The sequence below is a fragment of the Hymenobacter negativus genome, from assembly GCF_016056375.1.
In the GTDB taxonomy this organism is placed as follows: Bacteria; Bacteroidota; Bacteroidia; order Cytophagales; family Hymenobacteraceae; genus Hymenobacter; species Hymenobacter negativus_A.
The window spans coordinates 1-109,928 of record NZ_JAEDAE010000001.1 but is presented as its reverse complement, the minus strand read 5'-3'; the positions used below and the strand labels follow the sequence as shown (position 1 = coordinate 109,928).

Below are 109,928 nucleotides of genomic sequence, written 5' to 3'. Positions count from 1 at the left end.
ATCAAGCGGTTTTTCACTCGTCAAAATCCCATGCAGCCAAGCTTGTACTTCAGCTTGAAAGGCAGTTGTGTCTCCCATCCTTGTTTTTGGCGTAAAGCTCAAATCTAAACCGGCTCAATCACGGCCATCGTGGCGCTGGCTTTGGCAATCATCAGGTCGTCGCACCACACCTCGGCTTCGCAGAAGTGCAGGCGCCGGCCGGGTTTCAGCACCCAACCAATGGCGCGGAGCTGGCGGCCCACGCCGGGGTGCAAGTAGGAGATTTTCAGGTCCGATGTGACCACGCCGAAATTGTCCGGCACCAGTGTCACGGCCGCGAAGCCGGCCACTAAATCGGCCAGCGTGGCAATGAGGCCGCCGTGCGCGAAGCCGCGCTGCTGCAAGTGCTGGTTTTCCAGGGTAAGCTCGACCTCAATGCGGCCGGGGGTAATAATCGTCATTTCGGCCCCAATGAGGTGCATGAAGCCCTGCCCCAGCAGCTTGCGGCGGATGCGGGTTTCGAGGTCGACGGTGGTAGCGGAAGCGGGAGCGTGGTTTTCTGAAGACATTCATCAAAGGTACTGGCCTACGGCCCGCGCCCGTATCTTTCGGGGGCACAATTCAGCTTTCGCAATGGTCATGGAACAGGTCCCGGCAATGCAGTTTCTGGTGGCGGGCGCGCTGGGCCTGGGGCTGGCGGCGTGCAGCGGGTTTCGGGTATTCGTGCCGCTGCTGGCAGCCAGCATCGCCTACCACACCGGCTACCTGGCCCCGGCGGCCGGCTTTGCCTGGCTGGGCACTTGGGCGGCGCTGCTCATGCTGGCTACGGCCACGGTGGTAGAAGTGGCGGGCTACTATATTCCGCTGGTCGACCACGCGCTGGATACAATGACCACGCCGGCCTCCTTCATAGCCGGCACCATTCTGATGACCTCGGCCCTCCCCCACCTCGACCCCACGCTGCGCTGGACGCTGGGCATATTGGTAGGCGGTGGCACGGCCGGCCTAGTGCAAACCGGCACCGCGCTGCTGCGGGGCGCTTCCACCGCAACCACTGGTGGCTTGGCAAACCCTGTGCTGGCCACCGCCGAAAACACGCTGGCCGTGAGCGGCGTGGCCATTACGCTACTGCTGCCGCTGGTGGCGGCGGGGCTGGTGGTGTTGCTGCTGGTGTTCATCCTTAGCCGGCTGTGGCGCTGGCGAATGCGTCGCCGCACGGCAGCAACGAGCCGGCTGGAGCAAAAACAACGTCGGTCAGACAACTAACCAGCTTACTATTAAACCATTGAATCAGGACAGTTGCTATCGGTAAAACAATGTCGTATTGAAGGCGTTTGCCGTACAAGGCTGCCGCCTGATACTCCGGCGGCCTTTCATCCTTCCAACTTAGCTATGCCTGTTTCGCCGAATACCTCCCCCGACACCCTCCTGCAGGCATATTCCGGTAAAGTTAGGGTGCGGGTTGGGGGGCTGCTGCTGCGCGATGGTGGCATGCTGCTGGCGGGCCACCGGGGACTGCTGCCCACGGAAGCGCCGTTCTGGTCGCCGCCGGGCGGGGGCTGGCAGTTTGGCGAGAGCATTAAAGAAGCTTTGGTGCGGGAATTTCGGGAAGAAACCGGCCTGACGGTTCGTGTGGGGCGCTTTCTGCATCTGCACGAATTCAGCACCGATAAGCTCCAGGCCCTGGAGCTTTTCTTCGAAGTAATAGCTGACGCCGACGCCCAACCCATTCTGGGCCACGACCCCGAACACGCCGCCGACCACCAGCTACTTACAGATTTACAGTGGCTTACACCCCGGCAGCTGATGCAACTGCCCCCAGCGCAGGTGCATCCGTTGCTGCGCATGATGCTCAGCCCCGACGACCTGTTCGTGCCCCAGTTCCGCTTCGTCTAAATTAATCCTGCGCTGCTTAAGCGGGGGATGGCGGCAGTCGGCTGATTCCACCCGTCCCGGTTTTCGCGGCTTCCCCAAGCGCGGCCTTATCTTTAGCCCCGGCCGTTGGCCTGCTTAGCTTCGATTCGTGCCTGCTCCTACTACCTCAGCCTCTTTTGCGTCGGCGGCGTTGCCGCCCCTGTTGCGCCTGCGCGATGAAACGTTCGACCCCGCCAATCTGGGGGCCTACAACTTGTATCTGCTGGCCAGCCCGGCCCGCCTGCACGTAGCCGTGGCCGACGTGGAACGGCGCAAGTTTGTAGTGCTTGAGGACTACCAGCTGCCCACTGGCGGCGTGCCGGCCCTGGCTGCCCAACACGATTTCCTGGGCCTGCGGGGCTGGAATGCGGTGCGGCTGGCCGTCACGGGGCGCGCCTTCACGCTACTGCCGGCCCCGCTGTTCCGGGCCGGCGACGAGGCCGCGGCCCTGCGCCTGCACCATACCCCTACACCCAGCGAGGTGGTGCGCCACACCACCCACCCCGGCCTGGAGCTGGTGAACGTATTTGCTGCTGATGCGGCCCTGGCTGAGTGGCTAACCGCCACCTACGGCGCCACCGGCCGCCTGCTGCACCACACCAGCGCGCTGCTGGCCGGGCTGGTGCACCAGCGCGGGGCAGCCTCCCCGCGCCGGCTGTACCTTAACCCCGGCCCACAGGAGCTGACGCTGGTGGTACTGGGCCAGCACCTCGAATACTGCAACGTGTTCCCCTGCACTACCGCCGAAGACGTGGTGTACTACACCATCCTCGTGATGCAGGAGCTGGCCCTCGACCCCGACCAAGACGACGTGACCGTGTGGGGCGAGCTCACGCCCGATTCGGCCGTGTTCAGCCTGCTGCGCACCTACGTGCGCAACGTGCATTTTGGCACCCGGCCCGGCAATGTGCAGTACAGTTACCGGCTCAACGACGTGTACGAGTACCGCTATTTCGACCTGCTCAGCCTGCACTTCGCGTAGCGGAGTTATGAATTATGAGTTAAAAGTTATGCGTTGTCATCGTGCCAGTTGAAACACCTAACTCATAATTCATAACTTTTAACTCAAAACTTTTCCCCAATGCCTCGCATTGCCCTTTTCCCCGGTTCCTTCGACCCGTTTACCAATGGCCACCTCGATATTGTGCAGCGCGGGCTGGCGCTGTTCGACCACGTCATCATTGCCATCGGCACCAACAGCAGCAAGCAGCGCTACCTGCCGGTTGAGCAGATGCAAGGGCTGATTGCCGGGCTATTCGAACGGGACCCCCGGGTTTCGGTGCGCACCTTCAAAGGCCTCACGGCCGAGTTTGCCCGCGAAACCGGCGCCGGCTTTTTGTTGCGCGGCCTGCGCAACAGCCCCGATTTCGAATACGAAAAGCCCATTGCCTACGGCAACCAACACCTCAATGCCGGCCTGGAAACAGTATTTCTGCTGACCTCGCCCACGCTGGGCGCCATCAGCAGCACCATCATCCGCGACATTCACCGTTTTGGGGGCAATGTCGATGCTTTTCTGCCATTTCCGCTGCCGCCTCTGGCGCAGTAGCGCGGTGGTTACTGGCTGAGCGCCAGTGCCAGCACCCGCAGGCCCATGAGCTGGGTGGGGCGGTTCCGCTGAAAAAATGGCAGCACCAGATAGTCCGGCGAGTTGAGCCGCAGGCCACTGCGGGTCATCAGCTCGTTTTCGTTGCTGCCCATCAACAGCAACTCATTCACCCGGCGTGTGCGGGCATCATAGCCCACCACCATGGTCAGGCCCCGGTGCTGAAATAGCACCGTCGAATCCAGTCGCTCGTCGGAGTGGATGGAGGGCACCCGCGTGGGGTCGGTGAAGGAATCCGGCACGGGCAGGCGCGGGCCTAGCTGCTGGCTTATCTCATCAATGGTGAGCGGCAGCAGCGCCGACACATTCAGCTGCGGCAGTTTCAGGGCCGGGGCGGCAGCGGAGGGCGCGGCGCGGTCATGGTTGGGCTCGTGGGCGCCCGAACAGGCCCCCACGCCCACCATGAGCATACCAATCACCGTTTTCTGAAACCACTGCATTGCCCGGTAATGTACGGTTACTTCCCGCTCGCCGGTTCTTTGGTGGCCTTGGGCTTGCCGGCCATTTCGCTCAGGTAGTGGCGCACCACCAGCGCGATGGAGGCATAGGAATCTTCCAGTTTGGCCAGGGCTTCCTGCGGCGACATCCAACGCACTTCCTCAATATACTCCTCGGTTTGGGGCTTCATCAGGCTGTCGTCGAGGCACTTCATGAGGAACCAGCTGGTTTTCTTCAGCATCTTGTTGCCTTTGTAGGCGTAGCTGTGCCAGGTACTCGGCAGTTCTTCGCCGAGTTCGAGCTTGATGTTCGTTTCTTCCTCCACTTCGCGCAGGGCACCAGCGGCCTGGTCCTCATCGCTCTTGAGCTTGCCCTTGGGCAGGTCCCACTTGCCGAGGCGGTAAATCATCAGCACCTGGTCGCCTTTCACCACCAGCCCGCCGCCGGCCTTGGCAATTTTGAACTGGTCTTTGAAGTGCAGGGTGATGAATTTTTTCTTTTTGACCAACATGGTCAGCGACTTCAGCTTTTTCAGCTTCTTCACTTCCATCAGGCGCAGCAGACGGTCGATGAACAGCGGGCCGGCGTCGCGCACCAGCACATCACCTACCAGGTCTTTCGATGTGAAGTCATCGTCGGGACTCAGGATGAGGTCGAACTTGTGCTTGTACACTTTTTCGCTGAGCTTCTTGATAACCAGCGGAATGTCGTTGATGAAAATGTTCATCGGGAAAAGCGAATTGAGGGAAGACATCGGCCTAGAGAAGGCCGCCGACGTCAGGAAATAAAATTAAGAGGCTGGTCGGTGGTAGCGGCTGCAAGATACGGGAATGGGCCGATTTGCCGGCCGCCCCCATCTTTACGGCATGACACGTATTGGCCTGCTTTCCGACACCCACGGCTACCTCGACGAGCGAATTGCGCATCATCTGCGCGACTGCGACGAAATTTGGCACGCCGGCGATTTCGGCGATGCCCGTGTGGTGGACGAATTGCAGGCCTTAGCGCCGCGCTTTCGGGGCGTGTACGGCAATATCGACGGCACGGACGTACGCCGCACCCAGCCCTTGGTTCAAGACTTTGAAATTGAGGGACTGCGGGTTTTGATTACCCACATTGGCGGCTACCCTGGGCACTATGCGCCCGCCGCCCGGCCCCTGCTCGACCAGGTGCGGCCGGGGCTGTTCGTCACCGGGCACTCGCACATTTTGCGGGTAATGCCCGACCCGCGCCGCCACCTGCTGCACCTCAACCCGGGCGCGGCCGGGCGCCACGGCTTCCATCAGGTGCGCACGCTGCTGCGCTTTGGTATCGACGGCGGCAAGGTGGTGGATTTGCAGGCCGTGGAATTGGGTAAGCGCAGCAGTTAAGGCCGTCTGTCATTGCAAGCAGAATGCAACGGAGCACAGCAATCCGCGCTGCCCATGAGAAAGCCAACAAGCCCCGCAACCTGCAAAACAGGAAACGGGGCTTGTCGAATTTTGGGCCTAGCCAACGAAACCGGCCAAATTGCTTTAGCCCGGCACGCTGGCCAACGGAAAATTACTTACAGAGCAATTTCAGGCTTGGGGTGCTCGCCTTCCTGACCGTCGGCGTTCACCGGCTTGGTCACGGCATCAGCAGCATCGAAAGCGGCGGCGTTGTCGGCCGTTTCGGTGGTTTTAGCAGCCTTTTTGGCAGGAGCTTTGGCGGCGGGAGCAGCAGTTGCGGTGGTGGTGAAGCGCGATTTCAGCTCTTCCAGGTCCACGTTTTTCAGGACGGGCGTGCGGAGCAACTCCTTAATGATGTGCTGCTTGTTGTTGGCGCGGGCAATGTTCTTGCGGTGCTTGCGCTTGAGGCGGGTAACGGTCATGGTGCCGGAATGATTAGAGTCTAGGGCTTACGAAACGGAGGGCAAAAGTAGGGCTTTCATTTTGAAAGTGCAAGCCTGCGAGGCATTTTGCTGAATTACTGCGCATTCGGGCAAGGGGCAGTCGCCGGGTTTCGGGCGCTACTTTTGCCCCGGCCACCCGGCCTGGTTCCGAATTTCCGTAGCGCCAATCTGCGGCACTCCCGAAATTTCGGACTGCTTGTGCTGCGCTCTTTTTCGATTAGCCGCTTCCCTCTATTACCGCTTATGCCTACTGAAAAACCCGAACTGCCCCTAGCTGATTTGCGCTCCGATACCGTGACGCGCCCCACCCCTGCCATGCTGGCCGCCATGTGGGCCGCCCCCGTGGGCGACGATGTGTACGAGGAAGACCCCACCGTGCGCCGCCTCGAAGAAGCCGCCGCCGCCCGTTTCGGGTTGGAGGCCGGCCTGTTTTGCCCCTCGGGCACCATGACCAATCAGATTGCCATCAAGGCCCATACCGAGCCGCTGAGCGAGGTGATTTGCGAGCAGACGGCCCACGTGTATTTGTGGGAAGTGGGCGGCATTGCGTTTCACTCGGGGGCGTCGGTGGCGCTGCTGCCGGGCGAGCGGGGCCGCCTCACGGCCGCGCAGGTGGAGGCCGCCATTCGGCCCGAAAACGTGCATTACCCCACCACCCGCCTGGTGTGCCTGGAAAACACGCACAACCGCGGCGGCGGCAGCTGCTATTCGCTGGAAGATTTGCAGGCCATCAGCGAAGTGGCGAAAAAGCACGGCCTGGCGCGGCACCTCGACGGCGCACGCATTTTCAACGCATTGGTGGCTACCGGCCAGCGCAGCGAAGATTACGGGCAGTTGTTCGACTCTATTTCGGTGTGTTTGAGCAAGGGCCTGGGGGCGCCGGTGGGCTCGGTGCTGCTGGGCTCGGCCGATTTTATTAAGAAGTGCAAGCGCATTCGCAAGGTGATGGGCGGCGGGTGGCGGCAGGCCGGCTACCTGGCCGCCGCCGGACTTTTCGCGCTGGAAAACCACGTCGACCGCCTGGCCGACGACCACCGCCGCGCCGCCCAGCTGGCCGCCACGCTGCGCCGGCAGCCCTACGTGGCCGAGGTGCTGAACCCGGAAACCAACCTCGTCATCTTCCGCTTGCATGATACACTACCCGCCGCCGATTTCCTGGCCGCATTGGAGGCGCAGGGCATCCGGGCCAGCAGCTTCGGGCCGCAGTGGATTCGCTTTGTAACGCATCTGGACGTGGATGATGCGATGGTGGCGCGCATTGAAGCGGCACTGGGTTCAATGAGTGAATGAGTGACTCGGTTTGTCATCCTGAGCGCAGCGAAGGACTTTATAACAACTGAATAGCTTGCAGTAATCCAACCGTTGCAAACGTGATAAGGTCCTTCGCTACGCTCAGGATGACAAACGTATTCTTCGTACTCATTTGCCTCAACCACCGTGGACCTCTACACTGCCCTTGCGCTCCTGCTCGTCATTGCGGCGGCTTTTGCCTACGTCAATCTGCGTTTTCTGAAAATGCCCACCGCCATTGGGCTGATGGTGCTGGGGCTGGTGGCGTCGCTGGCGCTGGTGGGGCTGGCGCAGTTTGAGGTGACGCCGGTGCTGGAGTTTGCAAGGCTGGTGAACCGGCTCGACTTCAGCACCATCGTGATGCAGGTGATGCTGGGGTTTCTGCTGTTTGCGGGCGCTATTCACGTTGATACCCGCAGCCTGGGACGGCTGCGTTGGCCGGTGAGCGTGCTGGCACTGGTGGGCACGCCCCTGAGTACGGCGCTGGTGGCGGGGGCCATGTACCTGCTGCTGCCGTGGTTTGGGCTGCCCACGCCATTCATCTACTGCCTGCTGTTTGGGGCGCTGATTTCACCCACCGACCCAGTGGCGGTGCTGAGCATACTGACCAAAGCCAACATTCCGAAATCACTGGAAACGAAGATTGTGGGCGAGTCGCTGTTCAACGACGGCGTGGGCGTGGTGCTGTTTGTGGTGACGCTGGAAGTGGCCCTGCTGGGGCCGGGCGACGTGACGCTCAGCCACGCCCTCGCCATATTTCTGCGCGAAACGGTGGGCGGGCTGGCCCTGGGCACGGCCCTGGGGCTGGGCGCGGGCTGGTTGCTGCGCACCATCGACAACTACCAGGTAGAGGTGCTTATTACGCTGGCGCTGGTGGCCGGCGGCACGGCCCTGGCCACGTACCTGCACACGTCCGGACCGTTGGCTATGGTGATGGCCGGGCTGCTGGTGGGCCACTTCAGCCGCAGCGGCGGCATGCTTTCGGATGCGTCGCAGGACTACGTAGACAAGTTCTGGGAGCTGATTGATGAGGTGTTGAACGCGCTGCTCTTTGTGCTGATGGGCTTGGAAGTGCTGGTGCTGCACATTCCCGGGCGCACAGTGCTGGCGGGGCTGGCGGCCATTGCGGTGGTGCTGGCGGCGCGGCTGGCGGCAGTGGCCCTGCCGCTGGGGCTGCTGCGGGTACGCAACACCTTCCGGGCTTCCGACCACAGCCTGGCCGTGCTCACCTGGGGCGGGCTGCGTGGGGGGCTGTCGGTGGCGCTGGCCCTGAGCCTGCCGGCCACCATGCCGCGCGAGCTGCTAGTGGGCATTACCTACGTGGTGGTGGTGTTTTCGATTATCGGCCAGGGCCTTACTATCGGGCCACTGGTGCGCTGGCTGGGCGTGGCGCAGCCAAATACGGATGCGGCAAAAAAACACGGCTAAAACCTTTCCGGCAGGACCTTTCCGCCCTCTTTTCACTGTTTTCAAAGCCATGAATCTATTCATCATTGGCGATGTGCACGGGTGCTTTTATACTTTCAGCGAAATGCTGAAGCGCTGGAACCCGGCCACCGACTACCTCATTCAGGTGGGCGATTTGGTGGACCGGGGAGCCCATATTCCCGAAACCGTGGAGCTGGCCCGGCAGCTGAACGAGCAGTACCCCGAGTCGACCACCTTCCTGATGGGCAACCACGAGGATGCTCTGCTGCACCACTTCAGCCCTCAGGGTCCCTACCCCGGCTGGCTGAACTGGGGCGGACGCAGCACCACCGACCAATATAAGCGGCAGCCCAAACTACTTGCCCGGCACCTGCCTTGGCTCGAACAACGCCCGCTGCTGTGGCAAAATGACCATGTGCTGGTAAGCCACGCCGGTCTGGCCGACATCCCGCTGGAGCTGGCCCTGGACCGCGACAGTTCCGACGGCATCTTGTGGCGGCGAGGGCCGCTGCGGCGCCTTCCGCAGCTGCAAGTGGTGGGCCACACCCCCATGGATGACGGCGAACCCATCCACGACCCCGATTCCCACACCATGTACATCGACACGGGCGCGGTATTCGGGCGCAACCTCACGGCCCTGCGCCTCTCCCCGACCGGCGACGTGCTCGATATCATTATGCTGCCCGTTAACCCCGACGACTTACCGGACAAGTCGCGCTACTCCCACCTTACGCCCCGCTAAATGCTCAACCAAGCCGCCATCGAACACCTTTCGGCCGTCGACCCGATTCTCGGGGCCGTCATTGCCAACGGCCGCGACATTCATCCGCGCCCCCACGAAGACCTGTACTTAGCCCTGCTGCGCGCCATCGTAAGCCAGCAGATTTCGACCAAAGCGGCGGCGGCCATCTGGAAGCGCTTCCAGGCATTGTTTCCGCCCGAGGGCTACCCCGAGCCGCGCGAAGTGCTGGCGCTGAGTGAGGACGAGCTGCGCGCCGTGGGCCTCTCGCGCCAGAAGGCCGGCTACCTCAAAGCCATTGCCGAGTACAACGAGCGGGGCCTGCTCGACTACGAACACCTCACCAGCCTTTCGGAGGAGGCCTTTACCCAGCACCTTACCGCCATCAAAGGCGTGGGCCGCTGGACGGCCCAGATGCTCCAGATATTCGCCCTCGACCAGCCCGATGTGTTTGCCGAAGGCGACCTGGGCGTGCAAAACGCCATGCGCAAGCACTACGGCCTGGAAGAAACCGGCCGCGCTCTGCAAAAACGCATGATTGTGATTGCCGAGTCCTGGCGGCCCTACCGCTCGCTGGCCTGCAAGTACCTATGGCAGAGCCTTGACAACGGCACCCAGATTCCGCCGTCGGTATAGTGGGGTTTGATGCTTAAATGGACCGGCTACACTGTCCTGCTAGCCTATTTTTCTTTTAGCACTGCCTGTTCCACCCCCAGCTGGAAGGTTTCTTCCTGCAGGAACAAGTCGCCTTGCTGACGCAGGATGGCGAGGTTATTTATCTCAATTTTCAGGTTGTAGGTTTCTTCGTTGAGGTAGCTCAACACCGGACCGAGCAGGTCGGGGGTGGTGTCGTGCAGGGCCAGGGAAATGTGCGGCAGCCAGCAATCAGGGCCGCTGAACTTGTCGGTGCGCAGGCACAGTGGCGCGGTGGCCTCGATGATGCGGTGGTGCAGGGCATTGAGGGCGTCGGAGCGCAGCACGGGGATGTAGATAACCGGCCGCTCGCCCGGAAACACGCCCAGGCCGGTGGTGAAGGCCGAAAAAGGCTCGGTGGTGGCGGCCACATCGGCTAATACTTCCTTCAGGGCCGAGAGCTTGTGCACGCCGGCCAGCTGGTAGGTCAGGTGCGGGTCGGGGGTGGCCTGCACGTCGTCGAGCCCGAACTTTTTCTCTAAGCGCTTGATGATGCGGTTGATGTGCGCGGCGTGAGGAGGCGTGAGCAGGGTGGTGATGGCAAGCATATGGGGCGGGGGCCAATCGGTGTTCTCGGCGGGGCAGCCGGGCAGAAAATCAGGCTGAATCATTGGCATGTTGCTTACGGGAGGACGGCCAAGTAGATGCACGAGCGTCCCTATTTTCGGTCCTGCATGGCTTGGTTGAACTGCTGGCTTTGGCCGCGCGGGATGCTTAAGGATTGAAAATCATCGCCCCGAATGATTTTAGCCAGCTGCACCAGTTGGCCTACGTGTGAAGCATAATGCGCCACCTGCCGCTGCACGGCCTCCAGCACCGAGTGCGCCTCGCCCCGAATGGTAACGGTGCGCAGCAAATCGGCCGGTTGCAGCTCGTTCAGCAAATCGAACAAGACTTGCCAGGCGGCTTCCCACTCCTGCCGCAGCGCCGGAATGCCGGCCGCGCTCTGGGGCTCCTCAAATTCCTGGTCGCGCTGACGGGTGGGCTTCTCGCCGTCGGTGGTCAGGAAATCGGTGAAGCGCGAGCGCAGGTTGCCGGCCATGTGCTGCACGATGACGGCAGCGCTGTTGCTGCCCGGCGCGGGCCGGTGCAGCCATTCGGCATCGCTGAGCTGGCCCAGGGCGCGGTCGGCCAGGGTTTTATATTGCTGAAAGCTGTGGCGGAAAGAAGCCAGCAGGGCCGCGCCCAGGGCGTCGGCGGCGGATGGGGTAGGCATGGCCTAAAAGTAATGAATCCGGCCGAAGCTACGGTAAGCCGGCCGGCATTTTTAACCAGCTGACTGGTCGGGGAATTGCGCCTTTTCATCGACTCAGCGGGCTGGAGCACAACCCTACCAAGGGCCGTTTGCGTTATCCACTTTCCGCCAAATACCGTGTCCGAACTAGCTGCACCCACCGCCCTTCCGTCTCCTGCCGCACCCCGTGCGCCCGAAGCTCCTTCGCCCCGGCCCCGTCGCTGGGTTTGGTGGCTGCTGGGCGTGGCGGCGGTGCTGCTCGTGCTCACCCTGGTGGCCCAACGCATGCTCGACCCGTGGCTGCGCCGAAAGCTGGTGCAGCAAGTAAGCACCCAAACCCACGGCCAGTACCGTCTGCAAGTGGGCGCCCTGCACACCAGCCTGTGGCAGCGCGTCATTCGGCTCAGCGACCTGCGCCTGCGCCCCGCCGCCACCGTGGCCGATACCCTGCCCCGCATCCGGCTCGACGTGGCCCAAATCGATATCACGGGTATCGGCCTGCTGGCGCTGTTGCGGAAGGGCGTGGTGCCAGTTGATAGCGTGGTGCTGGATTCGGCCCGGGTTGAAGTACTGGCATTGGCTCATAAACCCACCAAAAACGCTGGTAAGCCACTGCACGAAAAACTACCGCTCAAGCTCAAAGGCCTGGATATCGGCTATTTTGGCTTGCAACATATTCAGGCCAACTACCAGCCCGGCGGCACGCAAAATCAGCCCACGGCTCAATTTCGCCGCGCCGACCTGAGCGCCCAGAACCTGCTCATCAGCGCGGCCGGCGCGGCCGATTCGCAGCGTCTGGGCTATGCTATTGGCTGGAATTTGCGGCTGCAACACGCGCAGGGGCACGCGGGCGGCCACCAGCTAGCCGTGGCCGGGCTCACTGTTTCGACCGCTGACCAGCGCATCCAACTCGACTCTGGGCGGGTGCAACCGCTGGGAAATGCCACCGCCGGTAAGCCCCGCATTGATTTGACGCTGCCGCGCCTGCTCCTCACCGGGTTGCGGGCGGCGGAGTTGCAGCACCAGCACCGGTTTCGGGCCGATTCACTGCTGATTCGGCAGCCGCAGCTCACCGCCAGTTTGCCCGCTACAGGCTCAGCGGGAAAGGCAACATCACCTCTGGAATATCTAAAAAGCCTGGATTTGGCGCATCTGGCTGTGCAGGAAGGCTACGTGCGGGTGCAGGGCGCAGCGGCAAATCCCGTCATCCACGGCCTGCAAGTGGCGGGCACGGCCATTCATTTTGATTCATTGAATGCGCCCGATGCGCAGCGCATTTTCTTTGCCAATGCCTGGGAAGTGGCGCTGGGCCGCAGCCAAGCCACGGTGGAGGCGCATGCGCTGGCGCTGGGCAGTGTGCATTTATCAACCGCGAAAGGAACGTTTGACCTGCGCTCGGTGCGGATTCGGCCGCCCGCGCCGGGCCAGGGCAAGCCCGGCGGCGTGCGTGTCGACCTCAAGCTGCCCGGCCTGGCATTGGCTGGCCTCGATTCCAAGGCATTGCAACAACGCCATTTCAAGGCCCAGAGCCTGGTGCTGGACCGGCCGGACCTCGATTTCACGCCGCCCGTGCAGCCCCCTCCGCCCTTCTGGAAGCTACTCTCGAAACAGCTGCGCCGCTCCGACCTGGCCGTGGTGCGCGTGAACCACGCCGACGTGCGCTTCGGCCGCTGGCGGCATGCTCCTCACGTGCGCGACCTGAACGCGACCGGCAAATCCATCCGCATCGATTCGGTGGCGAACATCGACCCGGCCCGCATTGCCTACGCCCGCGCTTGGGTGCTGAATACCGGCCGGTTTTCTGCCCCCTTCGACCGCCCTTTTTATCGGGCCAGCAGCCAGCACGTGCACCTCGACACCGATGCCCATCAGCTGACATTCAGCGACATGCTACTGCGCCCCCGTTTCTCGCCTATCGGGATGAACCTGCACAAGGGCTACCAGGCCCCGGCCGTCACCATTAAAGTGAAGCGGCTGGCGCTGGCCGGGCTCGATTTTGTGGGGCTGGTGAACCACGGCGATTTTCGGATGAAGCGCGCCACCGTGCAAAGCCCGGTCGTCACCATTGCCTCCGACGGCCGCGGGCCCATCAACCCGAACAAGTCCAAAATCTCGCCCGAGGAGATGCTCAACCTGCCCGTAATCGTCGACGTGCCCCGCCTCGACCTCGTGAACGGCAACCTCTACACCACCTACCGCAGCCCGCTCACGCCCATCACCGGCACCATGAACATCAACCGATTCAACGGTACGTTCCTGAACCTGAGCAACGACCGGCGGCACCAGACGCCCGCCACGCCCCTCACCGGCCGGGCCACCACCTACCTCCAAAACCAGTGCCGGCTCGATGCGCAGTTATCCGTGTATTTGCTCAACCCTAAAGGCCGCCACCATATCTGGGGCGTGTTTGGACCCGGTCCGTTTGCTATGCTCAATTCTATGACTGTGCCCACCAAGCTGGTGGAGTTCAAGCGCGGCCAGGCTCAGCGCATCCGGTTCGATATGCGGGTGGACCGCCAGGGCACCACCGGCACCATGTGGGCCGAATACACTGGTTTGCAGATGGAACTGCTGGGCTACAAGCACGAGGAAGTCAAGAAAACCCTCATTAAGCGAGTTATTTCGAAGGCCGTCAACGTCATCGTGATTCGCGACCAGAACCCGCGCAAGCGCGGCGAGCTGGTGACCGGCGAAATGAAAAGCACCCGCGAACCGCGCTTTTCGGTGTTTGCGCTCTGGCGGCAGGGCGTGGTAAGCGGCCTGTTCAACAACGCGGGCGTGCCGCAGAAAATAGCCCAGAAGCTAAGCGAAGCGCAGGACCAGGCCCCACTGCCGAAGGGTCCATCTAAATAGGGCTCCAACTAATTGGTTATGCCGAACCAACCCGAGCGGACGGTGCCGTTTCGCACTTTCCGGTCCGGTTTGGCGGTTGCGTATTCCAGCAGCACGGTTTTTTAGCCGGCGGCCCCCTCCTCGGCCGTACCTTTGCGCCTGAATACCCCGCGACCCCATGATTTCAATCTCCGACCTCGACTTCCACTTCGGCTCCCGCACGCTGTACGACAACGCCAGCCTGCACATCAAGCCCAAGGATAAAATCGGCCTCATCGGCCTCAACGGCACCGGCAAATCGACGCTGCTGCGCCTACTCGTAGGCGAATACAAGGCCGACGGTGGCTCGATTTCGATGAGCAAGGAAGTGACGTTGGGCTTCCTCAACCAGGATTTGCTGAGCTACGACACGCACGAAAGCATTCTGCACGTGGCCATGCAGGCCTTTGAGGAAGCGCTGGAATTGCAGAAGAAAATCGACGAAATTCTGGTACTCTTCGAAACCGATTATTCCGATGATTTGGTGGACAAGCTGGCCACCATGCAGGAGCGGTTTGAGGCACTGGGCGGCTACACCATGCAAGCCCGCGCCGAGGAAATTCTGGAAGGCTTGGGCTTCTCGACCGAAGACCTGCAAAAACCGCTGAAAAGCTTCTCGGGCGGCTGGCGCATGCGCGTGATGCTGGCCAAAATCCTGCTCCAGCAGCCTTCCCTCCTGCTGCTTGACGAACCTACCAACCACCTGGACTTGCCCAGTATCAAGTGGATTGAGAACTACCTGGCCGACTACGAGGGCGCCGTCATCATCGTGAGCCACGACCGCGCCTTCCTCGACCGTACTACCAATACCACGGTGGAAGTACTGGGCGGCAAGCTGGTGCCCTACGCCGGCAACTACAGCTACTACCTCGAAGAAAAAGAGGAGCGCAACCTCATCCAGAAAGGCGCTTTTGAGAACCAACAGGCCCAGATTCGGCAGGCCGAGCGATTTATCGAGCGTTTCAAGGCCAAGGCCAGCAAGGCCAAGCAGGCCCAGAGCCGCGTGAAGGCCCTGGACAAGCTGGAGCGCATTGAGGACGTGGCGCAGGACGCGGCCAAAATCAACATGAAGTTCACCTTCAAAGTCGAGCCCGGCCGCCACATCCTGCGCATGGAGCACGTGACGAAGAAGTACGACCAGAAGCTGATTTTCCGCGACACCAACGTGCACATCGAGCGCGGCGATAAAATTGCGCTAATCGGGGCCAACGGCAAGGGCAAATCGACCCTGATGCGCCTGGTGGCCGGCACCGAGGCCCCCACGGCAGGCAAGCACCAGCTGGGCCACAACGTGATTATGTCGTTCTACGCCCAGCACCAGCTCGAGAGCCTCACGCTCGACAACGAGATTTTGCAGGAGATGAGCGAGGCCGGCTCGAAGCGTAACGACATGGAATTGCGCTCGGTGCTGGGTTCGTTTCTGTTCACGGGCGACGAGGTGTTCAAGAAAATCAAGGTGCTGAGCGGCGGCGAGAAAAGCCGCGTGGCCCTGGCCAAAACGCTGATTTCGGAAGCCAACTTCCTGCTGCTCGACGAACCGACCAACCACTTGGACATGGTGTCGGTGAACATCCTCATCCAGGCGCTGGAGCAGTACGAGGGCACGTTCATCGTCATCAGCCACGACCGGTACTTCGTGGAAAACGTGGCCACCAAAATCTGGTTTATCGAAGACTACCAGCTGAAGGAGTACCCCGGCACCTACGAGGAGTACGAGCGGTGGCAGGACGACCGCGAGAAAGCCGCCAAAAAAGCCGGCCTGCCCTCACCGTCGGCCAACAAGCCGCAGCCCAAGGAGGAGAAAAAAGCTGACCCCATGCCGGCCAAAACTTCGTCGCCCGACCAGAAAAAAGCCCTCAAGGAACTAGCCGAAGTGGAAGCCAAAATCGACGTGCTGGAAAAGGAACTGGCCGGCTACGAAAAGCAGCTCGCCGACCCCAAAATCTACGAAAACGCCGCGCAGCTGAAAGATGCGACGGTGAAATTTGAGCAGGTGAAAAAGGAATTGGCGCAGTTGAATGACCGTTGGGAAATGCTGGCGGAGGTGTAATCCAAAACCGCTCAAAACAGAAAGCCCCTTGCGCAGCAGTAGCTGCGCAAGGGGCTTTTTTCATAGGCAATCCGCCTGAATTCTTCTTGAAATCAGCTGACTATATCTCAAACCCGCAGCGAGCCCCGAAAGCCCCGGCCGCCGTAGTACGACTGCGCGCCGTTGTGGTACACGAAGACGGTACCGAAGCGAAAATCGGCAAAAATGGCCCCGCCGAGCTTGCGGATTTCCGGCGGGGTTTTCAACCAACTGGACGTTTTTGCATCGAATTTTCCCAGCTTTTGCAGGTTGCGGTACTGCTCTTCCGTTAGAAGCTCAATGCCCAAATCGGCGGCCATATCCACGGCATTATTTTCCGGCCGGTGCTCTTTTCGGGATTCCAGCCCGGCGCGGTCGTAGCAGACGCTGCGGCGGCCGGCGGGGCTTTCGGCGGCGCAGTCATAGAAAATATATTCGCCCGTCTTCGCATCCATGCCTACTACATCAGGCTCGCCACCAGTCGCTTCCATGCTATCAAGAACCCATAGCTTTTCGGGATGAGCATCCAGCCTTGCCTGCACCCTGGCCCATTCGAGGCCTGTGTGGCGGCTCATGTTTTTTTCAAACCGGGCGCTTAGAGTCCGGAGCAGCTCCTCGCGTTGGTCGGATGACAACGCGGCATTTCCCTTTGTCATAGTCTATTTGATTTGATTGACCTGCTTACAATGCCAGGAATTCAGCCACGAGCCAAGGCCCTGGTTTAAGCGGCAAACTTATGGCCTCCGAACCAATAGGAAGCACCGTGAGTACTGCCAAAGCCGGCCCGGGGGAATGAGCCCACCACTTACGCGTGGCCATTGGCGCACCAGCTCCGCTGTTCCGGATACGGACCAGCCCGCGCCGCTGCTGTAACTTTCGGCCCATGCGTATCCTTCCCCTTGCCTCCCTCCTGCTCGCCACCGCCTGCGTGCCGCTGGGCACCCCCATCACCAGCACCACGCCCGGCACCCAGAAGCCCCCGGAATACTACGCCGACCGCACCCTGCGCTACCAGGACTACACCTACGCGCCCGACGTGCGCAGCGTGCAGTGCTACGTGAACACCGGCCAGCCCAACGAGGTGCTACAGCCGCCGGTGGTGCCGCTGGGCCAGAGCCCGAGCATCGTGCTGGAGTTTGACGTGCTGGGCGAGCAAAGCCAGCGCTACACCGCCAAGCTCATTCACTGCGATGCCGACTGGCAACCTTCGGTGCTGACGGACATGCAGTTTCTGAGCGAAATCAACGAATTTCTCATCACCGATTACCGGGTGGGCACGGGCACCAAAGTGCCGTATTACCACTACCGGCTGCGCGCGCCGCAGGTGAAGCTGAGCGGCAACTACCTGCTGGTGGTGCAGAGCCAGGGCGGTGTGCCGGTGCTGTCGCGCCGGCTGCTGGTGTACGAGAACCAGGTGAATGTGGGCCTGGCGCCAGGCATCGTCATTGGTGGGCAGGAGCGGTTCACCATGCAGCAGCTCGATTTCAGCATCGGCTACGGCACCGTGGATTTGGTGAATCCCGCCGTGGAAGTGAAGGTGGTGCTGCGCCAGAATTTCCGATGGGACAACGCCAAATACAACCTGCATCCCACCTTCGTGCGCGACGCCGAGCGCCGGCTTGAGTACCAGTATTTCAACTTCGAAAACGCATTCCCCGGCCTCAGCGAGTACCGCTATTTCGACACCCGCTCCATCCAGACGGTGGGCATCGGAGTGCTGCACGTGGACCCGCGCGCCACGCCCGTTACCACGGTGCAGCTCCAGCCCGAGGTGCCGCGCAGCCAAACTGCTTATAACCAATACGTGGACTCCAACGGCCAGCGCGTGTTCGAGAGCCGCGAATACGGCAGCGGCGCCACCAATGCCGACTACGCCGACGTGGAGTTTCAGCTAAAGGCGCCGCAGCCCGCGCCCGGTCCGGTTTATGTATTCGGCGCGCTCACCGACTGGCAGCTGAAGGATGAGTTCAAGCTGAAATACGACGAGGCGCAGCAGCTCTACACCGGCCACGCGCTGCTCAAGCAAGGCTACTACAACTACGATTTTGCCGTGGCCGGCGCCACTGGCAAGGCTCCGAACGAAGTTTACTTCGAAGGCACGCACTACGAAACCGAAAACCAGTACGACCTGCTGGTGTACTACCGCCCGCCTGGCACCCGCGCCGACCTGCTCATCGGCTACAAAACCGTGGACATGAACAGCCGGCAGTAGCACTGGCAGCTACTTCGCGCTAAGCTGCACGCTGGTTTTCAGCGCAAGCGGGGTCATTTGTGCCCCGCCGTATCCGCCGCCACCTCGCATACCCCCACCGCCATAGCCGCCACCACGCATGCCGCCACCGCCGCGCATTCCACCCCCACCGCGCATGCCGCCACCCATGCCGCCCTGCATACCGCCGCCTCCGCCCCCACCCTGGCTGGGCATGGAGAGCTTGCCACCAGCCAATGTGATGCCGACCACGGCTTTTTGGCCGGTGGCCAGCGCGGGCAGCTTATGGTAGAGCAGGCGCATCGGCACGGCCAGCTCGTAAATCAGGTCCTCCTGGGTATCCAGGGCCAGGGCGGCTTTCACGCCGAGCTGTGACTGAGCATCGGTGAGGGTGGGCTCTTTGCTGCCTTTGTAGTTGAAGAGTTCCATCTCGCGCATGTTGGCAATGACGCGCGTCATGCGCTCGCGCCGGGAAGCCTGGCGGTCGGCCGGTGAGTTGGTGGCGTTATCCGGCTGCTGGTCGTGGTTTTCGGCCGGACCACGCCCGCCCAGCTGGCCCAGCGGGAAATGCACGCCAAATTGGTGTTGGTTGCGCCCCGTGGTGTCGAGCCAGACCGTGAGGCCCAGCCGCACGATTCTGGCCTGGGTGGCCGGGTCGGCGGCTTTAAGGCGCAGGTACACCGCGCGGCCGTCGTTCAGAACCTGGTATTGCAGCTTGCTGTTGGGGTCGTAGTGCAGCGAGTCGGTCCACTCCGTGGCCAGCCCATCCACCACCGGCGGCGCGGGCACAAACCGGCTGGCGCTGCTGGCGGTGGGCTGGCGGCTGCACGCCAGAAACAAAAAAGCTGCGGGCAGCCACACGGGCCACAAACGGGACGTAGTCATTGCAAAAACTGAGAACAAGCGGGCAAAACCAGCCGCAATGTTGCCGGGCATTGCGTGTGTTTTGGGTGAATGTGACTGGTTTGGCCGCAAACTGGCAGGGAAATGGCATAACCCTGACGGGGCTTGCCCCCAATGTCCCCAACGCCCGGCCGATTGCCGGCTCCGTCCGGCCCAACCGTAGCGCGGCGTAACCGCATTTGCCCTGCCGCCGTTGCAAGCCCATCCGTAGCCCTTCACCGGTAATTCCGCTTTATTTATTCCCATGAATCTTTCGCTTCTTCCTTCGCTGCGCACCGGCGCGCTGCTGTCGCTGCTGCTACCGTTGGCCAGCTCGTCCAGCATCACCGATTGGGCCGCCCGCCGCCCGGCTGCGTCCGCCACCAAGGCCGCTCCCACTGCCCGCCCGCTGCAGGGCGCCAAGCCCGACCCGGCCGTTATCGCCCAGTTTGGCCTGTACGATAATGCCAAGCTGCAAAGCCTCATCACGGCGCGGGGCAAGGCCATGACGGCCATCTCCGACCGCCCCGGCGACTATGGTTTCACCATCGTCGACTCGCCCATCATCAACGCCTTCGCCACGCCCGACGGCCACGTGTACTTCACGCGCGGCATCATGGCATACTTTAATGACGAAGCCCAATTCTCCGGCGTGCTCGGGCACGAGCTGGGCCACATCACCGCCCAGCACGGCAAAAAGCAGCAGACGCGCAGCACCATTGCCGGCATCGGCATGATACTGGGCTCGGTGCTGGCCCCACGCATCATGCAGTCGGTGGGAGGCGTGGCGCAACAGGTAGTGGGCCTGGGCATGCTCAAATACGGCCGCGACGACGAGAACGAGGCCGACGGCCTGGGCGTGAAATACTCCACCAAAATCGGCTATGACGCCAGCCACATGGCCGATTTCTTCCAGACCCTGGAGCGCACCGAGGCCCAGAGCGGCAGCAGTATCCCCACCTTCCTGAGCACCCACCCCAACTCGGCCGACCGATACACCCGTGTGAAGCAGCTGGCCGCCCAGGCCAAGCAAAGCGTGGGCAACCGCACGCTGGCCGTGAACCGCGACGCCTACCTGCGCTCCATCGAGGGCCTGACCTTTGGTGAAGACCCGCGCCAGGGTTTCGTGGAAAGCGGCGTGTTTTACCACCCCGATTTGAAGTTCCGCTTCCCCATTCCCTCGGGCTGGAAGTCGCAGAACGCCCCCGACAAATTCCAGATGGCCGAACCCAACGGCAAAGCCCTCCTGGTGTTCCTGGGAGCCAGCGGTTCTTCACTGGATGAGGCCGGACAGAGCCTTGCCAAATCCATCGGCCTGGCCTCGGCCAATGCCAGCAAAACCACCATCAATGGCTTCCCGGCCCTCGTGTTTGAAGGTGACCAGCAGGCCACCGACCAAAGCAGCACGCCCGCCCACGTACTGGCCCAGCTCATTCAGGACGGCAAGAGCATCTATGCTTTCGTGGGCCTGGCCGCGCCGGCTTCGTTCAGCACCTACGCGCCGCAGTTTCAGCGGGCCGCCCAAGGTTACGCCCGCCTCACCGATGCCAACAAGCTGAACCGCCAGCCCGAGCACATTCACATCCGCACTGCCACCGGCACCCAGACGCTAGCTTCAGCCCTAGCATCGGCCGGCATTCCGTCGAGCCGCTATGAGGAGCTAGCTATTGTAAACGGGATGAAAACCACGGACAAGCTGCCCAAGGGCATGCTATATAAAGTAGTTGGGAAGTAGCCACGGATTAGCTCGAATTTTCGAGACAAATCAACATTAAAAAAGGCTTGCCGAACGGCAAGCCTTTTTGTTTTTCCACAGAAAAAACGGGTAAATTCCCAGATTAAACGTTAAACCGGAAGTGCATGATGTCGCCGTCCTGCACCACGTAGTCTTTGCCTTCCACGGCCATTTTGCCGGCTTCTTTAATTTTTACTTCCGTCTTGTACTCCTGATAATCCGGCAGCTTGATAACCTCGGCACGGATAAAGCCTTTCTCGAAATCGGAGTGAATAACACCGGCCGCGGCGGGCGCTTTGTCGCCCTTGTGGATGGTCCAGGCGCGCACTTCCTGCACGCCGGCGGTGAAGTAGGTAATCAGGTTCAGTAGCTCGTAGCTGGCCCGGATGAGCTTGTTCAGGCCCGACTCGGTGAGGCCGTACTCGCCCAGGAACATGGCTTTTTCCTCGGGGTCTTCCATCTCGGCAATCTGCGATTCGATGGCGGCCGACACCAGCACCACTTGGGCACCTTCGGCTTTCACATGTTCGCGCAGGGCGTCCACGTGCTTGTTGCCGTTGGTGGCAATGCTGGCCTCGTCCACGTTGGCCACGTAAATCACGGGCTTAATGGTGAGCAGCTGCAGGTCGGCAATGGCTTCGAGGTCGTCGGTCGATGCTTCCACGGCGCGGGCGTTGAGGCCAGCTTCGAGAGCAGCTTTGAACTTCTGCAGCGATACCACTTCCTTCTTGGCCACAGCGTCGCCGGCCTTGGCGCTGCGCTCCGATTTCTGCAGCTTCTTCTCAACGCTTTCCAGGTCCTTGAGCTGCAGCTCGGTGTCGATAACGTCTTTATCGAACACGGGGTCGACGCCGCCGGCTACGTGCACGATGTTGGGGTCGTCGAAGCAGCGCACCACGTGGATGATGGCGTCGACTTCGCGGATGTTGGCTAGGAATTTATTGCCGAGGCCCTCGCCTTTGCTGGCGCCTTTCACAAGGCCGGCGATGTCGACAAACTCGATGATGGTCGGCAGCACGCGCTTGGGGTTCACGAGGGCTTCCAGAATCTGGAGGCGCTCATCGGGCACGGTAATAACGCCCACGTTGGGCTCGATGGTACAGAACGGGTAGTTGGCCGATTCGGCCTTGGCGTTTGAAAGCGCGTTGAAAAGGGTGGATTTACCGACGTTCGGCAAGCCGACGATACCGCAGCGGAGGCCCATGGTGGGAGTGAATGAGTGACTGAGTGATTGAGTGAATTGCAGGCAATTCGGCCGCAAAGGTACGGCTTGCCGCCACGCAAAACGGCGCGCCCGGACCAAAGTCCAGCCGCGCCGTTGAAATCGGGCTAAAAAAGTTAACCACTAATCACGACTCTCTCACTCCTGTTTAGAAGCTGTCGTCGCTGCGGTTGGGGTCGAAGGCAGGGCGCTCGAACTCGCGGCGGGGTTGGTCGCGGTCGTCGTAGTCGCGGGGACGGTCGAGCTCGGCCACTTCTTCGGGGCTCAACAGTTCTTCGCGCACGTAGTCCACGGCGTCCTGCAGGGCATCCACAAACTTGAGGAAATCTTCCTTATAGAGGAAAATCTTGTGTTTTTCGTACGAAACGGAGTCGTCGCCGTTTTGCCGGCGCTTGCTCTCGGTAATGGTCAGGTAGTAATCCTGGCCGCGGGTGGCTTTCACGTCGAAAAAGTACGTGCGCTTGCCGGCTTTAATGCGTTGGGAATAAATCTCTTCCTGGTCGTGACGGTCGTCCACTGGAATTGGGTGGGGTATGAGTGGGAAATAGAATCGGTCGGTTGGTTGAAGGGACTAACTTACGAAAGTTGCGGCAAAGATAAACGGCGGGGGTAGCGTTAGTATTGAAGGTATCTTTGAGCGCCTGTCGTCCTGCGCTGCGCGCAGGACGACAGATGTTATCAATTCCTCCCTCCCACCGCCCATGCCCCTCGACCTCGCCGCTATCCGCTCCTTTGAGAACATTGAGTTTCTGGCCCGTCAGCTGGTCGACGGGTTCATTACCGGGCTGCACCAGTCGCCCTATCACGGCTTTTCGGTCGAGTTTTCGGAGCACCGCCTGTATAATCCCGGCGAGAGCACGCGCCACATCGACTGGAAGGTATTCGCCCGCACCGATAAGCTCTTCGTGAAGCGCTACGAGGAAGAAACCAACCTGCGCGCCCACCTGCTGCTCGACGTGAGCCCCAGCATGTACTACCCCGCGCCGGGCTTCGACAAGCTCAAGTTCAGTATCTTGGCAGCGGCTGCGCTCACCACGCTACTCACCCGGCAGCGCGATGCCGTGGGCCTCGTCACCTTTGCCGATACCATTGAGCTGCAAACGCCGGTGCGCTCCACCAGCACCCACCGCCACACGCTGCTGCTGGCCCTGCAACAGCTACTAGAGCGTCCGCCCGCGCCCAAAACTGGCCGGGGAACTGATGTGGCCGGCACCATCCACGCCATTGCCCAGCAGATACCGAAACGCTCCCTCGTCATCCTGTTTTCGGACATGCTGGGGCGCGGGGCCGACGAGCAGGAAGCCGCCCTGGCCGCCCTCCAGCACCTCAAGCACCAGCACCACGAAGTGCTGTTATTCCACGTGCTCGACCGCGCGACGGAAGCCAATTTCGAGTTTTCTGAACGGCCTTATATTTTTGAAGACGTAGAAACCGGCCTCGAAATCAAGCTCCAGCCTTCGCAGGTGAAAGAGCAATACCAGGCAACTATGACCGCCTACGAGCAGGAGCTGGCTCAGCGCTGCGGCCAGCTGCGCATCGATTTCGTACCTGTGGACGTGCGCGAGCCATTTGAGAAAGTACTGTATGCCTACTTGGTGAAGCGCGGCAAGGTGCGGTAGCACGCTTTTGCTCGGTCGCATAGAACGGTCAGCACGACGTCCTGAATAAGCAATTACCAATTCCATATCCTCTCCCTTCAACTCCCGTGTTCTTTCTTCGCCTGCTGCTCATTTTCGGGGTTTCGCTGCTCGTCTTCGCGCCCATCACCGGCTACATTGCTTACAACTACGGCCGGTCGTTCTGGCGGTGGTTTGGGCTGGGGCTACTGCTGCCGTTTGTGTCGGTATTTATCGCACTCTTTATGGCCATGCGCGACAAATACCGGGAAGAAAAAGCCGCCCGGCAACAGCTGCCGCCGCACCGCTGGCCCGAGCAGCTCTAGCCGCGCCACCCACACCCGGGTTGACCGCACGGCTGGCGGCCCTACCTTTGCGGCATTATTCAGCTCCGTTTATTCAATGATTGAGGCTCTTATTGCTATTCTGACGCCGCTGCTTTTCATGCCAATTATGACGGCGTTTATGGCGTACAGTCACGGCCGCTCGTTCTGGCGGTGGTTTGGCATTGGGTGCGCCCTGCCCTATGTGTCGCTGTTCGTGGTTATGTTCGTGGTGCACCGCTACAAGAAAAAGCTGGCCCTGGCCACAGCGTAAGCCGCTTTTGCAAGCAAAATTCTCTGCTCACCTCTTCCCCTTTTTATGTACCAAACGCTTCTCGTTCTGCACTCCTGGTCCCGCTGGTTTGTGCTCATCTTTGGCCTCATTGCCGTGTTCCGCGCCTACGCGGGCTACTCCGGCCGCCGCCCCTTTGTGAGTGCCGACAACGGCATGAGCGCCGCCTTCTCCGGCTTTATGTGGTTGCAGGTAATCATTGGCCTAGGCCTGTATTTCGGCCTCAGCCCCGTGGGCCTGAACGCCATGAAGCAAGCCGGCGCCATGAAGGATGCCACCGTCCGCTTCTTCGGCATGGAGCACGTGATAGTGATGATTCTGGCCGCCATTGTGGCCCAGGTGGGCCGCATCGCCGTGAAGAAAACCAGCGACAGCACGCAAAAGCACCGCAAAGCCCTGCTCTATTTCGGCGTGGCGCTGGTGCTGGTGCTACTCATGATTCCGTGGGGCATCTGGAACCCGGCCCGTCCTTTGTTCCGGTTTTAAGTCTTAAGTTTGAGGGGCTACGTATATGCCGTAGCCCCTCCGCTATACTGCCCGGTTCCTTTTTGTTTTCAGTCCGTGTCCACCGCGCCGAAACGTTCGTACTCCGTCGAAGACTTCTCGGAGTTGATTAATTCCCGCCTGCAACGACTGGAAGACATTGAGGAAGCCCGCCAGCGTTACGGCTCCCTGCTGGCCGTGCTGCGTCAGCAGGTCGACTCTTATCGGATGCGGAAAGGAGCCGAAAAATAGCGCGACTCAAGACCATCAAAACACAAAAAAGCCTTTCCGCAGCGTACCGGAAAGGCTTTTTTGTGTTGCTCAACAGCGTTCTACCCCTAGATGGCTTGCCCGCCCGATACTTCGAGGCGTTGGCCGTTCACCCAGCCAGCTTCGTCGGTGCAGAGGAAGGCCACCACAGGGCCCACGTCGGTGGGCAGGCCCACGCGGCCCAGGGCGGTGAGGCTGGCGATGTGGGCGTTGATTTCCTTGTTGTCGCGGGTGCGGCCGCCGCCAAAGTCGGTTTCGATGGCGCCGGGGGCCACCACGTTCACACGGATGCGGCGCGCACCCAGCTCCTTGGCCTGGTAGCGCGTAAGGCTTTCGATGGCCGTTTTGGCGCTGCCGTAGGTGGACGAGCCGGGCATGACAATGCGCGTGAGGCCCGACGAGATATTGACGATGCCGCCGCCGTCGTTCATCAGCGAAAGGGCCTGCTGAGTAAGGAAGAACGGCCCTTTGAAGTGGATGTTCAGGATATCGTCGAACTGCTGCTCGGTGGTTTCGGCAAACGCCTGGTAGAGGCCCGTACCGGCGTTATTGATGAGAAAATCGAACTTCTCGGCCCCAAATGTTTCCTTCAGCGTCGTTTTTACTTGCTCGAAGAAGGCGGCGAAGCTGCTCACATTAGAAGCATCGAGCTGCAAGGCGGCGGCCTTGCGGCCCTGGGCCTGAATTTCGGCCACCACGCTTTCGGCTTCGGCCCGCTGGCTGTGATAGGTCAGGATGACGTCGAGGCCTTTTTGAGCCAGGTTCAGGGCCATGTTTTTGCCTAGGCCGCGGCTGCCGCCGGTGACGAGGGCGATTTTGGAGATGCTCATCTTACGAATTGGTTGGGGTGAATGATGAGGCAAATGTCCGGCCCAAGGCGGCGGGGTTTATGGTGAGTAGTTCCGTTTAAATGGTGACAGCTTCCGGAATTTCGGCGCGCTGGGCGGCCCACACCTGCTCGCGGTACTGCTTGGGGGTGCAGCCCTGGAAGCGCTTGAAAAACTTGGTGAAGTTGGAGGGGTCGTAGGTGAGCTGGGCCGCGATGGCGGCCACGGGGCGGCCGGGGTCGTGCAGCAGCTCGCGGGCCACGTCCATGATGCGGGCCTCGAAGAAGTAGCACGGGGCATGCCCGGTGGCTATTTTGATGGTGTTGCTCAGGTGCGTGGGGTGGATGCAGAGTACGCCGGCCAGGTCGCGGATTTCGAACATCTCGGTGGCCCGGCCGGCCACGATGTCGGCCAGGTGCCGGTCGACTTCGCGCAGGAAATCGGCGGTGATTTCGTGCTGGCGGGCCAGGAGTTTTTTGGGGATGGGGGTGGGCATAGGTTGTATTAATGTAAACTGTCCGCTATGTGAATTACTAGATTTGAAGCACCTTAAATGTTTATTAGCCTTTTCAATGTGAGTGCGCGATGCCCAGAGGATATACGCTAATAGTGCCCGATAATCCGTATCTGTTTCCCAGCATGGACCTGAACATCCGTTGGCTGGAAGCAGTACGGCTCGCGCTGCCAAAAATTTTTGGAGAGCTTCCTTCAACGGTCGAGTATGACTTATTTCTTATTCAGGGCCCTTATGTGCCCGAAGATTCAGAACCAGCTTACCCGGTTTTTGGCGTGTACTGTCCAGATGAAGAATCATTGGAAGCATTGGCTTCTCTTGATTATTGGGAAATGAATAAAAGGGTGAATAATTGGATAGTTCAACTTGGGCAGGCCGAATTATTGCAGCGGGCTTATTTCGTTGATTATGTCGACCTGAATCTATTGAAAAGCCAAAAGATTTACCCCATTCAATAAAAGGCATATCCAACAAAATTCAACACACCAGCCCAAACTATGTGTGACAGATTATTGATTTAAAACTCAAGCAAACTGCCCCAAATTATGGGCGTTTTTTGGGACAGACCATGAACCGAAGATTTTGACGCAGCCCGCGAATCAAGCCACTGTAAAACATGAATATATGTGCGTGGCTTGTCCCCGTCCGACCGGGCAATTACTCTACTTCGCTAAACGTGCCCCGACGGACGGGGACAAGCTCCGCCCCACCCCGCCGCTCCCCCGCGGCGGTTTTTTTGTGGCCCGCCCTCAAAACAAAATCCTACCTTCGCCTCACATTTCCCCCCTCCCACCCAACCCCCAGTTCATGCCCACCCTGCACGACCACGCCCACATCGGCGGCCAACAACTGCGCCCCGAAAGTTTGATGATGAGCTACGGCTACACCCCCGCCTGGAGCGAGGGCGCCATCAAGCCCCCTATTTTCCAGACCTCCACCTTTGTATTCAACAGTGCCGAAGAGGGTAAGGCTTTCTTCGAGCTGGCTTACGGCCTGCGCCAGGCCAATCCCGACGAGGAAATGGGCCTCATCTACTCCCGCCTTAACAACCCCAGCCTGGAAATCCTGGAGCACCGCCTCACCCTCTGGGACGGGGCTGAGGAAGCAGCCAGCTTCGCCAGCGGCATGGCCGCCATCAGCACCACGCTGCTGGCCTTGCTGAAGCCCGGCGACGTGGTGCTGCACTCCGAGCCCGTGTACGGCGGCTCCGATTTCTTCCTCAAAAACGTGCTGCCCAAGTTTGGCATCACCGCCGTGGGCTTCCGCCCCACCTCCACCCCAGAGGAACTCACGGCCCAGGTGGCCGGCATCGAGCAGGGCCGCCTGGCCATGATTTTCGTGGAAACGCCCGCCAACCCCACCAACCACCTCGTCGACCTGGAGGCCTGCGCCGCCCTGGCCCGCCAGCACAGCACCCCCGAAAACCCCATCCGGCTGGTGGTCGATAACACCTTCCTCGGGCCAGTATTTCAGCACCCGCTCAAGCACGGGGCCGACGTGGTGCTGTACTCGGCCACCAAGTTCCTGGGTGGGCATTCCGACCTCATTGCGGGCGCGGCTCTGGCCAGCAAGCCACTCATGAAGGAAATCAAGGCCATGCGCACCTTCATGGGCACCATGTGCGACCCCAACACCGGCTGGATGCTCATGCGCTCCCTCGAAACCCTGAAGCTGCGCATGGAGCGTGCCGCCCAGTCCGCCCAAATCATTGCCGACTGGCTCCGTGCCCACCCGCTGGTGGCGCGCACCTACTACCTCACTCACTTGGAGCACTGCCTCGCCCAGCAGGACATCTACCGCCGCCACTGCCTCTCGCCCGGCTCCATGATTTCCTTCGACATCAAGGGCGGCCAGGCCGAAGCCTTCCGCTTCCTCAATGCCCTGCGCCTCATCAAGCTGGCCGTGAGCCTGGGCGGCACCGAAAGCCTCGCCGAGCACCCTGCCACCATGACCCACTCCGACATTTCGGTGCCCGAGCAAGCCGAAATGGGCATCACCCCCCAAATGATTCGCCTGAGCATCGGCGTCGAAGACCCGCAGGATTTGATGTTGGATTTGAGCCAGGCCTTTGAGGCCGTGGGCATGGTGAAGGCGCGAGAGATGGAAATGGCGTAGGTTTTAACAAGTGGTTACTTTCTGCCTTCTCTAAATTTTCGCGGCACCATTCTTTATGCACAGAATCTTTCTGCTAATCCTGCTCTGCTTTTTCGCGCAGTATTCCTACGGCCAGGACAACCCCGAGCTATTGGTTGATAAATTTTTCAAGGAATACACCAGAGGTCCGGCCAAGGCGGTTGAAACGCTTTACACCACCAATCCCTGGGCTCTGCGAAACAGAGACGCGATTGACCAGATAAAGAATGAAATCAACAAGCTGACCCCGGACTACGTTGGCCAATACCGCGGCTACGAACTCATCGTCAAGCGACAGGTTGCGACCAGTTTCGTTTTGCATTCCTATTTGGTTCGCTATGACCGCCAGCCCCTGCGGTTCACCTTTGAGTTTTACAAAGCCGAGGACAAATGGTTTCTTTATTCTTTTCAATTCGATTCCAACCTTGATAACGAACTGGAAGAGTCTGCTAAACTCAATTATTTTCCATCGGCCGTGCGATAGAGGCTGTTGGTAAATATTGCTGCGTACGCTGATAGATAGGAAGAGCCGGCCGCTGATGAAGCGGCCGGCTCTTTTGCTTTTGACGCTCGCGTGGCCAAGCCTTGACGGCCGCAAACCGCTTCTTCCAGCAAGTCATTAAACGTGCATATAGCCCATTGCCTATATTTATACAAAAACAACTATATTTAATTCAAGAAAGCGAGGTGTCACAACTGGCCCCGGACCCATTTTTTCACTTTTCGCCCCCATCCACATGAGCCAGAACCTGCTTGAACTAGTTCAGAATTACTTCGGCGGCGCTACCGTGCGCCAGGCGAGTACGGCGTTGGGAGAGAGCGAAAGCAGCATTGGCACTGCCCTGCGCAGCATCGTGCCGCTGGCGCTGGGTGGGCTGTTTGCCCGTTCGCAGCAGCCCGGCGGCACCGCCGAACTGTTTGGCTTGGCAAACCAAGCGCATAGCAACGGCATTCTGAACAACCTGGGTAGCCTGCTGGGCGGCACCAGCAGCGTGCACACCACCGCGCCAGCCACCGATGGCGGCCTGCTGAACAGAGGAGCCGAGCTGTTGCGCGCCATACTCGGCACTCACTACACCGCCGCCGTGGAAGGCGTGAGCCAGCAAGCCGGCGTGCGCGAATCGACCACCAATAGCCTGCTGGGCATGGCCGTGCCCGTGGCCCTGGGCCTGCTGGGCAAGCAGGCCGCCGAAAATAATCTGGACGCCAACAGCTTCGGCAGCTACCTCAGCAGCCAGCGCAGCAGCATCATGGGGGCACTGGGGGGCCTGCCGGGCAGCTTGGGCACCATGCTTTCCGGCCTGGGCCTCGGCTCAGTTGCCGCTGGCATCGGCAACACGGCCAGCGCAGCGGCCAATACGTTCGGCAACGCGGGCCGTAGCGCCGTGCGCGACGTGGAATCGGTGGCTAGTTCGCCCAGCCGTTGGCCGTTGCTGCTGCTCGCGCTGGCCGTACTGGCGGGGCTGTTCTACTTCATGCGCAGCTGCAACAAAACTCCGGAAACCGCCGAGCCCGCCACCACGACCACCACGGATACGACGATGACGGCCACCACTCCCACCCCTGCCCCCGCCCCTACCGCGCCCACCGGCCGCTACGACGAAGCCAGTGGCAATTATATCTACGATACCGGTGCCAACACCGACGTAAAACTGCCCGACGGCACGGTGCTGAACGTGGGCAGCAACTCGTTTGAGTCGCGCCTGTTCAACTTCCTCAACGACAACAGCCAGACCGTGAGCGACGACAAAACCCAGGGCTGGATGAGCCTTGACCGCGTGTACTTCAACACCGGCAAATCGACGCTCACTTCCGAGTCGCAGGCCCAGCTGAAGAACGTGGCCGCCATCCTCAAAGCCTTCCCCAACGCCACCCTGAAATTCGGCGGCTACACCGACAACAAAGGGAAGGCCGCCGTGAATATGTCGCTCAGCGCCGACCGAGCCAATGCTGCCCGCAACGCCGTAGTCGGCAATGGCATTGATGGCGGCCGCATCACCGCCGAAGGCTACGGCGACGCCCACCCCATCGCCAGCAATGACACCCCCGAAGGCCGCGCCCAAAACCGCCGCGTGGATGTGCGCGTGACGAAAAAGTAGCGTTGGATTAAAGCAAAAAAAGCCCGCCGCTGAAATTCAGCGGCGGGCTTTTTTTGCTTTAATCCAACGCTGAATCTATTGCCCCAGCACAATGGCGAACACCAGCGGTGCCACGATGGTGGCGTCCGACTCGATGATGAATTTCGGGGTTTTCTCGCCCAGCTTGCCCCAGGTGATTTTCTCGTTGGGCACGGCGCCGGAGTAGCTGCCGTAGCTGGTGGTGGAGTCCGAAATCTGGCAGAAATAGCCCCACAGCGGCACGTCGTGGCGCTGCAGGTCCTGGTGCAGCATGGGCACCACGCAAATGGGGAAGTCGCCGGCAATGCCACCGCCAATCTGGAAAAAGCCCACTTTGCTTTCCTCGGTGGCGGTGTTGGTGTACCAGTCGGCTAGGTACATCATGTACTGGATGCCCGTCTTCATGGTGTGCACGTTCTTGATGTCGCCCGAAATCACGTGGCCGGCGTAAATGTTGCCAAGCGTGGAGTCTTCCCAGCCGGGGCAGATGATGGGCAGGTTTTTCTCAGCCGCCGCCAGCATCCAGGAGTTTTTGGGGTCAATCTGGTAGTACTGCTCCAGGTCGCCCGACTTCAGAATCTGGTAGAAGAATTCGTGGGGGAAGTAGCTCTCGCCGGCCTGGTCGGCCTTTTCCCAGTGCTTGAGCACGGTGTGCTCGATGCGACGCATGGCCTCCTCCTCGGGGATGCAGGTATCGGTCACGCGGTTCATGTGGCGCTTCAGCAGCTCGTGCTCATCGGCGGCGGTAAGGTCGCGGTAGTGCGGCACCCGCTCGTAGAAATCGTGGGCCACGAGGTTGAAGATGTCCTCTTCCAGGTTAGCGCCGGTGCAGCTGATAATCTGCACCTTGTCTTGCCGAATGAGCTCGGCCAGCTGAATGCCCATTTCGGCGGTGCTCATTGCGCCGGCCAGGGTTATCATCATTTTGCCGCCATCGGCCAGGTGCTTGTTGTAGCCATCGGCCGCATCGATGAGGGCCGCGGCGTTGAAGTGGCGAAAGTGGTGGCGGAGGAAGTTGGTTACTTGCATGGAAAAATGGGGTTGTTTTCTGTTTGAATTCAGTTGAACGTCATGCCGAGCGCAGCTGAGGCATGACGTTCTGGTTGTTCATACGGCTCGCTTAGCTCGGCGACTCAATCATCAAATTATGATTGGTGTAGATGCAGATGTCGGCCGCAATGTGGAGGCCCTCCTCCACCATCTGCCGGGCCGAGAGGTGCGGCGCGTGCTTCTTGAGGGCCAGCGCGGCGGCCTGGGCATACATGGCACCGGAGCCGATGGCGGCCACGTCAGAGTCGGGCTCCAGCACGTCGCCGGTGCCACTCACGATAAGCAGCTCATCCTTGTCGGCCACCACCATCATGGCTTCCAGCTTGCGCAGGTACTGGTCTTTGCGCCAGTCCTTGGCCAGCTCGATGGCCGCGCGCTTGAGGTTGCCGCCGTAGCTGGTCAGCTTCTCCTCGAAGCGGTCGAGCAGCATAAAGGCATCGGCCGTAGAGCCGGCAAAGCCAGTCACGACCTTGCCCTCGCCCAGCTTGCGGATTTTGCGCACGTTGTTTTTGGCTACGTGCTTGTCCATGGTGGCCTGGCCGTCGGCACCCACGGCAATTTCGCCGTTGTGCCGGATGCCAAGGACGGTAGTAGAGCGGATTCTGGTCATAAATTGGGGCTTGGGGTCTAAGGGACTTGGGGTCTCGGTAAAAGGTTTGGGGACTTCGGGTCCGGTTATCATCATCTGACGAATAACCATGACCCCAAGTCCCCAAGTCCCCAAGACCCCAAAAATCAAATCATCAAACGCATGGGGTCTTCCAGCAGGCTTTTCAGCGTTTGCAGGAAGGCTGCGCCGGTGGCGCCGTCCACCACGCGGTGGTCGCAGCTCAGCGTCACCTTCATGATGTTGCCGATGGCGAGCGCGCCGTCTTTCACAATGGCAGTCTGCTTGATGCCGCCCACGGCCAGGATGCAAGCATCCGGCGGGTTGATAATGGCGGTGAACTCGTCGATGCCGAACATGCCCAGGTTCGAGATGGTGAAAGTGCTGCCCTCCCACTCGGACGGCTGCAGTTTCTTCGATTTGGCTTTGCCAGCCAGCTCTTTCACCTCTGTAGCGATGGTGGCGAGGCCTTTGCCGTCGGCATTGCGAATCACGGGCACCAGCAGCCCTTCGTCTACGGCCACGGCCACGCCGATGTTGATAACCTTGTTCTGACGAATGCGGTCGCCGAGCCACGAGGAATTCACAGCCGGGTGCGAGCGCAGCGCAATGGCCGCCGATTTCAGCACCAGGTCGTTGAAGCTCAGTTTAACTGGCGACAGCTCGTTGAGCTTCACGCGAGCCTCCATGGCCTTGTCCATGTTGATTTCCATCGTGAGATAGAAATGCGGAGCAGTGAACAGGCTCTCGGAGAGGCGCTTGGCAATCACCTTGCGCATCTGCGACACGGGCGTATCGGTGTAGGTATCGGTCGAAGCCGGGGCGGCGGGGGCAGCCTGCGGAGCCGGAGCCGAGGCCGCCTGCGGTGCAGCGGGGGCCGCAGCCGGAGCAGCTTGCGGTGCGGGCGCGGCAGCAGCACCGGAGGGCTGGAAGTTCTCCACGTCGCGCTGCACAATGCGGCCGTTGTCGCCGCTGCCTACCACTTGCGAGAGGTTGATGCCTTTTTCCTTGGCAATGCTCTTGGCCAAGGGCGAGGCCAGGATGCGGCCGTTGTTGGCGGGCGCGGCAGCAGGCTGAGCCGGGGCAGCAGCGGCCGCAGCCGGAACTGCCTCTGCAGCGGGAGCAGCCGGGGCGGCGGCAGGAGCAGCGGCCGGAGCCGAACCACCGCCGAGCAGGGCCTGGATGTCGGCGCCTTCTTCACCGATAATGGCCAGGATGCCATCAACGGCAACGGCTTCGCCGGCTTTGGGGCCGGTGTAGAGCAGCGTGCCGTCTTCGTAGTTTTCCAGCTCCATGGTGGCTTTGTCGGTTTCGACTTCGGCCAGCACGTCACCCGATTTCACTTTGTCGCCTACGTTTTTCAGCCAGGCGGCAATGGTGCCTTCGGTCATCGTGTCGCTCATTTTGGGCATGCGCACCACGGTGGCCTTTTTGCCATTGGCGGGCGCGGCCGGAGCGGCGGCAGCTGGCGCAGGGGCCGGAGCGGGCGCAGGTGCAGCTTCTGGTGCTTTGGGAGCTTCGGCAGCGGGGGCCGGTGCGGGCGCAGCCGCCGGGGCGGCACCGCCGCTCTGGCCATTCAGCAGACCCGAAATGTCTTCGCCTTCCTTGCCCACAATGGCGAGAATGCCATCTACCGGCACAGAATCTTTCTCTTTCGGCCCAATGTAGAGCAGCGTGCCGTCTTCGTAATTCTCCAGCTCCATGGTGGCTTTGTCGGTTTCGACTTCGGCCAGGATGTCCCCGGATTTAACTTTATCACCCACTTTTTTGAGCCAGGCCGCGATGACGCCTTCAGTCATCGTGTCGCTCATTTTGGGCATTTTTATGATTTCGGCCATCGGATTTGTAGCGCTTGGATTGAGAAGGCCAAAATTAGCCCGAAAAGTTGGCGGGGGCAATGTTATTATGGGGAGAATATGAGGGCATGTGCAGCTAGTTGAAAAAGAACGTTATGCAGAGCGCAGCGAAGCATGGCGGTCAGTTATGTACGTTTCAACTCACCCCGCCGCTTGCAAATGCGAGACGTCCAGAAAATTCTTGATGGTGAACACCGAGCCGGTGTACTCCAGCTTGTATAAGCATAAGTTGCTGTGCTCGAAGCCCTCCATGCAGCTGAGCGGGTAGTTGAGCAATTGGCAGAGCATAATGCGCATGGCCCGGCCGTGCATGCAGACGAGGACAATTGCTTCGTCCTCCCGCGCCTTCAGCAGCTCGATGAACGGGCGCTGGCGGGCAGCTACTTCCTCGGGGCTTTCGCCGCCGGTGAGGCTGGCGTGGGTATCGCCGGCCACCCAGCCGGCCAGCACCCGGCGGTATTCAGCGTCCTCTTCCATGGTGATGCGCGTGCCCTCGCGCACACCCCAGCTGATTTCGTTGAGGCCGGGATGGGCTTCGTGGGGCAGGCCGAGGTCGAGGAACTGCTGCACCGACTCGTGGGTGCGGCGCAGGGTGGAAGTATATACCTTGTCGAAGGGCACGTGACCGTAAGTCGCGAAAAACTGCGCCGCCTGGCGGCGGCCGGTGTCGTTCAGGCTCGAATCGACGCCGCTGCCCTGCACGATGCCACGCACGTTGAAATCGGTCTGGCCGTGGCGCAGAAGGAAGATGGTCCGGGGCTTCACTTTCGCGGTAGTTTTGCGTAACAATCGGTCAACAATTCCTCAAAGTACGGGGTTTGACTTTTAGTGGTTAACGGCTAGCGATGAATGATTAGTTATTTACGAAAAGTACGCTCGAGTCAAATCCTCTCATTCACTGCTAACCGCTAACCGTTCATCACTACTGCATGAATCTGGAAGAAGTAAAAAGCTGGACGGCCTCCCGCCCCACCCTGGCCGATGCCCTCGGCATGGAAATTACCGCCGTGACCGACGAGTACCTCGAAGGCCGGATGCCCGTGGATGGCCGCACCCACCAGCCCATGGGCCTGCTGCACGGCGGCGCTTCGGTGGCCCTGGCCGAAACTCTGGGCAGCATTGCCGCCGCCCTGCGCGTGGACCGCACCAAGCAAGCCTGCGTAGGCCTCGAAATCAACGCCAACCACCTCAAAGGCGTGCGCGATGGCTGGGTGCGGGGCCGTGCCACGCCGGTGCACATCGGCCGGAGCACGCAAGTGTGGGAAATCCGCATTTCACACGAAGAAACCGGGGCGCTGGTCTGCATCAGCCGCATCACCATGGCGGTAATTGATTTGCCGGCCGCAGGCTCTAAGACGGTTTAAATGCCAGCGGGTCAACTTCGATACCTGCCCTGGCCGGCGGCAGCAGCGGGGCTAGATGCCCCGGCCCGGCTGCGACACCTTGTGGCCGGCGCGCTGCGTACCAACCGCCCGCTGGCGCTGTGGCGCGAGCCTGGTGCTGTGCACCCGCGCCTGCTGGTAGCCCGTTCCCTCGAGGCCGCCTACACTGGCCTGCCGCCGGCCTTGGATGCCCAAGCACCGGCCGGCTTCGCCTTTTTTCCCTTCCGCGATTCAGACCATAACCCCGCCCTGTTCCTGCCTGCCGATGTGGGCTACGACCTGGCCCACCCCGACACCGTGACCGTGGCCCCCGCCGCCCGCGAGCTGGTGCCGGGTCTCACCGCCTGGCTGGGCCTGCCCACACCGCCCGTGCTGGCCTGGCATTACGGCCCGCAGCCCGCCCCACCCGCTGCCACCGAGGCCGAATACACGACCCTAGTGCGGCGCGGCGTGGCCGCCATCGAGGCCCGGGAAGTGGTGAAGGTGGTGAGCTCCCGCGCCGCCCGCCGCCCGCTGCCGTCGGGCTTCGACCCACTGACGGCGTTTGCGGAGTTGAGGGAGAAATACCCGCGTGCCTTTGTCTCGCTGGTGAGCGTGCCGGGCGTGGGCACCTGGCTGGGGGCCTCGCCCGAAGTACTGGCCGAGGTTACGGCCGACGGCCACTTTCATACCATGGCACTGGCCGGCACGCAGCCGCTGCTGCCGGATACGCGCCCGCAGGATGCCATCTGGCGGCAGAAGGAGATTGAGGAGCAGGCGCTGGTGGCCCGCTACATCGTGAGCTGCTTCAAGCAGCTGCGCCTGCGCGAGTACCACGAAAGCGGCCCGCGCACCGTGGCCGCCGGGCAGCTCCTGCACCTGCGCACCGACTTTGAAGTGGACCTGGAGAATGTGCCCAACGCCGCCTCGCTGGGCACCGATATGCTACGCTTGCTGCACCCCACCTCGGCCGTGGGCGGCATGCCCAAAATGGCGGCGCTCGACTTCCTGCGCCGCCACGAGGGCTACGACCGCGCCTACTACAGCGGCTTCCTGGGGCCGGTGAACGTGGCCGCGCCCGGCATCGCGCGCCTCTTCGTGAACCTGCGCTGCCTGCAACTGCGCCCCACCGAGGCCATTCTCTACGCCGGCACCGGCCTCACCGTCGACTCGGACCCCGCTCGCGAGTGGCAGGAAACCGAAATGAAATTGCAAACCGTGGGCGCGGTACTTCAATAATCCTTGTTCATTAAAAAAGATGCAAGCTGTTTATAACATCGCCGAAATCTGCGCCCGTCATGGCATTACCGATGTCGTTTTGTCGCCGGGCTCGCGCTCGGCGCCGCTCACGCTGGCGTTTGCGCGCCACCCCGATTTGAATGTGCGCGTGGTGCCCGATGAGCGGGCGGCAGCCTTCATCGGCCTCGGCATTGCGCAGGCACAACGGCGGGCGGTGGCGCTGGTATGCACCTCCGGCACGGCCGGGTTGAACTACGCTCCCGCTGTAGCAGAGGCTTTTTTCCAGCAGATTCCGCTGGTGATTTTCACCGCCGACCGTCCGCCCGAATGGATTGACCAGTTGGATGGGCAGACCATCCGCCAGCGCAATTTGTACGGCGCGCACGCCAAGTGCGAGTTTGAGTTTCCCGTCGATACCTCACACGCTGATGCCAAGTGGCATTCGGCGCGTATTGTGAACGAGGCCATTAATCTGGCGCAGGCCGCGCCCGCTGGGCCGGTGCAGGTGAATGTGCCGCTGCGGGAGCCGTTCTACCCGAAGGCGGGGGAGGGAATTGGGTATGAGAAGGATGTGAAGATTGTTCATGAATATGCTTCTAACGCAACGCTTTCGCCTGCCGAGATTCTGGAGCTGCACCAGCAGTTGCGGGCCGCCGGCCATGTGCTGGTAGTAGCCGGCCAGCAACCCAACAACCCCGGGCTGCTGGCGGCGCTTTACGAGTTTGCGAAAGCCCGGAAGGTGGCGGTGGTGGGTGACATTATTGCCAACGTGGGCGAAGTTGCGGCTGTGCAGCGGCAGGATATTTTTCTGGCGGGGCTGGGCAAGGACGACAAGGCCGCTTTAAAGCCGGATTTGCTTATCACATTCGGCCAGTCGCTGATTTCGAAAAGCCTGAAACTGTTTTTGCGTGACGCGGCCCCGGCTCAACACTGGCACCTGCAAGCGGCTGGCGAAGCGGCCGATACCTTCCGCTCGCTTACCCGGGTGGTGCGGGTAGCACCGGCGGTATTCTTTCAGCAGCTTTCGGTCTTGAAAACCAGTGAGGGCGAAAGGTCCGAAGGTTCGAATCCCTCCTTCTTTGCTAATAATCAACTTGCTTCCGGCTCGGGTTCAGTTGGTTCCACTGAATATGCAACCTGGCAACGAGCTGACGCTGCAGCTGCTGAGTTTCTGAAGTTTTTTTTTGTTGACGACACGCAGCCATTCAACGAATTCTCGGCCTTCCGCCACACCCTGGCGACACTACCCGAGCAAGTGGCCCTGCACCTCGCCAACAGCATGGCCGTGCGCTACGCCAACATCCTCGGCATTCCGCAGGGCCGGCAAATCGAAGTCTTCGCCAACCGCGGCACCAGCGGTATCGACGGCTGCAACTCAACGGCCGTAGGCGCGGCTTTGGCGCAACCTGGGCGGCCGGTAGTTCTGCTCACCGGCGATGTGGCGTTTTTCTACGACCGCAACGCCTTCTGGCACAATTACCCGCTGCCCAACCTGCGGGTGGTACTGTTCAATAACCACGGCGGCGGCATCTTCCGCATCATCGACGGGCCGCGGCAGCAGCCGGAGCTGGACGAGTTTTTTGAGACGCGCCAGCTGCTCACAGCCGAGAACACGGCCAAGGATTTTAACCTGCGCTACTTCCCGGTTTCATCCTTCGCCGAACTTGAAGCCGCGCTACCGGTTTTCTTTGCAGCCGAAACCGGCGCGGCCATTCTGGAAGTCTTCACCGACTCGAAGACCAACGCGGCGTTTTTCGAGGAATACCGTAGTGCGGTGAAACAAGCCTTTTCGTAATTGTCATGCTGACGAAGGAAGCATCTTATCACGGCTGCTTTCGTCGGATTTAGTAACCCCAGCGGCGCGGACGTGATAAGATTCTTCGCTGCGCTCAGAATGACAACGTTCTATGACCGAACCCATCAACTGGACCCCGATTAAGGAGTTCAAAGAAATTCTCTTCTCGCAGTTTGGCGGCATCGCCAAAATCAGCATTAACCGGCCGCAGGTGCACAACGCCTTCACGCCGCTCACGGTGCAGGAAATGATTGATGCCATGCGCATCTGCCAGGACCGCACCGACATCGGCGTCATCATCCTCACCGGCGAGGGCGGCCGGGCCTTCTGCTCGGGCGGCGACCAGAGCGTGCGCGGCCACGGCGGCTACGTGGGCGAGGACACCGTGCCCCGCCTCAACGTGCTGGAGCTGCAGAAAATCATCCGCTCGATTCCTAAGCCTGTGGTGGCCATGGTGGCCGGCTGGGCCATTGGCGGCGGCCACGTGCTGCACGTGGTGTGCGACCTGACCGTGGCGGCCGAAAACGCCCGTTTCGGCCAAACCGGCCCGAACGTGGGCTCGTTCGACGGCGGCTTTGGCGCCTCTTATCTGGCGCGCATCGTGGGCCAGAAAAAAGCCCGCGAAATATGGTACCTCTGCGACCAGTACGACGCGCAGGAAGCCCGCGAAATGGGCCTCGTGAATAAAGTGGTGCCGCTCGATAAGCTGGAAGAAACTACCGTAGCTTGGTGCCACAAAATTCTGCAAAAGAGCCCGCTGGCCCTGCGCATGCTCAAATCGAGCTTCAACGCGGAGCTGGACGGACAGGCTGGTATTCAGGAGCTGGCCGGCAATGCTACGCTGCTGTACTACCTCTCCGATGAGGCGAAAGAAGGCCGCAACGCCTACATGGAAAAGCGTCAGCCGGACTTCTCGAAATTCCCCAAATTCCCGTAAGCTCACCCCCGGAGCTTCGCTAAAAAGCGCGTCTGTTTTCTACCTTCCGGCAGAAAGCAGACGCGCTTTTCTATAAGGAATTAGCAGAGGAAACGCTAGTAGCTGAACCCGATGGCGTGCAGGCAGGCGCACCAGCTGAAAAAATACCGCCGGTCTTCCTGTTTGCGAGCCTTTTTCATGGCTTTGGCGCGGGCCTTGATTTCGGACAGCTCGAAGCTGCGGACTTTGGTGGGCGGGCTGCCAACGGCGGGAGCCACGACAGCAGCAGCGGCGGATTGCGGGTGGGATTGCATGGCGCTGAGGGAATAGTGTATAGTAATAATACGGAATTTTTCTCGCAAAGGCAACCCGGCCGGCCGCCGTACTTTCGCGCCATGCCTGCTACCCTGCCCACCTCCCTCCTGCTCAACGGCCGCGAATACGCCTACGCCGCCATTCGTGAGTACCCCGCCCAGCTTGATGCGCCCGTGAACGGCTACGAGGCCAAGGTGTTGGATTTTATCCGGCAGTGGCTGAACGGGACGCAGGAGTTCACCCTCACCACGTCGGGCAGTACGGGGCCGCCCTCGCCCATTGTGCTGCGCCGGCGGCAACTGGAAGCATCGGCCCGGCGCACGGCCGATTTCTTCGACCTTGGCCCCGGCGACCGGGCGCTGGTGTGCCTCAACTGCGAGTATATCGGCGGCATGATGATGCTGGTGCGCGGGCTGGAACGCAATATGCACCTCACCATTGTGGAGCCGCACGCCGACCCGTTTGCCTACGTGGCGGCGGACGCAGAATTTGACTTTTCGGCCTTCGTGCCGTTGCAGCTAAAAGCCGTGTTAGCGGACGGCCACGCCGCGCGCCTCGATAACATGAAGGCCTTTCTGATAGGCGGCGCGCCGGCCGATGCGTCGCTGACGCAGGAACTGCAGCCGCTGAAAGCGGCGGCGTGGCTGACGTATGGCATGACCGAAACCTGCTCGCACGTAGCCTTGCGGCGGCTCAACGGCCCGCAGGCCGCGCCCACGTTCCGGGTGCTGCCGGGCATTGCGGCGGGGCAGGACGAGCGCGGCTGCCTCACGCTGCGCGGCGACGTAACCGACGACCAGCTCATCGTTACCAACGACGTGGCGCAGCTGCTCGACGCCCATACGTTTGAGTGGCTGGGCCGGGCCGATTTCGTGATAAACTCCGGCGGCGTGAAGGTGCCGGCCGAGAAAGTGGAGCTAGTGCTGGACGTGGCACTGGCCGAAATCGGGCAGTCGCGGCGCTGCTTTGTGGCCGGGCAGCCCGATGAGCGGCTGGGCCAGGCCGTGACGGCTTTTATCGAAGGGCCGGCATTATCGGCCGAGCAGGAAACCCTGCTCAAAGCTCTGCTGGCCGAGCGCCTGGGCCGCTACGAGCAGCCCCGGCAGTTCGCCTACGTGCCCGAATTTCAGATGACGGCCACGGGCAAGCTCAACAGGGCGGCCACGTTGCGCACGCTATAGCGGAATGAAAATCTGGAAGATTTTCGGATTGCTGATTGGTTGGCTGGGGCTACTGGCCAGCCTGGCGGCCCATGCCCAGGAACCGGACTCGACCGGCACGGCCGTGCCCGATTCGGCGGTGGTGAACAGCGCGGGCAGCATTGCGCCGCCGCCGGCCGGGCTGCCCTCGGCCGAGTTTGAAACCTATAACGTGGACGGCACCGGGGTGCGCTACACGGCGGCCCTCACCGGCATTTACACCACGGGCACGGTGGAGCGGGTGTATTTCAGCACCAGCCACACGGGCGGCTTCACGGCGGGGCACTGGCAGTTTCCGGCGGCCCTGAGCTACAGCTACGGCCGGCAGGACGGGGCCCTGCGCGAGCGGGAGCTGCTGCTGCTCAGCACGCCCGACTACCGCATTCGCCGGTGGAAATTCTACGCGCTGGGCGAGTTCGAAACCAGCAACCTGCGCGCCATCGACCGGCGGGTGGTGACCGGCGGCGGCGTGGGCTACCAGCTGTATGCCGACACCCTCAACAACGAGCTGGCCCTAAGCACCTTTCTATTGGATGAGCGTACTGATTACAACACCGAGCCCGATTTTTCGCGGCACGTGGTACGCAACTCCACCCGCCTCAAGCTGCGCCTGAACCGGGGCGTGGTCAGCGCGTCGGAGCTATTTTTCTACCAGCCCAGCCTGCGCAACCCCGGCGGCGACTACCGCATGAACAGCGCCACCGTGCTGGCCTTCAAGCTCTACCAGCACCTGGCGCTGAACCTGGCCTACTCGTTTTCCTACGAAAGCGTGGTGGTGCAGAACCGCGCCCGGGCCAACGGTACGCTCTCGGTGGGCTTCGCTTACAGCACCGGCAAGTGAAAGTAGGAATAGGAATCTTTTAGTAGTAGTATTGGACCGAATTTGCACAAATGCGCACTTTCCACAAATCATTTTCTGGTCCTTTTTAACTAATTCTCCACACGCTTACCCGGTACTTAATGAAAAAACCTTCTACTATCATCTTGAATGGCAGCATCATGGGGGCGATGCTACTGCAAAGCTGCGCTACCATCATCGCCACCCCTTACCAGAGCGTGCGCGTGACGGGTGCACCCGCGGGCAGCACGGTTTACATCAACGACAAGGAAGTTAAAACCAAGCCCATTGCGGGCAGCAACGACTTTAAGGTGCGGGTGCGGCGCAAGAAAAACGCCGAAATCAAAATCAAGCACGACGGCTACAAGGACCATTCCGAAGTGCTGTATCCCGAAAAAAGCAATGGCCTGACCTACCTGAACTGGGTGCCGGTGCTGGGCACTTTCAAGGGCGTGAGCACCGACGAAAACGGCAACGTCAATAGCAATCCGCTGATTTACGGCTGGGCTGTGGGCCTGGGCGGCTACTGCGTTGATGCGATTCTGGGTTCGGGCAAAAAATTCACGAAGAGCGAAATCAAGCCCGTGATGCCGGCCCTGCCCAAGGCCATGGCCAGCAGCCAGACCATTCAGTGCGGCATGGTGAACGTGCGCCTGAAGGGCGGCGACAAGATGGGTAACTTCATCGTGGGTAAGGACAACACTGATATTCTCTACTTCGGCAAGACGCTGGATGTGGACGCCGACCACCTGAAAGGCAACGTCAATTCCTTGCTAAAGGACTTGGGATACGCCGTGCCCTCGTCGGAAGGCAAGAGCGTATTCTCGACGGGCAGCAACTCGCGCTACACCCTGCAGGGCGAGATGCGCGACGTGAAGTACGACATTTACGCCTCCCACATCTACGAATACCGGGCCCACTACGAAACGCGCTGCGCCGTGGAAGTGACCTGGAAGCTGCAGAACCAGAACCGCCAGACCATTTTCGAGCACAAGGACGGCGGCTCGAGCGTGAAGTTTGAGAAAGGCGGCAGCGCAGCCTTCGAAGATGCTTTCGAAAACTCGCTCTACGCCTTCCTTTCCAATAAAGAAGTGACCACCGCGCTGGCCAAACCCGCCGGCACCAGCCCCGCTGCTGCGGCCGAAGCCGACAAGCCCGCCGCCATTGCGGTGCACCGCGCGGTGCTGCCCAAGGCCACAACTACTACCAGCGTGAGCCTGGCCGCCAAGAGCGTGGTCATTGTGGAAACCACGGACGGTCACGGCAGCGGCTGCATTATTTCCAACGATGGCTACATCGTGACCAATGCCCACGTGGTGGGCGAAGAAGCCGATGTGAAAGTGCTGATGGCCGACGGCCTAGAAGCCAAAGGCCGCGTGGTACGCGTGAACGCCGAGATGGACCTCGCCCTCATCAAAATCAACACCGACGGCCTCACCGCCTTCCAACTGCCCACCACGAGTAGCGCCGAAATCGGGGCCGACGTGTTTGCCATCGGCACGCCTGCCGATAAGGAGCTGGGGCAGAGCATCACGAAGGGCATCATCAGCGGCCGGCGCAAGATTGAAGGCCACACGCTGCTGCAAACCGACGTGAGCATCAACGGCGGCAACAGCGGCGGGGCGCTGGTGAGCCACGGCGGCCAGCTGCTGGGCATTGTGAATGCCAAGCTCGTGGGCCGCGGCATCGAGGGCATCGGCTTCGCCATTCCGGCCGAGCAGGTGGCCGATGCGCTGCAGCTGAAGTTTATTGACTAATTCCCGGGGCGGCCCCACGGGCCGAACCTTCACACGCCCAACGGCCGGTTGCTCAGTAGAAGCAGCCCGTCGTTGGGCGTTGTGGCGTTAGGGGCGCATGTTGGTCTGGGTGAAGAGCGGCTCCTTGTCCTTCATCACCTTGAATAGCTCGCCCAGAAACAGGTTGGCGCGCAGGTAGAACACCGGGCCATTCAGTTCTTTCTGAATGGCAACGGGCACGAACACCGGCTGCCGCCAGCCCAGGCCCGTGCCCACCCCGCCCCAGCGAAACACGCGGTACTGAGCGGCCAGCGTGGGCTCCACAATGCCCATAAACTCGCGCGGGGTTTTGTCGAGGTCGCCGTCGTCGGCCTCATAGAGCACGTAGGCCGAGCCCAGGCCCGCCTGCAGGTTGGCGCTGAGCTCCCAGCGGCGGTTTTCGAGCAGCACGTAGCCCGCGTAGGCGGCCAGGTAACGGAAACGGATTTCGGCGTCGGCGTCTTCGGCGGCGTTGTCGGGTTTGGCCTGGCGGGAGGGCACGCCGGTGCTGAGAAAGTAGATGGCCGCCCCGGTCCGGAAGCGGCTCTTGAACTCGATGCCCAGCTTGAGGCCGTTGATGGTGGTGAGGTGGTGGTTGAGGATGGAGTAGCGCGAGTCGTACTGCACCACGAAGCGGTTGTGCGGCAGGCGCAGGATGTTGGGCCGGCGCACCGTCGAATCGGGCCGGGCCGGGCCAACGCCCTGTGCCCACGCCCCCGCCGGCAGCAGGCCCATACTCAACCACACAAGACGCAACAACCGGAACATAGCAAACCAAAAACCGACCAACGGCAAAGGTCGGGAATTTCACCCGGCCACAACCGCTGCTTCGCCCGGTTGTTTGGCCGCTTCGCCCCGAAACGGCTGGCGCGCCCCTGTGGTTGGCCGCTAGCTTTGACCAACTTCTTCGTCCTGCTCCCATGCTCACGCCCGATTTCCTGTTTTCCCTCGCCAACCCCGCGGCCCTGCTGGGCTGGGCCTTGCTGGTGCTGGCCCCGCGCTGGCGCGGCACCCGCGCCGTGGTGCTCAGCGGCGCGCTGCCCTTGCTGCTGGCCGCAACCTACGCCGTGCTCATTGCCACGCACTACCTGGGGCCGCACGGCGGCGAGGGTGGTTTTGGCTCCCTGGATGACGTGGCGGCGCTATTCCGCGACCGGTGGGCGCTGCTGGCCGGCTGGGTTCACTACCTCTGCTTCGATATGTGGACCGGCGCCTGGGAGCTGCGCGATGCCCACCGGCGCGGCGTGCCGCACTTGCTGCTGGTGCCGTGCCTGCTGCTCACGTTCATGTTCGGGCCGGTGGGGCTGCTGCTGTATTTCGGGGTGCGCAGCCGGTACCCGGAGTCTGCCCGGGATGCCTGATAACTGCTCGTTTAAATCAACCCGCTTACTACGCTACGCCATATGAAAACCACCTTGCTTTCGGCGGCTGATTTTTCGCCGCTCAGTGCCGTTGCCCCTTCCGCCAGCACCGTGGGCGATGCCCTGCGCCTGCTGCATCGCGTGAACCCCGTCCTCTCCTACACCGGCTGGCTGAACGTGGCCCTGGCCGTGCTGGCCCTGGCGCTGCTGCCCTTCGACCAGCGCCACGTAACCGGGGCGCTGGTGTGGATGAAACCGCTGAAGTTTGCGCTGTCCATCGCGGCCTTTGCCTGGACGCTGGGCTGGCTGCTGGCCGACCTCCCGGCTGCCGCCCAGCGCAGCGTGCAGCTGCTGAGCTGGGGCGTGGGCGTGAGCATGATGGTGGAGCAGGCCGTGATTTTCACGCAGGCGGCGCGGGGTACTACCTCGCACTACAACACGGCCTCGGCGCTCAACGCCATTCTGTTCGGGCTGATGGGCGTGTTCATTCTGGTGAATACGCTGATGACGGTGTGGGCCCTGTACCTGGCCTGGCGCTATCAGCCGTTCGGGCCGGCCAGCTACGTGTGGGGCATGCGCCTGGGGCTGCTGGTGTTTCTGGTGGGCAGCGTGCTGGGCGGCTTCATGATTCATAATATGCAGCATACCGTGGGCGCGCCCGATGGCGGCCCCGGCCTGCCCGGCCTGGGCTGGAGCACCCGCGCCGGCGACCTGCGCATTGCGCACTTCCTGGGCATGCACGCTCTGCAAGCCCTGCCCCTGCTGGGCTGGGCCCTGAGCCGCTGGGCTCCGCAGCAAGCCACCGGCCTCACCTGGGCCGGGGCGGCGCTGTATGCCGGCGCGGTGGCCGGGCTGTTTGCGCTGGCCATGGCGGGCCGGCCGCTGTGGGCCATGCCGTAATTCGCCCGCTATTTTTGACGGATTGTCACCTCACGCCCCGCCGCCTCGCCCATGCCTGCCCTCAATGACCGTCGGTTTCTGCTGGGAGGCATTCCGCTGCTGAGTTTGGCCATTACTGTCGTTGGCCTGCCAAACGAGCCGGATGGGCGCTGGCCACTGGTGCTGATGCATTGGGTGGTTTCGCTGTATTTCACCACGGGCTACTGGCTGGCCAACCGGCAGCTGTGGATGGCGCTGTTGGCCCGCCTCCCCCGCCCCGAGCAGACGCCGCGCCGCCTCTGGCTGTTGGCCGGCCTGGCGGTGCTGATTACCGCCGCCACGTCGGTGTTGCTGATTTTGCCGTTGCACGCGCTGCTTCCCAAGGAATTTCCCCTCACGCTCCCGGCGCTGCTGGTGCAGGTCCGGTTCAGCCTGGTGCCCACCGTGGCGGTGCTCACGCTCTACGAAACCATGTATTTCTTCGAGCAGTGGAAGACCAGCCTGGACCGCGCCGAGGCGCTGGGCCGCGCCCAGAACCAGGCCCAGCTGGAGGCTCTGCAAAACCAGCTCGACCCGCATTTTCTGTTCAACAACCTCAACACACTCTCGGCCCTCATCGAGCCCGACAACGCCCCGGCCCAGGACTTCGTGGAGCAACTGGCCGACGTGTACCGCTACGTACTGCTGGCTCAGGGCCGCGCCACCGTGCCCCTGGCCGAGGAGCTGGCCTTCGTCGAAACCTACCTGGCACTGCACAAAGCCCGCTTTCGGGATAATCTACGGGTCGAAATGAACATTGCGCCCGCCGTCCAATCCCGGCACGTGGCCCCGCTCAGCGTGCAGCTATTGGTGGAGAATGCACTGAAGCACAACGTGGCCTCGCGCGAGCACCCGCTGCACCTGCGGCTAGTCGTGGCTGTCGATGCGCCAGATGTTTTGGTGGTTGAAAACACTTTGCGACTGCGCACAGCCGGTTTTGCGCCCGGCACGGGCACCGGCCTGGCCAACGTGCGCCGTCGCTACACGCTGCTGGGCGCAGCGCAAACCGTGGAGGCCGGCGCCACCGACGGCAAATTCGTAGTAAAACTGCCCCTGCTACCGGCCCAGAGCTAACCCGCCACCATGACCGTTCTCCTCCTCGAAGACGAGTACCCCGCCGCCGAGCGCCTGCAACGCCTGCTGCTGCAAGCCGCCCCCAACGCGCAGGTGCTGGCCGTGCTTGACACCGTGGCCGGCGCTCTGACCTGGCTGGCCGCCCACCCCGCGCCTGACCTTGTTCTGAGCGATATCCAACTGGCCGATGGGCTCAGCCTCGAAATCTGGGAGCAGGCCGTAGTGCCCAGTCCGGTCATCTTCACCACCGCCTTCGATGCGTATGCCATCCGCGCCTTCCAGGCCCACAGCGTGGCCTATCTGCTGAAGCCGGTGAAGCTGGCCGAGCTGCAAGCTGCCCTGGCCAAGCTGCAGCAGTGGTCAACATTAAGGGTTAGAAGTGAAGAGTTGAAAGTTGATGCGACAGATTCTGCAGTTTCAACTCCTAATTCTTCACTCTTAGCCCTTAATTCCATCGAGCGCATGCTCGATACCCTGCGGCCCTACAAAACGCGGTTTCTGGTGCGGCAGGGCGAGCAGATGCTGCCCCTGCCGGTGGCCGAAGCGGCTTGGTTTCTGAGCCGGAACGAAACTGTGACGCTGGTGGCCACCGACGGCCGTCGCTTCGTGCTCGACTACACTTTAGAGCAGCTCGAAGGCCTGCTCGACCCGGCCCGGTTCTTCCGACTCAACCGCCAAATCATCGCCCAATTGCCGTCCGTGCGCCGCCTGCACCCACATTTCGGCGGCAAGCTAATGGTCGAATTGCACCCTGCCCCGGCCGAAGAAATCCTAGTGAGCCGCGAGAAAGCCCCCGCCCTGAAAGCCTGGCTGGAGGGGTGAGCAGGACGTTTTTTTACCCTGACGCTACCTATCCAGCCAGCTCTTGAACACGTTCACCTTCTCGCGGCTCACCAGCACCTGGGCATCGGGGGCGGTGGGCTTGAGCACGGTTTGCAGGCGCGAGTTGGCGTAGTGGATGATGTCTTGAATGGCCGACTGCTGGGCCAGGTAGGCGCGATTGAGGCGGAAGAAGCGACGCGGGTCGAGCAGCGTTTCGAGCTGGTCCATCGTGTAGTCTACCACGAACTTGCGGCCCTCGGTGGTTTGCAGGAAGGTAGCTTTTTCGAGGCTGAAGAAGTAGGCAATCTGGTCGAGCGGCACCACTTTCAGGTGCTCGCCCACGCGCACCACAAACTGGGTTTTGTAGCTGGCGGCGGGCGGCGCGCTCTGCTGCATCTGCTGCACGAGCTGGGCCAGCAGCGCGGGGTCGAAGGCCGGTGGGGCGGCGGCTGGGGCGGGCGCGGCGGGCAGGCGCTGGCGTAGCTTGGCAAGGGCGGCGGCCAGCTCGTCGGCATCGATGGGCTTGAGCAGGTAATCCACGCTGTTCACCTTGAAGGCTTGCAGGGCATACTGGTCGTAGGCGGTAGTGAAGATGACCGGGCAGCGCACCGCCACCTGCTCAAAAATCTCGAAGCTCAGCCCATCGGCCAGGTTGATGTCGAGAAACAGCACGTCGGGCGATATTTCCCGCAACAAGCTCACCGCCTGCGCCACCGATTCGGCCGTGCCGAGGATTTCGAGCGGCTCGGGCTGGCGGGCCAGCATGTCGGCCAGGCGCCGGGCGGCGAGGGGTTCGTCTTCAACGATGAGGGCAGTTAGCTTCATTATCACGGTTATCATTTAACATTTAACAGCCCGGCGTAAGTCGGATTCGGTGGGTGCCAACAGCCCCGCTGCAAACCTACCGGGTGTTAAATGATAAATGGTAATTGTTAAATGACTAAAAGCGGCAGCGTTACCACAAACTCGCCGTTCTCCTCCCCGCTCACCACCGGCTTGTCGGTGAGGAATGCGTAGCGGGCGGCCAGGTTGGCCAAGCCCCGGCCCGACGATTCGCCCGGGGCCAAGCGGCGCGGGCGGCGGGTGTTGCGCACGGTGAGGGTGTGGGCGGCCGGGTCCAGCGTCACGCGCAGGTGCAGCGGGTCGGTTTGGTAGGCGGCGTTGTGCTTGAGCACGTTTTCGAGCAGCAGCTGCAGGGCCAGCGGCGGCACGTAGTACGGGGTCACGGCGGCGGGTGGCAGGTCCATTTCCACGGCCAACGCCTCGCCGAGGCGGGTTTTCTGCAGGTACAGGTAGCTTTCGGCGAAGGCAACTTCATCGGCCAGCGGCACCAGCTCCTGGTTTTCGCTGTCGAGCACGTAGCGGTACACCTGCGAGAGCTGCCGGATGAAGCGCACGGCACGGGCGGGATCGTTTTCCTCCACCAGGCTGGTCAGCGCGTTCAGCGAATTGAACAGAAAATGCGGGTCCACCTGCCGGCGCAGGGAGTCGAGGCGGGCCACGGCGGTTTCCTTTTCGAGGCGCTCGACGCGCACCGTGGCTTCGCGCCAGCCCAGCAGAAAGGAGCGCGAGTGCATAAACAGCGAGATAATCACCGTCATCACCAGCGGGGCCACCACCTGCCCGGCCACGTTGTGCCGAAACGGAAAGAAGGGGTCCTTGTGCCATAGCACCACGGTAATGAACTCGCCCATCACCAGAATCACCGAAAACGAGGCCAGCACCGAGGCCCCCACCGTGAGCAGCAGGCGGCGCATGGGGCGCTCCGTCCAGCCCTGGTGCCGATTGAGCCAGTCGCCGGTGTAGCCATTGGCCAGCCACAGCCCCACAAAATACGCCAGCGAAATGGCAAAGCTGATGGCGTAGTTCACCGGATGCAGCCAGGGCTGGTGTTCGTTGGAAAACGCGAAGCCTGCCGTGCCCAGCAGTATCCACCAGCGCCGCTTCCAGATGCTGCGCAGCTGCGAGTGCTCGGAGGTCGTTATCCAGGGCTGGGCAAGGGGCGGGTGGGGCGGCAGCACGGCAGTGGGCGGGCAAGTTTCCATCAAAGTAAGGGACTGGGGGTAGATATGGAATTTAAAAGGCCCGGCAGGCTCATCTTACTGCCTAATTTCAAGCATCTACCACCCTACTTCGCGGCGGCCGTGGCGGGCGTTTCGTACTGCTTCAGGCGGACTTGCAACTGGCGCTCGCCCCAGCTAGGCATGAGCAGGCCGGCGGGCACAAAGGCGGCAAATTTGGCTTGGGCCTGCTCGTAAAGCGGCTTAGCAGCCTCGGCCCCGCCGCCGAACATCTTGGGCGTGAAGTACACGTTGTTGGCCTCTACCAGGTAGGGACGCGGGTTGGCGGGGTTCATGGCCTGGGCCTGGGCCACGGCTTCGCCCACCATTTCGGAATATTGCTGCGAGCGGGCCATGGGCGCAATGCTCAGGCGGGCCTGGTAGAGGTAGGCTTGCAGGGTGAGCAGCTCCGAGGCATCGCCGTGCAGCTGGCGGGCCTGGCCGAGGGCCGCTTCGGCCTGGTCGAGGGTTTTGTCTTTGGTGTCGCCGTCCTCCTTGCTCGTGAAGCTATTCACCACCAGTGCATACGCCTGGTAGTAGCGGGGCAGCCAGTCGGTGGGGGCCACGGTGGCAGCGCGCTCCAGCTTGGCCGCCACGGCCTTGAGGGCGGCCGGGTCTCCGGTGCTCATCAGCTCGGCGATGGTGGCGCTCATCATCGTGGTGTAGGCATCGGCAGGCGCAGCGGCTGTGGCAGCCGGAGCAATAGCAGCCGGTTGGGCCTGGGCGCTGGCGGCGAGCGAGGCGGCGGCGAAAGCGAGGGTGAGAACGAGGGTTTTCATAAAATGAGGGCTGATGGTGTGAGTGAAGGAATGGTTGCCGTGATTGATGATTCAAAGGTGGCAGCGGGCCGGGCCGGTCGGAAATGGGTGTTCCCGAAGCGTCGGATGAAGGGGATGAACCGTCGGCCGGGACCGACCAGCGGGCGGCGCTTTTGTGCGGATTTAGGTTTCGGCCGTGCAACGCTGGGGCCACCAGTGTGCTCTTGGCAATATTCTGGTCTCTTTCCGTTCTACATCCATGCGTTTCCTTACCTTCGCGCTCGGCGGCCTGCTCTGCACGGCCGCCCTGCCCGCCCTCGCCCAAACCACTACCGTTGCCGATGCGCCCACCGCCCGGCGCTTCTATATCGGCCTGGGGGCTTACCACAGCAACTACCAAAACCTGGGCGACCTGCGCTATGGCGACACCGGCTTCCGGGTGCCGGTGCAGCTCACGGCCGGCTACCAGCTGCGGCCCCGCCTAGCCCTGGAGCTGGGCGCGGCCTACTGCGGGCGCACCAGCAGATACGCCTATGACGGCTATTTTTACGATGGCTCCGGCGCGGCCGTTTACTATCAATACAGCAATACCTACACCGTGCGCACCACGTCGGTTTCGGCCCTGGCCCGCTATACCCTCACGCGCCAGCCTGCCCACCGGCTGCAGTTCGATGTGCTGGGCGGCGTTGGACTGGTGCACGCCGCGCGCTACTCCCGCGGCACCCAAATCGACAGGTTTTCCGGCAGCACCCAATCGGCGCCATTTGCTGTCCGCAACGCCACCAACAACTGGCTCCTCACGGCGGGCCTGGCCGCGCGCTACCGCCTCAGTTCCCGCTTCGAATTGAATTTCGACATCACCACCAACCGTGACCTTACCCGCCCCGACTTTATCGGCAGTGCCGCGCTGGGCCTGCGCTACCGGTTTGGGCAGTAGCGTTGATAGCCTTACTGCAGCGCTCCTACATACCGGTACGTGCTGACGAGCACGCCCGAAGGCGTGGCCTGCGAGCCGACGAAGGCTAGCTCGCGCGCGGTGATGCTGTCCGAAAACAGGCGCTTGCCCTGGCCCAGCAGCACCGGGTACGTTAGCAGCACCACCTCATCCACTAGCCCCGCGTCGAGCAGCGCTGAGGTCAGCGTGGTGCTGCCCCACACCACGAGGTCGGGGCCGGCGGTGGCCTTGAGGGCACGAATGGCTTCCGCAATGTCGGGGCCTACGCCCTGGGCCGGGCCCCAGACGAGGCTGTCGGGCCGGTGGGTGGCCACGTATTTGGTGGCCGTGTTTATTCCATTCGCAATCGGGGTATCGCCGGCGTTGGGCCAATAGCCGGCCCACAGGTCGTAGGTGCGACGGCCCAGCAGCAAATCGAAACGGCGGCCTTGGGCTTCGAGCACGGCGGCCAGCCCGGCCGGGGTGCGGTAGGGCGTCGTCCAGTCGCCGTGCGTGAATTGGGCGTCGTTTTCATGTTGGATGACGCCGTCTAGGGAGATGTGGGCCAGGATGCGGAGGTTTCTCATGAGAGTGCTGTTTGGGTGATTCAATGGCACAAAGGTGAATGGAACAAAGGTGAGGCAAAAGGCGTCCCCACAGCGGGGCCAATCGTGCCAAAAAAATGGGCCGTTTGCGCCGGCTGGTGGTTGTTTCCGGCCGAGGCCACCGGCTTCCCGGCGGCTGGCGCGACGGCAACGGTTGGTAATAGGGCCGGGCAGCCCGGCAGTAGCCATTTTCTGGTTCACCTTTGCGGCATGTCCCCATTTCTTATGTCCGGTCGGGCATTCCTACTACGCGGCTTTCTTCTCCTGGGGCTGCTTGGCGGCTACGGCGTCGCACATGTTGCCTCGGCCCAAAAATTTGGCCCCACCGAAGTCAATCCGCCCAATGTGCAGCAACTGCCCAAGCTGCCCGGCTGGGGCGGCCCCGAGGCCACCAAGCTGGCCATCGAGGAAGCCATTGAGTGGCCGCAGGCGGAGCCCCGGCCGGCGGGCCGCGTCGTCGTCCGGTTCACCATCGAGCCTACGGGCGCTATTGACAGCCTGCGCATCGTGCGCGGCCTGAGCGCCGCCGCCGATGCCGCCGTGCTGGCCGCCGTGCGCCGCCTTCCCGTCTTCGTGCCGGGCCGGCAGGGCGGACGGCCGGTGCGGGTGGCCTACACGCTGGGCGTGGCCCTGCCAACCCCGCCCGCTGGCCCAACCCTGGTCTGGGAACCAGAAGCGCCGCACCAGCAACAGCCCGCTGTCATCGAAGAACGCACGCGCCAGCAGGGCGAAGCCCAGCGCCTGCCGTGCGAGGCCGACAGCGCCTTCGTGCGGCGGGTGCTACCGGTGTCCTTCGCCCAGTCGAACGACCTGCTGGCCTACTCCTGGCGGCCCAGCGCCTTCGGCAAGCAGCTATTTTTCTCGGTACCGGGCGGCGACCGCGACGCGTACGGCAGCGCACTCTTTGTGCTCGACCCCTACCAGCCGGACACCTACCGCGTACTTGTGCTGCCCATCGACTCGCAAGGCGATTTGACGTACCTGAGTGCGCTTTTCTTTACCGATGCCAACCACGACGGGCGCAAGGACCTGCTCGCACTCTCCTCATGCAGCCTGCGCGACCCGGTAAAAATAAACGGCCACTGGACGTACGGCCGCCGCACGCACTATCGCACCGACATCTGGCAATACCGGGACGTGGACCCCGCCGGACGGCCGCAGTACCAGCAAGCCCCCGAGCGCCCCGACCTCAACGAACTGGCCACGGCCGCCGAGGTACGCCAGGCCTTGGCCCGGCCTGCCCGGCCCAAAGCCGCACCGAAAGTGCGCCGCTAGCACCGTAGTGTGGACTCGCAGAGTCCACACTACAACTCAGTCCGGCCGCGCATTCAAATCCATTTTTGTCTTATTTATCGAGATGAACACCCACACGAACAGCATGCGCGGGGCAGGCGGCAGCACGGTCGCGCTGCGGAATCGCCCGCTGGCATCGGGCGTGGCTGGAGGGGCCATTATCCCGTAACTGCTTACCGAGGGCTTGCTCCTACTTCAGGCACCCACCCGCGGCTACTTGGCGGCGTACGTAACCGTTTGGGTCCACATCGTTCCGTCAGGGTAGGTCTCGTTATAAGTCAGCGCCAGGGTAGTTGCGGTAAGGGTTGTAATCTTATTGCTCTTGGTGGCGTTGCTAAACAGGATTTCCGTTTCGTTAGCGGCGAAACTCCAGGTGTTAGTGCTGGACGTTGCGGGCTGCGGGCATTTTATCGGCCCATCGTCTACCGTAAAGGTCCGGTCGGCATTGAAACGGGTCAGGTCGTCTAGATGGCAGGGGTCAAAGAAGGACGCGGGTGTGCTGGTGGAGGTGGTCACAACACCCGCCGGGGTTGTCAACTCGTCCTTGATGGTCTGCATGCTCCACCCCGGAGTGGTCAGCCATATTTCCCGTTGCGAACGGGTATCGGGGGCCGGCTCTTGATGCTTCTTGCAGGCGGTGAGCCCCAGCGCGCCGCCGGCACAAAGGGCCAGCGTCAATCTTCGTAACGAAATAGGCATATGTGGAATTGACAGTGGATGGTGGGCCTGCAACGTGCCCCGCCACACGATTATTTCACGGACCAACCACATTTTCTCTCCGGCTGGCACGGGCCAACTGCCAGCTGTCCTTAATCCGGCCGCGCGTTCAAATCCACTTTGGTCTTATTTATCGAGATAAACACGCCCACGAACAGCATGCGCGGGGCGGGCGGCAGCACGGCGGCGCTGCGGTACTGCCCGGCGGCATCGGGCGTGCCGGCGAAGGTGTAGCCATATATATTCTGGCGATTCAGCACGTTTGAGGCCGAGACGTAGACGATGGTGAACTGCTTGAACCAATGGGTGAGGTAGCTCACGTTGAGGCTCAGGTCCTGGTAGGCGGGCAGGGTGGCCTGGTTGTAGCCGGGCAGGTTGGGGTCGAAGTAGCGGCGGCCGCTGCCGTAGCTGTAGGTGAAGCCGAACTGGGTGTGCATCCGGGCCACGTAGTACTTGCCCACCACGCTCAGGTTGTGCCGGGCGGCAAAGGTGGGGATGGCCGCCACGGGGTCGGCGCGGTACTGGCGGCGGGTGTCGAGGAAGCCATAGCTAAGCCAGTAATCGGCCATTTTAAAGGTACTGCGGTCGCGGAACAGCACGTCGAGGCCGCGGGCGTAGCCGCTGCCGGCGTTCTGGTAGCCGACGGGGTTGTAGATGTTAGCGCGGTCGTAGGTGACGAGCTGGCGGTAGTTTTTCTGATAGAGCTCGGCGCGCAGGGTGCGGTCGTGCACGGTGCGCTCAAACAGGAGGCTGTAGTGCTCGGCTCGCTCGAAGTTGAGGGCGTGGCTGATGCGCAGCAGGTCGGTAGTAGGTGTCTGGTAGAAGTAGCCCCAGGCGGCCGAAAGCTGGCTGTGCTCGCCGGTTTTGTAGGCCAGGCCCAGACGCGGCGCGGCATTGAACTGGTGCAGCAACGCCGAATACTCGGCCCGCGCCCCCACCCGGGCGGCCAGGCGGTGGCTCAGCACCATCTCGCTTTCGGCAAAGCCGCTGCCGCGCTGCTCATCCACGGCCAGGGCCAGCGTACTTGCTTCGGCCGACGACTGGTACTGCTGGCGGTAGCGCTGGGCGTATCCTTCGAGGCCCATTTTAAGGTTGAACCAGGTGCTGGCCGAGTCGTTGGTGAGCACCACCCGCGCCACAGCCGACTGGTCGAGGTCGCGCACGCGCTGCGCGTCGGTCCGAATCAGGTTGTCGTCCACAGTCAGGGCCAGGCCGGTGTTCAGGCTCCAGCCGCGCACGAGCGGAGTGCGGTAGGTGGCGTTGAGGTAAGCATTGTCGTTGGCCAGCGTGATGGGGTGGCCGTCGGCAGCGTAGGCGGGGCTGGGGTCGGGCTGGCGCAGGGCCAGGCGCTGGCGGCTGTAGGTGCTGTAGATTTTCAGCATGCCAGCCTCGCCTGCTTTGTGGGCCACTTTGAGGGAGCCACCCAGGACCAGCGGGGCCTTGTCCCAGCCCAGGTTCTGGGGCACGAGGTTGTAGTAAGGCGCGAGGTTGGTGTAGTCTGCGCTCACGGCCACCGAGGTGCGTTCCCAGCGCCGGGTGCGCCCGAGGCTGCCGCCCACCGACATCAGCGAAATGCTCGACTGCGTTTCGGGGGCCAAATCCGTCGAGTTCTGCACCACCACCGCACTCAGCGCCTGCCCGTACTCGGCCGAGTAGCCGCCCGTGCTAAATACCAGCCCTTTGAAGAGGAAAGGCGAAAACCGGCCGCGCGAGGCTACATTGGGCACCGCACCGCCGTAGGGCGTCTGCACGGGTAGCCCGTCGATGTAATACTTGGTTTCCGAGGCCGCCCCACCGCGCACGAACAGCTTGCCGTCCTCGCCCACCCGCGTGGTGCCGGGCAGGGCATTCAGCGCGCCGGCCACGTCGCCGAGCGCCCCGGCCGTGGTCACGATGTCGAGGGGCTTGAGCAGGGTGCCGCGCTTGGCATCGCTGGCTTCGAAGGCCCCGGCCGTCACCACCACGTCGCCTAGGGCGGCAGGGTTGAGCTTCAGCCGAATGTTGGGCAGGCTGATGGCGCCTTCGCCCAGCGTCACCAGCAGTTCCTGCGGCACGTAGCCGATGAAGCTCACCACCAGCACGGCCGGGCCGGCGGCGCGGTCGGTGCGAAAATCGAAGCGGCCGAGCGAGTCGGTGCTGGCCCCGTCGAAGGTGCTTTTCAGGAACACGTTCACGCCGGGCAGGGGCTGGCCGGTGGCATCGCGCACCACGCCGTGCAGGCGGGTTGGTGCCGTGGTGGATTGGTGGGCTGGTGGAGTAGCGGTTTGAGCTAGGACGACGTGGGCGGCGCTCAGCAGCAGGAGCAGCGGCAGTAGCGAAGTTTTCATGGCGGCGGGTGTTTTGATGGCTCAAAAGTGCCCGCAGGCTGACCCGGTGTTCAACTTCCTGTTACCGAACCGTCGGATGGTCCGGATGAACCGTCGAGCCGAACGATGGGTTGAGCAAGAGCTTCTGACTCTATAGCCTCAGAAATTGGATAATTCCAACCGAATTGCCGCTTAACTCGTATTCTTGTAGAACGAAGCTCCTCTGTTGGCAACAATGGGCCCGGGCTTCCAGTGCCCTCCGCCCCTGCTTGGCGGCCTAAACCATCCTTCCCCGCCTTCACGCGCCCCTCACCACTGTCCGCTGATACTTGTGGCGCCACTATCCATTTAGCCCGCCTCATGGCTGATACCTCCCTGCCCATCGATTACCAGGCCCTGTTTCACGCCCTCCCCGGCTCCTACCTTTTGCTGGCCCCCGATGGCACCGTGCTCGACAATTCTGACCAGCACGTAGCCGTGTCGCTGCTGCCCCGGGCGCAGGCCGTGGGCCGCAACATTTTCGATGCCTACCCCTCGGCCCCTGAAAGCCAGCGCGACCTGGCCGCCTCGCACGAGCAGGTGCGCCGCACCCTGCGACCCGACACCATGCCCCTGCTGCGCTACGACCTGGAGCGCCCCGCCGAGTTGGGCGGCGGCACCGAGGAGCGGTACTGGCAGCTCACCCACTTCCCCATCCTCGACGCCCAGGGACGGCTGCAATACATCCTGCAGATTCCGCAGGACGTGACCGAAGCCCACCGGGCCAGCCGGGCTGCCACCCACGCCAAGCAGGCCCTCGACGAGTCGGAGCAGCGCACCCGGTTCATCCTCGAAAGCCTGCCCGTGCTGGTGTGGACCAACCGCCCCGATGGTACCCCCGACTACTTCAACAACCGCTGGCTGGAGTTCACGGGCAAAACCCAGCAGGAGATGCAGGCCATCGACTGGGCCGAAATAACGCACCCCGACGACCGGACCGGCCTGCAACAGGCCTGGGCAACGGCCCTGGCCAACGGCACCCCTTTCCAGCACGAATACCGCCTACGCCGCCACGACGGCCAGTACCGCTGGCTGCTTATCCGTAACTCGCCCCGACGCGATGCCGCTGGCCACATCACCATGTGGGTGGGTGCAGCCAACGACATCCACGAGCAGCGCCAGATGGTGCAGGAGCTCCTGACGGCCAACGAGCACCAGGCCGCCCTTTCCGAGCAGGCCTACCAGCAGTACCAAAAGGCCGAAAGCCAGCGCGAAACCTATGAAAACCTGTTTGCTCAGGCCCCGGCCCTCATCTGCATCCTGCGCGGGCCCGGGCACCGCTACGAGTTTGTGAACCCGCGCTACCAGCAGGTGTTTCCGCACCGCCAGCTGGTGGGCCACACCGTGGCCGAAGCCCTGCCCGAAGTCAAAGACCAGGGCATTATGGAGCTGCTGGACAAGGTGTATCAGACCGGCGAGAGCTTCGAAGCCCATGAGCTGCCGCTGCAGTTGGAGCGTGACGCCGGCGGCCAGCTGCGCACGGGTTACTTCAATTTTACTTATCAGCAATTCCGCGAGAACGACCAGCCGGCCGGCATCATGGTGTTTGCCTACGAAGTCACCGACCTCGTGAAGGCCCGCCAAGCCCTGGAAAAACTCCGCAATACTGACCCCGATTTGCCATTGGCCTGATTTGTGGTAGGCCGCCCGCAACCATTGTTGAGGTTTGCGGCTCCTCTGTCGCCGCTTCTTTGCCTTTTGGCCACCCTTCTATTCTTTCTACACCCTTCTCTATGCCTCTTACTTCGTTCGACTTTCAGCAGGCCCGCGTGAAGCAGGTGCTCTTTAAGTCGCGGCTGCGCTCCGTGCTCTACGGCGTGCGAGAGGCCGAAGCCAGCCTCTTTTCGCCCCAGGAAAACCCGCTGGGCCAGTGGCTGCACACCGTGCTCCAGCCCCAGCACGGCGCCCACCCCGAGGTGCGCGAGCTCGACCGCACCGTGCAGCAGATGCTGCGCACCGGCCAAGACTTGGCCACCCGCTACCAGCGCGGTCACATCGAGGAAGCCCGCACCGGCCTCGACCAAATCAACACCTTTGCCGACCACATCGAAACCCTGCTCCTCTCCCTGGAGCGTGGCCTGGCCGCGGCTTAAGCGCCGCTGGCCGGCTTTGCGCAGTGCGCAGCCGGCCGTACTTTTAAGGCTCCGAGGGCTCCCGTTTTAGTTTCGGACCGCCGGCCTTTTCTGCTTGTATTGTATTGTATTGCGTTTCCTCTCCCCGTTTGACCCAATGACTGCTTTCGTTGCTTCCCCCGACTATCAGCGCCTGTTTCGCTCCCTGCCCGAAAACCTGCTGCTGATGTTGCCCGATGCCACCATCGTCGACAATACCGACGGCCACGTGGAAGCATCCCTCAAGCCCCGGGCCGAGGTAGTGGGCAAAACGCTGTTTGAAGCCTTTCCGTCGGTTGACCAGAACGAGGGTGATGTCATTTTTCAATCGCATGAGCATGTGCGCCAGCACCATGCGCCGCACACCATGCCCCTCATTCGCTACGACCTGGCCCTGCCCGCCGAGCAGGGCGGCGGCTTCGAGGAAATGTATTGGCAGGCTACCCACTACCCCATTCTGAACGAGCAGGGCGAGCTGGAATACATCCTGCAACGCACCCAAAACGTGACCGAGGCCCACCGCGCTGCCCAGCGCGCCGCTCAAGTGCAGCGCGACCTCGACGAAGCCCAGGACCGCACCCGTTTCATCCTCGAAAACCTGCCCGTCCTCATCTGGACCGCCGATGCCGCCGGCCAACGCGACTACTTTAATTCCCGCTGGCTCACTTTCACCGGCAAGCCCCTGGCCGAGCAAACCGGCCTGCAATGGGGCGAGAGCCTGCACCCAGAAGACCGCGACCGTGTGCTCGCCGCCTGGCTCACCTCCGTGAAAACCGGCGACCCCTATCAAGTCGAATACCGTCTGCGCCGCCACGACGGCCAGTACCGCTGGATTTTGGTGCGGGCCGTGCCCCGCCGCGATGCCGAGGGCCGCATCAACCTCTGGGTGGGCGGTGCTACCGACATCCACGAGCAGCGCCAGATGGTGCAGGAGCTCCTCACCGCTAACGAGCAGCAGAACACGCTGTCCGAGCAGGCCTACCAGATGTACCAGAAGGCCGAAAACCAGCGCGAAACCTATGAGAATCTGTTTCAGCAGGCGCCGTCCATGATTTGCATTCTGCGCGGGCCCAAGCACCGCTACGAGTTCGTGAACCCGAACTACCAGCAGATTTTCCCGCACCGCCAATTGGTGGGGCACACCGTGGCGGAAGTGCTACCCGAGGTGAAAGACCAGGGCATTATCACCATCCTCGACGACGTATTCCGAACCGGCGAAACCTTCCATGGCAACGAGATGAAGCTGCAGCTGGAGCGCGACACCAGCAACGTACTCAAGGACAGCTATTTTAATTTCATCTATCAGCAGTTCCGCGAAAACGGCCAGCCGGCCGGTATCATGGTCTTCGCTTTTGAGGTAACCGACCTGGTGAAAGCCCGCCAAGCCCTAGAGCATGTGCGCGACGCGGCCACCGATGCCCTTGGCACTGCCACGGCCGGCTAAAACCGGTGTATCTTTGCGGTCCTTTCTGCTCGACTTTTTTTCAGCCCCAGCATGCCACTTTCTTCTTTCGACTTTCAGCAAGCCCGCGTAAAGCAGGTGCTGTTTAAGTCGCGGTTGCGCTCGGTGCTCTACGGCGTACGCGAAGCCGAGCCGGCCCTGTTTTCCCTCACCGAGAACCCGCTGGGCCAGTGGATTCAAACCGTGCTCAAGCCCCAGGCCGCCGGCCAGCCCGCCGTGCGCGAGCTCGAACACGTGCTCCAGCGAATGCTCAGCACCGGCCAGGACCTGGCCACCCGCTACCAGCGCGGCCACCTCGAAGAAGCCCGCGCCGGCCTCGACCAGGTCAACGCCTATTCGGACCAGATTGAAGGCCTGCTCACCGACTTGGAACGCGCCGCGTAGTAGCAGTTTTAGAAATAAAAACGTCTGTCATCCTAAGCACTGCGCTCAGGATGACAGACGTTTTTATTTCCAATAACCCGATTACTACAGATTAAACAGCGCCATTGCGTTGCGCGTGGTGGCTTCGGCCACCTCCGCTTCGGGCAGGCCCAGCAATGCGGCCACCCGGCGCAGCACCAACGGCAGGTAGGCTGGCTCGTTGCGCTTGCCCCGGTGCGGCACGGGGGCCAGATACGGGCAGTCGGTTTCGAGCAGGAGATGCTCCAGGCCGATGCCGGGCAGTACCTTATCGGCCCCGCCGTTCTTGAAAGTGGCCACGCCGCCGATGCCCAGCTTGAAACCCAGCTTGATAACCTGCTCGGCCTCCTGGGGCGTGCCCGAAAAGCAGTGGAACACGCCCCGCAGCGTACCGTCCTGCGCGGCTTCGACCAGCGCCACGGTTTCGGCGAAAGCTTCGCGGGTGTGCAGCACGATGGGCAGGTTGTGCTTTTTAGCCAGGTCGAGCTGAATTTTCAGGGCCTGCTGCTGCTCGGCCAGTAGGGTTTTATCCCAGTGCAGGTCGAGCCCGGCCTCGCCCACGGCGGCGAAAGGCCGACGGCCCAGCCACGTTTCCACTTCGTACAGCTGCTGTTCAAAATTGCGCGTGACCGAGCACGGGTGCAGCCCCATCATGGCGAAGCAGGTTTCCGGGGCCTCAGCCTCCAGTTCGAGCATGGCGTCGATGGTGCTGTGGTCGACGTTGGGCATGACGATGGTGCGCACGCCCGCTTCCTTGGCGCGGCGCAGGGCCTCAAGGCGGTCGGGCCGGAACTGTTCGGAGTAGAGGTGAGCGTGCGAATCGGTGATGTGCATAGTGGCGCAAAGGTCGGGCGAAGGCACGGGCCGACAACTATTTTGCTTGCTAAAAAGCAGCCGACGCGCTCAAAAACGGATATCAACGTATAAATCAGTTTTAAAACTTAATAACAAGTTTTTAAACTGATTTATACGTTATACATTTGACACATGGAAGAACTAACCAAAACGGAAGAGCGCATCATGCAGGCGCTCTGGAAGCTGAAAAAGGCTTTTGTAAAGGACGTTATCGACCACTTGCCCGACGACCCGAAGCCGCCCTACAACACCATTTCATCGGTGGTGCGCATTCTGGAGCGCAAGGGCTACGTGGGTTTCAAGGCCTATGGCAAAACCTACGAGTACTTCCCGCTCATCAGCAAGATGGAGTACCGGGCCGCAAGCCTGAAGCGGATGCTGGCGCAGTATTTCGATAATTCGCCCACGGCGCTGGTGTCGTTCATGGTAGAAGAAACCCTGAGCCAGCGCGAGAAACAGCAGTTGCTCGACCTGCTCCACGATTCCGAAAACGGCCCCAAACCCGATGGCGATGCTCACTAGCTTTTTGCTTTATCTGGCCGAGGCCAGCTTCTGCCTGATAATATTTGCTCTGGCCTACCGCCTGCTGCTAGCCGGCCTCACCTACTTCGCCTGGAACCGGGCCTACCTACTGGGTGCCCTGCTGGCAAGCGTGGTAATTCCGCTGGTGGGCTTTCCGGGCCTGGCGGCCTGGCTGGCCAACCCAGCCGCCGCGCCGGCCGTGGCCCAACTGCCGCTCCGCCTCAACTGGCAGTTGAATGCGCCCTTGGCCCAGGCGGTGGCTACGCCCACGCCCAACGGGCCAGATTGGCTGGCGATGTTGCTAATCGGGGCGGTGATTCTTTACGCGTTGGGGGCGCTTTATAAGCTGGTGCGGGCCGTGCGCAATGTGCGGACGTTGCGCCGGCTGGCCCGGCAGAATCCGCAGACCGATTTGGGCACCTTCGCCATCGTGCATCTGCCTGAGGCCAGTATGCCAGCCTTTTCCTTTGGGCGGCACGTGTTTTTGTCGCCGCTACACGAGGCGCTCAGCCCGGCCGAGCGTGAGCAGCTGTTGCTGCACGAGCAGGTGCACGTGCAGCAGCGCCACACCCTGGATTTGCTCTTGGTGGAGGCACTGGGCGTGATGTTCTGGTTCAACAGCGCGGTGGGCTACATCGGCCGGCAGCTGAAAGTGGTGCACGAGTACCTGGCCGACGCGGCCGTGGCCCGCACCCAGGCCAGCCCTGCCCCTTACGGCGAACTGCTGATAAAGCTGGCCGCTCAGCAATTGCCCTTTGCCCTGGTTCATGCCTTCTCCCACAAACAAATTTTTCTACGAATCCAAATGCTCACTCAACCAACTTCCTCTCCCATGAAAAAGCTTCGTTTTCTGTTCATTGTGCCAGTTTTTGCCTTTACCTGGGCGGCCACGGCCTGCGTCGGTTCGCCGGCTCCGGAAACTGCGGCTCCGGCCGAGGCACCGGCCAATACCACAGCCGCACCGAATGCGGCAGCGGGCCGCATTGGCCGCATTGGCCGCATCAGCTGGCAGGGCAACACGTATCTGACGGCGACTGAACTGAACCAGGCCCTGGGCCTCAAAACCGGTGACGCCTACGACTCCGCCGCCGTGGCCCGCCGCCTGAGCTTCGACCCCAAAGGTGACGACGTAACCTCTCGCTACATGGACCACGGCTACCTGTTCTTCTCGGTAAGCCCGAAAGCCACCCGCCAGCCCAACGGCACTACCGACCTGACTTTCAACATTTCCGAAGGCCGGAAAGCACAGATTGGTCGCGTTAGCATCACAGGCAACACCAAAACCTCCACGGCCGCTCTACTCAAGCTCATTCCGTTGCGCTCAGGCGAAGATTTCAGCCGGGCCAAACTACTGGAAACGCAACGCATTTTGGCTCAGCAGGGAGAGTTCGACCCTAATAAAGTGGGCATCAACCCCGCGCCCGAAATGCGGCCTAATGAGCCTACCGACCTAGTGAACATTGCACTGGTAGTAGTTGAGAAAGGGAAGTAGCCTCATTTCCACCACGAAAAATTTCCCGCAGTGGTCGCAGTGAAAAAGGGCCGTGTTCCGCAGTGTCGTCCAACGAATAGCACTGCGAAACACGGCCCTTTTCACTGCGCCCACTGCGGGAAATAAGCATCTGCTCAACTACTCGTAGCTCCTGCCCTTCCACACCACTTTCCCGCCGCTCAGCTGAAACACCAGAATAGCTGCCGTCAGTCCGAGCGTGTAAAGCTCGAACAACGGCAGCAGCCACCAGCGCAGCCGCAGGCCGGCCCGGTGGTGCGCCGCCGCCGCCAGCGCGCCCTGCACCAGCACTTTAGCGGCCCAGACGCCAAGCGCCACGGCCGGTCCAGCCATCATCGCTACACCAGCCAGCGCCGGCCAGAAGCCGCTGAAAAATAGCAATTCCAGCCGCAGACGTAGCGGCAGCCCTGCCACCCCGCGCAGCCAGCGCTTGCGCTGCCGTAGCAGCGCCGCCCAGGTAGGCATGGCCAACGAATCGGCCCGGATATCAGCCTGAAACACCTGCCGGAAGCCGAAGCCGGCCGCCAGCACCGCTTGAAACAAGGCAAAATCTTCGGTCACGGAGAAGGGCAGCGCTTCGTAGCCGCCGGTAGCCTCGTAAGCGGCACGGGTTACGAGCATGTTGTTGCCCATGGCCGTTACGGGGCGACCCAGGTCGCTCACCACTTGCACCATGCTCAGCGAAAGCAGCCAGTCGATGCCCTGCAATTGGTCGAACAGGCGCGGCCCGCGCACGGCCGTGATGCCCGTGACCGTGCCCACGCCCGGCGCGGCATGGGCCAGCAGGCCGGCTATCCAGGTTTTGGGCAGGCTGATATCGGCATCCGTAATGAAGAAGAATTCGGTGGTAGCCAAGCGGGCCAGGTGGGCCAGCACGTTGGCCTTGCCCCGAGCCCGGCCCCGGTTTTCGGTGATGGAAATCAGCCGAAACTGCCCCGCGAAGCCCTGCATGGCGGCAGCGGCCACGACTGCGGTGCGGTCCGTACTGCCATCATCGCCGACGAGAATTTCCAGCAATTCGGCCGGGTAATCCAACGCCCGCAGGCTGGCCAGGCAGCGCGGCAGGGCCATTTCTTCGTCGCGGGCGGCGATGAGAATGCTCACGCGAGGCAACGGCGCGGGCAGGCTGGCGGCCGGTTTGGTTCCGCGCCGGCTTGCGAAGCGCCACGCCGTGAATGCCATGCCCAACAGCCACAAGGCCAGGTAAATCGACAGAAAATTCAGCAGCAGCCCGCTCATAGCGTAGCAAACTGAAAGCCCTGCGCAGCCAGGTGGGCCAGCACCCGGGGCAGCACGAAGCGCAGCCGGGCACTAGCCTTGCGGCTGTCGTGAAACACCACCACATCGCCGGCCCGGATGGCTTCCAGCGCAAACCGCAGGCAGGTTTCCGGGCTCAGGCCGGGGTCGTAGTCCCGGGTGAGCACCGACCACATGATGACGCGAAAATCACGCCCCAGCGTGGGCAGCAGCGGCCAGGTAAGCCGGCCATATGGCGGGCGGAAAAGCGGAACAGCGGTTTGCCCGGCCTCCTTCAGCAGCTCATCAAGTTGAGCCTGACAGGCAGCCACATCGGCCAGGTAAGCCGTGCGAGCGGTGGCCCAGGCGCTGCGGTGGTGGTGGGTGTGGTTGCCGAGGCGGTGGCCGGCGGCCAGCGCGGCGCGGGCAATTTCGGGGTAGCGCACCAGGTTTTCGCCCACGCAGAAGAAGGTGGCTTTGGCTTGAAACAATGCCAACTGCTCCAGCACCCAGGGCGTTTCTTCGGGAATGGGGCCGTCGTCGAACGTGAGGTACACGACCGGCGCGCCGGCGTGCGTGGCGGCGGGGCCGGTCCACTCACAGCCGGGCAGCAGGGCGTGCAGCAGCCGGGGCGGGCGCGTGAGCACGGCCGCTTCGAGCCAGGCAGAGGCACCCGCCATCAGGAGCGAACGATGCGCATGAAGGGCACGCTGGTATCGGGCAGTGGGCCGAGCACGGTGGCCAGCGCTTCGAGGAAGGCCTCGGCGGTGTTGGGACGGCCGCCGGCGGGACCGCGCACTATGTGGCGGTGCACGTCGCCGGCCCATTCGCCTACCACGGTGGGCGTGCCGGCGGGGCCGCTCAGGCCCAGCGTGGCTTCGAGGGTAAAGTAACGAGGGCGCGTTTCCTCGGCTTCGGTTTCGGCGGGCTCGTCGTCCTCTTCGTACACGAGGGCCGAAAAATGGGCCTCCATGGTGGCCTGGGGCGCGGGCAAATGGAACAGGGCCGTGACGCGGCCGGCTACCTCGTGCCAGCTCAGGCGCAGGCCCTTGGGCGGCACGCGGTCGGCGGGGGCTACGTGTTCAGCCGCTTTGTCCCACACGTAATGCAGCAGCTCTTTGGCCAGGTACGGGTCGCTGAGCTCCCGGCGCACCGACGAAGGACGCCGCCACGCCAGCTGCGGCAGCAGCACGTGGGCGAAATTGTAGGGATGCAAACGGGCCATAACTAGGTGCAAAAGTACGGCCGGGCGGCGCTTCGTGCGGCATGTCCTGCCGCTTCAAATTACTGCTTATTGATGGCCTTTTCTATGGCCTGCCACAGCACTTCGGCACTTTGCGCCCACGAAAACCGGCTTAAATTCTCATGCCCCTGGGCTATCAGCTCTTGCCGTAGGCTCGCATCGGTCCACAAACGGGCCAGGCCGGCGGCAATGCTGGCGACATCACGCGGGTCGACCAGCAGCGCCCCGCCTTCCCCTGCCACCTCCGGCATCGAGCTGACACCCGACGTGAGCACCGGGCAACCGCTGGCCTGCGCCTCCACAATTGGAATTCCAAACCCCTCGAAATAAGGCACGTACACCGTGGCCCGGGCCGCCGCGTAGAGGCCGGCCAGCTCGGCATCGGCCACGCGGCCGGTGAAATGCACGGCGTTTTGGTGGCGCATCTGCTGATACGCCGCCAGGATGGGGCCGGCTTTCCAGGCCTTGCGGCCCACGATGAGGAGCTGGGCATCGGCCACGGCCGCGCCGCCGGTGGCTTTGAGCTGGTCGAAGGCGCGGAGCAGATTGCCCAGGTTTTTGCGTGGCTGCAGGGCCCCGACAAACAAAAAATACGGCTGCCCGTGGCTGAATTTCCGGCGAATTTCCCGCTGGCTTTGCTCCGATTGGGGTTGGAATAAATCGGCGGGCGCGTTGTAGGCCACGCTGATTTTTTCGGGTGCGGTGCCGTAGGTCTGCACGATGTCGGCCTTTGTGGCTTCGGACACTGCTACTATTTGTGCGGAGGCGCGGGCGAAACGAGGCGAGAAAAAGTGGTAATACTTGCGTTGCAGCAGGCCCACATCGAGCGGAAAATGCTCAAAAGCCAGGTCGTGGATGACCGTGACGCGGGGCACGCGGGTGTTTAGCGTGGTGAAGCCGTCGGGGCTGAGGAAGGCCGCCGGCCGGTGTCGGGCCAGCCACGCCGCCACTGCACCTTCAAACCACGCCACAAACAGGAACGGATGCCGCGCCGGCGGCTGCAATACGTGCGGCACTACGTTGGGCCCGAACAGGTAGCGGGAATCGTAAGCGCGGTCGAACAGGAAATGAAACGTGACCTCCGGGTGCTGCGCCACGAGGCGCCCCAGCGTCTCATAAGTAAAGCGGCCGATGCCTTCGAGGTGGTCGCCGGGCAGCAGGAAGCGGGTATTTACGGCGATGTGCAGTGGCGCAGAGGTCATGCTTTCTTGCCCGGAATAAGCTGGTTGATTTCGCTGCGGCGCACCAGGCCGGTGCCCAGCACAATCAGCCCAAATACCACGGCCATGATGCCCGCTTCCAGCCACCATTTCAGGTACAAGCCATATTGCAGGCCAGCCCACGCCCCGCACAGCAGCCCAAAACACAACAGCAGGCGGGCCAGCAGGCGGCCGGGCACGCCCACGCTGGTGCGCCGCGTCACCAGCACGAGGTAGCCCACCGACACCGCCGCCGCGCAAACCAAGGTATCGACGGAAGCCGCGACGGCCCCGAATTTGGGCAGAAAAATCAGGTTCAGGCCGATGTTGAGGGCAATGCTGAGGGCCACCAGCCAGCTCACGGCGCGCTCGTGAGTGGTGCTGGTGAGCAGGGTGCTGTAAATAGCAAAAAAGCCGTGGACCAGCACGTTGACGAATAATATTTTCAGGCAGAGCGTCATGCGGGCCACTTCGGCCGGGCTGCTGTGCTTGAACTGCCAGAACACCACCTCGCCCCGAAACAGGATGAAAGCCACTACAAAAAGCAGTGGCAGCGTCACGATGCGCTGCCCGAAGCGCAGCAGCTCACGCTGGGCTCCGGCATCCTTCGGCACGCTGGCAAACTTGGCAAAAAACAGCGGCAGCACCGTCCAGGCGTACATCATCACGGCATCGACCCAGCGGTAGGCCCCGGCGTAGTAGCCCGCCTCGGTGGGCGAGGCCAGGCGCTCCAGCATCACCATGTCGATGCGCTCGTTCACGCCGTAGAGCAGCGTCATGAGGGCGAAGGGCAGGCTGGCGCGCAGGGCCGTGCGGGCCACGGGGCCTTTCCAGCGGTATTTCACGCGGCCAAAAAACCGCGTCATCAGCCCATAAAGCAGCACTGTGGTGAAGGCCGCCGCGCCCAGCCGCGCTCCCACGTAGCGCGGCAGCGTGAGGCCCACCGGCAGCAGCGCCAGCACGGCCCCGAGCAGCAGGAATTTTTCGACCACCGAGAGCACGGCGTCGGTGTTAAATTTCTGATGGGCCTGGAGGGTACCGCGCAAAAACTGCCCGTACTGAGCCAGCAGCAGCGCCGCGCCCACGGCCGCCAGCAAGGCCAGCTCGGGGCCGCGGTAGCCCAGCACCCAGCCCACCACCAGCATGGCGGCCAGGGCCACAAAGTTGAGCGCGCCGCGCAGGGGCAGCAGCGTGGGAAAGGTCTCGGCCATGAAACTAGGCTCGGCCGCTACGCGCTGTACTGCGTAGGGTGTCAGGCCCAAATCGGAGAGGGCGGCCACTACCAGCGTGAGGGCCGACAGGGCCGTGACGAGGCCGAAGGTGGCGTGCCCGAGCCGGTCCTGCACCAGGTTTTCGACCACCACCCAGCCGGGCTTTACCAGCAGGTTGAGCAGGACGACGAAGCTGATATTGCCGAAAAACCGTTTGATGCTGGAGGGAAGGCTAGATTACGAAAAATGCGCCCCGACGCGTGGCGCGGGGCCCACAAAGCTACGCACCGCGCCGGGGCAGCCGCACTATTAGGTACGAAGGGCTATTTTCCGGCTATCTTTGCCGGCCGCTTTCCCGCTCCCTGCCCAACTAATTTTTGCAGGCGGAGCCAGCGGTTTTCCTTTCTGTATGTCCGCACCTTCTTTCTCGCTGGTGGGCCTGGGGCCCATTATCAACCGCTGGAAATATTTCGTGGCCGGCGCCGTGGCGCTGGCAGCCGTTGTGAGCATCGTTGTGGCGCTGCTGCTGCCCAACGTGTACCGCTCCACGGCCATCTTCATCCCCACCAACCCGCAAACGGCCGACCCCGACCGCTTGCTGGAGCCGGGCAGTCAGTCGGGCAGCAAGCTGGAGCTTGGCGGCCGGGCCGAAGACTTGGACCGCGTCATCACCATCGGCGAATCGCAACCGGTGGCCGAGATAATTATTAAGCAGTTCAATCTGTACAAGCACTATAAGGCCGGCGAACCGGGCGATGATGCCGTTGACAACTTCGTACTAAGCGAGTTCAGCAACAACCTGAGCATCGTGCACAACGAGCGCGACGCCATCGAGCTGACGTTCATGGACAAAGACAAGAAGCTGGCTGCGGCCGTGGCCAATGCCCTGGTCCACGCCATCGACTCGGTGAACCAGCAGTTGACGCTGGAGAACCGCCGCACCGTCCTCAACCTCTACCGCCAGCGCTACGACTACCTGAGCACCAGCTACGAGCGCAGCCGCCGTGAGCTGGTGGGTGCCCGCCACCGCTACGGCATCTTCGGCCTTGAAATGCAGGGCCGCTATATGGTGAAGCAGCTTATCGAAACCGAAGCGGCTCTGCGCAAGGCCGAAGCCAGCGGCGGCGACGTGGCCGGCCTCAAGCGCAGCCTCCGCGGCCTGACCCGCGCCGACGGCGGCAACCTCATCAACCTGGAAAGCTACGTGGCGGGCGCCGACTCGCTGGCCATGTTCACGACCCGCGTGGCCGACCTGCAGGGCCGCCTTATCGCCGCCCGCTCGGCTTTCGAAACGGCTGAGCTGAGCATCAAGGGCCGGCTTTCGAGCGTGTACCTGGTGCAGAAGGCCTACCCGGCCACCAAGAAATTCAAGCCGGTGCGCTCGCTCATTGTGCTGGGTTCCATGCTGCTCACCTTCGCGCTGTCGGTGGTGTTCATAGCGCTGCTCGAGCTGTACCGCTACAACCGGCCCGGGGCCGTGCGCCCGGCGTGAACCCGTCCGTGAACCAGCGGCTGGGCCGGCTCTGGAGGTCTTTCGATACGCCCCAGCTTCTTTTTATGGGGTTTGTGGGATTGTTGCTGGCCGGTGGCGCAGCAGCGGCCCTGGCCGAGATGCCGGCGCTGTTTCTACCGGCGCTGCTGGCCGTGGGCGTGCTGGTGGCCCTCGTCGAATGGCGCTGGGTCTACTACCTGCTGTTTTTCGTACTGCCTTTTTCGCAGGAAATCGGCCTGTTTGGCGGCTTGAGCATGGACGTGCCCTCCGAGCCGCTGATGCTGGTGCTCACGGCCTGCGTGCTGGGCGCCCTGATGCTGGGCGTGGGCCACATCCCGCGCCGCGAGCTGCTAAACCCGTTGCTGGTCGTTCTGGCCCTGATGCTGCTGTGGACGGGCGTCGACCTGCTGTTTTCGGTTGATACCCTCAAGTCCTTCAAATATTTGCTGGCCAAGGTGTGGTACATCGTGCCCTTCCTGCTGGGCACACTGCTTGTTGTGCAGCGGCCCAACGACACTTGGCGCTTTGCAGCGGTGTATGTGGCCGGGGCCGCCTTGAGCGTGCTCTACGTGGCCAGCCGCCACGCCACCAAGGGCTTCAGCTTTGCTGAAATTAACTGGGCGCTACACCCGTTTTTTCGCAACCACGTTATCTATGCCGCCATGCTGGCGCTGCTGGTGCCGTTTGCCTGGTTTGCCATTCAGGCCACGAGCCGGGGCGGTGTCCGGCTGGCGTGGCGCATAGGGCTGGGCGTCGTGCTGTTTGGCCTGCTCACTTCCTACACCCGCGCGTCCATCCTGTCGTTGCCCATCGCGGGACTTTTCTACCTGGTGATGCGCCTGCGACTCACGCGGGTGCTGCTGCTGGCCGTGGCCGTGGGCGTTACGCTGGGTGTGACCTACGTGGTAACCGGCGACCGATACATGGAATTCGCGCCTAACTATGAGCGCACCGTCTTCAACGGCCAGAATTTCGAAAAGCATCTCGAAGCCACCTACAAATTGCAGGATGTGTCGGGCATGGAGCGGGTGTACCGCTGGGTGGCCGCAGCTCGCATGATTGGCGACAAGCCCATCACCGGCAGCGGCGCGGCCACTTTCTACCCCGAGTACAAGCGCTACACGGTGAAGAGCTTCCGCACCTACGTGAGCGACAACCCCGAAAAATCGACCACGCATAACTACTTCCTGCTCCAGCTGGCCGAACAGGGAATTCCGGGGTTTCTGCTGTTTATCACGCTGATAGCCACGTCCCTCCTATTCGCCGAAAACCTCTACCACCGCTCCCGCGCACAGCCGGAAGTGCGCCGCGTGGTGCTGGCTGCGTCGATGTCGCTGGTTGTCATCATCTTCCACCTCACGCTCAATGAGCTGATTGAAGTGGATAAGATTGGGCCGATATTCTTCATCTGCCTGGCCCTCTTGGTGCGGGCGCAGTCGTGGCTGGAAGATGGTGCGGAAGCACCAGTGACGAAAGCTTAGCCTATCGCGCTGCACTCAGCTGCCACTTTCGCAATTTGGGCGAGGTGTCGTTCGGCATGCTTAGCCAGAAAGTAGACGAAATCATACACGTCCATTTTGCCCAGGTCATTCACGGTCATCGTGGTGCGGTATAGCACACCTTCGCCGTTGGGCAGACGGGCCAGCACGGCCTGGCACTGCGTCAATTGTTTCCGAAGCGTAGCGGCTATTTCTGTGCCCGTTTTCAGCCCTTGCGGTGCCATATGGTCGGGCCGCATCCAAGTAAAGGCCCCCGGCTGGCTAATCTCGTCAAGGCGTGCACGCGCCGACTGGCGAGCGGCCAGTTCTGTGGTCAGGTCCAGCCCTTGAGCATTTTTAAGCGCTTTCACTGCCCCTTTTTCGATTAGGATAAGCAGGAAATGGTTGGTTAGGGCAACGTGTTCGAGAATCTCGTCAATGCTCCAGCCACCGTTAGCCGGGTGGTAGTTCCGCAGGAAGGCCGGGGCCGCAAACCAATTGTTGAGTTCATCGAAGGCCGTGGTCAGCCGTTGGTTGATTTCGGCAATCAGCAAAGCAGGCACCATGGTGTACTACTTAAACCGACAGCTGAGAATCGTCACGTCATCGGCAAACTGCGCGTTGTGGGCGCTGTAGGCGTTGATGCTGCGCAACAGTTCCTGATGCAATTTGGGCAGCGGCAGGTAGCGGCTGCGGTGCAGCACGGCCAGCACGCCTTCTTCACCAAACTCATTGTTTTCGGCGTCGAATACTTCGGTGAGGCCGTCGGTGTAGAGCAGCAGCAGCGAATGGCTGGGGATTTCAATTTCGCCCACCCGCAGCAGCGGCAGTTCTTCCATGATGCCCAGCATCACGGTACCGTCTTTGAGCGTGGTCACGGTGCCGTTATCGGCCAGCAGCAGCGGGTCGTTGTGGCCGGCATTCACGTATTGCAGGCGGCGCGTGCGGCGGTCGTAGATGCCCAGAAAGGCGGTGATGAACTTCTCCCCACCCGAGTTGCGAAATAGCAGGTGGTTGAGTTCGGGCACGATGGTGGCCAGTGGCACGCCCTGGCGCAGCAGCGTGCGCAGGCCGGCCTGGAAGTTCGACATGAGCAGAGAGGCCGGCACGCCTTTGCCGCTCACGTCGGCCACGCACAACAGCAGGCGGTCGGCGTCAATTTCGACTACATCGTAATAGTCGCCTCCGATTTCGGTATGCGGCACGTAGCTGCGCTCGATGGCCAGGTCGGCATCATTGGGCAGCTTACGTGGGAAGAGCATGGCCTGCACCTCCTGAGCAATTTCGATTTCCTTGCGCACGGCAGCATCGGCCACGCGCTGGGCCTGCAGGCGGCGGTTTTCCACGGCCCCCATCAGCGTGTTGGCCAGCGAGGTAAGGAAGGGAATGAGCTGCTGGCGGTCGAAATCGGTGCGCAGGCCACCCACAAAAACATAGGCCACCACCTGGCGCTGCCGCAGAATGGGCAGCACCAGCTCGTACCGGTCCCAGGCCGGCCCCAGCAGCAGGTCTTCCACCGAGTGCGGCTCTTTTATTTCCCCATCAATCAGCGCGGGCGAAAGCACCAGCTTTTCGGCCGTGGCCAGGTCGCAGCCCAGCGCGAGGCGGGCCCTAAAATGATTGTCCTCATGAGCAAACAATACCAGCTGCACCACGTTGCGCTGGCCCTGCAGGGTAAGGCGCAGCATGTGGTAGAGCTCGTCTACGGAGTGGTCGCGGGCCGTCATGTCATGGGCCACGCCCAGCACCGTATCCAGCTCGAACTGTTTGAGCTGCAGCTGGCGACGCATCTGCTTAAGCTGCTCATCGCGCGCAGCAAGCTCGGCGGCAGCATTTGCCAGTGGTTCAGTGGGAGAATTGGGAGCGACAGCAGGCATGCAGCAAGGTAAGCAATACGCCGGAAATGCGGGCGCGGGACCACAAACTTACACCGCCACGGGCGTTTTGGGGTCGTAAGCGTCGCGCAGACCATTGCCAAGCAGGTTGAAGCTGAGCACGAGCAGCGAAATGGCTGTGCCGGGGAGCAGTGTGAGCCACAGGCCCGCCTCGGTACCCAGCAAATCGTAGCCTTCCTTCACCATCAGGCCCCAGCTGGGCGCGGGCGGCTGCACCCCGAGGCCCAGAAAACTCAGGCCCGCTTCGAGCAGAATAGCCGAAGCAAAATTGCTGGTGGCCAGCACGATAAGTGGCCCGCGCATGTTGGGCAACAGGTGCCGCGCAATGAGCCGCGGTGTGGGCAGCCCCAGCACCCGCCCGGCCTCCACGAAGGTGGCCGAACGCAGGCTGAGCATCTGCCCGCGCACCACGCGCGCCACATCGACCCACATGGTAAGGCCCACGGCTACGAAGCTGACCCACACGCCCTTGCTGTCCAGCGCCAGCGAAATGGCAATAACCAGCATGATGCCGGGAATGCTCCACACCACGGTCATCAGGCCCAGCAGCACAGAATCGACCCAGCCGCCGAAGTAGCCGGCCACCGCGCCCACGGCCATGCCCAGCACCACCGAAATCAGCACGGCTACCAGCCCGATGCCCAGCGAGATGCGTGTGCCCAGCAGCAGCCGGCTCAGCTCGTCGCGGCCGGCTTTGTCGGTGCCCAGGGCATATGTGCGGGTTACGAGGTGGCTGGCTTCGATTTCGCGCTGCAATTCGGCGGCCGGGCCGAGGTGGCCCGTCACAGCCGCCAGCGCCAGCCGCCGGGGCCGGCCCGCCTCGGCTGAGTGCTGGCCCAAGGGCTTGAGGATGATGGAATCGCCGGAAAACTGATAGCCGCCGATGGGCGTTTCCTGCGCTTCGGGCTCGCGGCCGCGCAGCCAGGTGCTGAAGATATTGGCCGGGGCCAGGCCGGTGCGGGCCGAATCGGGCAGGGGCTGGCGCAGCAGCAGTACGCGCAAGCCGGGGCCTTCTTTCTGAACCTGGACGAAGCCGTGGTTGGCGTTGGGCGAGTTGTCGGGCAGCACCCAGTAGCCCAGCAGCGCCACCAGCGTACACAGGGCAATAAAGGCCAGCCCGGCCACGGCGGGGCGGTTTTGCCACAGGCGCTGGCGCACGTAGTAGCCGGGCGGCCGGGCGGCCGCCGCAGTGGTGGGGGCTGCCGATACTGCCGTCGTCGCCACCGTTAGCGGGTGTTGTGTTGCAGCAGGCCTTCCTTTGAGGCCAGGTAAGAGGCATCGCGGGCAATGGCACCAAAGGACGTGGTTTCGTAGGCCAACTCGGTGTCGGGGTCGGGCCAGTAGCTGCGGATGAGGCCCTGCTCCAGCAAGGTGCGGAGCTGGTCTTCAAGCTCGGCGGCGGGCAGGCCGGTTTTCTGAAGCAGCGTGCGGAACGGGGTGACGAAGTACAGTTCGTCGAGCAGGTCGAATTCGGGGTCAGTCACGAGGAAGAAACGGCGGGCTGGGATTTGAGCAAATGTAAGCCCGGCGGCGAGAGGCTTACAGCTATTCATTGAGAAAATCTGCTACTCATTCCTTTTATTGCATCTGGAATTTTCACTAAAACTGTTATATTGGATTCGTTTACGCAAATGCAGTACAGGCATCGAAAAAAGCAGTAAAACCTATTCTTTTCACCTTTTTTCACCTTCAAAAAACAAGTACATGACAAAAGCCGATATATTGTTTGACGAACTAAGGTCGTTAAAAACCCAACATCATAATACTCTTAAACAGCTTGAACTAAAGTTGCAAGAAATAGCCATAGAAATATCTCCTTTAAAAATTGGAGATAAGGTAAAAGTGGTTAGAGGGGAGAAGACTATTGAAGGTGAAGTGACCGTAATTACCTATTTCTACAGCAACATAGCTGATGGTTTATTCAATAGTATTGACTCAAAACCAACTTGGTGCGTGCAAGGGCAAAGAATAAATTCTACAACGGGCATTCCAGGAAAGTGGGGATTTGATGCTAATCCTGTCTATTACGATTACGAACAAACTACCAGAACTTTTACATTAAAAGATGATATATTATCGGCATTACTAGGCAATGATTAATTTTTGTGTATTGTAAATCTTATAGCCATACCTAATCGTGCTAACAGGTCGTGGATTTTGTTTCTCCTAAACCATTACCGCACCGCCCGCCCCTTCCACTCGTAGCCACCGCGCCAACCGGCCGCTCCCACCGCCAGCGCATACGGCGCATACAGCAGTTGCAGCGGCAGCAGCCCCCACAGCCACTTCCGCCGCCCCAAAAATCGCAGCACCGGACCCAGCAGCCACGCATCGCCGCCCAACTTGAGCAGCCACGCCGCCGCCACCCAGGGCCAGAGGCCGGGCCGCCACAGCAGCGCCAGGGCGCCGGCGGCCAGGGCCACATTGGCGCCCAGCACTAACAGCGCCAGATTGCGCGAAGCCGCGCTTTGGTAGTGCCGCCACTTGCTGGCCCAGCGCACCCGCTGCCGCAGCAGCGCCCGCAACGAGGATGGCGCAGCCGTGCGGGCAATGGCCGCCGCATCGGTCAGGAAATGCGCCGTGCCGGGAAAGGCCGCGTGGATTTTATGGAGCAGAAACTCGTCGTCGCCGCTGGCGAGGTGCGCGTTATCCGCAAATCCGCCCACGGCCTCGAAGGCGGCGCGGCGGTAGGCCAGGTTGGCGCCGTTGCACATGGTGGGCTGCCGACGGGCCAGGCAAGCCGCGCCCACGCCCACCAGGCCGGCAAATTCCAGCCCCATGAGGGTCATAAACCAATTATCAGGCCCCGTGAGCAGCACCGGGCCGCTGATGAAGTTGGCCTGTGGCTGCCGGTGTAGCATGGTCGCGTAGGCCGCCAGCCAGCCGGGACCGAGGCGGCAGTCAGCATCGGTGCACACCAGCCAGGGGGCGCGGGCCGCGTGCAGGGCCGTGAGCAGGGCCGCTTTCTTGCCGGTCTGGGCGGCGGGCAGCTTGATGAGGCACAGCGCGAAAGCGTTTTCCTGAGCAGCGGCCGTTACTAGAGCGGCGGTGGCATCGGTGGAATGGTCGTCGGCAATGAGGACTTCAAAGCAGGTGGCCGGCAGGGTTTGGGCGGCGAGGTCGCGCAGGAGTTGCGGGAGGTTGTCGGCCTCGTTGCGGGCGGCGATGAGGACGGAGAATAGCGGAATTGATTCCGCATCGGGAATGAGACCCGGGAAATCATTCTTCCCTGATTTCTCACGTTCCACGCTGAATGCCTCATTCCTAACCCAGCCGCCGCGCAGCCACGCCATCAGCGCCGCATAAAGCGCGGGCAGCACCAGCAGGCTAATTCCTACCGCCGCCATCATTTCCCGGCGCGCTTCTCGCGCAGCACCCGCAGGCCGGGCACCAGCAGCAGGCCCGCCGCGCTGGGCAGGGCAATATTGATGACCCACAAGCTCAAACTGGCCGAGAGCACCGGCAGCGCCGGCTGCCCCAGCAGCCCAAACAGGTGCGTGGCCGACAGCTCCCGCACCCCCACATCGGCCAGCGCGTTGAGCGAAGGCACCAGCGACTTCAAAAAGAACGTGCCCGCCACGGCGGCCAGCCCCGGCCCCAGCGGCCCGCCCACGCCATACGCCGCCAGCAGCAGCATAAACTGCGCGCAAAACACCGCATAGCGCAGCCCCGAAATGGCCAGTACCGCGTGCAGCGCCGTGGCCGGATACGTGGGCATAATGGCCAGCGCCGGCCGAAACCGCCGCAACGGCCGCCACACGCCCAGCGCCGCCAGCAGCAGCCGCGACCGGTACAGCGGCACCAGCACCAGCCCGCTCAGCAGCACCGCCGAGGCCGCCACGCCCAGCCCGGCGGCCGGGTAGCCCTTCAGGTAAAATTTCAGCAGGAAGTACAGCAGGCCCGCCACGCCCGCCAGCACCGTAGCCACCAGCTGGCAGTAGCGCCCCAGAAACACCGCCCCCAGCGCACTCACGCGGCGGCTTTTGAGCTCGATAATGCGGCCCGCGTAATCGCCCACGCGGTTGGGGGTGGCGAAGCCCAGCGTGAGGCCCACCAGCACCGCCCGGAAGCTGCGCCCGAACGTAACGGGCTCCAGGTGCCGGGCCAGGCGGTACCACTTCCAAGCCTCCAGGCCCCAGTTGGCGGGCACCAGGGCCAGGGCCAGCAGGACAGGACCGCGCCCCGCTCCGCTGAGCGTGGTACTGAGCAAATGCCGCCAAGCCGCCGCCGTATCGGGCGCGGCGAAAATGGAATTATACAGCAGCCCCAGCGTGAGCAGTGTGACCCCGATTTTGCCCCAGAACACGATGCGTTTCCACTGTCGGGCGCGGCGGTTTTCGGGCTCGTCCGGACCTTTGCCCCGGCCCGGGCGCGACGCGGCGGCAGCAGCTGCCGCCGAAGAATCGGCCGGGGCGGGCGCTTCGCCCTGCCCGGGGGCGTAACTTTGTAAGAGATGCCCGCTCCCCTTCGCCCCCGCCCCGCTCCCGCCCCGGATTTGCTGCCCAAAATCATCATGGGCGTCGACCCTGGCACCCAGATTATGGGCTACGCCCTGATTGAGGTGCGCGGCCAGCGCGTGGACGTGCTGTGCTACGACGTTATCAATATGAAGTCCCTGGGCTCGAATCACGCCGTAAAGCTAAAGCGGATTTTCGACCGCATGCTGGAGCTCATCGACGAGTACCTGCCCGACGAGCTGGCCATCGAGGCCCCGTTTTTCGGCGTCAACGTGCAGAGCATGCTCAAGCTGGGCCGGGCGCAGGGCGTTGCCATCGCGGCCGCCCTCTCCCGCCAGATTCCCTACGTGGAGTACGCCCCCACCAAGGTGAAGCAGTCCGTCACCGGCTCAGGCTCGGCCACCAAGGAGCAGGTGGCCCACATGCTGCGCCAGACCCTCAAGCTGCCGCCCATTGCCGAAGCCAGCACCTTTCTGGATGCCACCGACGCCCTGGCCGTGGCCCTGTGCCACCACTACATGAAAGGCAACAACGTAACCGCCAGCGGCGGCAAAAGCTGGGGCAAGTTTCTGGCCGAGAACCCGGAGCGTCTGGGGGCTAGTACGGGCAAGAAGAAGGCGCCGGCGAAATCGTAGGCGAAGTGAATCAAAGTTATTTACCCGCTTTAAGTCTAAAAGCATCAGCTGGAATAGACTTGTTTTAGAAACACAAACCCTAAGTTTACATACCCCGGATTTCAAATCTGCATTACAGCGCTGTTATCCATTCAGTCTATCAAATTTTCTAACTCTTCTAATTTATTGTAATCCTGAAGATAGAAGTACACATTTTCCTTTTGTACTAATTCTCCCTCTTGATTCAACTTTTCAATGGTATTCAGAATCTGTATATGGCAAAAACCAAAATCACTATAGCCTTCTAGCTTCATGCTTTGCAAATAGTATGCTGCAAACCATGCATCAATACCAAATATTGTATTGGCCACGTCACCTCTAAAATCAAAATCAATAACCCTTCCACGCCATTTTACCCAACAACCCATTCCATGGAAATCGTATTTTAAGTTAGCCCCCGCAATTTCCCCGTTTTTATATAAGGTTTGTTGCCAAGTCTCAATGGGGTTTCTTCTAAACCCTTCTTCTTTCATAATATTTACTACTGATACAATATCAGACACATACTGTCTTAATATTTTTTCTAAATCCATAGTCATCGTTTCTAATTTGAGAAGTGTAATACGTATTGTTTTTGTTTCTGCGGTATTGGAGCAATTTGCGTAATGAATTATTAGCTGTCCAATCCCACCAGCAACTCCCCCGCCGAATACGTCACGGCGTAACCGCTGATATCCACCCTATCGCCGCGCAGGCGGCACCAGAGGTCGCCGCTGCGGGGGGAAATCTGGCGGGCGCGCAGCTCGGTTTTGCTCAGCTTTTCGGCCCAGAAGGGAATGAGGATGCTGTGGGCCGAGCCGGTGACGGGGTCTTCGGGCACGCCCACGCGGGGCGCAAAAAACCGCGACACGAAATCGATGCCATCCGAGCCGGGCGCGGTGGCGATGACGCCCACGTACTCCAGAGCCGCGATGCGGGCGAAATCCGGCTTTAGGGCGTGCACTTCGGCTTCGGAGCTGAACACGGCCAGCAGGTCGCGGGCGGCCAGCACCCGCAGCGGCGTGGCCCCGAGGGCATCGGTGAGGCCGGTGGGGTGGACGGGTAATTCCTGCGGCGGGCGCGAGGGGAAATCGAGGGTGAGGCGGCCGTCGGCTTCGCGGGTTACGCGCAGAGGGCCGCTCTGGCTGTGGAAGGTGACTTGCGGGCCCGCAAAGCCGAGGTGCGTGAACAGGACGTGGGCCGATGCCAGCGTGGCGTGGCCGCAGAGGTCGATTTCGACGGCCGGCGTGAACCAGCGCAGGTCGAACTCGGCCGGGGCGCCGGGGCGGGGTACGAAGAAGGCGGTTTCGGCTAAGTGGTTTTCGGCCGCGATTTGCTGCATGAGGGCGGCGGGCAGCGGGGCTTCGAGCGGGCACACGCCGGCGGGGTTGCCGGCGAAGGGCGTTTGGGCAAAGGCATCGACGTGGAAGTAGCGCATGGCGGGTTCTGGCGGATATGGCGGTGAGCGCGGAATTCTTTTGGCAAGAATACGGCGTGGGGCGCGATGGCGAATTATTTTTAAAATCTTTTGCGGGCCACGCAACCCCGGCCGGCACTGGCCGGTCAGGGGGATATAAGGCGGCAGGTACCGCTGGCCTTCACTCCTACTTTCCACTGCATGCCGCCACCCATTACCCTGGTTGATGAGGCGCTGCTGGCTGCGTGCCGGCGGGGCGAATCGGCGGCGCAGTACCAACTCTATCAGAAACTTTCCTATGCCCTGATGGGCGTGTGCCTGCGCTACTGCCCCAACCGGGCTGAAGCCGAAGACGCCCTGCAAAACACCTTCGTCAAAATCTTCACCCGTCTCGACCAGTTCCGGGGGCAGGGGCCGTTCGAGGCCTGGGCGCGGCGCATTGCCGTCACCACCTCGCTGCACGCCCTGGAGCAGCACCGCCTGCGCCACCCCGGCCCCGCCGGAGACGCATTGGATGAGCTGGCCGGCGACCTGCCCACCGCCGAGCCCTCGGCCCTGGACCACCTGGCCGCCGACGACTTGCTGGCCCTGCTGGCCACCCTGCCGCCCGGCTACCGCACGGTGCTTAACCTCTACGCCGTGGAGGGCTACTCGCACCAGGAAATCGGCGAGCTGCTAGGCATCGCCGAAGGCACATCCAAATCGCAGCTGGCGCGGGCCCGCCGGCTGCTCGAAACCCGCCTGGCGGCCCACCATCACCCCCAATTGCCATGACCGACCGCAAACCCGACGACTTGTACGATGCCCTGCGCGACCGCCTGGCCGACTACGGCCAGGAGCCGCCGGCGCAGCTGTGGGCCGGTATTCGGTCGCAGCTGCCGCCGCCCGTGGCCGCGCCGCAGCTCCGAAAGCGCCGACGGCGGGTGCCGGCAGCGTGGCTGTTGTTGATGACGCTGTCGGTGGTGGCCCTGGCCGCAAGCTGGCATTGGTGGGGCGCCAAACAGTCGACTATTACTGCTTCGAGAACCCGCCAGAATGCTTCCTATAATTCATCAGACAACGCCGCCCGGACTAGTGGCGTCAGCTCACAGAACGCCACTGCTACCAGCCGCACAAACCCGCAGAGGCTGGCGCTGAATACGCTGCCAGTTTCGCCGGCTACCACGCCACGGCCAACTGCCGATGCGGCCGCCGGACCGACTGCGGGTCAGGTGATTTCGCCGGTAGTTTCGCCTGGCTCGATTGCGACAAAAGGCCCCCAAAAGACACCAGCGGCGGTGGCTACCTCAGTTCCGGCTGGCGCAGCGGTTTCTGCCGCAGCGAAAGCCGCAGTTGCTGCTTCAGCAGCTCGGGGGGCTTCCGTGGGCACTACCGGCCAGCCGGTTCGCAGCGTAGCAGCGTCGTCCGCTGTTAAAGAGCTGGCAGCAAATAGTGCCCGCTGGAATCATTCTTCGCCACAAGCCGCTCGCGGGCAAGCGCGAGCACCGCGCAAGCAGGCGGGTTCGGTGGCAAGTGTCACACACCATTTGCCCGAAACTACTAACCCGGCAGTGGCTCAATCCGGCGCATTGCGGACGGGCCGCAATGCTTCAATGGCAACAATCACCAAGTCCTCGCAAGGGCGGGCTGCCTCGAAAAAGCGGCTAACTCAGCATAAGGACCAGTCAGCTGCCGCGCTGGCGGCCGCAGCTACCCCTTCTTCAGAGCAGCCGCAGTCCTACACATCACCCATTGCCGACCAGCCCACTCGGCAACTCGCCCCGGCAACCGCCGCAATCAGCCGTGCCCGCCCGATGGAAGTCCGTAGCCAACGCGCAGCTCAGGACTTGCTATCTGCCCGGTTGGTCGCTGTGCAGTTCGGCGCGGGGCTAGGGCTACCTGCCCCGCAGCCGGTGGCCGTGGTGCCCAGTCCCCTACCGTTGCCCCTCGCGTCGCGCTGGGCGGTGCAGGTGGTGGCCGGCCCAGCCATCACTTACCGCAACCTGAACACGGCAGCTAATCTAGCCGCATCTGTAACATCTCCGCCAACAATAGTTTATATTCCAAATAATAACACCGCCACACCGGTGGCCACGCTGGAACGGCCGGCGCTGGGCAGCGCGGTGCAGGTAGCCGTGCGGCGCACCCTGGGCGGGCACTGGAGCCTGAGCGCGGGCCTGGGCTACGCCGAATATGCCAGCGCCCTGGCCCTGCAGCAGGTGTATAGCACCACCAGCGCGGTCGCCAATAGCCCAACCCCTGATTCCACCGGCATTCATCGGCGCGACACCTACCGGTTTGTGACGGTGCCGGTGCGGGTAGGTTACGGCTGGACGCTCTCGGGGCGCTGGCGCGTGGGCCTGCTGGCCGGGGCCGAAGCCGCCGTGTACGTGGGCGGCAGCAGCACCGAAGGCAGCGCCTGCGCCTGCCAGAGCCAGACCTGGGGCTTTTCGGGCAGCCCCTACCGACGCTACAGCCTGGGGGCCAGCATGGGGGCCGAGGCCCGCTACCGCCTCTCCGAGCGCTGGGAGCTGCTGGCTCAGCCCACGGCCACTTACCTGTTCACGCCTCTGGCTAATTACACGCCTTACTACCAACGCCATTTATTTGGCGGCGCGGCGCTGCTGGGGGTATCATTCAATCTGCCCTAATGTCTCGGCGCAGGGCTTCCGGCTGGCTGGCCAGCAGCCGAAAGCCCCGCGACCAGTGGGAACTTTCCAACCACATTTCCTTCCTGATTTCTATGAAACATTTTGTGTGTTTATGCCTGGGCGCGGCCCTGCTGGCCGCTTGCCACAAAGACGACGACGTAGTGGAGTGCGCCCCGGCAGTGGCGCCGGCCACCTTCGCCGATTTGCGGGCCACCGCGCCAGCCGTTCAAACATTCACCTTCGACCTGAACAAGGCGCAGACCTTCTCGACTAGGGCCGGAGCCACGCTGGCCTTCGGGGCCAATGTCTTCATCCTACCCAACCGCCAGCTGGCCACGGGCCAGGCCCAGCTGCGGGTGCGCGAGATATACTCGGTGCCCGACATGGTGCTGGCCAACCTGCCCACCACGGCAGCCTCATCGCGCCAAGTGTTAATTTCCGGCGGTGAATTTGACATTCAGGTCTGGCAGGGCAGCACGCGACTGCGGCTATACCCGGGGTGGTCGGCCAACGGGGCGGGGCGGCAGGTGCTCAAGCTCACCTCGCCCGTGCCCCCGGCCGGCCTCGATACCACGCCCATGCTGCTCTGGCAGCAACCCGCAGCGGCCCCCAGCGTGGCCGGCACCATCTCTGATTCGTCGGCCTGGCAGCTGCGAGCCGATTCGACCGGTCGGGCCATCCAGGTCACCACCACTACCGGGCCGGCCACTACTGCCAGTTACTACAACACCTCTCTCCCGCTCGATTCGCTCAGCCTCTGGAACCTCGACCAGTTCTGGCACGCTTACTCGGCCAACAGTTCCGGGCCCATCGGGGTCACGGTGCCCTTCACCAGCACTACTACCGGTACGCGCGTGTATTTCCGCCCGGTGGGCTACAACGGGCTGGCCCGCGGCTATGCTTCCAGTGCCGCGCCCACTACCTGGAGCAGCTACCTGCCCTACGGGGCCGACGTCATCGCCATTGTGCTGCAGGAGCGCGAAGGCCTGCTCTACTACGGCACCCAGCGCCTGACCACGGCCGCCGGCACTACGGTCACGCCCACGCTGGAAGCCCTCAGCGCTGCCGAAATCATTCGGCGCATCCGCCAATTATAAACGCTTTTTTTCCTTCCTTTTCCACAAAAAAAGGTCAGTCCGAAGCTTCGGACTGGCCTTTTTGCTTTTGAAAGGCCTTCCAGCTATTCTCCGCCGATTATCACGTCGCGCACCGGGTTTTCGCCCAGCCAGTACGGGATTTCGGCCACGCTGCCCACGTTCAGCACCAGCACGTCGGCGCGCTTGCCGGGGGTCAGGCTGCCGCAGTCGTGCTGGTGGCCAATGGCCCAGGCGGCGTTAAGGGTAGCGGCGGCCACGGCTTCCTTGGGCGTGAAGCCCATTTTGAGGCAGGCCACCGACAAGGCCAGCCAGAGGTTTTTACTGGGACACGAGCCGGGGTTGAAATCGGTGCTCAGGGCCACGGGCAACCCTTTTTCGATGAAATCGCGGCCGGGCGCATACTGTGCCTGCCGGAGGAACAGGGGCACCAGCGGCAGCAGCACGGCCACGGTTTGCCCCTGGGTATGCTGCGCAATGCAAGCGGCGCCGGCCGGCGTAAGGTAGTCGCAATGGTCTACACTCACCGCGCCTAAGGCGGCCGCCATCTCGCACCCGCCGAGGTCGTGCAACTGCTCGGCGTGGATTTTCAGGCCGAAGCCCATGTGGTGGGCCTGCTCCAGGTAATAGCGCGCCACTTCGAGCGGAAACGCGCCCTGCTCACAGAAAATATCCACAAACGCCGCCTCTCCTTTCAGGTCCGACAGCACTTCGCGCAAAATGAAATCGACGTAGGCCTGCGGGCCGGCCTCCTTGAATTCGGGCGGCACCACGTGCGCGCCCAAGAAGGTGGGCACCACCCGCACGGGCTGCTGGCGGCCGGCCTGGCGGGCCACGCGCACCAGCCGCAGTTCGGTGTCGCGGTCGAGGCCGTAGCCGCTTTTGGCCTCCACGGTGGTCACGCCATAGCGCCGGAAGCCGTCGAGATGGTGCAGGGCATTGGCCAGCAATTCTTCCTCCGAGGCGGCGCGGGTGGCGCGCACGGTGCTTAGAATGCCGCCGCCGCTGGCCAGAATGTCGAGGTAGCTTTCGCCGCGCAGCTTGCGCTCGAACTCGTGGGCGCGGTTGCCCCCGAACACCAGGTGCGTGTGGCATTCCACCAGGCCGGGCATCACCACGCAGCCGGTGGCGTCCACGAGGCGGGTTTCGGGGCCGATATGCGAGAGGTCCAGCTCGTCCATCGGGCCAACGGCCACAATTTTATCGCCCACGCAGGCCACGTATCCGCGCTCGATTATCGTCCAGGCGCTGAGGGCGGGGCCGGCCAGGGGGCGGTCGGTTGGGCCGCCGGCCAGCGTGAGCACCTGCGCGGCGTGCTGAATGAGGAGGGTGTAGGGGGCAGGGTGCGGCATGGGGAATGCAGGTAGGTGGGACGGCAAATTACGGCCCTGGCGGGCAGCTTTGCGTAGGTACCTGCGCTACGCCTCCCGTCTTTTATGCCCGATTCCATTCCCGCTCCGCTCATTCTCACCCTCGCGCTCGATGCCGACGCGCAGGCTTACTTCAACGACTTGCGCCGCCGGAACTTCCCGCCCAAAATCAACTACCTCGCGGCCCACCTCACGCTGTTTCATCACCTGCCCGGCGCAGAGCGGGCCGCCGTGCAGGCGCAATTAAAAGCCATCGCGGCCAGCCAGCGGCCTCTTCCGCTATCGGTCACGGGCCTGCGCTCGCTGGGCCGGGGCGTGGCCTTCACCCTCGAAAACGACGAGCTGCGTGCCCTGCACCGCCGGCTGCAAGCCGAGTTTGCCCCGCACCTCACGCCCCAGGACCAGCAGAAACTTCAGCCCCACGTCACTATCCAAAACAAGGTGGACCCCACCGAAGCCCGCGTGCTCCTGGCCGAATTGCAGGCCGATTTTACCCCTTTTCAAACCGTGGGGACCGGTCTGCACCTGTGGGCCTACCGGGGCGGCCCGTGGGAAAGCCTGGCCGAATTTCCGTTTGCTTCTTAGCGGGGCCGGGCAGGGCCTTCCCACTCGGCCAGGGCGGCGCGGTGCTCGCCGTTGGCCCGGCTGATTATCGCGCGGTCCGGCTTTATCCCAACCGTGATGACGGCACCTTTTTCGCGAGCATAAGGGTCCTCCACGCGGCCGAATGCGCGGCAGCTGGCGAAATGGGAAATCAGCTCCGCGTCGGGCTCATCGTCCACCAGGATAACCGCCTGCCAGTCCTCTCGCACCGGGTACCAGTACAGAAAGCTGCCGTTGAAGCTCTGCGCCGGCGGCATGGGTCGGTGGGCGTTGTAGTAGTTGAGGGCGCTGGCCTGTCCGTAGTTATCGCACTTGATGAGGGTGTGGGCGCGCACCGAATCGGGCAGGCTTTGGTAGGCGGCCCAGGTCTTGTCGGCCATTTCGCGCCAGCCGCGCATGTCGGCGTAGTCCTGGGGCAGGGCGTGGTCGTGGCCGTCTTCCCAGCGGTAGAGGCCCAGGGGAGCGTACCGGGGGCGCAGGGCCGCCATGGCCGCCGGCGGCCGCAGTGAGTAGATGAACGGCAGCATGAGTGGCATCAGCAGCAGCGGCAGGCTCAGCAGCGCCACCTGCACCACCGGCCGCCAGGCCAAAGCGCTGGGCCGACTCGGCCGCGCGAATGGCCGCAACCGCTGCTCCCACCACCAGGCCCCAAAGCTGAACAACACCGGATAATACCCAAGCGTGTAGTAATCCTTGCCGTGCAGCAGCGCCTGCAGGCCGATGCCAAACACCACCACCAGCCCCACCACTCGGTAGGGCTGCAGGGCGCGGCCCTGCAGCAGGGCCAGCAGGCCCGGCATCCACACCCACACGGCCCCGATGCACATCAGCAACTGCATTTTCCAGAAAGCAGCTGCTTCCACGTGCACCAGCTGCGTGTCGTGCAGCAGCTGCATGTGGTGTAGGAACGGAACGCCGTGCCGGATTTGCCAGGCCACATTGGGCAGCCACAGCAGCAGCGCCAGCCCCGCCGCGCCCCAGAAATCCCGCTGCCCCAGCAGGCGCCGCCAGGGCGTGAGCAGCAGCGCCCCGCCCAGCGCCGCAATGAAAAACAGCGTGGTGTACTTGTTTAGCAGGCCCAAGCCCAGCCCCAGGCCCAGCCAGTATAGGAAGCGTGGCCGCTCCGTTTGCACGTAGCGCGCCAGCCCATACAGGCAGAACAAGAAACCAAACACTTCGAATGAGTTGGGCTGAAACAGCAGGTTGAGCCGCGCAAAGGCCGTGCCCAGGTAGCAGGTGCCCGCCAGCGCCGTGGCAAACCAGCCGCCGCCCAGTCGCTGCGCCAGTCGCATTACCAAATAGAGCGTGGCCGCGCCCCACAAAAATGGCCAGAACTTCACCCAGAAAAAGCTGCCGCCCAGGGCCATGCTCATCCAGCCCTGCGCGGCCATTAGCGGGGGCACTTCCAGGTAGCCCCAGGCCAGGTGCCGGCCCTGGTTCAGGTACAGGTATTCGTCGCGGTGCAGGTCGTACTGCGGGCTGGTGAGGAAATAGCCGGAGGCAAACTTGAGCAGGGCAAAGGCGAGCGGGAGCAGGCGGTTCATGCCCGGCAAGGTAGCGCCGCTACTGCTATTACCGGTGGATTTTGCCCTTAGGAATTTCGCATTAGCCACCCATTTTCCTTTTGCAAATCATTGCCTTATTTTGTGGCTTCACCTTTCCCAAGCGCTATCGTCGCTACCGTTGACCCCGCATGATTATCTACGGCTTCAAGGGCGCGCACCTGCGCACCGCCCCCCTCCCCGCTGGCTCCAGCTGCCCGGCCTGCGCCACCCCCGATGCGCTGAAGGCCAGCGTGTACAGCCGCTACGCCCACGTTTACTGGATTCCGTTCTTCCCGTTCAGCAAGTCAGCAGTGGCCCTGTGCGAGCATTGCCAGCAGGGCTGGGAAGAAAAAACCCTGCCCGCCGAGCTGCACCCTGCCGTGCGCACCCTGAAGAAAAGCACCCGCTTCCCGCTCTGGAACTGGGCCGGCGTGGGCGTGCTGGTGCTGGGCCTGGCCGGGGCATCCATTGCCGGCCGCTACCACGAGCGCGACCGCCTCGCCTACTTAGCCGCCCCGCATGCCGGCGACATCTACACCATTCACTCGATGGGCGACAGCACCAAATACTCGCTGCTGAAGGTAATGAGCGCCAAAGGCAATACCGTGGAGGTGGCGGCCAACGAATACGAAATCGACGACCGGTCGCCCATCAACGAGCTCAACGCGCCCGAGAAATACAGCAAAGAAACCGAGTCGCTCACCGTGCTTGACCTGCAAATCATGCACAACAAAGGCCAGCTCACCGACGTGGACCGGCTCGAAGAATAGGAACCAGCGCCGGCACTACTGCGGCCACAGCCCCGCCCAGCGGAGGAAGTCCTCCCCCACCTGGTCCCAGTGGAAATCGTCGTAGTCGGGCTGGCCGTTTTTCACGCCGAAAAAGTTGTGCTCGCGCCCGGGGTATTCGCGGAAGGTGAAGTTGGTGCGGTGCTGCCGGATGGTTTCCAAGCGCAGGTAGTCGTCGCCGGCCACGCCTTGGTCGAGCGTGCCGAAGCCGATGAACACGGGCACTTTCGTGCGCAGCAGCTCGGGCATTTCGGAGGCGCCGAAGCCGTAGGCGTTGCGCGGGTCGTCGCCCTTGCAGTCAGCAACAGTGGGGTCGGCCACTACGGTTTGCCAGCGGCGAAAAATCCAGCCCGCGGCGGTGGTATCGGCCGCCTGCCGGGCCTGGGCCAGCATTGACATGTTGCGGCCCAGCGGGTTGCCGCTCAGGTACACGGCCCGGCTCACCAGGCCCGGCACGGCGGCCAGGTGCGCCACCACCGACGTGCCCTGCGAATGCCCGCCGATGACCACGCGCTGCGCATCAACCCAAGGCTGCTTCTTGATGAAGCGGAGCACGGCCTCGTCGCGCCGCACGTAGTAGTCGAGGTAGTTGCGGGCGCAATAGTAGGCCGACGGCTGGCGCCGCTGGAAAATAACATTGGGGTCCTGCCCTGTCACGTCGAAGGTGAGCGGAATACCGGGCTTGCTGATGATGGCGATGTGGCAACTCTCCAGCACCTTTTTGGGGTGAAATCCGAATGGCGAGTAGGGCCCGTGCGCATCGTAGAGCAGCAGCGGCGTAGGGATGGAGCCCTGCTCCCAGAGCAGCAGCGGCTTCTTCAGCTTCTCCTCGCCAGGTTTCGAGAGCAGCAGCACCTGCACACTGTCGCGCCCAAACATCACTACAAGGCGGCGGTAACCGAAGGCTTCGGGCGGGCGCGAGGCGGGGACGGTTTGGGCGTAGCTGGGGCGGTTTAGCGTCGTCAGCAACACCAGAATTAACAGCAGTAGGGTTTGTCTCATCCAGCCTCTTGTTTGCTCAACGGCGGTAGTGCCGGGGCGGCGCAAGGACTTTACAGGTTGGCGGGCAGTTGCACCCGGGCCAGGTATTCGCCCAGCCCGGCGGGCTTCTGAAACACGTGGATGAAGAGGATTTGCTCTTCGCCCCGGCTGCGCCAGGTTTCGGCGTAAAAGCCTTCCACGGCGTAGAGCGTCAGGTCAAAACTATCCTCCTGGCGCTCGGCCAGGGGGGTGCCGTGCTGGGCGAGGTGCTCGGTCTGGCAGCGCTGGTGCAGGGCTTTGAAGGCGGTGATGGTCATTCAGGGAGACTTAGGAACTTGGGGACTTAGGGCTTTGGCTTTTTGTCCCTCTGGCTGCTTTCGTGCCATTGCGCGGCCGGACGCCTCATCTCAGCGCCGCAAGTTAGACCAAGTCCCCACGGCCCTAAGTTCCCAGGGCCCAACTTTGCGGCATGAATCGTTTTCGTTTTCCGCATCCGCTGGTGCTCATTGTTGGTTTTATTATCCTGGCGGCGGCGCTGAGCTACGTGCTGCCGGCCGGCGAATTCACGCGCCACCTCGACGCCGTGACCGGGCGGCAGGTGGTGGTGGCCGGCTCCTACCACGCCGTGCCCGCCACCCCCGTGAGCCCGCTCGATGTGCTGGTGGACGTGCCCAAAGGCCTGGCCGATGCGGCCGCCGTAGTATTCCTGATTTTTCTGGCCGGCGGGGCCTTCACGGTGGTGGACCAGACCGGGGCGCTGCGCTTCGGAGTGGATTGGCTGCTGCGCCGCGCCCACGGCCGCGAGGTGCTCGTCATTCCGCTGGTGGGCACGCTGTTCGCCACCATGGGCGCGCTGGAGAACATGGGCGAGGAGATAATTCCGCTCGTGCCGGTGCTGCTGGTGCTGATGCGGCGGCTGGGCTACCCCGTGCTCACGGCCGTGGCGGCCAGCGTGGGGGCGGCCTTCGTGGGCGCTTCCTTTAGCCCAATAAATCCGTTTCAGGTGGGCATTGCCCAGAAGCTGGCGCAGCTGCCACTGCTCTCGGGCGGGGCGTTTCGAATGGGCTTTTTGCTGGTGGCGGTGGGGCTGTGGCTGTGGGCCACCACGCGCCACGCCGTGCGCCACCGCTTGTCCCCCGACCTCAGCCTCGATGCCAACGAAGCGGCCGCCGGCCCCATCGCCAGCAGCGCCCGCCCCGGCCTGGTGCTGCTGCTTATGCTGGGCGCGTTTGCTGTGTTTGCCTACGGCGTGGTGCAGCTGCACTGGGAGTTCGAGCAGATGTCGGCCCTGTTTCTGGGGCTGGGCGTGGTGGCGGGGCTGGTGGGCGGGCGCGGCCTCACGGGCACGGCCGAGGGCTTCATCGCGGGCTTCCGCGACATTGCATTTTCGGCCATGCTGGTGGGGTTTGCCCGGGCCATTTTCGTGGTGCTGGAGCAGGGCCACATCGTCGACACCATCGTGCAGGGGCTGGCCGCGCCGCTGGGGCACCTGCCCGTGGCGCTGGCCGCCCTGGGCATGATGGGCGTGCAAACCCTGCTCCACCTGCCCGTGCCGAGCGGCAGCGGGCAGGCCACGCTCACCATGCCGCTGCTGGTGCCGCTGTCCGATATTCTGGGACTGTCGCGGCAGGTCACGGTGCTGGCGTTTCAGTACGGCGCGGGGCTGTGTGAGCTCATCTCGCCCACCAATGGCACCCTGATGGCCATGCTGGCGGCCACGGGCGTGCGGTTCGAGCACTGGATTCGGTTTGCCGCGCCGCTGTGGGCGGCGCTGTTTGCGCTGGGGGCCGTGGCAGTGGTAGTGGGCATCGCGGCGGGGGTGTGATTTTAGGGTAGGAGGGTATGAGGGCAAGATGGTAGGAGAGCAAGCACACTCGCCCCAGACGGTTGCCTTGTCCATTCGCACCCGTTTACTCTCTTCCTCCCAACCTCACACCCTCCTACCCTATCCCTAGTCCGCCCGCAGTTCACTCGCCGCAAACACGCGCGGCAGCTTGCGCTTGCGCTCCACAATCTGGTAGGTGGCGGTATCGGTGGCCTCGCTCCAGAACACGTCGGAGACGTGGCCGAAGTGACGGTACTGGCCGGGCTGGGGCGTGGTTTCTTCCACGGCATCGCCAAAGCTGAACTTGGGCTTGTGGTAAATTTCCTTGAACAGCTCGGGGCGCACCAAGAACTGCTGCTCGTCGTAGCGCAGGGTTATCCACTCGCCTTCGTCGTCCTCGGCAATTTTTTCGAAGAGCTTGCCCACGGGCTCCAGCAGCTCGAAGGCGCGGCGGTTGGCGGGGTGAATGTAGCGGAAGCCGTAGTCGGGCGTCCAGCCGTAGAGGCCAAAAACAACGGGTTTGGGACGGGGCATGGGGGCAATAAATCGGGGGCAAAGATTACCCTGAAAACCCCAAACTGGGGGCTAAAGTTGCCCGCGCAGGACACTTATGCGCCTTCCGGGGCGGGAGCCAGCGCCTGGGCGGCGTGGGCCAGCAGGCGGTCGCGGTGCGCCGGGCCGTCGTGCAGGTCGGCAAAAGAGATGCGGTGGGTCTGGCCGTCGTGGCGGTGCAACAGCACGTCGGCGGGGCCGGCGGGCTCGGCGGCGGCCAGGTCGGCCCAGCGCAACTCGTGGGCGCGGCCCAGGGGCTTGGTGCGGGTGGCAAAGCCCTCGGGGCGCAGGTGCAGGAAGCGGCGGCCGGCCATCTGCTTCATCCGGAAGGCCAGCACCACGTACACCACGGCCAAGGCCGCGTAAATCCAGGGCAGCATGTGCAGCCGGTGCACGCCCCGGGCCAGGTCGGCGGCGTGGTGGCGGTGCCAGATGTGGTAGCTTTCGATGGCTAGAATGGCGGCCGATGCCAGCTCTAGCCACGCTACCCGCTCCTGGTGGAACGGGTTGTGGCGCAGGTGCAACAGCTCGCGCACCATGAGCACGAGGTAGGCGGCGCCCACGGCAAACTCTAGCACCACGAGGGGCGTGAAGGCCTCCTCCCCCGCCAGCACCGGTTGCACGGCGAAGAGTAGCACCAGGGCCGGCCCCACGTGGCCCAGGGTTTTGGCGCGCTGTTGCCAGGCGTGGCGGCGGTGGTAGAGGGTGGTGCGGCCCTCGGCGGCGGGTGCGGCGGCAGTGTCCATGGCTGGAAAGTCGGCAAAATATTTTTCTGGTTGAAATATAGCACCGGCTTAATTTAGGTGAGGGCCAGCGGGGTTCTGCGCCCGGGCAGCTTGGATGTGGCCAAAAACACAACCGTTACGTATGCCGGGGGTACCTACCGCCGCGTACCGGCCGCATTTTCGGCTGCCCGGGCGGTGGGGACGCCTTTTTTTCAATGCCCAACGCTTCCGCTTCCAAACCCGCTTCCCGCGCTAAAACTGCCTCGAAAGCTTCTTCCAATTCGCCCACGGCCAAAGCGCCGCAACCCGCGCCCAGCGCCACGCTACAGCCCGGCATGGGGGCCGTGCCCCACACGGCCGGTACCACCTTCCGGGTGTGGGCCCCCCACGCTAATTCGGTTTCCGTCATCGGCACGTTCAATGACTGGCAGGCCGAAAAAAGCCCGATGCAAGCCGAAGAAAACGGCTATTGGGCCGTGGATGTGGCCGCAGCCAAGGTGGGTGACGAATACAAATTCCACCTTACCAACGGCGACCAGACCTTCGACCGCAACGACCCCTACGCCCGCCAGGTCACGAATTCGGCCGGCTCGTCGGTGGTGCACGACCCCAATTTCGACTGGGGCGACGACAATTTCCAGATGCCGGCTTGGAACGAGCTGGTGATTTACGAGCTGCACGTGGGCACCTTCAATGCCCCCGATGCCGAAAACGTAGGCACGTTTATGAGCGTGGCCGAAAAGCTGCCGTATTTGCGCGATTTGGGCATCAATTGCATCGAATTGCTGCCGGCTACGGAGTTTCCGGGCAGCCGCTCGTGGGGCTACAATCCGGCCAACCCGTTTGCGCTCGAAAGCGACTACGGCGGGCCGGTGGCCTTCAAGGAAATGGTGAAGGCGGCCCACCAGCACGGCATTGCGGTGGTGCTGGATGTGGTGTACAACCACTTCGGCCCCGGCGACCTCGACCTGTGGCAGTTTGACGGCTGGAGCGAGAACGACGGCGGCGGCATTTACTTCTACAACGACTGGCGCGCCAAAACGCCCTGGGGCGACAACCGTCCCGACTACGGCCGCCCCGAAGTGCGCCAGTACATCCGCGACAACGCCCTGATGTGGCTGAACGAGTACCGCTGCGACGGCCTGCGCGCCGATGCCATTGCCTTCATCCGCAACGTGAAGGGCGAGGAAGCCCCCGGCGACGACCTGCCCGACGGCTGGAGCCTGATGCGCTGGATTAACGAGGAAATCGATAAGACGATGCCCTGGAAAATCACCATCGCCGAGGACCTGCGCGGCAACGCCGCCATCACCGAAGCCCCCGCCAACGGCGGCCAGGGCTTCGACTCGCAGTGGGACGGCTCGTTCGTGTACCCCATCCGCGACGCGCTGACCACGCCCAACGACGCCGACCGCGACATGAATGCCGTTGCCCAGGCCCTGACGCAGCTCTACAACGACAACGCTTTCCGCCGCGTCATCTACACCGAAAGCCACGACGAAGTGGCCAACGGCAAGAGCCGCGTGGCCGAGGAAATCATGCCCGGCGCGGCCGACCACTGGTTCGCCAAGAAGCGCACCACCCTGGGCGCGGCCTTGGTGATGACGGCCCCCGGCATCCCCATGCTCTTCCAGGGCCAGGAGATGCTGGCCGACGGTGCCTTCGTCGACACCGAGCCCGTGCAGTGGCAGCGCCTGCAGGAGCGCGGCGGGCTGGTGCACCTCTACCGCGACCTCATTGCCCTGCGCCGCAACCTGCACGGCACCACGCGTGGCCTGGGCGGCCAACATACCAAGGTTTTTCACGTCAACAACAACGACAAGCTGGTGGCCTTCGGCCGGCAGGCCGGCGAGGGTGGCCCCGGCGATACCACCGTGGTACTGGCCAGCTTCGCCAACCAGGCCCACGAGGCTTACACCATCGGCTTGCCCGGCCCGGGCCACTGGCAGGTGCGCTTCAACAGCGACTGGAAGGGCTACGACGGCGAGTTTGGCGACATGGAAAGCTTTGGCATCGATGCCGCAGAAGGCGAATACGACGGCTTTGGCTGGCACGGCAGCATCGCCATTGCGCCGTATGCGGTGCTGATATTGTCGCAGGAGGGGTAGCCCCTGCTTGCCCTTATTCTGCTGTCGAAGAACGTCATGCCGAGGCAACCTAAGCACCTTTCCCGCCATACTAAAATCAATTAGTTACGCGGGAGAGATGCTTCGGCTGCACTCAGCATGACGTTCTTTGTCATTATCGATTGCTCCCGATATATCGGGATTCACCTAACGCACCCGCATGGATACTCCTACCTCCGCCAAAACCATCAACCGCCCCAACTCGGAGCTGACCAACGCGGCGTTCATCATCGCGGGCGTCGTGTCCGCCGCGTTTGGCCTGAAATCATTTCTGCTGTCCAGCCACTTCATCGACGGCGGCGTTACGGGCGTTTCGATGCTGCTGGCCACGGGTTTCCGGCTGCCGCTTTCGGTGTTCATTCTCATTATCAACTTGCCTTTCATTGCCCTGGGGTATAAACAGCTGGGCCGTCGGTTTGCCCTGCGCAGCGCGTTGGGCATTGGCGGGCTGGCGCTGATGCTGGCCTTCGTACCCTTCCCCGATGTGACCCACGACCTGCTGCTCACGGCCGTATTTGGCGGGGTGTTCATTGGGGCCGGTATCGGGCTGGCCATGCGCGGCGGGGCCGTGCTCGACGGCACCGAAATCGCGGCCCTGCTCGTGAGCCGCTACCTGGTGCTGCTCAAGGTGAGCGACTTGATTCTGATTCTCAACGTCATCATCTTCGGCGTGGCCGTTCTGGTGCTGGGCACCGAGCCGGCCCTGTACTCGATGCTGACGTACTTCGCTGCCGCCCGCGTGCTCGAGTTCGTGCTCAACGGCATCGAGCAGTACACCGGCGTCACCATCGTGTCGGAGTACAGCGACGCCGTGCGCAAAGTCATCACCGAGAAGCTGGGCCGGGGCGTGACGATGTACCAGGGCAAATCTGGCTACGGCAAGCGCGGCGAGCTGGGCCTGGAGCGCGACATCGTGTTCACAGTAGTCACCCGCCTGGAGCTGCCCGCCCTGCGCACCGCTGTGCAGGAAGTCGACCCCAATGCCTTCATTGTGCAGTACCGCATCGATGATGCGCAGGGCGGCATCATCAAGAAGCGGGCGCTGCACTAAGGGCTTCTTCTCAAAAAATTAAAAGGCAGTCATGCTTCGCTGCACCCTGCATGACTGCCTTTTAAATCCAAACCATTACCAAGCATCCCTTTGCAACCCGCCTCTACCGCACCACATTTCCACACCCCGGCCGGTCTTATTATCGGCCGGGTTGATGGGCCGGTAGTGCGCGCCACGGGCATTCGCTACGCCCTGGCCGCCCGGTTTTGCCCGCCGGAATCTCAGCCGCCGGCCACCGTGCCCATCTACGCTACCGCGCCCGCACCAGCCTGCCCCCAGCTCGCCGACCCGCGCGTAGACCAGGTGCTGGGTGAGCTGTTCGCCGCCCTCCGCTTCGACGAAGACTGCCTGCGCCTGTCCATCACGCGGCCTGCCGACTACCGGGCCGGTGAAACGTTGCCCGTCATCGTGTGGGTGCACGGTGGCTCCTACGTGTCGGGCGCGGGCGATTTGGCGATTTATGACCCGGCTGTTTGGGTAGCCGAGCAACGGGTGGTGTTTGTGGCCGTTACCTACCGGCTGGGGCTGTTCGGGTTTCTAGGCAGCGGCAGCACGCCGCCCAATCTTGGCCTGCTCGATTTGCTGGAAGCCCTGCGCTGGGTGCAGCGCAACATCGCCGCGTTCGGCGGCGACCCGGCACTGGTCACTATGTTCGGCCATTCCTCGGGGGCCGATGCCATTGCCCAGCTCATGCTGGTGCCCGAGGCCCCGGGCCTGTTCCGCCGCGTGATGCTGCACAGCGCGCCACTGGGCCTCACCCGGGGCCGCCAGCGCATGCTGCGCGCCATGAGCCAGGCCGTGGGCGAAATCCCCACCACCGCTTCCACCGATGAAGTACTGGCCCGCGAAAGCGCCGTGGTGAAAGCCGCCCGCTGGCAGGGTTTGAAAAGCGGCATGCCCTTCGGCCCGCAATACGGTGCCGCCCCCCTGCCGCCCGAAACCGAAATCGAGGCGAGCTGGGCCGCCGTGGCCCCGCACATCGATGTTCTCATTGGGGCTACGGCCGAAGAAACCCGGTTTTTTGCCGTTATAGACCCTACTTTCAATTGGTTGCAACGCCTGCCGCTGGCGGGTGGGCGGCTGGTGCGCCTGCTCACCGAGGCGACCTCCCGCCGCATTTACCTGGACCCGGCGCGGGCTTTTGCCGAGCAGCAGGTCCGGGCCGGCGGCCGGGCCTACCGGTTTTTGCTCACGTACCAGCCACCTGGCAGTCCGTTCGGAGCCGCGCACGTCGTCGACTTGCCGCTGCTGTTGGGCACGCAGGCCAGCTGGGCTGCCACTCCGCTGCTGGGCCAGGCCAATTGGGAGGAATTTGACGCGGCGGGCCGGCAGTTGCGGCAGCTCTGGGCCGATTTTGCGCGCACCGGCATAATGCCAGCCAAAATAACGATTCCCGGGGTGCTGGAGGTTGCGCAAACCTAGCAACCAAGCCCTCCCGCCCTTGCCCTGGCGCCCGCCATCCGCTGATTTGAAAAAATGTGCCCCCGGGTGCCAACTAAGCCCCAATCGGCTTACCTTTCGCCACGTTCTTTTTCCCGCCCGGCCCCTTCCTTATGCCTACGCAGCCCACCCCCCACGCCCCCGACACTTCCGACGTCCTGTTTCCCGATTCGCTGCTGGTTGAAGTGGCCTGGGAAGTGTGCAACCAGGTGGGCGGCATCTACACCGTGATTCGCAGCAAGGTGCCGGCCACTGTGCCCGCCTGGGGCGACCGGTACTGCCTGCTGGGCCCCTACTTTCCCAACATGGCCCAGGGCGAGTTTGAGCCCTACGACGACCTGACCGTGCACACCGGCGCCGACCCCTATATGGCCGCCGTGCGCACCATGCGCGCCCAGGGCTACGACGTGCAGATTGGGACCTGGCTCATCACCGGCCGGCCCCGGGTGGTGCTCATCAACCCGTTTCAGGCATATGACCGGCTGGGCCAGCTCAAAACTGACCTCTGGAGCCGCCACGGCATCCCGGCCCCCAACAACGACGACTTACTGCACCAGGTCGTGGCCTTTGGGCACCTCACCACCGTTTTCTTCCAGCACCTGGCCGCCCAAAAACCGGCCGGGCAACGCCTATTGGGCCATTTCCATGAGTGGATGACCGGCGTGGCTATCCCGGAGCTACGCCGCCTGCAAGTGCCCGCGCACCTGCTCTTCACCACCCACGCCACGCTGCTGGGCCGCTACCTGGCCATGAACGACCCTGCTTTCTATGACCACCTCATGTGGGTGAACTGGGAGCAGGAGGCCAAACACTTCAACATCGAGCCGGCCGTGCGCATGGAGCGCGCCGCCGCCCACGGCAGCCACGTCTTCACCACCGTGAGCGAGCTGACGGTGCGCGAGTGCATCTACCTGCTGGATAGAATTCCGGACGCGGTGCTGCCCAACGGTCTCAACATCGAGCGCTTCGTGGCCCTACACGAGTTCCAGAACCTGCACCAGCAGTACAAGGCCAAAATCCACGAATTCGTGATGGCGCACTTCTTCCAGTCGTATGCCTTCGACCTGGACAAGACGCTGTATTTCTTTACCTCGGGCCGCTACGAGTACCACAACAAAGGCTTTGACCTGACCCTCGAAGCCCTGGCCCGCCTTAACTACCGCCTTCAGCAAAGCGGCCTGGAAACCCAGGTGGTGATGTTTTTCATCACCAAGCGGCCCTTCACCAGCATCAACCCGCAGGTACTGGAGCGCCGCGCCATGCTCGACGAGGTGCACGAAACCTGCAAAGCCATCGAGCGCCAAGTGGGCGAGCGCCTGTTCTACGCCGCCGCCGCCAGCCAGGACCACAAGCTACCCGAGCTCGGCGCGATGGTGGACGACTATTGGAAGCTGCGCTACCGCCGCCAACTCCAGAGCTGGAAAACCAACGCCCTGCCCCCGGTCATCACCCACAACCTGGTGAACGATGCCGACGACGACATCCTGAACTACCTGCGCCGCTCCAAGCTGCTCAACCACAAGCACGACCGGGTGAAGATGGTGTACCACCCCGATTTCGTGTCGCCCGCCTCGCCCCTGCTGGGCATGGAGTACGGCCAGTTTGTGCGCGGCTGCCACATGGGCGTGTTCCCGAGCTACTACGAGCCGTGGGGCTACACCCCGCTCGAATGCGTGGCCCGCGGCGTTCCCGCCATCACCTCCGACCTGTCAGGATTCGGCGACTACGCCCTGCAAAACGTGCCCGACCCCGAAGGCAAGGGCATTTTCGTGGTACATCGGCAGGAAAAATCCTTCGACGAATCGGCCGAGGAATTGTGCGACATGCTCTGGCAATTCGTGCAGCTCAACCGCCGCGACCGCATCATGCAGCGCAACGCAGTGGAAAGCTCCGCCGAACTCTTCGACTGGAAAAACCTACGCGTGTACTACGACCGGGCTTATGCCTTGGCGCTTGAGCGGCAGTAACAGAATCGCTAAGTAAGCCCTGAAATTCATGTTACTGACTTTGGGCGACAAGCTCCGTATCTACTTCGGCAACACCAATTTCCTACTTGGGCTGCTGTTTTGCGCGGTTGGGTTGGTATTAATGACGAATTTCCTGCCGACCGTTGACTTTGAGAGTGCGTGGTTTATCACCCAACCAATTGCGCAAGCATCCGGCACCATAGTCAGCGCCAGCTCCACCGATTACACTGAAAGTGAGGACGAAGACCGCATCTGGGAAATCGATTACACATTCAACCTCGCTGGCCATCTGTATAAAAACCATTCGTATTCAAGCTCGCAAAATGTCCGCCCGGGCACTGTTGTTCAAATCGAATACGTGAGCGCCCAACCCAATCATTCACGTATTCTCAGCACTTCGAATGCGCCTTACATGCTATGGACATTGCTACCCGTGCTCGGATGTGCGATAAGCGGTTTGGCCTGGGTTTATAAAAGCGGTTCCTATTGCAGACAGGTTATCGCAATTGCAGAGGATGCTTTCGTGGCACCTGCTGTTCGGACCCAGATTAAGACGAAAGCACTTGTCCATGACGAAGAGCAGGAGTACAAGGCGCACTACGTTTACAGCTTCAATAATATTGAATATCACCATATTCTGGATGTTTCAGAAACAAAGCTGAAGCAATTGCACCAAGAGGAGAACATTGCACTGCAGCGTAGTTTCCCTCCCAATGCTATGTTGGTAGCGAACCTGCCCCGCAGCTTGCAAAACCGGTTGACATCACCTCCCTACCCTGCTTAGCGAATGCATATCCGAACAATTGTATTGGCAGCAATAGGAGGCTTACTTGCCACGGCCGCCCTCGCCCACGAATTCTGGCTTGAAGCCCCGCGCTTCCGCCTGCAGCCGGGCGAAACGGTGAACGTGCACACCCTCATCGGGGCCGATTTCAAAGGAGAGCCCTGGACCACCAAAGCCACCAAAATCCAACGCCTCATCCGATTCAGCCCCACCCGAACCGACTCGGCTGACCTTACGCCCCAAAACCCCACCGAAACCGACACTTTCCGCACCGGCTTTACCTTTGCCCAGCCCGGCACCCATGTGGTGCTGCTTCGCTCCACCAATTCCTTCATCGAGCTGCCCGCCGACCAGTTCACCGCCTACCTGCGCGAGGAAGGCCTCGACTACGCCCTGAAGCTGCGCCAGGAAAACGAAGAAATGGCCAAGCCTGGCCGCGAAACCTACCGCCGCTGCGCCAAAACTCTCATCCAGGTGGGCGAAGCCGCAGCTACTGCGGCAGCTACCGACAGCGCCTGCCGCCACATCTACGGCCTGCCTTTGGAACTGGTACCCGAGCAAAACCCCTACCGCCTGGCTGCTGATAAAGCCCTGACCGTGCGCGTGCTACGCGCCGGCCGGCCGGCGTTTGGCGCAGCGGTGCAGGTGTGGCAGCGCCAGCCCGGCGGCCTGCCCACCACGCACTACAACACCCGCGCCAACCAAAACGGCCGTATTCTGTTACGCTTATCCGGACCCGGCCCCTACCTGCTGGCCGCCGTGGACATGAGCGTCGCCCCCGCCAAGCTGCGCGCCCGCGCCGATTGGCAATCTACCTGGGCATCGCTAACTTTCGCCGGTCCGGCCGCAGCGTTGCGAATTCCCGCAAAACATTAGCCAAACTTCACCGAACATTTTAGGTTTTTTCTTTACCTTCGCCGTTCTCTTACCCTCCCTCGCTTACGTTGTATGAAGTACACGATTGATAAAAAAGATAGCTACACCATCATCACGATTGAGGAGAAGAAGCTCGACACCACCGTCGCGCCCGACCTTAAGTCGGAGTTTGTGAAGCTCAACGCTGAAGGTATTAACAACCTGATACTCGACCTCACGAACGTTAAGTACACGGATTCGTCGGGCCTCAGCTCCATCCTCATCGCCAACCGTCTTTGCAACTCCACGGGCGGTCTGCTGGTCCTCACCGGCCTGCAAGACCACGTGCTGAAACTCATCACCATCAGCAAGCTTGAGTCTGTGCTGCACATTCTGCCCACCGTGGAAGAAGGCATCGACCGCGTGTTTTTGCACGCCATCGAGCGCGACCTGACCGACAAAGAGTAATTTTTTAGCCGCGCGCTATAAGCTGCAAGCCGCAAGCTGCTGTTCTGCTTTTAGCCAGGACAATGGCTTGCGGCTTGCAGCTTATGGCTTGTAGCCCTTTCCCAACGCATGACTTTTGAGCTGAAGATTCTGGGTTCGGCTTCGGCCACGCCAACGGCCGGGCGCCACCCCACGGCCCAGGTGCTCACCGTTGGCGCATCGAATTACCTGATAGATTGCGGCGAAGGCACTCAGTGGCAGATGCTGGAGTACCGCGTGCGGCCACACCACGTCCGGGCCATCTTCATCTCGCACCTGCACGGCGACCATTATTTTGGGTTGTTTGGGCTGCTGGGCACCATGCATCTGCAGGGGCGCACCCAGCCGCTGGCCATCATCGGCCCGCCCGGCCTCGATGAGGTGCTGGTGACCCAGGCCCGGGTGTCGAATATGCAGCTGGGGTTTGCCATGGATTTCACGGCCGTGAACACCGAAGCCCACGCCGTGGTGTACGAAGACGAAAACCTGACCGTGGCCACGCTGCCCATGCGCCACCGCGTGCCGTGCGCCGGCTACCTGTTCTCGGAAAGGCCGCGCCGCGCCAACCTGCTGAAAGAAAAGCTACCGGCCGGCCTAACCCCTGCCCAGCTGGCCCGCCTAGCCCAGGGCGACGACCTGCCACCCGACGACCAGCAGCCCGGCCTGCGCCATGCCGACGTGGCCGGCCCCGCCCCCACGCCACGCCGCTACGCCTTCTTCTCCGATACGCTTTACACGCCCGCGCTGGTACCGCTCATCGAGGGCGTCGATTTGCTTTACCACGAGGCGACCTTTCTGGATGACCTGCAGGAGCGGGCCGCCCAAACCCACCACAGCACCGCCCGCCAGGCCGCTTCCATTGCCCACGATGCGGGCGCGAAACGCTTGTTGCTGGGCCATTTCTCCAGCCGCTACAAGGCGCTGGAGCCGCTGCTGCACGAGGCCCAGGCCGTGTTTCCCCCCGCCGAACTGGCGACGGAGGGCTTGGTTGTGAGCCTGTAGCCAACTTCCTATGAATACCTTCGCCAATAAAAAGCAGCAGCTCTACCTCGTGCTCAGCGGGATTTTTCTGGTAAATGCGCTGCTGGCCGAAATCATCGGCGTCAAGATTTTCTCGGCCGATAAACTCATGGGGCTGCCCGGCAATCTCACGGCGGGCGTGCTCATCTGGCCCGTCGTGTTTGTGACCACGGACATCATCAACGAGTATTTTGGCAAGGCGGGCGTGCTGCGCATCAGCTACCTGACGGTGGTGCTGATTCTGTTTGCGTTCGGGGTTATCTACCTCACCACCAAGCTGCCACCGGCCGACTTCTGGCTCGACGTGAACAAGACGGACAGCCTCGGCCGCCCCTTCAATATCGACTTCGCCTACCAGAGCATCTTCCGACAAGGGCTGGGCATCATCACGGGGTCCATCACGGCATTTGCCGTAGGGCAGGTGCTTGATGCCACCATTTTCACGGCCCTGCGCAAGGCTACGGGCGGGCGCTACATCTGGCTACGCGCCACGGGGTCAACGTTGGTTTCGCAGCTGGTTGATTCGTTTGTGGTGCTGTACGTGGCGTTTTACGTATTTGGGAACTGGAGTTTCGACCAGGTTATCAGCGTGGCCAATACCAACTACTGGTACAAGTTTGCGGCGGCTATTCTGCTAACGCCGGTGCTGTACCTGTCGCACTTTCTCATTGACAAATACTTAGGCAAAGAGGGAACCGTTGAGCTGCAGGAAGAAGCCGTGGAAAACGTGAGCGTGTAACTTTTCTTCGCCCGTCGGCCTTTCACCGCCATGCGACTTTCCTATTTTCTGCTGGCGGCCGGGGCACTTTTGCTGCCCGCCGTGGCCCGCGCCCAGTTCAATTTTGCCCCTGGCACCTACCAGCTGGCCAACGGCTCCAAAGGCGAAGCTTCGCTGAAGCTGGCCTTGGCAGAAAACGGCAGCCCCACGATGATGGTGGGCGTAAAAAACGGCAAAGAGCGTAAGTTCCGCGCCGCCGAAGTCACGGCTTTCACCGTGGAAAACCACCGGTTTGTGCGGGTGAACGACTTCCGTTTCCTTAGCGGCACCGATGCGGATTTTAAGGAACCCGCGCTACTCGAAATCCTGGAAACCGGGCCGGTGGAGCTGTTTTATTACTACTACCAGGTGGAGATGGGTACTAATTTTAAAGCTCACGTGAAGCTGCCGGTGCTGCGCAAAGCCGGCACGAGTACGTTCTTTGCGTACAGTCCCGGCCGCACGCCGGGGTTCGACCCGAAACTGGCGCCCGGCGGCTTCGTGGCGGCCCTGTTTCCGGCCGACCCGGTGCTACAGCGCCAATTTGCTACTAATGCGGTCAGCCGGGCCCAGCTCGTGGCCGCCGTACACGCCTACAACCAAGGCGTGCGATTAAAACTTTAATTACTAAAAATGTCCCGCATCCTTACCGGCATTCAGAGCACCGGCCGGCCGCACCTCGGCAACCTGCTTGGAGCTATTTTGCCCGCCATCGAGCTGTCGAAAAACCCGACCAACGACTCGCTGTATTTCATCGCCGACCTGCACTCGCTCACCACCGTGCGCGACCCTGAGGTGTTGCGCGCCAACACCTACGCTGTGGCCGCCGCGTGGCTGGCCTGCGGCTTCGATACCGATAAAAACCTGTTCTACCGGCAGTCCGACGTGCCGCAGGTAACGGAGTTGACCTGGTATCTGAGCTGCTTCACGCCCTACCCCATGCTGGCCAACGCGCACAGCTTCAAGGATAAGAGCGACAAGCTGTCGGACGTGAACGCCGGCCTCTTCACCTACCCAGTGCTGATGGCGGCCGATATCCTGCTCTACGATGCCGAAATCGTGCCCGTGGGCAAAGACCAGATTCAGCACCTCGAAATTGCCCGCGACATTGCCAGCGCCTTCAACAACCGCTACGGCGAGACGCTGGTGCTGCCCAAGGCCCGCGCCGACGAGCAGTTGATGACCATTCCCGGCACCGATGGCGCGAAAATGAGCAAGAGCTACGGCAACATCATCGACATTTTCCTGCCGGAGAAAGACCTGTTGAAGGCCATCAAAACCATTATTTCGGACAGCACACCGCTGGAAGCGCCCAAAAATCCGGATACGGACGTGACGTTCAAGCTCTATTCACTGCTGGCCACGCCGGCCGAAACGGAGACGATGCGCGCCAACTACCTGGCTGGCGGCTACGGCTACGGCCACGCCAAAAAAGAGCTGTACGAGCTGATTCTGCGCCGCTTTGCCGTGGAGCGGGAGCGGTTCGATTTCTACATGAACAACCTGCCGGAGCTGGATGCGGCGCTGGCCATTGGCGCGAAGCGAGCACAGGAGTACGGCGCGGGCGTGCTGGCCAAAGTGCGCCAGAAAGTGGGCTACGGGCGGTAGGGTTCTCGTCTGTCATTGCGAGGGGAGCGTAGCACAGCGCGGCAATCCGTCCTGTATAATGCGATAAACCCCGAAATGTGAAAAGCCCCGACTCTATCAAGAGCCGGGGCTTTTTGCTTTCAAAAAGGCTGCATCACATCCCAAGGTTTCGCGCTTCAACAGGACGGATTGCCGCGCTGCGCTCGCAATGACAGGCGAGTGCTATTCGACTAAAACGCCTGCTGGGCCGAAAAGCTGAAGCCGACCTTGCTGCCGCGGCTCACCTGCTGGTTTTCCAGCTTTTGCTTCACCGATATTCGCTGGATTTCGGGCAGCGGCGGGGCAATAAGGTCGTTGTTGACGGCGGCAATCATGGCGCTTTCCACGAAGAGGCGCATGGATTCGGGCGTTACCGGGTTGTCGCTCATGTCGTTATCGGGCAGCTCAAGCTGCTGCACACCTTCGAGGAAGTAGTGGTTGTTGATGTTGACAAGCAGACGGCCCACGAGGTAGCCGGGGTCGTTCAGGCGCTGGTATTTGATGCTGTCGGCCATGAAGTTGTAGGCCATGATGTGGCCGAAAAAGCGGCGACGAAAGTCGGCTTCGACGTATTTGCTGGGCATGGGACCGTAGTCGTCGGGAAAGGTCACGATGTTGGAGTGCATGACAAACACCAGCAAATCGCCCGAAAAGCGGATGTGAAACTCCATGTCGTTGATGGAACGGTACTCAATCACCACGCTCGAATCGAGGGGCGTAAGCTTGCGGCTGAGCTCCAGCACCAACTCCTGCGATACCAGCCGGAGGCAGTCGAACGCGGCTTGGGTGTTGCGGTAGATGGCCTGCTTGGCGCTGGATTTCTGCTTGAGGCCCTCAAAAATCTGATTGAGGCGGTCGGCCGGGGCTTCGGTGGGCGAGCCGGCTGCGGCCGTGGGGTGGTTGTTGGTGGCGGTGGCCCCGGTATGGCCGGTTTCGGGCACTGTCGGCCGTGGAGCGCTGGGTTTGGCGGCCGTTGCTTTACTGTCTTTAGAAGTTTTCGCGGCTTTACGGCGGGCTGACGCGGGTGCGGGCTTCGGCGTAGTTGTTGGTTCAGAAGTGACTAACGGCGCGGGCGCGGCGTTTTTTTTGGGGGACGTTTTAGCCATGCGAAGGGGGAATAAGCCACGAATGAGCGCGACACGGGGCAGGAAATTACCTATTAAAAAGCACGATAAGGAGCGGCCACTAGCAGCCACTCAGGTTGCAGGTGGTACGCAAGTAAATGGGGCGGTAGTTTCATCCAATGCCGATGGACCCAGCGAAAAAGGGGCCACTGCGGCCATTCCCAGGCCCGGGGGCGTACTCAGCTGGCTTGCTACGGCCCATTGCGGGCTGCGGAAAGCCACTGTGCGCAGGCCCTGCATACCGGGGCTGGCCCCCGGCAGCAGCATGGGCCGAGCCGAGGGATGGCGCAAGGCCTCTCCCACTGTGCGCACGGCCCCGGCCGGTACGGCGCGGCGCTCCAGCTCGGCCAGCAGCTCGTCGCCACTCACCGAGGCGATTGCCGCGGTTAACATGGCTTCCAGCTCGGGGCGGTGCGCCACGCGGGCCGGGTTGGTAGCGAAACGAACATCGGTGGCCCACTCCGGACGCCCCAGCGCGACACAGAGCTGCCAGAACTGCCCATCGGAGCCAACGGCCAGCACCATAGCCCGGCCGTCGGCGGCGCGATAAACGGTGCCGTAGGGCACGATGCTGGGGTGGCCCGAGCCGAGCGGCTGCGGGTCGCGCCCCGTGACGAGGAAGGTGGCCGCCTGGTTGGCCAGGGCCGAGAGCGCACTGTCAAGCAGACTGACTTGTACCAGCGCCCCGCTTCCAGTTTTTTCGCGCTGAAACAGAGCCGTTAGCAAGCCTTCTTTCAACTGGTGCGCGGCCAGCAGGTCGACCATGGCCACCGGCATTTTCTGGGGTGGCTGGCCGGGACCGGGGGCGTTGAGGTACATGAAGCCGGCTTCGGCCTGCAGCACGGCATCGTAGCCGGCGCGGGTATTAGCAGGGCCGTAGCCGGTGAGGTGGCCGTAGAGCAGGCGCGGGTTTTGGGCGGACAGCGTGGCGTAGTCGGCGCGCAGCTTTTCGGCGTCGCCGGGCTTGTAACTGGCCAGCACGATATCGGCTTGGGCGGCCAGGCGGTGCAAATCAGCCTGGCCGGCGGCGGTGGTCAGGTCGAGCACCAGCGAGCTTTTGCCCCAGTTGGAAGCGGCGAAGTAGGCCGAAACCGAAGCATCTGCAGCGGCGCTGGGAATAGCTGTTTCGGCACTGGTTTTCCAGGTGCGCGTAACGTCGCCGGCCGGGCTTTCAATTTTCAGCACTTCGGCTCCCAGCTCGGCAAAAAACTGGCCCACCTGCGGGCCGGCAAGCACGGAGGCGAGTTCGAGGACGCGAAGATGGGCAAAGGGAAGCGGCAACGACATATTCAGACTGCTTGGAAAACCGGCAAGCTACGCGCCGAGTCACAAATTGGCTCAAGTCGCCAAATATCCATAATCGCGCAGCTGCTCGCGCACGTCGCCGTCCAGCCGCAGCAGGCGGCCCTGGTGCAGCAGGTACACCACGTCGCAGATGGGCAGCACTTCGGCATAGCGGTGGTCGGTAATTAGCAGGCCTTTACGGTGCTTGACGTGTTGCATTTCCTCGGCCAGGGCTTCGACGTGCACCGGCATCACCCCTGAAAATGGCTCATCGAAAAGGGAAAATGCGGTAGGCTGATGCAAAAGCAGCAGCGCCTGCACCAGCCGGCCCGAGCCTCCCGACAACTCGCCCAGCCGCCGACCCAGCTGCGGGCGCAGCTCAGGAAAACCAGCGGTGGCTTTTACGAGGTCGACGCCCAGCATATCAGCCGCCTGAACCAATGAAAGCGAAGGCGGCAACAGCGGTTCCTGCGGCAGATAGTTCAGCAGGCCGGGATGACGAAAGGCCGGTACCACGCGCCGGCCGTTCACGCGCACCGAAGCATCGGCCACGGCCCGGGCACCGAAAATAGTTTGGAGCAATACTGACTTCCCGCTGCCGTTGCGGCCCAACAGGCCCACCAGCTGGCCGGTTTGCACGCGCAGGTAGATATCGTTCAGCACTTGCCGCTCACCAAACCCGATGCGAATGCCATCCGCTTCCAGTACTTGCGCCCCGACCGGATTATCAATTAACTGGCTCATGACAACACGGCCCGCATGAGCAAGGCGCTGCCCAGAAACAGCAGGCCATCCAGCGCCACCACCCCAGCCCACAATCGCCGACGCGAAATATTCAAGTTGAAATAGAACCAATACTGCCCCGGCCGCAGCTGCTCCGACAGGTACCACACCACCGGCGCAGTAGCCAGCTTGACGAGCAGCAGCGCCGGCAGCAAGCTGCGGCCCCAGCCCTCGCGCAATGCGGGCAGCAGCACGGCCAACAATATCAGGGCCGAAATGCCTGCCATGAAGGGCACGACACTGCGGTAGAACAAGGCCACGGCCCGCAATTGGGTAGCCAGAACGGTCATAAGCAAGGCTTGATTTGGCTTGCCAACGTGGCGGCTGGCCAATTATTCTACCCGCCCGGACCGGGCAAAGACCGGGAACGTGGCGGGACGCGCCTGCGGCCCCCACAGCCGCTTCAGCTCGTCGGCCACCAGGGCCACCATATCGGCCCCGGCGTGCTGCCGGGCATAGTTGGCCGTGGCCGACCAGGTGCGCAGATAATTCAGCATGTCTTCTACTGTCCAGTGCTTTACCACGGCAAAGCGGGCCTGCTGCACATCGGCGAAGGGGAAAGGCAGATTGGCGTACTCGTTTTCGATGTGGCGGCGGTTGGCGTCCCAATACGGGCCCGAGGTCACGTCGTGAAACTCATCGAGCACCTGGGTCAACTCGGGTGTTTCGAGGCGGCACAGCTGGTAGCCCCACTCGGCCAGCACCGCGCTGGGGCGGGCCACGCGGCGCACCTCCTGGTGGTAGGCTTCGCTATCGAACCAGTGCACGGCCTGGGCCACGGTGATGAGGTCGAAGCGCTGGTCGGGGAAAGGTGTGTGCTCGGCGGTGGCCCGCTGGTAGTGGATGTTGGGCCGCGCCGGGGCCTGAGCTAATTGGTTTTCGCTGAGGTCGGTAGCGTCAACTCGCACGAATGATTCGGCCAGCACGGCCGCCACCTGGCCGTTGCCGGTGGCACAGTCCCAAGCGCGCTCGCGGCCCGGCACCTGCGGCAGCAGCCAGTCGTAGAGCTCGGCGGGGTAGGCAATGCGGTAGCGGGCGTAGTCGGCGGCCTGGGTGGAGAAACGGTCGAGGGTGGGCATGGGCGGGGGATGGATGTTGGAAGCAACAAAAGAACGTCATGCCGAGCGCAGCCGAGGCATCTTGCTCGCTTCGTTACACGATTGGCTTGCGTTAAGCACGCGAGATGCTTCGACTCCGCCCAGCATGACGTTCTTTTTCAATCAACCCAGCCCTACCGAACCTCCGCCCGACCTGCCGTATCTTTACCTCAAATCAAGCGGTTTGCTGACCACGGCATCAAGGTCAGCCCTTTAACAACTTTCAACAGCTGAACTTTGACGTTTCACGAATTTAACCTCCACGACGACCTGCTTTCTGGCATCGACGCCATGAACTACCAGCAGGCCACCCCTATTCAGGAGCAGGCCATTCCCAAAATCATTGAGGGCAAGGACTTAATTGCTTGCGCTCAGACCGGTACTGGCAAAACCGCCGCCTACCTGCTGCCGCTGCTCGACAAGATTTCGCACGCCAAGCACGGCCACACCACCACCCTCATTCTAGTGCCCACCCGCGAGCTGGCCACCCAGATTGACGAGCAGGTGATGGGCTTCGGCTACTACGTGGAAGCCAGTTCCATCGCCATCTACGGCGGCGGCAAATCCGAGAACTGGGAGCAGCAGAAGCGCGCCCTCACGAGCGGGGCCGACATCATTATCGCCACGCCCGGCCGCCTAATCGCCCACCTGCAAATGGGCTACGTGAAGTTTGACCAAATCAAGTATTTGGTGCTCGACGAGGCCGATAAAATGATGGACATGGGCTTTTCGGATGACATCTTGAACATCGTGCGCCAGCTGCCCAAGCAGCGGCAGACGCTGCTGTTCTCGGCCACCATGCCCAGCAAAATCCGGGAGTTTTCGCAGCAGATTCTCCACCAGCCCGACGAAATTCGGTTGGCTGTATCGAAGCCCGCCGCCGGCATCGACCAGCAGTTTTACATGGCCTACGACCGCCAGAAAATCTACCTGCTCGAGCACATCATCAAGACGCAGGATGTGCAGAGTATGGTGCTCTTTACCAGCCAAAAAGCAGCCGTGGGCGGCATTGTAAAGGCCGTGAATAAGCTCGGCATCGAAGCCCGCGGCATCAGCTCCGACCGCACCCAGGAGGAGCGCGAAGAAATCATGCGCGCCTTCAAAAACAAGCAGTTCCCCATCCTGGTAGCCACCGACGTGCTCAGCCGCGGCATCGACATCGACTCGCTGAGCCACGTGGTGAACTACGATATTCCCCGCGCCGCCGAAGACTACGTGCACCGCATTGGGCGCACCGCCCGCGCCGCCACCAAAGGCACGGCCATCACCTTCATCTCGGACCAGGACCAGGACCGGGTAGTAAAAATCGAGCGCCTCATCGAGCGCGACATCGAGAAGCAGAAAATCACCGAAGAGTTGGGCCTGGGCGAAGCTCCCGAGTTCGACCCCAAGCGCTTCGCCGGCTTGGGTGGTAAAATTGGTGGCCGCCCGGCCCGGGGTAGCCACGGCGGTGGCGGTGGAGGCCGCGACCGTGGTCCTCGCCCCGAAGGCGAACGCGGCCCGCGCCGCGAAGGCGGCCGGGATGGCGGCCGCGACGGTGGCAAGCCCCGCCGCGACGCCCCCGACCCCAAAGACCCCAAGCACCTGGAGCGCCTCGCCGCCGCCAAAAACGCCCTGGCCGCCCTCGACGCCGGCCATGCGCCCGCCGTGCCCTACCAGCGCCCGCCCCGCCCCGAAGG

115 protein-coding genes (1 of these 115 running past the window's edge) are annotated in these 109,928 nt (G+C 62.3%); 64 read left to right on the top strand and 51 right to left on the bottom strand.

Annotated elements, in window-relative coordinates:
• Both I7X13_RS00570 and I7X13_RS00565 read right to left on the bottom strand, forming a co-directional pair.
• Positions 1-78, bottom strand: partial view of a hypothetical protein gene (locus I7X13_RS00570; RefSeq protein ID WP_198073962.1) — the 5' end (the start) only. It extends 303 nt beyond the left edge of the window; the window shows 78 of its 381 coding nt (coding positions 1-78); its start codon is at positions 76-78; its stop codon lies off the left edge, out of view.
• A 26-nt stretch (positions 79-104) separates the two neighbouring features.
• Positions 105-548, bottom strand: coding sequence for a PaaI family thioesterase (locus tag I7X13_RS00565; RefSeq protein WP_198073961.1), 444 nt, complete (start codon positions 546-548; stop codon positions 105-107).
• A 70-nt stretch (positions 549-618) separates the two neighbouring features.
• On the opposite strand from I7X13_RS00565, the gene I7X13_RS00560 reads away from it, so the two are divergent.
• The 4 genes from I7X13_RS00560 (at position 619) to coaD (ending at position 3,442) form a co-directional block, all read left to right on the top strand.
• On the top strand, positions 619-1,245 hold the full coding sequence (locus I7X13_RS00560) for a DUF4126 domain-containing protein (protein ID WP_211532118.1): 627 nt from the start codon (positions 619-621) through the stop codon (positions 1,243-1,245).
• Between the two features lie 126 nt (positions 1,246-1,371).
• Positions 1,372-1,875 carry an NUDIX domain-containing protein gene (locus I7X13_RS00555; protein ID WP_198073960.1) on the top strand — a complete coding sequence of 168 codons (504 nt, stop codon included), beginning with the start codon at positions 1,372-1,374 and terminating at the stop codon, positions 1,873-1,875.
• A gap of 127 nt (positions 1,876-2,002) precedes the next feature.
• Entirely contained in the window at positions 2,003-2,875 is an 873-nt protein-coding gene (locus I7X13_RS00550) for a DUF3822 family protein (protein WP_198073959.1), read from the top strand.
• A gap of 99 nt (positions 2,876-2,974) precedes the next feature.
• Positions 2,975-3,442 (top strand): pantetheine-phosphate adenylyltransferase, encoded by a 468-nt coding sequence (gene coaD / locus I7X13_RS00545; protein WP_198073958.1) that lies wholly within the window; start codon positions 2,975-2,977, stop codon positions 3,440-3,442.
• An 8-nt stretch (positions 3,443-3,450) separates the two neighbouring features.
• Here coaD and I7X13_RS00540 read toward each other — a convergent pair whose 3' ends face one another.
• Together I7X13_RS00540 and I7X13_RS00535 are read right to left on the bottom strand one after the other, a co-directional pair.
• On the bottom strand, positions 3,451-3,939 hold the full coding sequence (locus tag I7X13_RS00540; RefSeq protein ID WP_198070221.1) for a hypothetical protein: 489 nt from the start codon (positions 3,937-3,939) through the stop codon (positions 3,451-3,453).
• Positions 3,940-3,956: 17 nt separating this feature from the next.
• Positions 3,957-4,664 carry an NUDIX hydrolase gene (locus I7X13_RS00535; RefSeq protein ID WP_198070460.1) on the bottom strand — a complete coding sequence of 236 codons (708 nt, stop codon included), beginning with the start codon at positions 4,662-4,664 and terminating at the stop codon, positions 3,957-3,959.
• A gap of 139 nt (positions 4,665-4,803) precedes the next feature.
• Between I7X13_RS00535 and I7X13_RS00530 the strand changes: the two genes are divergently transcribed.
• Positions 4,804-5,307, top strand: a complete 504-nt coding sequence (locus I7X13_RS00530; protein ID WP_198073957.1) for a metallophosphoesterase family protein — start codon at positions 4,804-4,806, stop codon at positions 5,305-5,307.
• A gap of 176 nt (positions 5,308-5,483) precedes the next feature.
• Here the strand turns inward: I7X13_RS00530 and I7X13_RS00525 are convergent, their stop codons facing one another.
• Positions 5,484-5,789, bottom strand: coding sequence for a hypothetical protein (locus tag I7X13_RS00525; protein ID WP_198070478.1), 306 nt, complete (start codon positions 5,787-5,789; stop codon positions 5,484-5,486).
• A 264-nt stretch (positions 5,790-6,053) separates the two neighbouring features.
• Between I7X13_RS00525 and I7X13_RS00520 the strand changes: the two genes are divergently transcribed.
• From I7X13_RS00520 to I7X13_RS00505, 4 genes are all read left to right on the top strand, one after another.
• Positions 6,054-7,100, top strand: coding sequence for a threonine aldolase family protein (locus tag I7X13_RS00520; protein WP_198070219.1), 1,047 nt, complete (start codon positions 6,054-6,056; stop codon positions 7,098-7,100).
• Between the two features lie 147 nt (positions 7,101-7,247).
• A complete protein-coding gene (locus tag I7X13_RS00515; protein ID WP_198073956.1) occupies positions 7,248-8,528 on the top strand; it encodes a cation:proton antiporter in 1,281 nt (426 codons plus the stop codon).
• A 49-nt stretch (positions 8,529-8,577) separates the two neighbouring features.
• Positions 8,578-9,270: a metallophosphoesterase family protein gene (locus I7X13_RS00510; RefSeq protein ID WP_198073955.1), complete on the top strand. Its 693-nt coding sequence runs from the start codon at positions 8,578-8,580 to the stop codon at positions 9,268-9,270.
• Positions 9,271-9,903 (top strand): DNA-3-methyladenine glycosylase family protein, encoded by a 633-nt coding sequence (locus I7X13_RS00505; RefSeq protein ID WP_198073954.1) that lies wholly within the window; start codon positions 9,271-9,273, stop codon positions 9,901-9,903.
• A gap of 44 nt (positions 9,904-9,947) precedes the next feature.
• On the opposite strand, the gene I7X13_RS00500 is transcribed toward I7X13_RS00505, so the two are convergent.
• Positions 9,948-10,571 (bottom strand): 2'-5' RNA ligase family protein, encoded by a 624-nt coding sequence (locus I7X13_RS00500; RefSeq protein WP_198070215.1) that lies wholly within the window; start codon positions 10,569-10,571, stop codon positions 9,948-9,950.
• A gap of 47 nt (positions 10,572-10,618) precedes the next feature.
• A complete protein-coding gene (locus I7X13_RS00495; RefSeq protein WP_198073953.1) occupies positions 10,619-11,176 on the bottom strand; it encodes a DUF1572 family protein in 558 nt (185 codons plus the stop codon).
• A gap of 156 nt (positions 11,177-11,332) precedes the next feature.
• Between I7X13_RS00495 and I7X13_RS00490 the strand changes: the two genes are divergently transcribed.
• Together I7X13_RS00490 and I7X13_RS00485 are read left to right on the top strand one after the other, a co-directional pair.
• Positions 11,333-14,047 carry an AsmA family protein gene (locus tag I7X13_RS00490; protein ID WP_198073952.1) on the top strand — a complete coding sequence of 905 codons (2,715 nt, stop codon included), beginning with the start codon at positions 11,333-11,335 and terminating at the stop codon, positions 14,045-14,047.
• Between the two features lie 157 nt (positions 14,048-14,204).
• A complete protein-coding gene (locus I7X13_RS00485) occupies positions 14,205-16,115 on the top strand; it encodes an ABC-F family ATP-binding cassette domain-containing protein (protein WP_198070212.1) in 1,911 nt (636 codons plus the stop codon).
• Positions 16,116-16,222: 107 nt separating this feature from the next.
• Here I7X13_RS00485 and I7X13_RS00480 read toward each other — a convergent pair whose 3' ends face one another.
• Complete coding sequence (locus I7X13_RS00480; RefSeq protein ID WP_198073951.1) at positions 16,223-16,789, bottom strand: DUF4256 domain-containing protein; 567 nt, start codon at positions 16,787-16,789, stop codon at positions 16,223-16,225.
• Between the two features lie 227 nt (positions 16,790-17,016).
• On the opposite strand from I7X13_RS00480, the gene I7X13_RS00475 reads away from it, so the two are divergent.
• A complete protein-coding gene (locus I7X13_RS00475; protein ID WP_198073950.1) occupies positions 17,017-18,345 on the top strand; it encodes a type IX secretion system plug protein in 1,329 nt (442 codons plus the stop codon).
• 9 nt (positions 18,346-18,354) lie between these two features.
• On the opposite strand, the gene I7X13_RS00470 is transcribed toward I7X13_RS00475, so the two are convergent.
• Complete coding sequence (locus tag I7X13_RS00470; protein WP_198073949.1) at positions 18,355-19,227, bottom strand: hypothetical protein; 873 nt, start codon at positions 19,225-19,227, stop codon at positions 18,355-18,357.
• Between the two features lie 262 nt (positions 19,228-19,489).
• Between I7X13_RS00470 and I7X13_RS00465 the strand changes: the two genes are divergently transcribed.
• Positions 19,490-20,959: a M48 family metalloprotease gene (locus I7X13_RS00465; RefSeq protein WP_198070208.1), complete on the top strand. Its 1,470-nt coding sequence runs from the start codon at positions 19,490-19,492 to the stop codon at positions 20,957-20,959.
• A 103-nt stretch (positions 20,960-21,062) separates the two neighbouring features.
• Here the strand turns inward: I7X13_RS00465 and ychF are convergent, their stop codons facing one another.
• Entirely contained in the window at positions 21,063-22,163 is a 1,101-nt protein-coding gene (gene ychF, locus I7X13_RS00460) for a redox-regulated ATPase YchF (protein ID WP_198073948.1), read from the bottom strand.
• A 166-nt stretch (positions 22,164-22,329) separates the two neighbouring features.
• Complete coding sequence (locus I7X13_RS00455; RefSeq protein ID WP_198070206.1) at positions 22,330-22,698, bottom strand: DUF3276 family protein; 369 nt, start codon at positions 22,696-22,698, stop codon at positions 22,330-22,332.
• A 184-nt stretch (positions 22,699-22,882) separates the two neighbouring features.
• Here I7X13_RS00455 and I7X13_RS00450 point away from each other — a divergent pair, with 184 nt between their 5' ends.
• The 5 genes from I7X13_RS00450 to I7X13_RS00430 all read left to right on the top strand — a co-directional run bounded on the left by I7X13_RS00450 (position 22,883) and on the right by I7X13_RS00430 (position 25,147).
• A complete protein-coding gene (locus I7X13_RS00450) occupies positions 22,883-23,800 on the top strand; it encodes a DUF58 domain-containing protein (protein WP_198073947.1) in 918 nt (305 codons plus the stop codon).
• 86 nt (positions 23,801-23,886) lie between these two features.
• Positions 23,887-24,123 (top strand): hypothetical protein, encoded by a 237-nt coding sequence (locus I7X13_RS00445; protein WP_198070204.1) that lies wholly within the window; start codon positions 23,887-23,889, stop codon positions 24,121-24,123.
• Positions 24,124-24,199: 76 nt separating this feature from the next.
• Positions 24,200-24,394: a hypothetical protein gene (locus I7X13_RS00440; RefSeq protein ID WP_198073946.1), complete on the top strand. Its 195-nt coding sequence runs from the start codon at positions 24,200-24,202 to the stop codon at positions 24,392-24,394.
• A gap of 45 nt (positions 24,395-24,439) precedes the next feature.
• The gene (locus I7X13_RS00435; RefSeq protein WP_198073945.1) at positions 24,440-24,898 is read left to right on the top strand and encodes a hypothetical protein; all 459 of its coding nucleotides are present in this window, start codon (positions 24,440-24,442) and stop codon (positions 24,896-24,898) included.
• A gap of 75 nt (positions 24,899-24,973) precedes the next feature.
• Entirely contained in the window at positions 24,974-25,147 is a 174-nt protein-coding gene (locus tag I7X13_RS00430; protein ID WP_198073944.1) for a hypothetical protein, read from the top strand.
• Between the two features lie 86 nt (positions 25,148-25,233).
• Here the strand turns inward: I7X13_RS00430 and I7X13_RS00425 are convergent, their stop codons facing one another.
• Together I7X13_RS00425 and I7X13_RS00420 are read right to left on the bottom strand one after the other, a co-directional pair.
• The gene (locus tag I7X13_RS00425) at positions 25,234-25,995 is read right to left on the bottom strand and encodes an SDR family oxidoreductase (protein ID WP_198073943.1); all 762 of its coding nucleotides are present in this window, start codon (positions 25,993-25,995) and stop codon (positions 25,234-25,236) included.
• A 76-nt stretch (positions 25,996-26,071) separates the two neighbouring features.
• Entirely contained in the window at positions 26,072-26,488 is a 417-nt protein-coding gene (locus I7X13_RS00420) for a helix-turn-helix domain-containing protein (protein ID WP_198073942.1), read from the bottom strand.
• 143 nt (positions 26,489-26,631) lie between these two features.
• Here I7X13_RS00420 and I7X13_RS00415 point away from each other — a divergent pair, with 143 nt between their 5' ends.
• From I7X13_RS00415 to I7X13_RS00400, 4 genes are all read left to right on the top strand, one after another.
• The gene (locus I7X13_RS00415) at positions 26,632-26,964 is read left to right on the top strand and encodes a hypothetical protein (RefSeq protein ID WP_198073941.1); all 333 of its coding nucleotides are present in this window, start codon (positions 26,632-26,634) and stop codon (positions 26,962-26,964) included.
• A gap of 349 nt (positions 26,965-27,313) precedes the next feature.
• A complete protein-coding gene (locus I7X13_RS00410) occupies positions 27,314-28,621 on the top strand; it encodes a cystathionine gamma-synthase family protein (protein WP_198073940.1) in 1,308 nt (435 codons plus the stop codon).
• A 55-nt stretch (positions 28,622-28,676) separates the two neighbouring features.
• Positions 28,677-29,123 (top strand): hypothetical protein, encoded by a 447-nt coding sequence (locus tag I7X13_RS00405; RefSeq protein ID WP_198073939.1) that lies wholly within the window; start codon positions 28,677-28,679, stop codon positions 29,121-29,123.
• Positions 29,124-29,376: 253 nt separating this feature from the next.
• Positions 29,377-30,738, top strand: a complete 1,362-nt coding sequence (locus tag I7X13_RS00400; protein ID WP_198073938.1) for an OmpA family protein — start codon at positions 29,377-29,379, stop codon at positions 30,736-30,738.
• A 75-nt stretch (positions 30,739-30,813) separates the two neighbouring features.
• Here I7X13_RS00400 and I7X13_RS00395 read toward each other — a convergent pair whose 3' ends face one another.
• From I7X13_RS00395 to I7X13_RS00380, 4 genes are all read right to left on the bottom strand, one after another.
• Positions 30,814-31,785, bottom strand: coding sequence for a deoxyhypusine synthase family protein (locus I7X13_RS00395; protein WP_198070194.1), 972 nt, complete (start codon positions 31,783-31,785; stop codon positions 30,814-30,816).
• 91 nt (positions 31,786-31,876) lie between these two features.
• Positions 31,877-32,416, bottom strand: coding sequence for an ATP-dependent protease subunit HslV (gene hslV / locus I7X13_RS00390; protein WP_190921878.1), 540 nt, complete (start codon positions 32,414-32,416; stop codon positions 31,877-31,879).
• 125 nt (positions 32,417-32,541) lie between these two features.
• On the bottom strand, positions 32,542-34,251 hold the full coding sequence (locus I7X13_RS00385; RefSeq protein WP_198073937.1) for a pyruvate dehydrogenase complex dihydrolipoamide acetyltransferase: 1,710 nt from the start codon (positions 34,249-34,251) through the stop codon (positions 32,542-32,544).
• Positions 34,252-34,410: 159 nt separating this feature from the next.
• Positions 34,411-35,034 carry a histidine phosphatase family protein gene (locus I7X13_RS00380; protein WP_198073936.1) on the bottom strand — a complete coding sequence of 208 codons (624 nt, stop codon included), beginning with the start codon at positions 35,032-35,034 and terminating at the stop codon, positions 34,411-34,413.
• Positions 35,035-35,198: 164 nt separating this feature from the next.
• On the opposite strand from I7X13_RS00380, the gene I7X13_RS00375 reads away from it, so the two are divergent.
• The 4 genes from I7X13_RS00375 to menB all read left to right on the top strand — a co-directional run bounded on the left by I7X13_RS00375 (position 35,199) and on the right by menB (position 39,601).
• Positions 35,199-35,633 (top strand): hotdog fold thioesterase, encoded by a 435-nt coding sequence (locus I7X13_RS00375; protein WP_198073935.1) that lies wholly within the window; start codon positions 35,199-35,201, stop codon positions 35,631-35,633.
• Positions 35,634-36,869, top strand: a complete 1,236-nt coding sequence (locus I7X13_RS00370; protein ID WP_198073934.1) for a chorismate-binding protein — start codon at positions 35,634-35,636, stop codon at positions 36,867-36,869.
• Between the two features lie 19 nt (positions 36,870-36,888).
• Entirely contained in the window at positions 36,889-38,664 is a 1,776-nt protein-coding gene (gene menD, locus I7X13_RS00365; RefSeq protein WP_198073933.1) for a 2-succinyl-5-enolpyruvyl-6-hydroxy-3-cyclohexene-1-carboxylic-acid synthase, read from the top strand.
• A gap of 112 nt (positions 38,665-38,776) precedes the next feature.
• The gene (menB, locus tag I7X13_RS00360) at positions 38,777-39,601 is read left to right on the top strand and encodes a 1,4-dihydroxy-2-naphthoyl-CoA synthase (RefSeq protein ID WP_198073932.1); all 825 of its coding nucleotides are present in this window, start codon (positions 38,777-38,779) and stop codon (positions 39,599-39,601) included.
• A gap of 95 nt (positions 39,602-39,696) precedes the next feature.
• Here the strand turns inward: menB and I7X13_RS00355 are convergent, their stop codons facing one another.
• The gene (locus tag I7X13_RS00355; RefSeq protein ID WP_198073931.1) at positions 39,697-39,894 is read right to left on the bottom strand and encodes a hypothetical protein; all 198 of its coding nucleotides are present in this window, start codon (positions 39,892-39,894) and stop codon (positions 39,697-39,699) included.
• Positions 39,895-39,975: 81 nt separating this feature from the next.
• Here I7X13_RS00355 and I7X13_RS00350 point away from each other — a divergent pair, with 81 nt between their 5' ends.
• From I7X13_RS00350 to I7X13_RS00340, 3 genes are all read left to right on the top strand, one after another.
• A complete protein-coding gene (locus I7X13_RS00350) occupies positions 39,976-41,076 on the top strand; it encodes an AMP-binding protein (protein WP_198073930.1) in 1,101 nt (366 codons plus the stop codon).
• A gap of 4 nt (positions 41,077-41,080) precedes the next feature.
• Entirely contained in the window at positions 41,081-41,935 is an 855-nt protein-coding gene (locus I7X13_RS00345; RefSeq protein WP_198073929.1) for a DUF481 domain-containing protein, read from the top strand.
• A gap of 119 nt (positions 41,936-42,054) precedes the next feature.
• Positions 42,055-43,689: a S1C family serine protease gene (locus I7X13_RS00340; protein WP_198073928.1), complete on the top strand. Its 1,635-nt coding sequence runs from the start codon at positions 42,055-42,057 to the stop codon at positions 43,687-43,689.
• 87 nt (positions 43,690-43,776) lie between these two features.
• Here I7X13_RS00340 and I7X13_RS00335 read toward each other — a convergent pair whose 3' ends face one another.
• Positions 43,777-44,475 (bottom strand): hypothetical protein, encoded by a 699-nt coding sequence (locus I7X13_RS00335; RefSeq protein ID WP_198073927.1) that lies wholly within the window; start codon positions 44,473-44,475, stop codon positions 43,777-43,779.
• Positions 44,476-44,627: 152 nt separating this feature from the next.
• Here I7X13_RS00335 and I7X13_RS00330 point away from each other — a divergent pair, with 152 nt between their 5' ends.
• Genes I7X13_RS00330 through I7X13_RS00315 form a run of 4 tightly spaced genes read left to right on the top strand, consistent with a single transcriptional unit; the run spans position 44,628 to position 47,882 of the window.
• Entirely contained in the window at positions 44,628-45,068 is a 441-nt protein-coding gene (locus tag I7X13_RS00330; RefSeq protein WP_198073926.1) for an ABA4-like family protein, read from the top strand.
• Between the two features lie 42 nt (positions 45,069-45,110).
• Positions 45,111-45,968, top strand: coding sequence for a hypothetical protein (locus I7X13_RS00325; protein ID WP_198073925.1), 858 nt, complete (start codon positions 45,111-45,113; stop codon positions 45,966-45,968).
• A 51-nt stretch (positions 45,969-46,019) separates the two neighbouring features.
• The gene (locus I7X13_RS00320) at positions 46,020-47,060 is read left to right on the top strand and encodes a sensor histidine kinase (RefSeq protein ID WP_198073924.1); all 1,041 of its coding nucleotides are present in this window, start codon (positions 46,020-46,022) and stop codon (positions 47,058-47,060) included.
• A gap of 9 nt (positions 47,061-47,069) precedes the next feature.
• Positions 47,070-47,882, top strand: coding sequence for a LytR/AlgR family response regulator transcription factor (locus I7X13_RS00315; RefSeq protein WP_198073923.1), 813 nt, complete (start codon positions 47,070-47,072; stop codon positions 47,880-47,882).
• A 24-nt stretch (positions 47,883-47,906) separates the two neighbouring features.
• Here the strand turns inward: I7X13_RS00315 and I7X13_RS00310 are convergent, their stop codons facing one another.
• The 3 genes from I7X13_RS00310 to I7X13_RS00300 all read right to left on the bottom strand — a co-directional run bounded on the left by I7X13_RS00310 (position 47,907) and on the right by I7X13_RS00300 (position 50,721).
• Positions 47,907-48,707 carry a LytR/AlgR family response regulator transcription factor gene (locus I7X13_RS00310; RefSeq protein ID WP_233454620.1) on the bottom strand — a complete coding sequence of 267 codons (801 nt, stop codon included), beginning with the start codon at positions 48,705-48,707 and terminating at the stop codon, positions 47,907-47,909.
• 107 nt (positions 48,708-48,814) lie between these two features.
• Positions 48,815-49,927: a sensor histidine kinase gene (locus I7X13_RS00305; RefSeq protein ID WP_198073921.1), complete on the bottom strand. Its 1,113-nt coding sequence runs from the start codon at positions 49,925-49,927 to the stop codon at positions 48,815-48,817.
• 83 nt (positions 49,928-50,010) lie between these two features.
• Positions 50,011-50,721: a hypothetical protein gene (locus I7X13_RS00300; RefSeq protein ID WP_198073920.1), complete on the bottom strand. Its 711-nt coding sequence runs from the start codon at positions 50,719-50,721 to the stop codon at positions 50,011-50,013.
• 238 nt (positions 50,722-50,959) lie between these two features.
• On the opposite strand from I7X13_RS00300, the gene I7X13_RS00295 reads away from it, so the two are divergent.
• Positions 50,960-51,637, top strand: coding sequence for an outer membrane beta-barrel protein (locus I7X13_RS00295; protein WP_198073919.1), 678 nt, complete (start codon positions 50,960-50,962; stop codon positions 51,635-51,637).
• 11 nt (positions 51,638-51,648) lie between these two features.
• Here I7X13_RS00295 and I7X13_RS00290 read toward each other — a convergent pair whose 3' ends face one another.
• The gene (locus I7X13_RS00290) at positions 51,649-52,221 is read right to left on the bottom strand and encodes a dihydrofolate reductase family protein (protein WP_233454619.1); all 573 of its coding nucleotides are present in this window, start codon (positions 52,219-52,221) and stop codon (positions 51,649-51,651) included.
• A 243-nt stretch (positions 52,222-52,464) separates the two neighbouring features.
• Between I7X13_RS00290 and I7X13_RS00285 the strand changes: the two genes are divergently transcribed.
• Entirely contained in the window at positions 52,465-53,514 is a 1,050-nt protein-coding gene (locus I7X13_RS00285; protein WP_198073918.1) for a TonB family protein, read from the top strand.
• Between the two features lie 36 nt (positions 53,515-53,550).
• On the opposite strand, the gene I7X13_RS00280 is transcribed toward I7X13_RS00285, so the two are convergent.
• The 3 genes from I7X13_RS00280 to I7X13_RS00270 all read right to left on the bottom strand — a co-directional run bounded on the left by I7X13_RS00280 (position 53,551) and on the right by I7X13_RS00270 (position 56,576).
• Positions 53,551-53,691, bottom strand: a complete 141-nt coding sequence (locus I7X13_RS00280) for a hypothetical protein (protein ID WP_198070173.1) — start codon at positions 53,689-53,691, stop codon at positions 53,551-53,553.
• A 54-nt stretch (positions 53,692-53,745) separates the two neighbouring features.
• Complete coding sequence (locus I7X13_RS00275; RefSeq protein WP_198073917.1) at positions 53,746-54,231, bottom strand: hypothetical protein; 486 nt, start codon at positions 54,229-54,231, stop codon at positions 53,746-53,748.
• Positions 54,232-54,341: 110 nt separating this feature from the next.
• Positions 54,342-56,576, bottom strand: coding sequence for a TonB-dependent receptor (locus tag I7X13_RS00270; protein WP_198073916.1), 2,235 nt, complete (start codon positions 56,574-56,576; stop codon positions 54,342-54,344).
• A gap of 339 nt (positions 56,577-56,915) precedes the next feature.
• Here I7X13_RS00270 and I7X13_RS00265 point away from each other — a divergent pair, with 339 nt between their 5' ends.
• The 4 genes from I7X13_RS00265 to I7X13_RS00250 all read left to right on the top strand — a co-directional run bounded on the left by I7X13_RS00265 (position 56,916) and on the right by I7X13_RS00250 (position 60,551).
• Positions 56,916-58,226 (top strand): PAS domain-containing protein, encoded by a 1,311-nt coding sequence (locus tag I7X13_RS00265; RefSeq protein ID WP_198073915.1) that lies wholly within the window; start codon positions 56,916-56,918, stop codon positions 58,224-58,226.
• Between the two features lie 101 nt (positions 58,227-58,327).
• Positions 58,328-58,687, top strand: a complete 360-nt coding sequence (locus tag I7X13_RS00260; protein ID WP_198070169.1) for a hypothetical protein — start codon at positions 58,328-58,330, stop codon at positions 58,685-58,687.
• Positions 58,688-58,823: 136 nt separating this feature from the next.
• Complete coding sequence (locus I7X13_RS00255; RefSeq protein WP_198073914.1) at positions 58,824-60,149, top strand: PAS domain-containing protein; 1,326 nt, start codon at positions 58,824-58,826, stop codon at positions 60,147-60,149.
• 51 nt (positions 60,150-60,200) lie between these two features.
• Positions 60,201-60,551 carry a hypothetical protein gene (locus tag I7X13_RS00250; protein ID WP_198070167.1) on the top strand — a complete coding sequence of 117 codons (351 nt, stop codon included), beginning with the start codon at positions 60,201-60,203 and terminating at the stop codon, positions 60,549-60,551.
• Between the two features lie 84 nt (positions 60,552-60,635).
• Here I7X13_RS00250 and I7X13_RS00245 read toward each other — a convergent pair whose 3' ends face one another.
• Entirely contained in the window at positions 60,636-61,403 is a 768-nt protein-coding gene (locus I7X13_RS00245; RefSeq protein ID WP_198073913.1) for a TatD family hydrolase, read from the bottom strand.
• A gap of 153 nt (positions 61,404-61,556) precedes the next feature.
• On the opposite strand from I7X13_RS00245, the gene I7X13_RS00240 reads away from it, so the two are divergent.
• Both I7X13_RS00240 and I7X13_RS00235 read left to right on the top strand, forming a co-directional pair.
• Positions 61,557-61,946 carry a BlaI/MecI/CopY family transcriptional regulator gene (locus I7X13_RS00240; RefSeq protein WP_198070165.1) on the top strand — a complete coding sequence of 130 codons (390 nt, stop codon included), beginning with the start codon at positions 61,557-61,559 and terminating at the stop codon, positions 61,944-61,946.
• Positions 61,930-63,438, top strand: a complete 1,509-nt coding sequence (locus I7X13_RS00235) for a M56 family metallopeptidase (RefSeq protein ID WP_198073912.1) — start codon at positions 61,930-61,932, stop codon at positions 63,436-63,438. Before I7X13_RS00240 ends, I7X13_RS00235 begins: the two co-directional genes overlap by 17 nt.
• Before the next feature lie 138 nt (positions 63,439-63,576).
• Here the strand turns inward: I7X13_RS00235 and I7X13_RS00230 are convergent, their stop codons facing one another.
• The 5 genes from I7X13_RS00230 to I7X13_RS21845 are packed head-to-tail and all read right to left on the bottom strand — an operon-like array spanning position 63,577 to position 68,543.
• Positions 63,577-64,695, bottom strand: a complete 1,119-nt coding sequence (locus I7X13_RS00230; protein WP_198073911.1) for a glycosyltransferase — start codon at positions 64,693-64,695, stop codon at positions 63,577-63,579.
• On the bottom strand, positions 64,692-65,372 hold the full coding sequence (locus tag I7X13_RS00225; protein ID WP_198073910.1) for a polysaccharide deacetylase family protein: 681 nt from the start codon (positions 65,370-65,372) through the stop codon (positions 64,692-64,694). The genes I7X13_RS00230 and I7X13_RS00225 overlap by 4 nt, the downstream gene beginning before the upstream one ends.
• Positions 65,372-65,917 carry a hypothetical protein gene (locus tag I7X13_RS00220; protein WP_198070161.1) on the bottom strand — a complete coding sequence of 182 codons (546 nt, stop codon included), beginning with the start codon at positions 65,915-65,917 and terminating at the stop codon, positions 65,372-65,374. The genes I7X13_RS00225 and I7X13_RS00220 overlap by 1 nt, the downstream gene beginning before the upstream one ends.
• Before the next feature lie 59 nt (positions 65,918-65,976).
• Positions 65,977-67,137 carry a glycosyltransferase family 4 protein gene (locus tag I7X13_RS00215; protein ID WP_198073909.1) on the bottom strand — a complete coding sequence of 387 codons (1,161 nt, stop codon included), beginning with the start codon at positions 67,135-67,137 and terminating at the stop codon, positions 65,977-65,979.
• Entirely contained in the window at positions 67,134-68,543 is a 1,410-nt protein-coding gene (locus I7X13_RS21845) for an oligosaccharide flippase family protein (RefSeq protein WP_317191527.1), read from the bottom strand. The genes I7X13_RS00215 and I7X13_RS21845 overlap by 4 nt, the downstream gene beginning before the upstream one ends.
• A 211-nt stretch (positions 68,544-68,754) precedes the next feature.
• On the opposite strand from I7X13_RS21845, the gene I7X13_RS00205 reads away from it, so the two are divergent.
• Both I7X13_RS00205 and I7X13_RS21840 read left to right on the top strand, forming a co-directional pair.
• Positions 68,755-69,837 (top strand): GumC domain-containing protein, encoded by a 1,083-nt coding sequence (locus I7X13_RS00205; protein ID WP_198073907.1) that lies wholly within the window; start codon positions 68,755-68,757, stop codon positions 69,835-69,837.
• An 8-nt stretch (positions 69,838-69,845) separates the two neighbouring features.
• Complete coding sequence (locus I7X13_RS21840; RefSeq protein WP_198073906.1) at positions 69,846-71,318, top strand: O-antigen ligase family protein; 1,473 nt, start codon at positions 69,846-69,848, stop codon at positions 71,316-71,318.
• Here the strand turns inward: I7X13_RS21840 and I7X13_RS00195 are convergent.
• From I7X13_RS00195 to I7X13_RS00180, 4 genes are read right to left on the bottom strand one after another with little or no spacing between them, the layout of a single operon-like run.
• Complete coding sequence (locus I7X13_RS00195; protein WP_198073905.1) at positions 71,315-71,869, bottom strand: DinB family protein; 555 nt, start codon at positions 71,867-71,869, stop codon at positions 71,315-71,317. The two genes, I7X13_RS21840 and I7X13_RS00195, sit on opposite strands and share 4 nt — an antisense overlap.
• An 18-nt stretch (positions 71,870-71,887) precedes the next feature.
• On the bottom strand, positions 71,888-73,192 hold the full coding sequence (locus tag I7X13_RS00190; protein ID WP_211532112.1) for a PP2C family protein-serine/threonine phosphatase: 1,305 nt from the start codon (positions 73,190-73,192) through the stop codon (positions 71,888-71,890).
• Positions 73,193-73,240: 48 nt separating this feature from the next.
• Complete coding sequence (locus I7X13_RS00185) at positions 73,241-74,434, bottom strand: ABC transporter permease (protein ID WP_317191508.1); 1,194 nt, start codon at positions 74,432-74,434, stop codon at positions 73,241-73,243.
• Between the two features lie 2 nt (positions 74,435-74,436).
• A complete protein-coding gene (locus tag I7X13_RS00180) occupies positions 74,437-74,694 on the bottom strand; it encodes a hypothetical protein (protein WP_198070155.1) in 258 nt (85 codons plus the stop codon).
• A 220-nt stretch (positions 74,695-74,914) separates the two neighbouring features.
• Here I7X13_RS00180 and I7X13_RS00175 point away from each other — a divergent pair, with 220 nt between their 5' ends.
• Positions 74,915-75,310 carry a hypothetical protein gene (locus tag I7X13_RS00175; protein ID WP_198073904.1) on the top strand — a complete coding sequence of 132 codons (396 nt, stop codon included), beginning with the start codon at positions 74,915-74,917 and terminating at the stop codon, positions 75,308-75,310.
• A 74-nt stretch (positions 75,311-75,384) separates the two neighbouring features.
• On the opposite strand, the gene I7X13_RS00170 is transcribed toward I7X13_RS00175, so the two are convergent.
• Together I7X13_RS00170 and I7X13_RS00165 are read right to left on the bottom strand one after the other, a co-directional pair.
• Positions 75,385-76,560, bottom strand: coding sequence for a glycosyltransferase (locus I7X13_RS00170; protein ID WP_213018997.1), 1,176 nt, complete (start codon positions 76,558-76,560; stop codon positions 75,385-75,387).
• Positions 76,557-77,516: a lysylphosphatidylglycerol synthase domain-containing protein gene (locus tag I7X13_RS00165; protein ID WP_198073902.1), complete on the bottom strand. Its 960-nt coding sequence runs from the start codon at positions 77,514-77,516 to the stop codon at positions 76,557-76,559. Before I7X13_RS00165 ends, I7X13_RS00170 begins: the two co-directional genes overlap by 4 nt.
• 1 nt (position 77,517) lies before the next feature.
• Between I7X13_RS00165 and I7X13_RS21695 the strand changes: the two genes are divergently transcribed.
• Together I7X13_RS21695 and ruvC are read left to right on the top strand one after the other, a co-directional pair.
• Entirely contained in the window at positions 77,518-77,652 is a 135-nt protein-coding gene (locus I7X13_RS21695) for a hypothetical protein (protein WP_262894992.1), read from the top strand.
• Positions 77,653-77,663: 11 nt separating this feature from the next.
• The gene (gene ruvC, locus I7X13_RS00160) at positions 77,664-78,302 is read left to right on the top strand and encodes a crossover junction endodeoxyribonuclease RuvC (RefSeq protein WP_198073901.1); all 639 of its coding nucleotides are present in this window, start codon (positions 77,664-77,666) and stop codon (positions 78,300-78,302) included.
• A 131-nt stretch (positions 78,303-78,433) separates the two neighbouring features.
• Here ruvC and I7X13_RS00155 read toward each other — a convergent pair whose 3' ends face one another.
• A complete protein-coding gene (locus I7X13_RS00155; protein WP_198073900.1) occupies positions 78,434-78,880 on the bottom strand; it encodes a DUF6896 domain-containing protein in 447 nt (148 codons plus the stop codon).
• 74 nt (positions 78,881-78,954) lie between these two features.
• Positions 78,955-79,758, bottom strand: coding sequence for a PhzF family phenazine biosynthesis protein (locus I7X13_RS00150; protein ID WP_198073899.1), 804 nt, complete (start codon positions 79,756-79,758; stop codon positions 78,955-78,957).
• A 180-nt stretch (positions 79,759-79,938) separates the two neighbouring features.
• Between I7X13_RS00150 and I7X13_RS00145 the strand changes: the two genes are divergently transcribed.
• The 3 genes from I7X13_RS00145 to I7X13_RS00135 all read left to right on the top strand — a co-directional run bounded on the left by I7X13_RS00145 (position 79,939) and on the right by I7X13_RS00135 (position 83,464).
• Positions 79,939-80,511 carry an RNA polymerase sigma factor gene (locus tag I7X13_RS00145; protein ID WP_198070146.1) on the top strand — a complete coding sequence of 191 codons (573 nt, stop codon included), beginning with the start codon at positions 79,939-79,941 and terminating at the stop codon, positions 80,509-80,511.
• Positions 80,508-82,367 (top strand): hypothetical protein, encoded by a 1,860-nt coding sequence (locus I7X13_RS00140; RefSeq protein WP_198073898.1) that lies wholly within the window; start codon positions 80,508-80,510, stop codon positions 82,365-82,367. The genes I7X13_RS00145 and I7X13_RS00140 overlap by 4 nt, the downstream gene beginning before the upstream one ends.
• A gap of 92 nt (positions 82,368-82,459) precedes the next feature.
• Positions 82,460-83,464 carry a hypothetical protein gene (locus I7X13_RS00135; RefSeq protein WP_198073897.1) on the top strand — a complete coding sequence of 335 codons (1,005 nt, stop codon included), beginning with the start codon at positions 82,460-82,462 and terminating at the stop codon, positions 83,462-83,464.
• Positions 83,465-83,547: 83 nt separating this feature from the next.
• Here I7X13_RS00135 and hutI read toward each other — a convergent pair whose 3' ends face one another.
• Positions 83,548-84,813: an imidazolonepropionase gene (hutI, locus tag I7X13_RS00130; RefSeq protein ID WP_198073896.1), complete on the bottom strand. Its 1,266-nt coding sequence runs from the start codon at positions 84,811-84,813 to the stop codon at positions 83,548-83,550.
• An 84-nt stretch (positions 84,814-84,897) separates the two neighbouring features.
• On the opposite strand from hutI, the gene I7X13_RS00125 reads away from it, so the two are divergent.
• Positions 84,898-85,416, top strand: coding sequence for a 2'-5' RNA ligase family protein (locus I7X13_RS00125; RefSeq protein WP_198073895.1), 519 nt, complete (start codon positions 84,898-84,900; stop codon positions 85,414-85,416).
• Here I7X13_RS00125 and I7X13_RS00120 read toward each other — a convergent pair.
• Complete coding sequence (locus I7X13_RS00120; protein WP_198073894.1) at positions 85,413-86,978, bottom strand: ArnT family glycosyltransferase; 1,566 nt, start codon at positions 86,976-86,978, stop codon at positions 85,413-85,415. The genes I7X13_RS00125 and I7X13_RS00120 overlap by 4 nt on opposite strands.
• Positions 86,979-87,127: 149 nt before the next feature.
• On the opposite strand from I7X13_RS00120, the gene I7X13_RS00115 reads away from it, so the two are divergent.
• A complete protein-coding gene (locus I7X13_RS00115) occupies positions 87,128-87,748 on the top strand; it encodes a hypothetical protein (RefSeq protein WP_198073893.1) in 621 nt (206 codons plus the stop codon).
• Between the two features lie 15 nt (positions 87,749-87,763).
• On the opposite strand, the gene I7X13_RS00110 is transcribed toward I7X13_RS00115, so the two are convergent.
• Positions 87,764-88,768: an alpha/beta hydrolase family protein gene (locus I7X13_RS00110; RefSeq protein ID WP_198073892.1), complete on the bottom strand. Its 1,005-nt coding sequence runs from the start codon at positions 88,766-88,768 to the stop codon at positions 87,764-87,766.
• 50 nt (positions 88,769-88,818) lie between these two features.
• Complete coding sequence (locus tag I7X13_RS00105; protein WP_198073891.1) at positions 88,819-89,064, bottom strand: hypothetical protein; 246 nt, start codon at positions 89,062-89,064, stop codon at positions 88,819-88,821.
• Positions 89,065-89,216: 152 nt separating this feature from the next.
• Here I7X13_RS00105 and I7X13_RS00100 point away from each other — a divergent pair, with 152 nt between their 5' ends.
• Positions 89,217-90,572, top strand: a complete 1,356-nt coding sequence (locus I7X13_RS00100) for a YfcC family protein (protein WP_198073890.1) — start codon at positions 89,217-89,219, stop codon at positions 90,570-90,572.
• Between the two features lie 126 nt (positions 90,573-90,698).
• Here I7X13_RS00100 and I7X13_RS00095 read toward each other — a convergent pair whose 3' ends face one another.
• Positions 90,699-91,106: a DUF6960 family protein gene (locus I7X13_RS00095; protein ID WP_198070136.1), complete on the bottom strand. Its 408-nt coding sequence runs from the start codon at positions 91,104-91,106 to the stop codon at positions 90,699-90,701.
• A 74-nt stretch (positions 91,107-91,180) separates the two neighbouring features.
• Positions 91,181-91,870 (bottom strand): hypothetical protein, encoded by a 690-nt coding sequence (locus I7X13_RS00090; protein WP_198073889.1) that lies wholly within the window; start codon positions 91,868-91,870, stop codon positions 91,181-91,183.
• A 194-nt stretch (positions 91,871-92,064) separates the two neighbouring features.
• Here I7X13_RS00090 and I7X13_RS00085 point away from each other — a divergent pair, with 194 nt between their 5' ends.
• From I7X13_RS00085 to trpS, 11 genes are all read left to right on the top strand, one after another.
• Complete coding sequence (locus I7X13_RS00085; RefSeq protein WP_233454618.1) at positions 92,065-93,957, top strand: alpha-amylase family glycosyl hydrolase; 1,893 nt, start codon at positions 92,065-92,067, stop codon at positions 93,955-93,957.
• A 178-nt stretch (positions 93,958-94,135) separates the two neighbouring features.
• A complete protein-coding gene (locus tag I7X13_RS00080; protein ID WP_198073888.1) occupies positions 94,136-95,026 on the top strand; it encodes a YitT family protein in 891 nt (296 codons plus the stop codon).
• Positions 95,027-95,116: 90 nt separating this feature from the next.
• A complete protein-coding gene (locus tag I7X13_RS00075) occupies positions 95,117-96,448 on the top strand; it encodes a carboxylesterase family protein (RefSeq protein WP_198073887.1) in 1,332 nt (443 codons plus the stop codon).
• Between the two features lie 131 nt (positions 96,449-96,579).
• The gene (locus I7X13_RS00070; RefSeq protein ID WP_198070132.1) at positions 96,580-98,433 is read left to right on the top strand and encodes a glycosyltransferase; all 1,854 of its coding nucleotides are present in this window, start codon (positions 96,580-96,582) and stop codon (positions 98,431-98,433) included.
• A 28-nt stretch (positions 98,434-98,461) separates the two neighbouring features.
• Complete coding sequence (locus I7X13_RS00065; RefSeq protein WP_213018996.1) at positions 98,462-99,217, top strand: DUF3592 domain-containing protein; 756 nt, start codon at positions 98,462-98,464, stop codon at positions 99,215-99,217.
• A gap of 3 nt (positions 99,218-99,220) precedes the next feature.
• Complete coding sequence (locus I7X13_RS00060; protein WP_198073885.1) at positions 99,221-100,093, top strand: DUF4198 domain-containing protein; 873 nt, start codon at positions 99,221-99,223, stop codon at positions 100,091-100,093.
• 72 nt (positions 100,094-100,165) lie between these two features.
• Positions 100,166-100,540: an STAS domain-containing protein gene (locus tag I7X13_RS00055; protein WP_168675310.1), complete on the top strand. Its 375-nt coding sequence runs from the start codon at positions 100,166-100,168 to the stop codon at positions 100,538-100,540.
• Between the two features lie 108 nt (positions 100,541-100,648).
• Positions 100,649-101,560, top strand: a complete 912-nt coding sequence (locus tag I7X13_RS00050) for a ribonuclease Z (RefSeq protein ID WP_198073884.1) — start codon at positions 100,649-100,651, stop codon at positions 101,558-101,560.
• A 10-nt stretch (positions 101,561-101,570) separates the two neighbouring features.
• The gene (locus I7X13_RS00045; RefSeq protein ID WP_198073883.1) at positions 101,571-102,317 is read left to right on the top strand and encodes a queuosine precursor transporter; all 747 of its coding nucleotides are present in this window, start codon (positions 101,571-101,573) and stop codon (positions 102,315-102,317) included.
• 30 nt (positions 102,318-102,347) lie between these two features.
• A complete protein-coding gene (locus tag I7X13_RS00040) occupies positions 102,348-102,959 on the top strand; it encodes a hypothetical protein (RefSeq protein WP_198073882.1) in 612 nt (203 codons plus the stop codon).
• A gap of 9 nt (positions 102,960-102,968) precedes the next feature.
• Positions 102,969-103,943, top strand: coding sequence for a tryptophan--tRNA ligase (gene trpS / locus I7X13_RS00035; RefSeq protein ID WP_198073881.1), 975 nt, complete (start codon positions 102,969-102,971; stop codon positions 103,941-103,943).
• A gap of 209 nt (positions 103,944-104,152) precedes the next feature.
• On the opposite strand, the gene I7X13_RS00030 is transcribed toward trpS, so the two are convergent.
• From I7X13_RS00030 to I7X13_RS00010, 5 genes are all read right to left on the bottom strand, one after another.
• Complete coding sequence (locus I7X13_RS00030) at positions 104,153-104,902, bottom strand: hypothetical protein (RefSeq protein ID WP_211532109.1); 750 nt, start codon at positions 104,900-104,902, stop codon at positions 104,153-104,155.
• A gap of 255 nt (positions 104,903-105,157) precedes the next feature.
• On the bottom strand, positions 105,158-106,372 hold the full coding sequence (locus tag I7X13_RS00025) for a CaiB/BaiF CoA transferase family protein (protein ID WP_198073880.1): 1,215 nt from the start codon (positions 106,370-106,372) through the stop codon (positions 105,158-105,160).
• Between the two features lie 51 nt (positions 106,373-106,423).
• Positions 106,424-107,113, bottom strand: a complete 690-nt coding sequence (locus I7X13_RS00020) for an ATP-binding cassette domain-containing protein (RefSeq protein ID WP_198073879.1) — start codon at positions 107,111-107,113, stop codon at positions 106,424-106,426.
• On the bottom strand, positions 107,110-107,442 hold the full coding sequence (locus I7X13_RS00015; RefSeq protein WP_198073878.1) for a hypothetical protein: 333 nt from the start codon (positions 107,440-107,442) through the stop codon (positions 107,110-107,112). The genes I7X13_RS00020 and I7X13_RS00015 overlap by 4 nt, the downstream gene beginning before the upstream one ends.
• A gap of 42 nt (positions 107,443-107,484) precedes the next feature.
• Positions 107,485-108,231 carry a class I SAM-dependent methyltransferase gene (locus tag I7X13_RS00010; RefSeq protein WP_198073877.1) on the bottom strand — a complete coding sequence of 249 codons (747 nt, stop codon included), beginning with the start codon at positions 108,229-108,231 and terminating at the stop codon, positions 107,485-107,487.
• Positions 108,232-108,486: 255 nt separating this feature from the next.
• On the opposite strand from I7X13_RS00010, the gene I7X13_RS00005 reads away from it, so the two are divergent.
• On the top strand, positions 108,487-109,928 hold a 1,442-nt coding region (locus tag I7X13_RS00005; protein WP_394368572.1), incomplete at its 3' end, for a DEAD/DEAH box helicase.

What these genes read in the sequence shown, in the direction of transcription:
- I7X13_RS00565 (WP_198073961.1), bottom strand. Translation starts at nt 548, where the DNA reads ATGTCTTCAGAAAACCACGCTCCCGCTTCCGCTACCACCGTCGACCTC.
- I7X13_RS00560 (WP_211532118.1), top strand. Translation starts at nt 619, where the DNA reads ATGGAACAGGTCCCGGCAATGCAGTTTCTGGTGGCGGGCGCGCTGGGC.
- I7X13_RS00555 (WP_198073960.1), top strand. Translation starts at nt 1,372, where the DNA reads ATGCCTGTTTCGCCGAATACCTCCCCCGACACCCTCCTGCAGGCATAT.
- coaD (WP_198073958.1), top strand. Translation starts at nt 2,975, where the DNA reads ATGCCTCGCATTGCCCTTTTCCCCGGTTCCTTCGACCCGTTTACCAAT.
- I7X13_RS00540 (WP_198070221.1), bottom strand. Translation starts at nt 3,939, where the DNA reads ATGCAGTGGTTTCAGAAAACGGTGATTGGTATGCTCATGGTGGGCGTG.
- I7X13_RS00535 (WP_198070460.1), bottom strand. Translation starts at nt 4,664, where the DNA reads ATGAACATTTTCATCAACGACATTCCGCTGGTTATCAAGAAGCTCAGC.
- I7X13_RS00530 (WP_198073957.1), top strand. Translation starts at nt 4,804, where the DNA reads ATGACACGTATTGGCCTGCTTTCCGACACCCACGGCTACCTCGACGAG.
- I7X13_RS00525 (WP_198070478.1), bottom strand. Translation starts at nt 5,789, where the DNA reads ATGACCGTTACCCGCCTCAAGCGCAAGCACCGCAAGAACATTGCCCGC.
- I7X13_RS00520 (WP_198070219.1), top strand. Translation starts at nt 6,054, where the DNA reads ATGCCTACTGAAAAACCCGAACTGCCCCTAGCTGATTTGCGCTCCGAT.
- I7X13_RS00510 (WP_198073955.1), top strand. Translation starts at nt 8,578, where the DNA reads ATGAATCTATTCATCATTGGCGATGTGCACGGGTGCTTTTATACTTTC.
- I7X13_RS00505 (WP_198073954.1), top strand. Translation starts at nt 9,271, where the DNA reads ATGCTCAACCAAGCCGCCATCGAACACCTTTCGGCCGTCGACCCGATT.
- I7X13_RS00500 (WP_198070215.1), bottom strand. Translation starts at nt 10,571, where the DNA reads ATGATTCAGCCTGATTTTCTGCCCGGCTGCCCCGCCGAGAACACCGAT.
- I7X13_RS00495 (WP_198073953.1), bottom strand. Translation starts at nt 11,176, where the DNA reads ATGCCTACCCCATCCGCCGCCGACGCCCTGGGCGCGGCCCTGCTGGCT.
- I7X13_RS00485 (WP_198070212.1), top strand. Translation starts at nt 14,205, where the DNA reads ATGATTTCAATCTCCGACCTCGACTTCCACTTCGGCTCCCGCACGCTG.
- I7X13_RS00480 (WP_198073951.1), bottom strand. Translation starts at nt 16,789, where the DNA reads ATGACAAAGGGAAATGCCGCGTTGTCATCCGACCAACGCGAGGAGCTG.
- I7X13_RS00475 (WP_198073950.1), top strand. Translation starts at nt 17,017, where the DNA reads ATGCGTATCCTTCCCCTTGCCTCCCTCCTGCTCGCCACCGCCTGCGTG.
- I7X13_RS00470 (WP_198073949.1), bottom strand. Translation starts at nt 19,227, where the DNA reads ATGACTACGTCCCGTTTGTGGCCCGTGTGGCTGCCCGCAGCTTTTTTG.
- I7X13_RS00465 (WP_198070208.1), top strand. Translation starts at nt 19,490, where the DNA reads ATGAATCTTTCGCTTCTTCCTTCGCTGCGCACCGGCGCGCTGCTGTCG.
- ychF (WP_198073948.1), bottom strand. Translation starts at nt 22,163, where the DNA reads ATGGGCCTCCGCTGCGGTATCGTCGGCTTGCCGAACGTCGGTAAATCC.
- I7X13_RS00450 (WP_198073947.1), top strand. Translation starts at nt 22,883, where the DNA reads ATGCCCCTCGACCTCGCCGCTATCCGCTCCTTTGAGAACATTGAGTTT.
- I7X13_RS00440 (WP_198073946.1), top strand. Translation starts at nt 24,200, where the DNA reads ATGATTGAGGCTCTTATTGCTATTCTGACGCCGCTGCTTTTCATGCCA.
- I7X13_RS00435 (WP_198073945.1), top strand. Translation starts at nt 24,440, where the DNA reads ATGTACCAAACGCTTCTCGTTCTGCACTCCTGGTCCCGCTGGTTTGTG.
- I7X13_RS00425 (WP_198073943.1), bottom strand. Translation starts at nt 25,995, where the DNA reads ATGAGCATCTCCAAAATCGCCCTCGTCACCGGCGGCAGCCGCGGCCTA.
- I7X13_RS00420 (WP_198073942.1), bottom strand. Translation starts at nt 26,488, where the DNA reads ATGCCCACCCCCATCCCCAAAAAACTCCTGGCCCGCCAGCACGAAATC.
- I7X13_RS00415 (WP_198073941.1), top strand. Translation starts at nt 26,632, where the DNA reads ATGGACCTGAACATCCGTTGGCTGGAAGCAGTACGGCTCGCGCTGCCA.
- I7X13_RS00410 (WP_198073940.1), top strand. Translation starts at nt 27,314, where the DNA reads ATGCCCACCCTGCACGACCACGCCCACATCGGCGGCCAACAACTGCGC.
- I7X13_RS00405 (WP_198073939.1), top strand. Translation starts at nt 28,677, where the DNA reads ATGCACAGAATCTTTCTGCTAATCCTGCTCTGCTTTTTCGCGCAGTAT.
- I7X13_RS00400 (WP_198073938.1), top strand. Translation starts at nt 29,377, where the DNA reads ATGAGCCAGAACCTGCTTGAACTAGTTCAGAATTACTTCGGCGGCGCT.
- I7X13_RS00395 (WP_198070194.1), bottom strand. Translation starts at nt 31,785, where the DNA reads ATGCAAGTAACCAACTTCCTCCGCCACCACTTTCGCCACTTCAACGCC.
- hslV (WP_190921878.1), bottom strand. Translation starts at nt 32,416, where the DNA reads ATGACCAGAATCCGCTCTACTACCGTCCTTGGCATCCGGCACAACGGC.
- I7X13_RS00385 (WP_198073937.1), bottom strand. Translation starts at nt 34,251, where the DNA reads ATGGCCGAAATCATAAAAATGCCCAAAATGAGCGACACGATGACTGAA.
- I7X13_RS00375 (WP_198073935.1), top strand. Translation starts at nt 35,199, where the DNA reads ATGAATCTGGAAGAAGTAAAAAGCTGGACGGCCTCCCGCCCCACCCTG.
- I7X13_RS00370 (WP_198073934.1), top strand. Translation starts at nt 35,634, where the DNA reads ATGCCAGCGGGTCAACTTCGATACCTGCCCTGGCCGGCGGCAGCAGCG.
- menD (WP_198073933.1), top strand. Translation starts at nt 36,889, where the DNA reads ATGCAAGCTGTTTATAACATCGCCGAAATCTGCGCCCGTCATGGCATT.
- menB (WP_198073932.1), top strand. Translation starts at nt 38,777, where the DNA reads ATGACCGAACCCATCAACTGGACCCCGATTAAGGAGTTCAAAGAAATT.
- I7X13_RS00355 (WP_198073931.1), bottom strand. Translation starts at nt 39,894, where the DNA reads ATGCAATCCCACCCGCAATCCGCCGCTGCTGCTGTCGTGGCTCCCGCC.
- I7X13_RS00350 (WP_198073930.1), top strand. Translation starts at nt 39,976, where the DNA reads ATGCCTGCTACCCTGCCCACCTCCCTCCTGCTCAACGGCCGCGAATAC.
- I7X13_RS00345 (WP_198073929.1), top strand. Translation starts at nt 41,081, where the DNA reads ATGAAAATCTGGAAGATTTTCGGATTGCTGATTGGTTGGCTGGGGCTA.
- I7X13_RS00340 (WP_198073928.1), top strand. Translation starts at nt 42,055, where the DNA reads ATGAAAAAACCTTCTACTATCATCTTGAATGGCAGCATCATGGGGGCG.
- I7X13_RS00335 (WP_198073927.1), bottom strand. Translation starts at nt 44,475, where the DNA reads ATGTTCCGGTTGTTGCGTCTTGTGTGGTTGAGTATGGGCCTGCTGCCG.
- I7X13_RS00330 (WP_198073926.1), top strand. Translation starts at nt 44,628, where the DNA reads ATGCTCACGCCCGATTTCCTGTTTTCCCTCGCCAACCCCGCGGCCCTG.
- I7X13_RS00325 (WP_198073925.1), top strand. Translation starts at nt 45,111, where the DNA reads ATGAAAACCACCTTGCTTTCGGCGGCTGATTTTTCGCCGCTCAGTGCC.
- I7X13_RS00320 (WP_198073924.1), top strand. Translation starts at nt 46,020, where the DNA reads ATGCCTGCCCTCAATGACCGTCGGTTTCTGCTGGGAGGCATTCCGCTG.
- I7X13_RS00315 (WP_198073923.1), top strand. Translation starts at nt 47,070, where the DNA reads ATGACCGTTCTCCTCCTCGAAGACGAGTACCCCGCCGCCGAGCGCCTG.
- I7X13_RS00310 (WP_233454620.1), bottom strand. Translation starts at nt 48,707, where the DNA reads ATGAAGCTAACTGCCCTCATCGTTGAAGACGAACCCCTCGCCGCCCGG.
- I7X13_RS00305 (WP_198073921.1), bottom strand. Translation starts at nt 49,927, where the DNA reads ATGGAAACTTGCCCGCCCACTGCCGTGCTGCCGCCCCACCCGCCCCTT.
- I7X13_RS00300 (WP_198073920.1), bottom strand. Translation starts at nt 50,721, where the DNA reads ATGAAAACCCTCGTTCTCACCCTCGCTTTCGCCGCCGCCTCGCTCGCC.
- I7X13_RS00295 (WP_198073919.1), top strand. Translation starts at nt 50,960, where the DNA reads ATGCGTTTCCTTACCTTCGCGCTCGGCGGCCTGCTCTGCACGGCCGCC.
- I7X13_RS00290 (WP_233454619.1), bottom strand. Translation starts at nt 52,221, where the DNA reads ATGAGAAACCTCCGCATCCTGGCCCACATCTCCCTAGACGGCGTCATC.
- I7X13_RS00285 (WP_198073918.1), top strand. Translation starts at nt 52,465, where the DNA reads ATGTCCGGTCGGGCATTCCTACTACGCGGCTTTCTTCTCCTGGGGCTG.
- I7X13_RS00280 (WP_198070173.1), bottom strand. Translation starts at nt 53,691, where the DNA reads ATGGCCCCTCCAGCCACGCCCGATGCCAGCGGGCGATTCCGCAGCGCG.
- I7X13_RS00275 (WP_198073917.1), bottom strand. Translation starts at nt 54,231, where the DNA reads ATGCCTATTTCGTTACGAAGATTGACGCTGGCCCTTTGTGCCGGCGGC.
- I7X13_RS00270 (WP_198073916.1), bottom strand. Translation starts at nt 56,576, where the DNA reads ATGAAAACTTCGCTACTGCCGCTGCTCCTGCTGCTGAGCGCCGCCCAC.
- I7X13_RS00265 (WP_198073915.1), top strand. Translation starts at nt 56,916, where the DNA reads ATGGCTGATACCTCCCTGCCCATCGATTACCAGGCCCTGTTTCACGCC.
- I7X13_RS00260 (WP_198070169.1), top strand. Translation starts at nt 58,328, where the DNA reads ATGCCTCTTACTTCGTTCGACTTTCAGCAGGCCCGCGTGAAGCAGGTG.
- I7X13_RS00255 (WP_198073914.1), top strand. Translation starts at nt 58,824, where the DNA reads ATGACTGCTTTCGTTGCTTCCCCCGACTATCAGCGCCTGTTTCGCTCC.
- I7X13_RS00250 (WP_198070167.1), top strand. Translation starts at nt 60,201, where the DNA reads ATGCCACTTTCTTCTTTCGACTTTCAGCAAGCCCGCGTAAAGCAGGTG.
- I7X13_RS00245 (WP_198073913.1), bottom strand. Translation starts at nt 61,403, where the DNA reads ATGCACATCACCGATTCGCACGCTCACCTCTACTCCGAACAGTTCCGG.
- I7X13_RS00240 (WP_198070165.1), top strand. Translation starts at nt 61,557, where the DNA reads ATGGAAGAACTAACCAAAACGGAAGAGCGCATCATGCAGGCGCTCTGG.
- I7X13_RS00235 (WP_198073912.1), top strand. Translation starts at nt 61,930, where the DNA reads ATGGCGATGCTCACTAGCTTTTTGCTTTATCTGGCCGAGGCCAGCTTC.
- I7X13_RS00230 (WP_198073911.1), bottom strand. Translation starts at nt 64,695, where the DNA reads ATGAGCGGGCTGCTGCTGAATTTTCTGTCGATTTACCTGGCCTTGTGG.
- I7X13_RS00225 (WP_198073910.1), bottom strand. Translation starts at nt 65,372, where the DNA reads ATGGCGGGTGCCTCTGCCTGGCTCGAAGCGGCCGTGCTCACGCGCCCG.
- I7X13_RS00220 (WP_198070161.1), bottom strand. Translation starts at nt 65,917, where the DNA reads ATGGCCCGTTTGCATCCCTACAATTTCGCCCACGTGCTGCTGCCGCAG.
- I7X13_RS00215 (WP_198073909.1), bottom strand. Translation starts at nt 67,137, where the DNA reads ATGACCTCTGCGCCACTGCACATCGCCGTAAATACCCGCTTCCTGCTG.
- I7X13_RS00205 (WP_198073907.1), top strand. Translation starts at nt 68,755, where the DNA reads ATGTCCGCACCTTCTTTCTCGCTGGTGGGCCTGGGGCCCATTATCAAC.
- I7X13_RS00190 (WP_211532112.1), bottom strand. Translation starts at nt 73,192, where the DNA reads ATGCCTGCTGTCGCTCCCAATTCTCCCACTGAACCACTGGCAAATGCT.
- I7X13_RS00175 (WP_198073904.1), top strand. Translation starts at nt 74,915, where the DNA reads ATGACAAAAGCCGATATATTGTTTGACGAACTAAGGTCGTTAAAAACC.
- I7X13_RS00170 (WP_213018997.1), bottom strand. Translation starts at nt 76,560, where the DNA reads ATGATGGCGGCGGTAGGAATTAGCCTGCTGGTGCTGCCCGCGCTTTAT.
- I7X13_RS21695 (WP_262894992.1), top strand. Translation starts at nt 77,518, where the DNA reads ATGCGTTTCCACTGTCGGGCGCGGCGGTTTTCGGGCTCGTCCGGACCT.
- ruvC (WP_198073901.1), top strand. Translation starts at nt 77,664, where the DNA reads ATGCCCGCTCCCCTTCGCCCCCGCCCCGCTCCCGCCCCGGATTTGCTG.
- I7X13_RS00155 (WP_198073900.1), bottom strand. Translation starts at nt 78,880, where the DNA reads ATGACTATGGATTTAGAAAAAATATTAAGACAGTATGTGTCTGATATT.
- I7X13_RS00150 (WP_198073899.1), bottom strand. Translation starts at nt 79,758, where the DNA reads ATGCGCTACTTCCACGTCGATGCCTTTGCCCAAACGCCCTTCGCCGGC.
- I7X13_RS00145 (WP_198070146.1), top strand. Translation starts at nt 79,939, where the DNA reads ATGCCGCCACCCATTACCCTGGTTGATGAGGCGCTGCTGGCTGCGTGC.
- I7X13_RS00140 (WP_198073898.1), top strand. Translation starts at nt 80,508, where the DNA reads ATGACCGACCGCAAACCCGACGACTTGTACGATGCCCTGCGCGACCGC.
- I7X13_RS00135 (WP_198073897.1), top strand. Translation starts at nt 82,460, where the DNA reads ATGAAACATTTTGTGTGTTTATGCCTGGGCGCGGCCCTGCTGGCCGCT.
- hutI (WP_198073896.1), bottom strand. Translation starts at nt 84,813, where the DNA reads ATGCCGCACCCTGCCCCCTACACCCTCCTCATTCAGCACGCCGCGCAG.
- I7X13_RS00125 (WP_198073895.1), top strand. Translation starts at nt 84,898, where the DNA reads ATGCCCGATTCCATTCCCGCTCCGCTCATTCTCACCCTCGCGCTCGAT.
- I7X13_RS00120 (WP_198073894.1), bottom strand. Translation starts at nt 86,978, where the DNA reads ATGAACCGCCTGCTCCCGCTCGCCTTTGCCCTGCTCAAGTTTGCCTCC.
- I7X13_RS00115 (WP_198073893.1), top strand. Translation starts at nt 87,128, where the DNA reads ATGATTATCTACGGCTTCAAGGGCGCGCACCTGCGCACCGCCCCCCTC.
- I7X13_RS00110 (WP_198073892.1), bottom strand. Translation starts at nt 88,768, where the DNA reads ATGAGACAAACCCTACTGCTGTTAATTCTGGTGTTGCTGACGACGCTA.
- I7X13_RS00105 (WP_198073891.1), bottom strand. Translation starts at nt 89,064, where the DNA reads ATGACCATCACCGCCTTCAAAGCCCTGCACCAGCGCTGCCAGACCGAG.
- I7X13_RS00100 (WP_198073890.1), top strand. Translation starts at nt 89,217, where the DNA reads ATGAATCGTTTTCGTTTTCCGCATCCGCTGGTGCTCATTGTTGGTTTT.
- I7X13_RS00095 (WP_198070136.1), bottom strand. Translation starts at nt 91,106, where the DNA reads ATGCCCCGTCCCAAACCCGTTGTTTTTGGCCTCTACGGCTGGACGCCC.
- I7X13_RS00090 (WP_198073889.1), bottom strand. Translation starts at nt 91,870, where the DNA reads ATGGACACTGCCGCCGCACCCGCCGCCGAGGGCCGCACCACCCTCTAC.
- I7X13_RS00085 (WP_233454618.1), top strand. Translation starts at nt 92,065, where the DNA reads ATGCCCAACGCTTCCGCTTCCAAACCCGCTTCCCGCGCTAAAACTGCC.
- I7X13_RS00080 (WP_198073888.1), top strand. Translation starts at nt 94,136, where the DNA reads ATGGATACTCCTACCTCCGCCAAAACCATCAACCGCCCCAACTCGGAG.
- I7X13_RS00070 (WP_198070132.1), top strand. Translation starts at nt 96,580, where the DNA reads ATGCCTACGCAGCCCACCCCCCACGCCCCCGACACTTCCGACGTCCTG.
- I7X13_RS00065 (WP_213018996.1), top strand. Translation starts at nt 98,462, where the DNA reads ATGTTACTGACTTTGGGCGACAAGCTCCGTATCTACTTCGGCAACACC.
- I7X13_RS00060 (WP_198073885.1), top strand. Translation starts at nt 99,221, where the DNA reads ATGCATATCCGAACAATTGTATTGGCAGCAATAGGAGGCTTACTTGCC.
- I7X13_RS00055 (WP_168675310.1), top strand. Translation starts at nt 100,166, where the DNA reads ATGAAGTACACGATTGATAAAAAAGATAGCTACACCATCATCACGATT.
- I7X13_RS00050 (WP_198073884.1), top strand. Translation starts at nt 100,649, where the DNA reads ATGACTTTTGAGCTGAAGATTCTGGGTTCGGCTTCGGCCACGCCAACG.
- I7X13_RS00045 (WP_198073883.1), top strand. Translation starts at nt 101,571, where the DNA reads ATGAATACCTTCGCCAATAAAAAGCAGCAGCTCTACCTCGTGCTCAGC.
- I7X13_RS00040 (WP_198073882.1), top strand. Translation starts at nt 102,348, where the DNA reads ATGCGACTTTCCTATTTTCTGCTGGCGGCCGGGGCACTTTTGCTGCCC.
- trpS (WP_198073881.1), top strand. Translation starts at nt 102,969, where the DNA reads ATGTCCCGCATCCTTACCGGCATTCAGAGCACCGGCCGGCCGCACCTC.
- I7X13_RS00025 (WP_198073880.1), bottom strand. Translation starts at nt 106,372, where the DNA reads ATGTCGTTGCCGCTTCCCTTTGCCCATCTTCGCGTCCTCGAACTCGCC.
- I7X13_RS00020 (WP_198073879.1), bottom strand. Translation starts at nt 107,113, where the DNA reads ATGAGCCAGTTAATTGATAATCCGGTCGGGGCGCAAGTACTGGAAGCG.
- I7X13_RS00015 (WP_198073878.1), bottom strand. Translation starts at nt 107,442, where the DNA reads ATGACCGTTCTGGCTACCCAATTGCGGGCCGTGGCCTTGTTCTACCGC.
- I7X13_RS00010 (WP_198073877.1), bottom strand. Translation starts at nt 108,231, where the DNA reads ATGCCCACCCTCGACCGTTTCTCCACCCAGGCCGCCGACTACGCCCGC.